The organism is Falsiruegeria litorea R37 (assembly GCF_900172225.1).
In the GTDB taxonomy this organism is placed as follows: domain Bacteria; phylum Pseudomonadota; class Alphaproteobacteria; order Rhodobacterales; family Rhodobacteraceae; genus Falsiruegeria; species Falsiruegeria litorea.
The window spans coordinates 2,727,771-2,811,949 of sequence record NZ_FWFO01000001.1 but is presented as its reverse complement, the minus strand read 5'-3'; the positions used below and the strand labels follow the sequence as shown (position 1 = coordinate 2,811,949).

Below are 84,179 nucleotides of genomic sequence, written 5' to 3'. Positions count from 1 at the left end.
GTTCGGCAGCTACGGCTACTATGAGGCCGATGACGAGGCTGGCGGCGCGACATACTGGTACTACTGGTATGACAGCTCGGGGTCTGGTGACTTCTACTACGGCTATACCTACGACAGCGACGGCTCTCAGGGTCTGTCGTCGGGTGGGTACTACTACTACACCACCGAAAATGGCGACTCGGCGTATTACTATGTCTATTCGGCGACGTCGGGGAACTACTACGGCCAGTACGAAGACTATGCCTACGTCAGCTACTACTATGACGGTGAGACCGGTCAGTACGACTATGACCCGTATTACTCGTACAACTATGGCTATGCCCTGGGCACAGGCATGATTGGCGCGTATGACTACGTCGACTTTGACGACGGGGATTACACCGACGGTCAGTTCGGCAGCTACGGCTACTATGAGGCCGATGACGAAGCTGGCGGCGCGACATACTACTACTACTGGTATGACACCGGAACCGGAGACTTCTTCTACGGTTACACGTACGATGATGACAGCTCTCAGGGGCTTACTTCCGGTGACTACTACTACTACACCACCGAAAACGGTGACTCTGGCTACTATTACGTCTACTCGTACTCCACGGGTGACTATTATGGCTTGGGTGATGACGTCGCGTACAACTACTATTACTACGACGGTGAAACCGGTCAGGTAGACTATGATCCATATTATGCGTCGAACTACGGCTATTCGCTGGGTTCGGGTATGGTCGGATCGTATGACTATGTCGACTTCGACGATGGTGACTATACCGATGGCCTCTTCGGCTATGGTGGTTACTACGAGGCCGACGACGTCTGATCCATAGGCGAAAGCAATGCGGCGATCCTATTTGTCGCTCGCTTCGCGATAACACTGAAGCCCCCGCAAAGGTGACTTTGCGGGGGCTTTGCTTTGCTTAAGTGGTATATTCGCCGGGGCCTGGGGGACGTTCTCATCTGGTCTTGCCAAAGATCAAGCTGGGCGAGGCGCTTTCCAGATTTCCGTCCATGTGCACGACAGGGGAACCCGTTTCAAGCGTTCTGGTCCGCTGCCTTTGCAGGAGAAATTGGACTTACCTGTAGGTTTGGTGATGGCCGGGCCAGCGGCGATGTAGATCGTCAATCACATATGGGTGGTTGTGACCGTCCTGAAGGTGCGGGTGTTCAGGAGGAAGGTCAGGGTGATAATGCTCGACGACTTCGGGGTCGCGATTGGGCCAAAGAATGAGGGCAATCGTCAATGAAATCATGCCACCGCTGCCCAGGGTCAGCAAAGTGATTGTGGCATCGAACGTAGAGATCAGCCATCCAGACAAAGGATATGTTACCAGCCAGCACGCGTGACTAAGGGTGAACTGTGCCGCAAACAGTGCGGGTCGATCTTCGGGGCGCGAGGAACGTCGCAACAAGCGGCCAGATGGTGTGAGGACTGTAGAATACCCCAAGCCGATCAGGAACCAGGCCGTCAACACTGCGGGCAAGGACAGGGCCAGGAGATAGGACCAGCCAGCAAGCACCAGCGCGGTGATCGACATCAGGGCGGCTCCAAACATCATGACGGGCCGATCTGTCAGAGCTTGTAGAAATCGGGGCAGGAACAAAGCAGCAAACATGGAGCCTGCGCCAAAGCTGCCCAGGGCAAAAGCCACCGTCGTCTCATCTAAGTTCAGGTCGGCTCGAATTACCACCACCGTGTTGACGAGAACCATGGCACCCACCAACGAGAGTGTCATGCAAAGGGCCAGTAGCCCGCGCAGGCGAGGGGTGGCCAGGTAAATGCGCAGGCCCCGCGTTGTGCGGTCCCAAATCCCGCGCCGTTTGCTTGGTTTCGGAGAGGGGAGGGCGATTGTCACAATCAGCGCAGCTGAGGCCACAAATCCGACAGAGGTTCCCATAAACAGTGCATCGAATGTCACGAGGGACAACAGCGCGGCGGCCAACATTGGACTAAGCAGGTTTTCCAGATCATACGCCATCCGCGACAGCGACAACGCCTTGGTGTAGTCCTCTTCGTCTGGCAGCAGATCGGGGATAGTAGCTTGAAAAGTTGGTGTAAATCCTGCCGAAGCTGCCTGCATCAGGAAAATCAGGACGTAGACCTGCCAGATCTCGTTCACGAACGGCAAACACAGGGCGACCCCCGCACGTATCACATCCAACAGCACCAGCATCGTGCGCCTGTTCATCTGTTCGGCAAAGGCCGATGCAATCGGTGCAAGGGTCACGTAGGCGACCATCTTGATGGTCAAAGCCGTTCCCAGGACCAAACCCGCCTGATCCCCCGACAGATCAAAGGCCAAAAGCCCCAAAGCTACGGTCGCGAGTCCAGTGCCCAGCAAGGCGACGGTTTGGGCCAGGAACATGTGGCGGTAGCCGCGGTGTTTCAGAACATTAAGCATGGGTTACAAATACCGTGTGATTTCTTTGAAATCGGCCGTGCTTTCGACGCTTGCCTCGTCCAGGCAATGGTCGATGTGGTCGTGGATCAGGACGCGTTTGGCGTTGGTGATGGCTTTTTCCACAGCATGTAGCTGTTGCGCGATATCGGTACAGGGTCGCCCCTCTTCGATCATGGTTACGACGCTATCCAGATGGCCCCGGGCACGTTTGAGGCGGGCGGAAATCTTGGGGTGCGAGTTGTGTCTGTGAGGTACATTCATGAAGCTCCATTATCCCCCCTAGGGGGATAAGTCAATTCAGTAGCGCCTTGCCGCGCCGAGCTATGGAACCGGGCGTCTCATGAGGACGGTCGTAGGTCGCGCGTGGCCATCGTGGCTGTCGTGCCCGATCACCGAAAAACCCAATCGTTCAAATGTTTTGTGATTGTCGGTCAGCTCGATCCGGGTTTTCAGTTCCAATGCTGGCAACTTCATATCGCGAGCCCGTATTAACGCCTGTTCAACCAGACGTCGCGCCAGCCCTTGGCCTTGCAACGCTTTGTCCACTGCAAGCTTGCCAAGATACAGACAGTCGGCCCTGGGACTGAGAAAAACACAAGCCACCGGCGGGGTCCCGATGACCCAGACTTCTCCTTCCCGGCATTGATTGGCGATCTTGCAGGCCGTGAGGCGGTGCATCGAGGAAGGGGGATCAATACGTCCTTCCATATAGGCAAAGCTGCGCCTTATGAGGTCCAGAACCTGCGGTATCTGCGGATCATCGTGGGACAATCGCCTGACAGCGCCGAATTCATGGGGCATGGAACTGGCACCTTCCTGTTCGGCCGTTTGGCCTCCCCCGGGGGCAATACGAAGCAGCCCCGCCGGATACCGGCGGGGCTATTCTTTGTTCATTCTGCCGGGGTGGCCGCATCATTTGGCGGTTCCGGATCACCGCCTTTTGATCCTTTGACCCATTCGCGTGCGCTCTGCATCACGGCGTAGAGCACAGGCACCACGACAACCCCAACAACAGTCGCTGCCAACATGCCGCCAAACACGGCCACGCCGATGGCCTTTTGGCTGGCCGCACCGGCGCCATTGGCCGCAAGCAGGGGCACAACACCCAACAGGAACGACAGCGCCGTCATCATCACCGCGCGGAAACGTTGGTGCGCGGCCTCGGCTGCGGCCTCGCGGATACTCAGGCCGGCGGCGCGTTGCTCCATCGCGAACTCGACAATCAGAATACCGTTCTTGGCCGCCATCCCGATAAGCATGATCATCCCGATCTGGGTGTAGAGGTTGATGTCACTGCCCACCACAGCCACGGCTGCCACAGCCCCAAACATCGCCACAATCACCGAAAGCAGGATCGACACAGGCATGGTCCAGCTTTCGTATTGCGCCACCAGGAACAGATAGCCAAAGAGCACGGCCATGATCAGGATCACCTGCACCAGACCAGCCGAGTCGAGCTGCTGCTGCGCTGTCCCGGTCCACTCATAGGCGTATCCGGGAGGCAGGGCGGTTTGTGATGTTTCGGACATCACCCGGATCGCGTCGCCTGTGGACAGCCCCTCGGCCGGAACGGCGGTCACCGTGGCCGAGCGGAACAGGTTGTGCCGTTTCAACAGGACCGGTCCCAGCACGTTTTCCACATCGATCAGCGTACCAAGCGGCACCATCTCGCCCTTGGTCGAGCGGACATAGAGATTGCCGATGCTGTCGATCTTGTTCCGGTAGGAACCTTCGGCCTGAATCATCACGCGATAGACCCGACCAAACAGGTTGAAGTCGTTGACGTAGTACGACCCCAGATGGGCCTGCATGGTCTGGAACACCTCGGCCACCGAAACCTGTAGCGTCTTGGCCTTTTCACGGTCCAGATCCACAAAGAGCTGCGGAACATTGGCCCGGAAGGTGGTATAGGCCTGCGCGATCTCGTCGCTCTGGTTGGCGGCGTAAACAAACGACCCCACCGCAGCAGCCAGATCCTGAGCCGAGCCACCGGCGGTCTGCTGCACCTCCATCTCGACACCCGCGGACATACCAAGGCCCGAAATGGGCGGTGGGTTGAATGCCACGATCGAGGCCGCGGCCTCGCCATAAGCCACGCCCAACACCTTTTCGAGAATACCGTTTGCGCTCAGCTCATCAGTCTGGCGATCATCCCAGCTGTCGAGGTTGACGATGATCATGGCGCCGTTTGTCGTCAGGCCGTTGAGCAGCGAAAAGCCGTTCACAAGAACGGTGTTGGCAACACCAGGGATCTCTCGCAGCTGCTGGTTGACCCGCGACGTGACCTCTTCGGTGCGGCCCAGTGTGGCCGCGTCAGGCAGTTGGATGTCCACGAACAGGTATCCGTTGTCCTCAAGCGGGATAAAGCCTTTGGAGGTGTTGCTGAACAGAACGCCCGTGCCCACGCCAAAGGCGGCGATGATCGCAAGGCCAATCAGCGGCACCCGCAGCAGGCGGCGGACGATCCCGACATAGCCGGTGCGCATGCCGCCGATAAAGCCCTCGAACATCGCCAGCAGCCCTGTGGGCGGACCCGAGCGCGCCTTGAGCACCAGAGCGCACATGGCGGGCGACAAGGTCAGAGCGTTGATGGACGAAATCACAACAGCGGTCGAAATGGTGACGGCAAACTGCGAATAGAGCCGCCCTGTAATACCCGGCATGAAGGTGACGGGCACAAACACCGCCAACAGAACCAGCGTGGTCGCAATGACCGGACCGGTGATCTGCCCCATGGCTTTGCGGGTTGCCTCGGCGGGCTCCAACCCCTCTTCGGCGATAATGCGTTCAACGTTTTCCACCACAACAATCGCGTCATCAACGACGATCCCGATGGCCAGCACCAGTGCAAACAGCGAGATGGTGTTCAAAGACATGCCAAAGGCAAGCAGGAAGGCAAACGTACCGATCAGCGACACGGGGATCGCCACGGCGGGGATCAGTGTGGCCCGGAACGACCCGAGGAAGATGAACACCACCGAGATCACCAAAGCAAAGGTCAGCATCAGGGTGGAAACCACGTCGTTTAGTGATTGCTGCACGAAGTCGGTCGAATTGAAGGGGACCTCATACTCCACGTCGTCGGGGAAGGTCCGCGAGAGGCGTTCCAGCTCGGCTGTCACCAGATCAGACACCGCAAGAGCATTTGCGCCGGGGGCCTGGTAGATGCCCAGAACGGTGGCAGGCTGCCCTTCGTAGTACCCCGAAGCCGAGTAGAACTGTGATCCCAATTCCACCTTGGCGATGTCCTTGACGCGGACAACGGATCCCGCGTCGCCCGTGCGGACCACGATGTCTTCGAACTCCTGGGCAGAGGTCAGACGCCCTTTGGTTTTGATAGTGTACTGAAACGTCTGATTGCCGGGCACAGGGGGCGCACCAATAGCGCCTGCCGAAACCTCGGTGTTCTGTTCGCGGATTGCGCTGATGACGTCGCCGGGCGTGATGCTGAGGCCGGCCATCTTGTCCGGATCCATCCAGATCCGCATGGCGTAGCTGAGGTTGGTGAGAACGTCAGCCTTACCAACACCTGCAACTCGGGCCAGCGCGTCCTTGAGGTTGATCGAGGCATAGTTCGACAAAAACAGGTCGTCATAGGTGCCACCCGGAGAGGTCAGCGTGACCACCATCAGCATGTTGGTCGACGATTTCTGTGTGACGACACCCGACGAGGTCACCTCGGTCGGGAGCGACGCCATCGCCTGCGCCACACGGTTCTGCACGTTCACCGACGCGATGTCTGGATCTGTGCCCACCTCGAACGTCACGTTGAGCGAATAAGAACCGTTGTCGGCCGAGGTGGACGTCATATAGATCATGTCGTCCACACCGTTGACCTGCGCCTCGATCGGCGCGGCAACGGCGTTTTCCACGGTTTCAGCGTTGGCGCCGGTGTAGTTTGCAGTGACGCCGACAACTGGCGGCGTGATGTCCGGGAACTGCGCCACGGGCAGGGCGAAATAGCCGATGCCACCCAAAATGGTCAGCACCAGCGAAATCACGAGGGCCGTCTTTGGACGGCTGATGAAAATGGCTGAAAACATCGATCAGTCTCCGATGCTTTCAGCGGCCGTCACGGCGTCAACCGAAACGCCGGGACGCACGCGCTGCAGCCCCTCGACGATTACGCTTTCGCCTGCCTGCAGGCCATCCAGAACGATGATGGCCGTGTCCACGACCTCACCCGTGGTGATATAGCGCTGTTCGGCCATCTGCTGGCTGTTGACCACCAGAACAAAGTCGCCGCGCTGATCGCGTTGCAAGGCGGCCTGGGGCACCAGAACCCGCGGAGTTGGCTGCAAAGCTTGGATTTTAACATGCAAAAAGGCGCCGTCGACAATCAGGCTTGCCGCGTTTTCGAACTGCGCCCGCATTGTGATCGAGCCGGTCAGAGGGTCGATCCGGTTATCGACAAAGACGATCTTGCCTGCCTCGTCCAGCGGCGTGCCGTTGGGCAGTTCCAGAAACACATCCGGACTTTTGCCGCTTTCCGCAAGCGAGGATGTGGTCTGGTTCAATTGCTCCAGAACCGTGATCAGCTGCTTCTCGTTCAGCGAAAATGTCACATAGATCGGGCTTTCACGTACGATCGTGACCAGCGGCGGGTTGGATGGCCCGACAATATCCCCAACCGAGGTTTCGGTTCGGCCAAGGCGCCCCGCAAACGGGGCATGAATGTTGGTGTAACTCAGATCCAACTCGGCTTGTTGGATCGCGGCATGGGCTGATTTGACTGCTGCTTCGGCGACCAGTTCATTGGCGCGCGCGATGTCGCGTTCCGAGACAGGCACCGCATCCCGTTTCAGCAGCTCTTCTTTCCGCGCCAGTTCCAGTTTGGCCAATTCCAACTGCGCTTCAGCTCGGTCCAGATCGGCCCTGCGGGCTTCCAACGTTGCCTCATACAGGTCGGGCTCAATCTCGAACAGCAGTTGCCCTTCCTCGACCGCGCTGCCGTCTTCGACCGCCTTGCTTTGCAAGAACCCGCTCACCCGCGCCACGATAGAGACCTTGTCGATGGCTTCGCCCCGACCGATGAAAGTCGCCTCGTCCGTGATTTCCTGGGTGTAAGCTGCCGCAACGCTGACCTTGGGCGCCGGGGCGGCCCCTTCGTCTTGGGCATGCAAAGGGGCGGACACGATCCCAACAGCTGCGGCAAACCCTAAAAGGGTCGGGCGCAGCGTGTGGCCTTTGATGAAACGGATGTATTCGGATATGGCGACCATGCGCTAAGCCCCTCGGAATATGTGATGCGCGCGAACAGCAGCGCTCATCGGAACAAATTCCGACGACCGCTGCGAGTCGGCGAGTATTTGAACACAGGATGGCCGCAAACTGCGAATTTCTCAACCCGAGGTTTTCCGTAGTTTCGCGGGCCTCGCTATTGATCCGAAAATGTTTTTTCCGTTTCCAGCGATTGTTTCACCCTCTAGGCTGGAGTTGATTTCACCAACGTGAACACACAGTGCGAGGGCGTCATGCCAGAGATCCAGAAGACGCGGAATTTTGTCTTTTTCCTGGATGAAGGTTTCACGATGCAAGCGTTCTCGTCAGCTGTTGAGGTGCTGCGCCTTGTTCGGCAGCTCAAGCCCGGAGCCGGTTTCAGCTACAGCGTCGTTGCATTGAACGACGCACCGGTTGCTGCGTCGAACGGGCTGCAATTGATACCCGATGCCAAAATAGATGCGGTTCCATCCCACGCGGTGATCGTTGCGGTGTCAGGGGCGCATGCCAATCGGACAAGCGCTCCAAGCTTTGTTGCGCGCATACGTGAATGGTCCCGTCACGGGCACGCGGTGTGGGGCGTTTCTTCAGGCGTGGTGCGTTTGGCGCAGGCTGGAATGCTCGATGATCGCCGCGTTGCCGCCCATTGGGAAGACGTGCGATACCTGCGCCAAGCCCACGAACAGGTGCTGGTCAGCGCCGCATTGTTCTTCAGCGATGGACAGGTCGCCACCTGCGCCGGGGGTGGGGCGGCCACGGACATGATGCTCTGGGTCATCGCGCGTGATCTGGGTGTACAGGTGGCTGATGATATTGCCGCTCGGCTGGTCATTGATGCTGTGCGGGACGGTCGAACCTCGCAACGGCGGGTATCTGACATGCGGTTCGAGACGGCAAACGGCGCTGTTTATGCCGCGCTAGGCGTGATGCGCGCAAATCTGTTCACGCCGCTTACCATTGCCGAGGTTGCCGAAACCCAAGGCATATCGCAACGGCACCTTGAGCGGTTGTTCGTACAAGAGTTCAACCGCACACCGTCGAATGTGTACACAGAGCTCAGGCTCGAAGACGCGCGGCTAGACGTTTTGTCGGGGCGTCGCAGCTTAACGGATATTGCCATGGACTATGGGTATTCCCCTGCAACATTCGCACGCAACTATCAGAAAATATTCGGGCTCTCGCCCTCGGATGATCGGCGCGGCAGCGGGCGGGGTATGTCGTAAGGCGCGCGATTTCATGTCGAATTTTCAAAGTTGCTCCCGCGCGCTCCGGTTTACTTTTGGTCAAACGAACCAGGACTATTTGTCATGAATGCCCCAGTGATCATGGTCGCCCCCAACGGCGCACGTCGCGGCAAAGCGGATCATCCTTCCCTGCCCATAAATTTGAACGACATGCTTGCGACCGCGCGAGCTTGCCACAGCGCCGGGGCAGGGGCTTTGCATCTGCACGTGCGCGACAGCGAAGGGGAACATTCTCTGGATGCCGGGCGCTATCGCGAAGCTTTGGCCGCGCTTTCCGCTGAGGTGCCAGAGCTTGACCTGCAGATCACTACGGAATCCGCCGGGGTTTACAGCCCCCATGAGCAACTCGACTGCTTGAAAGAGGTACGCCCCAAATGGGCCAGCATCTCGGTTCGCGAGATCAATCGTGCACCAGAACTTGCCGAGCAGCTTTATGGCCTGTGTGCGGATCAAGAGACGCGCGTTCAACATATCGCTTATGACGCCTCAGATTTGCACCTGTTGCACGATTGGCGACAGCGTGGGGTCGTTCGCCCAGAGCAGGATGAGGTTATTTGTGTGTTGGGCGCCTATTTCCCACCTCGCGCCGGAACCCCCGACGAACTGACGCCGCTGTTGCCTTTGCTCGATGGATTGAGCTTTGCCGTATGTGCCTTTGGTCCCCAGGAAGAGGCCTGTTTGCTCGCCGCAGCGCAAAGCGGCGCGAACGTCCTGAGGGTGGGATTTGAAAACAACCTTGTTGCCCCAAGTGGCACGCTTTGGCGCAGCAACGCGGATGCTGTATCTTCTCTGAAAGCCCGTTTTGAAAGGAATGCCGCATGAGCCATGTCTTTCCACGTCATTGTCACGCAAACCTGCCAACCGCCGTGGCGGGCGACGGGTGCTATCTGATCGACAGCGACGGCAAGCGCTATTTCGATGCCTCGGGCGGGGCGGCGGTGTCTTGTCTTGGTCATTCAAATGAACCCGTGCGCGCGGCGATCAAGGCGCAGATCGATACATTGGCCTTTGCGCATACCGGGTTCTTTACCTCGGATCCTGCGGAACAGTTGGCTGACCTGCTGGTGGCCAATGCGCCCGAGGGCATCGACCGGGTCTATTTCGTGTCTGGCGGGTCCGAGGCGGTCGAGGCCGCGATCAAACTGGCGCGGCAGTATTATCTGGAGATCGGACAGCCAGAGCGCCGCAACCTGATCGCGCGACGGCAGAGCTATCATGGCAACACCCTGGGGGCGCTGGCCGCAGGCGGCAACGCCTGGCGGCGGCAACAGTTCGACCCTCTGCTGATCGGGGTCAGCCACATTGCGCCCTGCTATGAATACGCCGAACGCGGCGCAGAGGAGAGCCTTGCCGACTACGGGCTGCGCGTGGCCAACGAACTGGAAGAGGAAATCTTGCGCCTTGGTCCCGAAACGGTGATGGCTTTTGTCGCCGAGCCTGTGGTCGGTGCGACCTTGGGGGCGGTGCCGGCGGTCGAGGGATACTATACCCGCATACGCGAGATCTGCGATCAATACGGCGTGCTGCTGATCCTGGACGAGGTGATGTGTGGCATGGGGCGCACTGGGCATCTGTTTGCCTGCGAGGGCGAAGGGGTGCGCCCCGACATCATCACCATCGCCAAGGGGCTTGGTGCCGGCTATCAGCCGGTGGGCGCAATGCTGTGTTCAAGCGCGATTTATGATGCGATTGCAAAAGGTTCCGGGTTCTTTCAGCACGGGCACACCTATATCGGCCACCCGACTGCGACCGCAGCTGGTCTTGCTGTGGTCAAGCAACTGCTGGATCCCGCGATGATGCCGCGCGTGCGGGAATTGGGCGGGTTGGTCGAGCAGGCCCTGCACAGCACGTTAGGCCAGCATGCTCACGTGGGTGACATCCGGGGGCGGGGCCTGTTCTGGGGTGTCGAACTGGTCGAGGATCAGGAAACCAAAACACCCTTTGACGCGGGACGCGGATTGGCAGGCAAGATCAAAAAGGCCGCCGTGGCCGAGGGGCTGATTTGCTATCCGATGCCGGGCACGCGGGATGGGCGGTCTGGGGATCATGTATTGCTGGCGCCGCCGTTCATCATGTCGGATGATGACCCGCAATTGATCGCGACCCGATTGGCGCGAGCGTTCGACATCGCTTTGGGCTGAACAGTGACGGAATTTCTGCTGGATTGTTCCAATATTGAAAACAATCCAGCTGAGACTTGGGAACTGTCGAAAGGATATCGTAAAGGAATCTTTGGCCTTTTTAAAAAATTGGCGCAAAATGGCGGCAAAATTATTGGGGGAATGTCTAATGAAGAAACTGATTGTTGTTGCAATTGCACCGCTGGTACTGGCGGCTTGTGGCGACCCGTCACGCAGCCTGCCCGAGGGGTTGCAGTCACAAAAACCTGCCTGTGCCGATGGAAACTACCAAATCTGTTCCGAAATCGGGCACAGCGTCCGCGACGCTCAAGGTGGCACCACCGCCGAGCAGAAAAGCCAGAACTTCGTGCTGTCTCAGCCAATCGTCGACTAAGGCATACGCCCAAACCCAAAACGCCCGCCGTCAAGAAGACAGCGGGCGTTTTGTCATGTTCGGGTGATCACTTGATCAGTCGCGGATGCCCGAGAACCGCTCTTGCCATTCCTCACGCTGCTCGTCGGTGATCTTGGCAAAGAGCACCTCTGGCACGGTAAACTCATGCCCGGCGGGCAGGGCGTTCAGCGCCGCTTCGACATCATCGGGCCAGCTGGTGTCCAGCGTGTTCATTGCACTCAGCATCTTGGCGGATGCGGTGGGGATGAAGGGCGCGCTCAGCACCGCGTAGAACCGGATCAGGTTCAGACCCATGCGCACCTGACCGGCGGCCTTTTCGGGGTCCGTCTTGAACGCGGTCCACGGCGCGGTGTTTTGCAGGTATTCATTGCCCGCCACCCAGATCGCGCGCAGCTCTTGCGCAGATTTGCGAACTTCCATCGCCTCCATGTGCTGCTCATAGGCGCGCACGCGGGTGGTCAGATCGGCGATCAACGCCTGTTCCGCCTCGCCATAGGCGCCGTCCGGCACCGCTTCGGAGAATTTGGAACGGCAGAACTTGGTGATGCGGCTGACAAAGTTACCCAGCACATCGGCCAGATCCTTGTTCACGGATGTTTGGAAGTTCTCCCACGTGAACTCGCTGTCCGAGTTTTCGGGCGCATGGCTCAGCAGCCACCAGCGCCAGTAGTCCGCAGGCAGAATGTCCAGCGCCTGGTCCATGAACACGCCGCGCCCCTGGCTGGTCGAGAATTGGCCACCGTCATAGTTCAGGTAGTTGAAGCTTTTCAGGTGGTCGACCATCTTCCACGGCTCGCCGGAGCCAAGAATGGTGGCGGGAAAGCTAAGCGTGTGGAAGGGGACGTTGTCCTTGCCCATGAACTGGACGTATTTGACATCGTCGGCGCCCTTGTCAGTGCGCCACCAGCGTTCCCAGTCGGCGTCGGTCTTGATGTTGGCTTCGGCCCATTCACCGGCGCAGGCGATGTATTCGATGGGCGCGTCGAACCAGACATAGAACACCTTGCCCTCCATGCCGGGCCAATCTTCGCCCCCCTTTTTGACCGGCACACCCCAGTCCAGATCGCGGGTGATGCCACGATCCTGCAACCCGTCGCCATCATGCAGCCATTTCTTGGCGATGGATGTGGTCAGCACCGGCCAATCCGCCTTGCTGTCGATCCAGGCGTCCAGCTGATCCTTGAGCTGCGACTGGCACAGATACAGGTGCTTGGTCTCGCGCACCTCCAGGTCGGTGGAGCCCGAGATGGCCGAACGCGGGTCAATCAGGTCAGTGGGGTCAAGCTGCTTGGTGCAGTTCTCGCACTGATCGCCGCGCGCTTTTTCGTAACCGCAATTGGGGCAAGTGCCTTCGATATAGCGATCTGGCAGAAAGCGGCCATCGGCATGCGAGTAAACCTGTTTTTCGCTGACTTCACGGATCAAACCGGCCTCGGCCAGTTTGCCTGCAAAATGCTGGGTCAGCTTGTGGTTCTGTGGGCTCGACGAGCGGCCAAAGTGGTCAAAGCTCAACCCAAAGCGGTCGGCGATGTCCGACTGCACCCCGTGCATCTCGGCGCAATACTCCGCCACCGGTTTGTCCGCTTTGGCAGCGGCCAGCTCGGCCGGGGTGCCGTGTTCATCGGTGGCACACAGGAACATGACCTCGTTGCCACGGCCGCGGTTGTAGCGCGCATACAGGTCCGCAGGCAGCTGCGAGCCGATCAGATTGCCGAGGTGCTTGATCCCGTTGATGTAGGGAATCGCCGAGGTGATGAGAATCCGTGCCATATCCGTATCCGTCTGATGTCTGTGGCCCGTCTAACCCATGTCGCGGGCCAGCAAAAGGGTGGCCTTTGGGTCGGGCGGTTTTCCTTAAGTTGCACCCCTGTGAAACCGGCGTGAAAAAACGGCCTGATGTCAGGTTTGCATTACCTTTGGTTGTCTTTTGTGGTTGTGATGTCTTGAAAAGTTGTGGTGGGATTCCCATCTAGATTGCATACAAATGTATACCAAAGGAGTTTTGATGTTCGATTTTCTACTTGATGCGGCTTTTGCACCGTTCACCGTGGCGCTGGCATTGCTTGTCGGTTTGCTGGGGCTGGAATTGGTGGCGCTGCTTTTGGGTGGGAGTTTGATGGCCGGTGACGGGGAACTCGACATGGATGTCGATGTTGCGCCCGAAATTGGTGATCTGGATTTGGATATCGACGTGGATGCCGACGCCTTTGAAATCGCCGAGGTGGAGCCGGATGTCGCGCCTGAAATGGCCACTCCGGGTCCGGCCAGTTGGCTGGGATTGGGGCGCATGCCCTTCATGATCTGGCTGGCGGTGCTGCTGATGGGTTTTGGCCTGAGTGGCATGGGCCTGCAGATTGCCTTGCGCAATCTGATCGGGGCGGACCTGCCCGCGGTCTGGGCAGCGATCCCTGCAGGGGCCTTTGGTCTGTGGTTTGCGCGTGGCTTTGGCGCGGTCTTTGCCCGCCTTCTGCCCAAGACCGAGACCGAGGCCGTGTCCGAGCGTATGCTGGCGCGCCGCCGTGGGGTCATCACCCAAGGCACCGCCGCTCGCGGTCGCCCGGCCGAGGTGCGCGTGGCCGACCGCTACGGGAACTCCCACTACCTGCGGGCCGAACCTCTGCAGGATGGCGAGACGCTGGCGCAAGGCACCGAGGTGTTGGTGCTGCGCAATCGCCGAAGCGGTGCATTTGTCCTGATCGGCCTGTCCGAGTGACGGCACGGGCCTGACCCGACAGGGTCGCACATTACCAAAAGTTCCAAAGTGGAGGATTTAGCATGGAATTTCAGTTCCTGGCGGTTGTTGTCGCCTCAGTCATTGTTGTCTTGCTTTTGATTGGCCTTGTTTTGGGCCGATTGTATCGCCGATCCACCCGCGAGATCAGCCTGGTGAAAACCGGGGCAGGTGGCAAACGGGTGATCATGGACGGGGGTACCATTGTTGTGCCGCTGCTGCATGAGGTGAGCCCCGTAAACATGAAAACCCTGCGCCTTGAGGTGCAGCGCAACGGCGAAGCTGCGTTGATCACCCAGGATCGGATGCGTGTGGATGTTGGCGTTGAATTTTACGTCTCGGTCATGGCCTCTGAGGAGGGGATCGCACGGGCCGCGCAAACTCTGGGCAGCCGCACATTCGATGTCGAGCAGCTGCGCGAGATGATTGAAGGGAAACTGATCGACGGTCTGCGCGCCGTGGCGGCCCAGATGACCATGGACGGTCTGCACGAAAACCGCGCCGATTTTGTGCAAGAGGTGCAGAATGCCGTGTCCGAGGATCTGTTGAAAAACGGTCTTTCACTGGAATCCGTCTCGCTGACCGCGCTGGACCAGACCCCGTTTGAGGCGCTGGATGAAAACAACGCCTTTAACGCCGTGGGTATGCGCAAACTGGCCGAGGTCATCGCGACCTCGAAAAAAGAGCGCGCGCAGATTGATGCCGATGCCGAGGTCGAAGTGCGTCGCGCCGCGATGGAGGCCGCGCGTCAGCGGATGCTTATCGAGCAGGACGAAGAGCAGGCGCGCATCGAGCAGGCTCAGCAGGTCGAAACCATGAAGGCCGCGCAAGAGTCTGAGATCGCTGCACGGATGGAAGACTCGGTGCGTGAAACCGAACGCGCCCGGATTGCCCGTGAGGAAGCCATTCGTGCTGCTGAGATTGAGCGCGAGCGCAAGATCCGCGATGCTGAAATCTCGAAAGAGCGTGAGCTGGAGGTGGCCGAGCAGGAACGCCAGATCATCATTGCCCAGAAGTCCGAAGAGGAAAGCCGCGCCCGTGCGTCGGCCGACCTGGCACGGGCAGAGGCGACCAAGGCAACCGAAGCCGTGGCAACCGCACGCGAAGTGGCCGAGGCCGAGCGTCAGAAGCAGATCGTGTTGATCGAAGCCACCCGTGAAGCCGAGCGTCAGGCAACTGCGATCCGCCTGTCCGCCCAGGCCGAGAAAGAGGCCGCGGCCGACCGTGCCGAGGCGCGCCGCGAAGAGGCGCAGGCTGAAGCCGATGCGCTCAACATCCGGGCCGAGGCCAAGAAAAACGACATGCTGGCCGAAGCCGAAGGTAAACGCGCGATTGTCGAGGCGGAAAACGTGCTCTCGCCCGAGCTGATCGAGATGAAGGTCGACATGGCGCGGATCGAGGCGATGCCGGGGATCGTTGCCGAAATGGTCAAACCGGCGGAAAAGATCGACTCGATCAAGATCCACCAGGTGGGTGGCGTTGGCCTGCCTACAGCCAGCGGAGGTCCGGGCGGCGACAAGCCGGTGGTGAACCAGGCGCTGGATTCGATCATGGGCATGGCGGTGCAGATGCCCGCGCTCAAGAAGCTGGGCGAAGAACTGGGCCTGTCAATGGAACACGGTGTAAGTGGCATGGCCAACGGCGTGCTGGGGCCGGTGGAAAATACAGTCGCCGAAGAGGATGATACAAACACGAACGGCAACAGCCATTAATCGCAGAGTATCGCGAGAGACCGAAGGGGCGGACACTTTGTCCGTCCCTTTTTTAAATTTTAAGTTGCAAAAGTTTGGGCGGGGTGGTGATTCCCATCCAAACTATTAGGAGAAGACTATGCGTTCCATTTTGGCACTTTGTGGCATTGTTGTTTTAACGGCTTGTGGAGGAGCGGCCAGCAACAAATCTAGTGTCGATCGTGAGGCACGGTCGTTGAACACGGAGTTGCGCAAAGAAGCCCGTCAACAGGCCAAAGAGGTGCAAGTGGGTGGGACGCGGTTTCGCGTGGGTGTGATTGATGACGGGTTTTATTCAACTGTGGCCACCAGTGCAGCGGCCTCAAACTTTGTACTGAAACGACGCAACGAGGCAACGGCAGTAATTGACGTGATCGGCCAAGGACCAAACGGGTATACAGTTGCAGATGTCGAGGCTGCGGCACGTCAAGTTTCGGGGTGCAAAGCGTCGTTCAACGCAGGCGTCCTGACCCTACTTGGTGGGTTCGAGCCTTCTACGGACCTGAGCACGATTGCGGCTAAAGCCTCTAAATTCAACGGGTGGAGCACGTCGCTGGCATGCTGAACCTGGCCCGGTGTGCCCTGTTCGCCAAGGTGCTTGTTGCGCTGACCGCTTGTGATGGGGCCGGCGTGAGCCCACCGCCATCTACGCAGTCCGCGATTGCCGAAGTCAGCGCGCGCAATGTGGCGTATCCGGACTATCCAAAGGCGGGGATGACCTATCTGTCGTTCTCGTCTGCACATGGGTTCCAGGTGAATCTGATCGGTTCAGATGGGCGGGCGTGGCTGTGGTACCCGGGCAATTCGGCAGGGGTGCCTGAACTCTACAAGCTGGATCAGATTAACGGTATCCAGGCACTGTGTTGGGCACATCCAGGCAACACATACAACCCGGTTACGCAGACCCCGGGGGGCGGCTACAAGTGCGAAGAGCTGAAACTGGCGCGTAAGACGATTGTTTCGTCCCTGCGCGGGGATCCTTTCAACCTGGCGTCCGGTCGCGTTCCTTACAAACTTGACCGATGCAGTGCCCCCCAAGCGTTTGATTTCAACCGCACCCGCTTTCGTTGCTAGGGTCCTGACGCTGGGGTCGTGACCCTATCGCTCGGAGCCAGCTCCAGCCTGCTTTGGGATAAAGCGATTACTCGCGCCAATGATTGTTGGCCAGAGCAACCGTTTGGAAATTCACAGCCACCACATGTGACGACGCGATCAGACTGTCTGCATCGTTGGCATATTCTGGCCGCATCCGTGCGCGGGCGTCGTCGTCGGGCTGGGTCTTTTTCACGGCCATGCGGGACAGTTTGATCGCCAGTTCATAGCCTTCTTCGGGCGTGGAGGTTTGCAAAGTGGGCAGCCAAGACATCTTGATCTCCTTCATTTGTATCGTGTGCGACCTAATCAGAAAGTTGACGAAGGTGGCAGGTGTGTCAAGATATATCGTGCACGATGCAATTGGTGGGGCAAAGGATGACTGGGCTGTTTGAACATGAGGTTCCCACACGGGCGGACGATCTGTTCTGTTTTGGGATTTATACGGCGTCTCATGCCGTTAGCCGGGCCTATGTGCCGCATTTGAAACGGTTGGGGCTGACGTATCCGCAGTACATCACACTGACATTGCTGTGGGAGGCGGACCGACAAAAGGTCAATACGCTGGCCAAAGCCTTGCGTATGGAAACCAGCACCCTGACACCTCTGGTCACGCGGCTGGAGGGGATGGGGCTAGTGCGGCGGGAACCCAATGCTGAGGATCGGCGTGCCATTGATGTTGTGCTGACGCCCAAGGGGCGGGGATTGAAGGACAAAGCACCTGCGATTACCCAATGCATGATCGAGCAGACCGGCATGACGCACACCGAGCTTGATGCACTGCAGCAGCTTTTGTTCAAGTTGAGGGACGGTTTGCTGACGCCTTGAGAGAAACTTAGCGCCCCTCACGCTGTTTGCGCAGCAGTCGACCGATGGTGAATGACGTGCGTGGGGCGTAGACATAGTTGGTGCGCTCTTCCGGCGTCGGGCGTGCGCGCATCCGGGTCAGGCCAAAGGCAATCAGCACGACGTGGCCTGCTGCAACAAACGCAAAGAGCGCTCCCGGTCCATAAGTGTCGATCAGCGAGGACGACACATAAGGCGATGCGATCGCTCCAAGAGCGAAAAAGAACATCAGCGCGGCCGACAGCTCGACCCGTTGCTCGGATGTGGCAAAATCATTGGCGTGTGCCGCCGAGACCGAGAAAATGGGGAAGGTGGTGAAGCCAAAAAAGCCCGCGGCCAGCATCACGCCCAACGTGCCCGAACCACTGGCCGCCATGGTGATGCCGCAGCTTACAACAGCCACGGCAGAGAGCCAGATCAGAACCCAGCGGCGGTCGTATTTGTCGGCAAGCCAGCCCATTGGATACTGCGCCAAGGCGCCGCCCAGAACAAAGGACGCCAGGAAGAACGCGATCTGGTCGATCTCCAAGCCCACTTCTTGGCCGTATACGGGGCCGACCATCCGGAACGAGGCGGAACTGAGCGCGGCCACGATCACGCCCGCCACCGCAAGCGGCGAGCAGCGCCAAGCCAGCTTGGGGCGCAAGCGCGGCGCTCTGGGGGTCTCGGGCTGGCTGGATTTTGTGAGGGTAAGGGGCAATAGCGCTGCGCAGCACAAGATCGCAAGCAGGTTGTAGGACACATAGGACGCAGGCGGCAGGATGGCGATGATCAATTGCGCGCCAAGTGAGGCGCTCATGTCGACAATGCGATAGGTGCCCGTCGCGCGACCACGGTTTTCGTTTGTAACTTTGGAGTTCAACCAGGCCTCGATCACCGTATAGCACCCGGCGACACAGGTGCCCGACGCGATCCTGAGCAAGGCCCAGACATAGGGGTTTTCTGTCAGCGTATGACCGATCAACCCCATTGCGCCAAGCGCGGTGCATACGGCGAAAGCTCGAGAATGGCCAACGCTGCCCATCAGGCGTGGGGCCCACCAGCAGCCCACAAAGAAGCCGATGAAATGGGCCGAGCCCAGAAGGCCGATCTGCTCTTTGGTAAAATCCAGCGTCAATCCTGAAATGGCGTCGAGTGGACCCACACCACCGGTTGAAAGCTGCAACAGGATGACGGAAAGGAACAGGGCGGTGAAGGAGATGATCAGGCGCATAATGCTGCACCCTGACCGCGTTCTGCCCGAGATGCACGTGTATATTCGACGTCGGAGAGTCGATTTTGACGTTTTCTCGTATCTCGGGGCGCTCCCGCCCTCGCGGCATGCCCTGACGGGCCCTTGCTCCGTTGGGTCGGGCGCCTCGCCTGCGGCTCGGCGCGGTACCGCGCGGTTTGAGGGGGTGCGTCTCGGTCGCTTGGAACTGGTTGATGTCTTCAGTCCGCTTGTTTCACGGTGGCGTTGATATCCAGAGTGACAGCGTCGTTGACCAGATCGCTGTAACCCGAGGCGCCAAAGACACTGCGGCTGATCTGTCCGCGCAAACGGATCATCAGGTGTCGCAGGTCGTCTGAGGCACTGCCCGCGCTGCGATAGAGCGAGGCTTCCAGCGTGATGGGGCGCGTGACGTTCCGTACGGTCAGATCGCCCGAGATGCGCGCGCCGTCTGAGAGGCGTCCGCCAGCCCCCAGTTGCACTTTGGTCGAGACAAAGCGGATGGTGGGGAAACGCGCGGCGTCCAGAACCTCGGCCCCAGTCATGGCCTGGGTGGCAAAAAACAGGCCGGTGCGGGCACCGACCACGTCGACCAGCACATCGACCGTGCTCGCCGTCAGGTTTTGTGGGTCGATGATGATGTCGGCGCGTTTGACCGGCATCGTGCCGCGCTGGGCGGTGCCGGAAAGCGTGAAGAAGAACCCGACCGATGAGGTCTGAGTGTCCAGCGTATAGCGGGTTGGCTTGGCTTGGGCCGCATGTGCGCCAGACAGGCCCAGCAGGGGCAGGCTGGCCAGGCCGCGCATCACAGTGCGTCGGGTGAGGGGGGAATTGGGGGTACGTATCATTTTGGAACTCGTCATTTGGGCATCCGTCTAAAGGGTAGCCTGCCATGAGATGTGTTGCTTTTGTACGAATTCCCGTGGTTTCACCGCATTGTCAGGGGGCTGTGAGCGCGGGTGTCCCCGTTTTGCGCTCCAGTTCCAGCTGCGCGCCAGGGCGGGCCTGTGTCGCAACCCAAGCCGTGGGGGGGAGGGCGCGGGCGCGGCGGCGCTCCAATTGCCATCGCCGTTGTGTTCTCTCATGCACGGGGGCCATGTGCCAACGGCTCTCAATCCCCTGCGCGCCGCCATCGCCGGGGGTCAGCAGCAGCCCCAGCGGGGCCTTGCCCAAACTGCCGCCCGTCTCGGCAGCCAGATGCATTCGCCGCACAGGCGTCAGCGCGGGGGCAGCGGGAAGGTCGCCAATCACCAGCGGCACAGCACCGGCGCGCAAGGCCTCCTCCATGCTCCACAGCAGGTCCTCGGTCCGGCGGGGGTGCACAAAGAGGAACCGCGCGGGATCGGCAAAATCCAGCATCCCGTCGGGGTTCAACCGGTCCGCCTCCCACGCGGGCGCGATCCACAGCACCGGCCCCTGCATCTGCCCGGCCAGCCACAAGGCAAAGCTGCGCCGGGCGGGGCCACAGGCCTCGTGCACGCGGGCCAGTTGCAGCGGCACCTCGGGGTGCGGGCTGAGGCTGGGACCGCTGCGGTGTTTGGTGTGGCGTGTGAGCAGGTGAGTCGACATGTGGGGAGGGTATCATGTTCTCTTTTTGTTCTCAATTGGGGCAATCGAAGGGGGACTGCGTCGAGCGGTGCTTCAACACATTCAGAAGTGTTTCAGGCCTTGCAGCTTGATAAGTCAGACCGCGGAAGGAATTCTGATGCTAATGGACACCATGTTGCGCCAACTCTGGCGTGGTCGTTCGTCAATAAATCCTATGACCATTTCAGTCGTCACTCAGTTGCAAATTGTTTCTTCCTTACCGGGCGGCAGCAAATTTTGAATCGCTTGTTCAAGCTCATCTATCGCGGCAGGCCAAAGCTCATTGAGCTTGCTCACGGGCGGCCAGTGGCCTTCCAGATCTTTACCTGTATCAAAGTAGACGGAGAGTGCAGTGCCATCGGGCAGACGACCACGTAATCCACAATTGTAGGACTGAGGGTCACTGCTGTAAACGGGCAGACCCTGGCGACATGTAACGAAAACGATTTGTTCAAAAAACCTTATATCAATTTCATAGTCCGTCCGTGCCCCATAGTTATGTCTGGTCATGGTGGATTGAGTTGCGCGCTCATCCGGAGGCAGATACCAGTCGAGGGCTTCTAAGCGACTAGCTATAGACAGTTGAGATACTGCAAACATTGATTTACGCCCGAGAAGGAGCTCCATCACGGGCGGTGTACGAGAACTACGAGAGCCTCCAAAGCTATTATAGGTAAATTTTCTTAGATTAAGCGGCGGCTGACCAACCTTCCATATATAGGGCGTCTTATCAGAATCCTCGCCTGTACCTAGCCTGATATGAAGACCCTTGGAATACAATTGCCCATATTGCGGCAGGCTGTACAGCTGACCATCTTTACAAACAGGTATTCGGATGTCCTCCTGCGCAGCACTCTCAGTGACGAGAAAGCCGAACAGAACGGCACAAAACCATGAGGATGTTTTCCTAGCCGCTCTCATGTGATCTCTCCTGGGCGTTGCCTCAATCTGATTGGCTCGATCGGTTGGGGTCATGACTTACCCCAAATCGCAGATAATGAAGTGCCGGTCTTGGTGTTATGAACGCTCTTGCACCGGCCCGTCCTGTTTCAGCCATTCGGTGAACCCGCCCTCAAGGTGCAGCACGGGGGAGAGGCCCATCTCTTGGGCGACCTTGGCGCTGAGCGCCGAGCGCCAGGCGCTGGCGCAGTAGAAGACGTAGGTCTTGTCCTGGTTGAACACATCCTTGTGGTAGGGGCTGTCGGGGTCGATCCAGAACTCGAGCATGCCCCTCGGGCAGGAAAACGCGCCGGGGATCATGCCTGCGCGTTGCAGCTCGCGGATGTCGCGCAGGTCGATGAAGACGTAGGCGTCATTGTCATAGAGCGTCTTGGCTTCGGCCACGGGCATGGTTTTGACCTTTGCGTTCGCCTCGGCCAGAAGCGTCTTGATCCCTTTGGTGATGGTCTGCGGCATGGCTCTGTCTCCCCATTGTGTGTGCGCAGGCTGTCTGAAACTGCGTCGGGCGGCAAGGGGTTGCCTCTGCCCGTGTGCCCGCTAGGGTCTGGCACCAAGCAGAGAAAAGGATTTCCCATGAAGATGAACCCGTTGGGCCGCACCGGCCTGCAGGTGTCCGAACTGTGTCTGGGCACGATGACCTTTGGCACTCAGACCGGCGAGGCTGAGGCACACGCGCAGATGGATCTGGCGCTGGCCTCGGGCATCAATTTTGTCGACGCGGCCGAGATGTATCCGGTGAACCCGATCTCGGCCGAGACTGTGGGTTTGACCGAAACGATCATTGGCAATTGGAATGCAGCCCATGCGGGGCAGCGGGGCGACTACATCCTGGCCACCAAACACTCAGGGTCCGGATTTACCCATGCCCGCGACGGTGCGCCAATCTCGGCGGCGACCATTCCGGGGGCCATCGAGGGCTCCCTCAAGCGGCTGCAGACGGATTACATCGACCTCTACCAGTTCCACTGGCCCAATCGCGGCAGTTACATGTTTCGGCAGAATTGGACCTATGATCCGTCGGGGCAGAACCCGGGCGAAGTGCTGAAGAATATGGTCGAGTGCCTGGAGGCGCTGCAGGCGCAGGTAGATAAGGGCAACATCCGCGCCTTTGGCTTGTCGAACGAAAGCGCCTGGGGCACGGCGCAGTGGCTGCGGCTGGCCGAGGCGGGGCATGGCCCGCGGGTGGCCTCGATCCAGAATGAATATTCGCTGCTTTGCCGGATGTATGACACCGATCTGGCCGAATTGAGCGTGAACGAGGATGTGGGGCTGATGGCCTTTTCGCCGCTTGGGACCGGGTTGCTGACGGGAAAATATCAGGGTGGCGCGGTGCCCGAAGGGTCGCGCAAATCCATCGTGCCGGGCCTGGGCGGGCGTCATTCGGATCGGGTTTATGACGCTGTGGATGTCTATCTGGAGATTGCCGCCAAGCACGGGCTGGACCCGGTGCACATGGCGCTGGCCTGGTGCCGGACGCGGCCCTTCATGGCCTCGGCCATCTTTGGCGCAACGCGGATGGACCAGCTGGAACACGTTCTGGGCGCGGTGGATGTGGTGCTGTCGGACGAGGTTCTGACAGAGATCAACGAGGCGCATCGGGCGCATCCGATGCCCTATTGAGGGGAACGGGGAGGGGGGCGCTGCCCCCCGCCTGCGGCTCCCCCCGGAGTATTTTCTAAAAGGTGAAGATTAGTGGTGTGTGGGTTGCCCGTGGTCCTGTCTGAGATCGCGGGCGGTTTGGCCGTGGGCTGTGCGAAAGGCGCGGGCAAAGCTGGATTGTGAGGTGAAGCCGGTGGCCACGGCCACATCCATCAGAGACATTTCCGTGTCCGTCACCAGGCGGCGCGCCTCGGCCAGACGCAGGTGCAGGTAGTGATCCTGTGGCGTGGTGTTCAAGCGCAGGCGGAATTGCTGCTGCAGCGTGCGCGGGCTGGTGCCCAGGGTCGTTGCGATGTCGGTCAGGGGCATCGGCTCGTCCAGCGCAGCCTCCATCAGCGCGTTGGCCTTTGCGGTCAGCGCATTGTGGCGGTGCGGCAGCCCGGTGCGGCTTTGCGGTTTTGTCGGTGCGGGGGCACCGTCGTAGAGGAAGAGGCCCGAGACGCGCGAGGCGAAGCCGGACCCATGGCGCGCGGCGATGATCTGCAACATCATTTCGATGGCAGGCATGGCCCCGCCAGACGTCAGGCGATTTTCGGACAGGGTGAAGCGGTCGCGCAGCACCTCGATCTCGGGGAAGCGGTTGGCGAAGTTGCCCAGGTCTTCCCAATGGGTCGTGGCCGTGTGGCCATCGAGCAAGCCTGCCTCGGCCATCAACCAGGGTCCTCCGTCGATGCCCGCAATCGTGGCGCCGCTGGCCGCGATGCGGCGCAGGCCAGCCAGCAGGCTGGGGGTGGCGTGGCGCGCCAATTGGAAACCGGCGATGACGATCAACAGATCGCAGCCTTCAAGGCGCGCCAGCGGAATGCCGGGCACGGCAAGCCCGCTGGTCAGGTGGGCGGGCGCATCCGTGGCGGTGACATAGTCCCAGTCAAACGCCGGACGGTCGGCCAGCCGATTGGCCGCGCGCATTGGATCCACGGCTGCTGCAAAGCTGAGCGTGTTGCAGTCGTCCAGCACCAAAACGGCCGTTTTCAGGGCGCGGTGCTCGGGGTGCAGTATGTTTTTTGCGGATTTCATCAAGTTCGATTCGCATCATGTGAAGTTTCGATGACAAAGCTGCGCCAGAGTCGGGGATGAACGCAAATTGGAATCCGTGGACAAGCCTGGGGATAAGCACAGGCAAAAGACGGTAAATCGAAGGGAAAACGCAAATGCCTTTGGAAATGAACCGCGAAGTCTTCATCACCTGTGCCGTCACCGGCTCGGGCGGGACGCAGGATCGCAGCCCTCATGTGCCCCGTTCGCCCCAGCAGATCGCTGACAGTGCGATCGCGGCGGCCAAGGCAGGCGCGGCAGTGGTGCACTGTCACGTACGCGATCCGGAAACCGGCGCGCCCTCGCGTGACATGGGCATGTTCCGCGAAGTTACGGATCGTATCCGCGATGCGGAAGTGGACATGGTGTTGAACCTGACCGCCGGTATGGGTGGGGATATGGTGTTTGGTGGGGTGGAAAACCCGTTGCCCTTGGCCGAGGCGGGCACTGATCTGGTTGGTGCGTCCGAGCGGGTGGCGCATATCGCGGAATGCCTGCCCGAGATTTGTACTCTGGATTGCGGCACCATGAACTTTGCCGAGGCTGACTATGTCATGACCAACACCCCCGGCGCGCTGCGTGCTATGGGGCAGATGATGACCGATTTGGGTGTGAAGCCCGAGATCGAGGCGTTTGACACCGGTCATCTGTGGTTTGCCAAACAGCTGGTGAAAGAGGGTGTTCTGGAACCCAATGCACTGGTGCAGCTGTGCATGGGCGTGCCTTGGGGCGCGCCAGATGACCTGAACACCTTTATGGCGATGGTCAACAATGTGCCGGACGACTGGACCTTCTCGGCCTTCTCATTGGGTCGAAATGAGATGGCCTATGTCGCGGCTGCCGTTCTGGCGGGCGGCAACGTGCGGGTTGGCCTTGAAGACAACCTGTGGTTGGAAAAGGGCGTGCTAGCCGAGAACTGGCAGCTGGTGGAACGCGCAGGGTCGATCATCGAGAATATGGGCGCGCGGGTCATTGGACCGCAGGAAGTGCGCGAGAAGCTGGGTCTGGTGAAACGGGCGCCGGTGGCGAAATAAACCAGCCTTGGTGTTTGGGGCTTATCGGGGTGGTGGGCCCGCCCACCCACCCCTTTTTTGCCGCTGCGCGGCAGGTATTCATTGGAGCTGACAGATGAAAACAGCAGCAATCATCGGTGGTGGCGTAATCGGTGGCGGATGGGCCGCGCGGTTCCTGCTCAATGGTTGGAACGTGCGGGTGTTCGATCCGGACCCCGAGGCCGAGCGCAAGATTGGCGAGGTTCTGGACAACGCGCGTCGTTCGTTGCCGGGGCTGAGCGATGTGCCGCTGCCCGCGGAAGGGGCTTTGACCTTTCACGTTGAAATGGCCGATGCCGTTCAGGGCGCGGATTGGATTCAGGAAAGCGTGCCGGAACGGCTGGATCTGAAGCTGAAGGTCTACAAGGGGCTGCAAGAGGCCTGTGATCCGGGCGCGGTGATTGGGTCGTCGACCAGCGGGTTCAAACCATCTGAGCTGCAAGAGGGCGCATTGCGGCCCGAGCAGATCGTAGTGACGCACCCGTTCAACCCGGTCTATCTGCTGCCGCTGATCGAGGTCGTGCCGACCGAAGCCAACAGCGCCGAGTTTGTGTCCCATGCGCAGGACCTGCTGAAATCGGTTGGGTTCTTTCCGCTGCACGTCAAAAAGGAAATCGACGCGCATATCGCCGATCGTTTCCTTGAGGCCGTCTGGCGCGAGGCGCTGTGGCTGGTCAAGGACGGCATCGCCACGACTGAGGAGATTGACGAAGCCATCCGCATGGGGTTCGGCATTCGTTGGGCGCAGATGGGCCTGTTCGAGACCTATCGCGTGGCGGGTGGCGAGGCTGGTATGAAGCATTTCATGGCGCAGTTTGGTCCGGCGCTGGAATGGCCCTGGACCAAGCTGATGGATGTGCCTGAATTCACTGATGAACTGGTCGACCTGATCGCCGGACAGTCGGACGCGCAGTCAGGCATGCATTCGATCCGCGAGTTGGAGCGTATCCGCGACAACAACCTGGTGGGTATGATGCGTGCGCTCAAGGCGCAGAATTGGGGCGCGGGGGCGGTGCTGAACGCCCATGATGCGGCGTTGAAACCGGGCGCGTTGCCAACGCTGGATCAGGCGGACCTGAGCCAGCCGATCCTGACGCTGGCCCGTGCTGTGCCGCTGGATTGGACCGATTACAACGGACATATGACCGAGTCCAAATACCTGGAGGCATTTGCCAATTCCACCGATCGGTTCATGGAAATCATCGGCTGTGATGCGGATTACATCGCATCCGGAGGCAGCTATTTCACGGCCGAGACGCACATCCGTCACATCGACGAAACCCACGCTGGCGCCAAGATCGAGGTGCGGACTCAGATGCTGTTGGGGGCGGGCAAGAAACTGCATCTGTTCCATTCCATGTATGAGGGCGAAAAACTTCTGGCGACGGGTGAGAGCTTTCTGTTGCACGTGAGCTTGGAGACCCGGCGGCCTAGCGCGCCCTCGGCCGAGATTGAGGCGGCGCTTGCGCGAGTGGCCGAAGGGCAGTCAGGCTTGCCATACCCTGACGGGGCGGGCAACGCGATCCGCAAACCTGCATGAGCCAGAAGGTCCTGATCACGGCTGGCGCGTCCGGAGTTGGGCGCGCCATGGCCGAGGCCTTTGCCCAAGCAGGCGCACGGGTCTGGGTGGCGGATGTGGACCCAGCTGCTTTGGCGGCGTGTCCCGAGAGTTGGCGGCGCAGTGAGGTGAACGTCGCCGACGAAGCCTCGGTTGCGGTGTGGTTTGCCGAGGTCGAAGCCGCCTGGGGTGGATTGGATGTGCTGTGTGCCAACGCTGGCATCGCGGGACCAACAGCATTGATCGAGGATGTGGAGCTGAACGCTTGGCGGGCCTGTTTGGCCGTCAATCTTGAAGGGGCGTTCCTGTGTTCGAAATACGCGGCTCCATTGCTGAAACGGCAGGGCTCTGGTTGCGTTCTGATCACCTCGTCTACGGCCGGGCAATATGGCTATCCCAACCGCGCGCCTTATGCGGCGGCAAAATGGGGGATGGTTGGCTTGGGCAAGACATTGGCGATGGAGTTGGGCTCCCATGGTGTGCGATGCAACGTGATTTGCCCCGGGTCCGTCGAAGGCCCGCGGATTGAGGGCGTGATGGAGCGTGAGGCCGCCGCCAAAGGTATGACCCGCGATCAGGTCTATGCAGGCTATGCCTCGGGCACCTCGATGGGGTCCTTCATCGAAGGGCGCGATATCGGCGCGATGGCGGTATTCCTGGCCTCGGATGGGGCACGGTTGGTGTCGGGGCAGGTGATTGCCGTCGACGGGCACACGGTGAACCCCGATCCCAAGGTATGAGGGCGCGCCCGGCAAAGCCGGGCGCGGGATTCTCGTAGCTCAGCTTCGCTGAGCCTGAACGGCCCGGCGGGCCGTGGGTCATGTGCCGCCAATGGCCGCGCGCAATTGCCTGAGATGGGTGGGGAAGTGTCGGGCGGTCAGATCAGCCTCGCGCACGAGCGTGTCGAAATGGCGCGTGAACGTCTCGATCCGGTCCTTGTCGCGGAACGCCATGTAATGACCTCCGGCGTAGAAAACGCACATCAACGGGCCAAAGATCGTGACGGGCGCCGAATAGAGCCGTTTGGCATCAAAGAGATAGATACGCAGGCGGGGGTAGAGCTGTTCGGTGAGCGCCAGAAAGTGGTCGATCTGTTCCAATCGTACCTCTAGTGACAGGCCGTGGTAATATCCTGTTGCGTGGGCAAAGCTGTGGATTTCATAAAGCGGCATGGCGATCTCGTAGTCCGACTGCGCGCTGCGCATCCAGGTCAGGCGATCCTCGGACGCGCCGATGGCCTGATCTGCCGTGCGTCCCAGATGCGGGGCGTATTCCCATTCCAAAAGCGTACGGGTCTTGAGCATGTCGGGCAGGGTCGCCGGAACATAACGGATCTTGTAGCCTGCCGCCTCTTGGTGCCAGTCAAAAATTCGTTCATCCACCAACGCGCGCGGCGCTTCGGTCAGGCTGAGCGACCCAGCCAGCAGTTCGGCGGCGCTTTCGGGACGGTCCGAAAGGCTGAGGAGCCAGTCCGCAGATACTCCCAAAGCACTGGCGCAGGCGCCCACCACATGGGCGTTGGGGAGACGGGCGCCGTCGTCGGTTAGGAGCTGCGAGATGGTCGAGCGGTCTACGCCGACCTGACGTGCCAGGGCGCTTTGGCTGATCTTGCTGTGCTCCATCGCCTTGGCCATGCGCAGGCGAAATTGGGCGGCGCGGATACGTTTGTCTATTTTTTCCACCATAAGGTGATAAATATCACAGTTGCTGAGTTTTGTTAATCATATTCAGAATTCTCAACTGTCCGATGCAGGCGTAACAAATCCGTGAACACCAAAAAGACGACACGCACGGAGGCAGAATGGAAACGCGGCAACGATCCCTGGTCAAGGCGGTGATCTGGAACTTGATGGGCTTGGGCATGATGACCCTGGTTGGGCTGATCGCCACCGGCTCGGCCGCTGTCGGCGGCACCTTGGCCATCGTCAACACGGCCATCGGACTGACGCTTTATGTGATCTATGAACGCGTTTGGGCGGGTATCCGTTGGGGCCGCAATGTCTGAGCATCTGCGCAGTCCCGCGACATCGCCGGAATGGGGTACGTTTGCCCTGATCGTCGCCTGCTACGCCGCTTGGGGCCTGGTGATCTTTGGCCTGGCGCAATGGTCTATTCTGGCTGCCATCCTGCTGGGCGGACTTGTCGCTGCGATGCATTCCTCGCTGACGCATGAGGCCCTGCACGGGCACCCGTTTCGCACAAAGTGGCTGAACGAGGCGTTGATGGCGCTGCCGCTTACGCTGTTTATCCCTTACAATCGGTTTCGGGATCAGCATCTGGCGCATCACCTGGATTCGAACCTGACCGATCCCTATGACGATCCGGAATCGAATTTTCAGGACCCGGCCGTCTGGGCTGCTATGCGGACATGGAGGCGGGTGCTTTATTCCATCAACAACACCATGCTGGGACGCATCGTTCTTGGGCCCTTGATCGGGCAGATTTGCTTTACGCTTGAGGAACTGCGCGGCGCGGCGCGCGGGGATGGGGCGATTTGGCTGGCCTGGGCGTTGCATCTGCCCGGCGTCGCCGTCGTCATCTGTATTGTGGCGCAATCGCCGATGCCGATATGGGCCTGGGGCATCGCGGCTTATATCGGGCTGGGGCTGGTCAAGATCCGCACCTTTCTGGAACACCGCGCGCATGAGAAATCCCGAGCCCGCACAGTCGTGATCGAGGATCGCGGATTGCTGGCCTTTCTCTTTCTCAACAATAACCTGCATGTTGTGCACCATATGAACCCACAAGCGCCCTGGTATCGGTTGCCTGCGCTTTATCGGGCCGACAAGGACCGTTACCTCGGCTGCAACGAGGGCTATGTTTACAGATCATACGCAGAGGTTTTTCGGCGGTATTTTCTGAAAGCCAAGGATCCGGTACCGCATCCGCTCTGGCCTGACGTATAAAAGCGGGTCATACGGGGGACATGAGTATCTGGATCCCTGTTACGCTTGCCGCCGCTGCCTTTCAGACCGTGCGGTTCATGCTGCAAAAGTCGCTGAGCACCGTGAAGCTTTCGGCAGCAGGCGCGACGTTTGCGCGCTTTGCCTATTCCGCGCCTTTGGTCGTGGCCGGGCTGCTGCTGTATCTGCTGATCAGCGGGCGCAGCCTGCCAAAGCTTGATCTGACGTTCTGGAGTTTTGTTGTCGTTGGGGGGACGGCGCAGATCCTGGCCACCATCTGCGTGGTGGCATTGTTCAAGCAGCGCAATTTTGCTGTCGGGATAACCTTCAAGAAAACCGAGGTGATCCAGACCGCTCTGGTGGGGCTGATCATATTAGGCGAAGGCGTGTCGCTTTGGGGCTTTGTGGCCATCCTGATCGGGTTGATGGCGGTTTTGCTGCTGTCCAAGACACCCGGCGGAGATGGCAAATGGTGGGCGCATCTGACCAACCGCGCCTCGCTGCTGGGATTGGGGTCCGGGGTGCTCTTTGCCTTTTCCGCTGTCAGCTATCGCGGTGCCTCGCTGCAACTGGGTGATCTGGAGCCTGCGTTTCGGGCCGGGATCACATTGGCAGCAGTGACCAGTTTTCAGATGATTGCGATGGCGTCCTGGCTTGCCTGGCGTGATCGGGCAGAATTGCGCGCAGTGTGGGAGACGCGGAACACGGGCCTGTTTGTGGGGCTGACCAGCATGGGCGGGTCGTTTTGCTGGTTTCTGGCCTTCACCTTGCAGAACGCGGCCTACGTCAAAGCGCTTGGGCAGATCGAGTTGATCTTCAGCCTGATGGCTTCGGTTCTGTTCTTTCGGGAAAAGATCACCGGGCGTGAGATTGCGGGCATCGCCTTGCTCGGAGTGTCGATCCTGGCGCTGGTGATGGCGATCTGAGGAGAGGGGGCACTCCCGCGTCCAAGCAAGCCTGACTGCGTCAGCTCTGCTAGCGGACTTGGGCGTAGCGCCGGGCGCGGCCCGGCACGGGCGCGTTCCCTGCTGATGAGGCGCTAAGTGTACCACCAAAGCGCCACCCGCCGAGCGAAGCGAGGCCCGGCCCAACGGGAGGAGGTTTTTCGTCAGAAAAATCGACGACGGGCGGGAGCGCCCCCGATTACCTGTGTACACGGATTGCCGGAACTCGGGGGCGGGTCCGGTCAGGGATGGTCTGGCATTGGATACCCGCGCAAGCGTAAAAACAGACTGGCCTCGTCGTTGTTGTGGAAATAGGGTACCGATTCCGGCGGTTTATGGTCCTGGACGCGGGCGGCGACTTCGGCCAGGACCACCTCGGTAATGAAGGGCAGGTCGAATTGGCGGGCTTCGCTCAATTTGATCCATTGCAGATGCGACAGCTCGTCCGACGCGTGGGTAAAATCATCCAGATCCCCCTGGATGTCATCGGCATCGACCAGAAAAAACCGCGCGTCGAACCGACGCGGGCGGCCCGGCGGGGTCAGGGCGCGGAACACGAATTGCAAGCTTTGCGCCGACGGCAGGTGGCCGGTGGCCGCAAAAGTCGCCCAATCGGACGGAACGTCACCCTGCCAGGCGCCGGGCGTGCCCAGGACCAGTCCGGTTTCTTCCCACAACTCGCGGATTGCGGCCACGGCCAAAGGGTGAGAGAGCCCCTCGGGCGCGTCATCGCACAGGCGGTTTTCGCATACCTCGGGCAGGGGCGTGGCCAGCGGAACCGAGGCATCCTCGGCGTCCACAGCCCCACCCGGAAAGACGAACTTGTTCGGCATGAATGCGGCCTTGGCGCCGCGTTGCCCCATCAGAATGGCCGGATCGTTCATACGGTCGCGTAAAACGATAACGGTGGCCGCATTGCGAATAGCTGTTTTATCTGTGCTCATGTCCCCTCACGCATTCGAAGGGTCAGCCGGATTTCCCGAACCCGTGCATCCTGCGCGCCCATTGGTAGGCCACGATCACACCCTTCAATCTGGGAAGAAGGTAGAGCGACAAGGACAGACAACCAAGGGCAAAGATTGCAAAAAGCGTCAGTGGCTCGGGCCGGTACTGAGCATAGGCCACATGCAGCGCGGGTGCCATCAGGTGGCCGACGATCAGAATGGTCAGGTAGGCCGGGCCATCGTCGGCGCGGTGGTGGAACAACTCTTGACCGCATACGGAACATGCGTCGTTCACCTTGAGATAGCTGTGCAGCAACTTGCCCTTCCCGCAATTGGGGCAGCAGCGCCGATAGCCTTTGAACACAGCGGGCCAGGTGGGGCGGTCTGTTGCAGGGGGTGCCGTCTGATCCGTCATGTGATCGCCACTCATTCTGTCTCACTTGAAAACTACCACTTGTTCTGCGCCTCTTTCAGTCAGCAGGAAAGAGCGTGCATCCGCTTTGCGTCGGGATGTCGCGCGGGAGCACGCTGACAAGACACAAGGTTCCTTTCGCAAAGGCCGCTGAAAAAAGTTTCGCGACGGGCGACGGAAACCGCGGGGCGCGACGTTTGAATGGCATGATCGGCGACACGGGGTCGCCGTCCGAGCAAAGGAAAATGCAAAATGAAACAAGCAGGTTTTATTGCCGCCGTTGTGATTGCGGCAGCAGGTGTTGCGGGTACAGCGGTTCTGGCCAAAGGGCCACATGCGACGTTTCAAGAGTTGGACGCAGACGGCAATGGCGAAATCACCCAAGCCGAAATGGAGGCTCATCGTACAGCCCGCTTTGCCAAGGCCGACACTGACGGCGACGGCAAGCTGAGCCTCGAAGAAGCCAAGGCCAAAGGGCAGGAGCGTGCCGCCAAGCGTGCGGCCAAGATGTTTGAGCGTCACGATGCCAACAAAGACGGTTTTCTGGACGCCGAGGAGTTGCCGAAACCGCGCCGGGCGGGCAAGTTCTTTGACCGTATGGATAAGGACGGCAGCGGCGGCATTTCGGAGGCGGAATTTGCTGAGGCGCGCGAGCGTATGAAGGAGCATCGCAAGAAACGTGGTCATCAGGATCAAGACTGATCCGGAGTGGAGGATTTTGCCTCCATACCGTTTTCGGGTCATGGCGGGGATGTCGCCATGATCCAACTCAGCGACGATGCGTTGTTGGTGCTCTTTGCCAATGGTGATGGGCAGGCTGCGCGCGAGCTGACGGCGCGCCTTGGTCCACGTACCTTTTCGGTTGCCTTGCGTGTTTTGGGCAACCGGGTCGAGGCCGAGGATGTGGCGCAAGAGGCGATGATGCGCCTTTGGCGGGTGGCGCCCAGATGGGAGCAGGGGCGGGCCAAGGTGTCGACCTGGCTCTACCGGGTGACGTTGAACCTGTGCCTCGACTTCAAGCGCCGACAGCGGTCGGTGGATCTGGACACGGTGCCAGAGCCTGAAGACGGCGGGCCGAGCGTTGCCGAGCAACTCCAGAACAGGAGCCGCATGGATGCGCTGCAAGAGGCGCTGATGCAGCTGTCCGAACGGCAAAGACAGGCGGTGGTGCTGCGCCACATCGAGGAATTGAGCAACCCCGAGATTGCGGGGATCATGGACATCAGCGTCGAGGCGGTCGAAAGCCTGACCGCCCGGGGCAAACGCGCGCTGACTTCGGCCTTGTCGGGGCGGCGCGCAGAACTGGGGTACGGCGATGACTGACGAATTGGATCTGGAACAGATGTTTGCGGCGGCCCGCGCCCGACGGGACACGCTGCCCGACGCGCTTGCGGCGCGCATGTTGGCAGATGCTGCCCAAGTTCAAACCGATGGTCGGACAAATGGGGCAAAAACACCTGTTGCCACGCGCCCGGGGGTTTGGGCGCAGCTGCGCGCGGGGCTTGGCGGCTGGACCGGGATGAGCGGCCTGGCGACAGCATGTGCTGCTGGGGTCTGGATCGGGTTGGCACCGCCAGATTTCCTTCCTGATCCGGTGGGGCTCGTCTATCAGCAAGAATTGGAAGTGGACCTGATCTTTGGCGTCGATGAGACGGGGATCCTGACGGAGGACGGATAATGGCTGAGACCAAGACACCCAAATGGCCCTGGATGCGGATCCTGCTTGTTGCCTCGCTGGCGTTGAACCTGCTGTTTGTCGGCCTGGTCGTGGGCGCGGCCCTGCGCTTTGGAGGTCCCGAAAGCATGCGTCCGCCGCCGCGCAGCCTGGGCTCAGCGCTTTACAGGGCGCTGCCCGACGACGTGCGCCAGGAGATGCGCCATCACAGCCGATCAGGCCATGATGCGCGACGCAAGGGGGGCTTTCGCGAAGTTGGCACGGTCGTTGCCGCGCTGCGCGCCACGCCCTTTGATGCGGATGGGTTGAAAACCGTCCTGGATCAGCAATTGGAGCATCGCGAAGCTTTCCACCGCTCGGTTCAGGACAAGTGGTTTGAACGGATCAAGGAGATGAGCGACGCCGAGCGCGCGGCTTATGCGGATCGCCTCGAGGAGATCTCGAAGCGCAAGAAACACAAACGATAGGGATCAAGCGGCGGCCGCGATCAGAGACACCTGGTTGCGGCCGGCGCCTTTGGCTTCATAAAGGGCGCGATCGGCCTGCGCCAACAGACCCGGCACATCCTGGGGATGGAACCGGGTGGTCAGGAACTGACCATCAATAGCAAAGAGGCCAATGCTCGTCGTGATCGGGATCGGGGTTTTCTGGCCGGGAACGCGGAACAGCTCGCAATTGATCCGCTGGCACAGACGATCCGCAACCTCGAGCGCTTGCGCGCGTGACCTGTTGGGCAGAACCATCATGAATTCTTCGCCGCCCACTCGCGCCAGCACATCGTCGCCGCACAGTTGCGACCGAAGCCTGCGCGCAGTTTCCATCAAGACGGCATCGCCTGCGGGGTGGCCAAAACGATCATTGACCTGCTTGAAGTGGTCCAGATCCGCCATCATGACGGCAAAGCCTTGCCCCGTCAGCGAGGCTTCGCGCGCAATGCGGGCAAGTTCCGGCAGCGCAAAGCGGCGGTTATGAAGGCCGGTCATCGGATCGATCAACGCTGCGCGAAGCCCATCACGCACGCAGTCGCGGAAACGGTCCGCACGGGCCTTGCGCCGCAATTGGGTTTCCAGTCGCAGTGAAAGTTCTTCGACACAGAAGCCTGCGGGCATCACGTCGTCAGCGCCCCGGTCCAGGGCATCGGCGGCCAGATGGGCATTGGCCGGGTTCGGGACGGCGATGACGGCCGCATTGCGCGTAACGCTGCGGGCCCGCAAATCCGCCAGCAGTCTCAGCCCGGTGATGCTGTCGCACAGCTCGACCACGATGGCATCCGGTACCCGGTCGGTCAACAGATGCTGCATGTCGTCGATCTTGTGCAGATCCAGGTGATGGCGCGTGCACCCTTTTAGGCGTGCGCGCCAAACCGCGCCCGTTCCGGGGCTTTGCGTGATCAGGGCGATGTTGCTGGCGGGCAGGGGGCCGTGAAATGGCGGCGCGGCTTCGGCCAGACCCAAGGCCTGTGATCCACCCTGCATGCGCAGCTCTTCCGACCCGGTGTGCGCGCGGATCAGGCTGCGAATGCGCGCCAGCAGGATCACGTCGTCATAGGGTTGGCTGAGGACATCGTCGATCCCCGCCCCAAGGGCTGCCAACCGAGAGGTGCGATCGTTTTCGGCCGTGATTGCGATGATCGGGATGCCTGCGGTCGCATCATCCTGTTGCAGCAGATCTCGCACATCCAAAGCGCTGCCATCAGGGAGGGTCATGGCACAGAGAATCAGGTCAGGCTGCACCCGCCGCACCAGCGCCTCGAGCCCCAAGAGCCTGTCGCCTTGCACAACGTGATACCAGGCCGCAGACAGCTGCACCTTGAGCATGATGCGGTTTGTAGCCACCCCATCGAGTATCAAAATCGTTCCTTGCACGGCCTCCGCCTTTCGACAGTTGCTTCCAATTCTTGCTAAAGTGTTTATGAGACTGGTTAACAAACCCTTTCCGCCCGGAAATTGACGGAGCAGACATGCCATTTTCCGCCGATGCAGCCGAAACTCTGGCCCTGAATGCCTTGGGTTGGCTGGTTGCAAACGACGAGTTGCTGCCGGTGTTTTTGAGCTCGACCGGTGCGTCTGAGGCGGACGTCAAGGCGCAGATGGCGAATCCGGAATTCCTGGGCTCGGTGCTGGACTTTCTGATGATGGATGACGCCTGGATCGTTGCATTCTGCGACGCGAACGATATTTCCTATGATCACCCGATGCAGGCACGCGCCGTTTTGGCCGGGCCTGCGGATATGCATTGGACCTGACGAAACGGTCAGCCTGACCCAAGTCCCCCTCAAGGCCGGAGAGATTTCATGCCGATTGATGCACTGTTGTTCGACAAGGACGGCACCCTGTTCGATTTTGCTGCCACATGGGAGGCCTTTGCCCGCGCGTTTCTGCTGCGGGTGACCGGGGATGATCTGGCCCGCGCGACCGAAGTGGGGCAGGCCATCGGATTCGATATGGCGACCAACAGCTATTCCCCCGACAGCATCGTGATTGCGGGTACACCCGGCGAGGTGGCCGAGGTGCTGACGGATTTTTTCCCGGACATGACCCTTGTCGAGCTGATCGACATGATCAACGACGAGGCCGCCCGCGCCCCGCAAGCCGAAGCGGTGCCGCTTGGCGCGTTTCTGGACGATATGCGTGCCAAGGGGCTCAAGCTGGGCGTGGCCACCAATGATGCCGAACGTCCCGCGCGTGCGCATCTGTCATCTGCCGGCGTGCAGGATAAGTTCGATTTCATCGCAGGTTTTGACAGTGGCCATGGTGCAAAGCCCGGGCCAGGTCAGCTGTTGGCCTTTGCCGCCCATGTCGGGGTCGCGCCTGGGTGCGTTGCCATGGTCGGGGACAGCACCCATGACCTGCTTGCAGGCCGCGCGGCCGGGATGACGACGATTGGCGTTTTAACGGGCATGGCCACGGCGGACGATCTGTCGCCGCATGCCGATGTCGTTCTGCCCAACATCGGCCACATTGCAGAGTGGCTTGCACGCTAACCTGCCACCCTTCATCGGCAATTGGCATAGTTTTCGAACAATAACCCTCGGTACGGGCAAGGTTGGCGGGGGAGCTCCCGCCCGTCGGCCAAGCCCCTGTCGGGGCGTAGCCTTCCGTTGGGCCGGGCCTCGCTGCGCTCGGCAGGGATCGCCTGGTCGCGTCCTGTTCCGTTTTGGCGATCTTGCCCGAACGGTACGTCTTTACGGAACCGCGCCGGGCATCGCCCGGCGCCCGGCCCAAGGCCGTTGGCGGGACTGACGCAGTCAGGTCTGCCCGGGCGCGGGAGCCCTCCGAGGTCTTGAGATGGGGCTTTGTCAACAGCGCGGAGGCGCAAAAGCGCACAGGCTTGCTTCAAACGCGACAGGAATTGTCGCAGATAGAGCGGCGCGTCCGTGCCTGCCTGGGGCCTTCTGTCTGTCAAGAAACAGAGGAGAGGTCCAAATGGCTGAGACATCCGGACGTAAACGGCGTGGCGGTGGCCGCGCAGGGGCCGCCGCCCGACGCGGAGGTGCAGTGATCGACCAGATGCCTTGGCGTTTGCCCGTCAACGTGGACCGTCCAACCGAACCCTTGCCGCCCGAAGGCGTCGAAGCCATCCACGAAGGCGCAATGCGCATTCTTGAAGAAATCGGCGTCGCTTTCCTCAACGAAGAGGCACTTGGCATCCTGCGCGAAGCCGGGTGCAAGATTGACGGCGAAATCGTCCGGTTCGACCGTCACTGGATCATGGAGATGATCGGCAAGGCTCCCAGCACCTTCACCATCACCCCGCGCAACCTCGAGCGCGAGTTGACCGTTGGCGGCAATGTCATGCTCTTTGGCAACGTCTCATCCCCGCCCAACTATTGGGACATGGAGATCGGCAAGAAGGTCCCCGGCAATCGCGAGATGTGTCGGAACCTGCTCAAGCTGACGCAGTATTTCAACTGTATCCACTTTGCCGGCGGCTATCCGGTCGAACCTGTCGATATCCACGCCAGCGTGCGCCATCTGGATGTGCTCTATGACAAGCTGACCCTGACCGACAAGGCAATGCACGCTTATTCCTTGGGCAAAGAGCGGGTCGAGGACGTGATGGAGATGGTGCGCATTGCGGGCGGCCTGACCGAGGAAGAATTCCAGGCCAAGCCGCGGATGTATACCAACATCAACTCGACCTCGCCCCTGAAACACGACCACCCAATGATCGACGGCTGTTTGCGTTTGGCCCGGCGCGGGCAGGCGATTGTCGTAACTCCGTTCACTCTGGCCGGGGCCATGGCGCCGGTGACCATGGCGGGTGCGGTGGCGCAATCACTGGCCGAAGCGCTGTGCGCGATCGCCCTGTTCCAATACGTGCGCCCGGGCATCCCTTGCGTGATTGGCACCTTCACCTCGAACGTGGACATGAAATCGGGTGCGCCTGCCTTTGGGACGCCGGAATACATGCGTGCAACGCAGATGACGGGCCAGATGGCGCGGTTCTATGGCCTGCCGATGCGGTCATCCGGCGTTTGCGCCGCCAATGTGCCCGACGGGCAGGCGATGTGGGAGACGTCGAATTCCCTGTGGGCCTCGGTCCAGTCGGGCACGAACATGGTCTATCACGCAGCCGGGTGGCTTGAGGGCGGGCTGATCGCGAGCCCGGAAAAGTTCATCATGGACTGCGAGATTCTGCAGCAGATCCAGCGCTATTTTGAACCCGAAACCTTTGCCACAACGCCCGATGACATTGCGCTCGATGCGATCAAAGCCGTGGGCAACGACGGGCATTTCTTTGGCATCCAACACACGCAAGACCGCTATACCACGGCCTTTTACCAACCCTTCCTGAGCGATTGGAAGAACTACGAAGGCTGGGAGGCGGCAGGCGGCATCTGGACGCCTGAGCGGGCCCATCACATGTTCAAAGAGATCGTCGCCAACTTTGAAGAGCCGCCTATGGACGTCGCAATCCGCGACGAACTGGCCGATTTTGTGGCTCGCCGTAAGGCCGAAGGTGGCGCGCCCACCGACTTTTGATTTGGAATGCTGGCTTATCCCGTGATTTGCCAGCATTTAAACTTGTGCGGAACAATAATCCCTACAAGCCTGCTTCTGTTGGCGCTTTCTTAAGTTTTACCGGGTGAAACTGACCTGGCAATGAACTTGGGGACCCTTGCATGCATGGGCTGATCAATAGGGCTATACAATCCTTTGTCTGTAACACTTACGGGCAATCACGCTGGATTCGGATGACCGAGGCGGCGAACTTGGGGTTTGTCGAGTTCGAAGCCATGCTGATGTATGATGACAGCCTAACCGCCCAAGTCCTTGACGCGATGAGCGCAGAGTTGGGGCGTCCTTTGCCGGAAGTTCTGGAAGATCTGGGAACTTACCTGGTGTCGAACCCGAACACCGAAGCGCTGCGGCGTCTTCTGCGTTTTGGTGGTGTGACCTATGTGGAGTTCCTGCATTCCCTGGATGATCTGCCAGATCGCGCGCGTCTGGCAGTGTCGGATTTGTCTCTGCCGCCGCTTGAGTTGGACGAACACGCGCAGAATGAATTCTCTTTGACCTGCCATCCCTGTCTGCCGGGGTTTGAAAGTGTCATGATCGGAGTTCTGCGCGCTATGGCTGACGACTATGGCGCGTTGGCGATGCTGGAACACAGCGGCTGCAGAGGTGAAAGCAAGGTGATTTCGATCACATTGATCGAGACCTCTTTTGCCGAGGGGCGTAGCTTTGATTTGGGGGCGACAACCAGATGATTTCCCGCGATGACCTTGCCGCCTTGCTCGAGCGGCTGTGTCCGATGTTTGTTCTGCTTGATCAGAGTGGGCATGTACAAAAGGTGGGGCCAACCCTGCAAAAACTGCGTCCCGACCAACCGATGCTGGGGCAGCGGTTTCTTGAATTGTTCGAACTGATGCGACCAAGGTCCATTTCGACGATGCCGGGCTTACTGTCGGTGTCCGGTGCCAAGCTGCATCTGCAGTTCAGAGACGAACCGCGCACGGCGCTCAAAGGGGTGATCGTGCCTTTGCCCAATGATGGCGGTGCGGTGGTCAATCTGTCGTTCGGGATCTCGATTCTGGACGCGGTGCGGGATTATGCGCTGACCAGTGCCGATTTCTCGGGCACGGATCTGGCGATCGAACTGCTCTATCTGGTCGAGGCGAAATCCGCCGCGATGGAAGCATCGCGCACGCTTAACCTGCGTCTGCAAGGCGCCATGATCGCCGCCGAAGAACAGGCTTTTACCGACACGTTGACCGGGCTCAAGAACCGACGTGCGATGGATCATATCCTGGAGCGGTTGACGGTCTCCTCAGCGCGCTTTGCGCTGATGCATTTGGATTTGGATTTTTTCAAGGCGGTCAATGATACGCTTGGCCATGCCGCAGGCGACCATGTCCTGCAGCAGGTTGCCCGCGTCATGGTCGAAGAGACCCGTGGCGACGACACGGTCGCGCGCGTGGGCGGGGACGAGTTTGTTCTTATTTTCAACGGCCTTCAAGACAAAACGCGCCTGGACAGTATCGCGCGCCGATTGATCACTCGTCTGGAAGAACCCATTCCGTTTCAATCCGACATCTGCCGGATTTCAGCCAGCATTGGTACGGTTCAGTCCTCGCAATTCGCCAGCCCCGATCCCGCCGGCATGCTCCATGCTGCCGACCTGGCGCTTTATTCCGCAAAACGGGCAGGGCGGGCGTGTCACCATTTTTATGAATCTGCGATGGCGGACTTGATGGGAAACTCTGCATCGTCCGGAGGCAATCCTGAGCAGAAGGACCTGGCCTAAACACGGCCGTCGAACTTTGCGACATATGCTGCGCGTACCGTTCTGTGCTGCGTGGCTCTGATCTGGTAGATCCAGCGACCAGTGTTGCCGCAAACGGCGAAATCCCGCGTCCTGAAAAGACTTGCGAAACAAGTCACTTGCAGCATTCCGCTTGCACCGCCTAAGCTTGGGGCAAGTACAAGCTGGGGCTGACTGTCCGACTTTCGCCGCATGATCGCGCCAAGTCCGGGCCACGTCGGGATGTGAATGCGTTTTCTTGTTGCCGTCATGGCGGTTCTTCTCATCGGGGTGACGGGGGCGTCGGCCTATCTTCTGTTGCAGTCCTGCGGTCTGCGCCTTCCGTTCAGCGATCGGGTGGTCACCTTCTGCACGTCCGACGAAGTGCTGGCGACCCGTACCGCCCTGAAAGAGGCCGACCAGCAGACCGCAGACCTGAGCGCTGATGTGCTGGGGTTGGAGCGGAAGCTGGCGCTTTTGCAATGCAAGGCTGATCCGCCGCCGCCCCCTCCGCCGCCACCCCCACCGCCGCCGCCGAAGCCGAAAACACCAAGTGGGCTGGCGCCAGGGGCATTTGATGACAATGATATTTCGGTCATGGAAGGGTGCTGGCAGCTGTCCTCGGACTATGCCGTGCGCGAGATCAACACCGGCGCCATCACCCGGTTCCGCTATTGGCGTATCTGTTTCGACAAAAACGGCAACGGGACCGAGATCATGCGCTCGACCAACGGGGTGCGATGTCAGGGCAGGCTGACGGGGCGCATGCCGGGCAACGGACGGCTGACGATGCGCGAGCCGGGCAACCTGCAATGTGACAACAACTCGTCCATTTTCCGCCGCGACATCACCTGCCGCCTCGACAACCGAGGCAACGCGAATTGCAGCACATACCAGCCCGAAACCAACGGACGCAGCAATGCCACGCTGCGCCGGGCAAGGAGGTAACACCATGGCCGATCAGTTCCTGTCCAAGACCAAGGTCACTGCGGGCGATCTGGTGACATCCGGTGACCGTCCGGTGCTTGAGCGGTTCGACGAGTTGCGTGCGCTGCTTACCGACCGTGCCGGCCCCGAGGTGGCAAACCTGTTTGCCGAGCCGCTGCTGAGCCGGGGCAATGACACGGCCACCCCCAGCGTGTCCTGGTACGCGAACACCAAATCTGACCCCGTGCTCCTGTCACAGGTCTCGCCCGGTGAACAGGCGCAGGTCACGGCCTATCTGTCTGATCACCTGCGCCCCTTGCGGGCCTTGGCCGAAGAACCCGCCCATGCCGATCTGGTTTGGGGGGCCTTGTCGACCTATGGTGCCGATGACGTGATGGTGGCGGACGGCCGCCCTGTGATCGTGAACTGGGGGCTGCTGCCGGGTGGTGGTGGCAGTAGTGTTTCGACCCGGATGGCCCATTTCGAGGCCACGTTGGGACGCTACCTGACCGCGCCGACCCGACCGCCGGTCGAGCCCTCGACCACACCTGCACCGGCCTTCACTCCGCAGCCTGCCGAACCTGAGCACCCTCCCGCGCCGCCGCGGCGGATCACGCCTCTGGCTTGGGCTCCTCTACTGGTGTTGCTCCTCCTCTCGGGCGGGGTGTTGTTCTGGTTGCTGCAACCGGGCACGCGTCTGTTTCCCAAGCAGGAGCCGGTGATCACCGAACAGGCCACATTGGACGCGCAGCGTGCCCTGAATGACGAGCTGCGCGCGCGCGCTGACGTGTTGCAGGCGGCCCTGGACGGGGCTGTGTGTCGCGCCGACGGGGTGCTGATCTTGCCAAACGGGCAAACGCCTGAGGGGCTGTTGCCGCCGAAACAGGGCGAGGCGTTCCCGCAAACAGCAGACGCGGCACCTGATGCCCTCTTGCCCAATACCACCGACCGGATCGTGGTGCAGGACCCGGCCAACCCCGAGACGCCCCAAACCCTGTTGCAAACGATCGAGGGGCGCACGGTTCTGGTGCTGGCAGGCACTGCAAATGGGTTGACCGCAGGGTCGGGCTTTGTTGTCGGACCCGGCCTGGTTGTCACCAACCAGCATGTGATCGAAGGTGCAGCCCCCGGCCAATTGGCCGTGGCGGGGCAGGCGGTTGGCGCTCCGATGGCGGCCACGCCGCTCAAGGCGACAGGCCCGTTGGCTGACACAGGGCAGGATTTTGCCCTGCTTCGGGTAGAGGGGTTGAACGCGCCTGCCTTTTCCCTGTTTCAGGGCGATGGGTCGTTGAAGCTCAACAATGTCATCGCAGCTGGGTATCCGGGCGATGTGCTTGAGATTGATGGCGATTTCGCGGCCCTTCAAGCTGGTGAGGCCGGGGCGATCCCCGGCTTGACCGTAACGGACGGCATCGTGAACACCGAACAGAAAATTGGCCCGGAAACCAACGTTTTGATGCATTCAGCCGCGCTCAGCAGTGGCAATTCCGGTGGGCCGCTGGTGGACATGTGCGGGCGCGTGGTTGGGGTCAACAGTTTCGTGCGCAAGGGGCCGTTGCAGAACCGCGGCTATGCTTTGGCCGTGGGCGATCTGCTGGCTTTCCTGCAAGGTACCGACGCAGCTCCGCAGGTCGTCGACAGCCCGTGCCAACCCACTGTGCGCCCCTTCACGGCAGCAGCTGCCCCGAAAGACCCGGCCCCAGCAGATCCGGACAAGGAGTGATCCGCAGATGACCGGCGCGCTTCTTGTCACCACTTCGACGCAGGGCTTGCAGCCCCTGGGTTCGGCCGCGCAGCGCTCGTTCGAGCTGGTGGCGACTACGGTGCGGCAACGGCTTGGGGATGAACATGCGGGGCTCTTTGCCGAGCCGGTGGTGACGGATCATGGCGATCAGATCGATTGGTACGCGCAAACCCACGGCACGCCGCAACGCCTTGCAGACCTGCCACCACCCGAACAAAAGGTCGTGCGCGCCACGTTGGGACGTCTGATTGGCGATATCGTTGCGGGGGCTGAGGCGCTGCGCAACAGCGATGCGCCCGATGACCAAAGGCTGGGAGAGGCCTGGGCCAACGCCGTCGAGATCCCCGCCGACAGCATGATCCATGTGGTCGAGGGCGAGGGCGGCTTGCAACCGGTTCTTGTGCATTGGGCCTGGATCCGGGACGAACAGCATGCGGTGCGTGGCATCCTGACAGCGATGGTTCCGCGTACAGAACCTTTGACACCCCAAACGGCGGATACGCCAGGGCGTTTCAGGGTGCTTTGGTGGTGGCTGATCCTGTTGGGATGGCTGCTTTTGGCTGTCATGCTTGCCCTGATCCTGTGGCTGATGCTGGCGCCTTGCGCGTTGGCGCCTTGGGGGCCGGATCGGTGCCAAGGCGAAGCTTCAGCCTTGTCAGCGGCCTATTCCGAGCAGCAGGTGGCGCAAGAGCGGATCGCGCGGCTGGAACATGAGATTGCCTTGACCGACCGGGCGTGCCGGGCTGAAATCCCGGTTCTACCGGCAACGCCCGCGCCCGAAGCCAAACCCGACACGCAGCCTGAACCCAAACCCGAACAGAAGGGCGCTTTGCCGCCATCGCCGGATGAGACTCTCCGGCGCTTGGCAGGACGGGCTCAGGCGCTCTACACTCGGTTAAACCCATTCTCATCAGCGAATTAAGGGATACGTATGCAAAGCTCTGAACATCTGGCCCGGCTGGTGGATTGGCGGGATGAGATCACCCTGGTGCCCTATTCCGGGGTGCAGATCCTGGACTTTGGTTTTCAGCTCGACACGCTGGAACTCAAAAGCGCGCGGTTTGTTGAACGGGTTGTGGGCGGCGATGACGCGCAAGAGGAATGGGCGCTCTTGCCGCTGAGCGGGGATGAAGAGCGCGATCTGGCGCTGATGGGTGAAGAACGGGCCGATGATGATGCCTATTCGGTGCGGTCTGTCGCGGCTTTGGAGCCGTTCTTGTCGAAATGGGTGCCGGTGCCGGTTCTGCGGATCAAATCGGATCGGGGCGCAGGGGGGGAAGAACGCTTTGATCCCGGCCCGTCAACCTGGGCGCGGATGCGGCTGGTTGAACTAGATGAGCCGGATCGCGACACAGGTCATACACATCGGGTGCAGCTTGCGTTGGACACCACACTCGCAGATGCAGAGCAGGGAATGCAATATCTGGCGCCCGAGCGGGTTGATGCGGAAAAATCACGAGATTTCAAGTTCGTATCTGATCCCGCGCGGATGGATTGGTTCCTGCGGCGGCTGGAGCCTGACGCAGAGGGTACTCTGCTTGATTTGCAAAAATGGGTGTCCGACTGGCTGGATGACCTCTTCATGTCCTACAAACGTGCAGAGCGTCCTGGCCGTCGGATCACGCACGAAACTCTGCCGCACAAGTTCGAACATTGGGCGCGGTATCTTGCTTTCCTACGGTTGGTGGATGCCGCGATTTCAATCCCGCGCCTGCGCCTGACCAACACCGTGTCCAAACGCGAGGGGCTGACACCGGTCGAGGTCGAGCTGGTGCTGGATGTCGGAAACTCGCGCACCTGCGGTATCCTGATCGAGCGGTTTCCAGGCGAAACGCGGCTGGATCTGGCGCGGTCCTTCCCGCTGGAGATCCGCGACCTCAGCCAGCCAGAAAGGATGTATTCGGGCCTGTTCGATAGTCGCGTGGAGTTTTCCGAATTCCGCATGGGCAATGATCGCTTTGCCAGCCGATCAGGACGGCGCAACGCTTTCATCTGGCCCAGCTTTGTGCGCACCGGGCCCGAGGCGCTACGACTGGTGGCGGGCGAAGAGGGGACCGAGACGGCGTCGGGTCTCAGCAGCCCGAAACGCTACCTCTGGGATGATAGCCCGCTGCAACAGGACTGGCGCTTCCATCACCACTCCGACCCCAACAATCTGCCTAAATCCCTGCGTGCGGGGATGCGGTTCCTCAATGAATCCGGTGATGTACTGACACAGGTGGCCGCCGATGAACGCGCCAAGCTGCGTCCCCGCGGCAAGACCAGCACCGCGCAGGCCATCCGTCCGCGGTTCTCTCGCGCGTCGCTCTTTGGTTTCATGCTGGCCGAGATCATTGCCCATGCGCTTGCACAGGTGAACGCGCCAGCCTCGCGGGCCCGGCGACCGCAATCCGAGCTGCCGCGCCGGTTGGATCGGATCATCCTGACGCTCCCCACGGCCACCACCGCGCAGGAACAGGCGATCATTCGGTCCAAGGCCAAAGGCGCGCTGGATCTGGTTTGGTCGCTGATGGGGCTGAACGCAGGCGAAAGCGCCATTTCGCGCCCGCCCGAGCTGATCGTGGACTGGGACGAGGCGAGCTGCACGCAGTTGGTTTATCTGTATTCGGAACTGACGCAAAAGTTCGACGGGCGCATCGACCGCTTTCTGACCCTCAAGGGCACAGCTCGTCCGCAAACACCGGGAGCCGCGCCAGAGCCGTCCCTACGGCTGGGGTGTATCGATATTGGTGGCGGTACGACGGACCTGATGGTTACGACCTATTGGGGCGAAGCGGGGCGCGTTCTGCATCCGCAACAGACCTTCCGCGAAGGGTTCCGGGTGGCGGGGGACGAGCTGCTTCAGCGGGTTATCGCCGCCATCATCCTGCCGGGCCTGCGCCATGCGATCGAAAACGCGGGCGGCCGCTATGCCGAGGAAAAGATCCGAGAGCTCTTCACCGGCGACACTGGGGGCCTTGATCAGCAGAGCATCCAAAAGCGGCGGCAGTTTGCTCTGCGTGTGCTGATGCCGGTCGCTGTCGCGATCCTTGAGGCCTGTGAGACGGCGGATGAGTTCGAGGGGTTGTCGATTGCGATCGCAGACGTGCTGCCCTTTGCCGATCACGCGGTGCCCGAAGCGCTGACCGCCTATCTGGAAGAGGCCGCCGTTGGTCTGGGCGCAGAGGATTTCCGACTGACCGACGTCACTCTGTCCTTCAGTCGCGAAGACGTGGATGCCATCGCGCGCGAGGTGTTCCAAAAGGTGCTCAGCAACCTGGCAGAAGTGATCGCGCATCTGGGCGTGGACGTGGTGCTGTTGACCGGTCGCCCCTCGCGCCTGCCTGCGGTGCGGGCGATCCTGCAGGAAATGATGGTGGTGCCGCCCCATCGCCTGATCCCCATGCACAGCTACAAGACCGGGCGCTGGTATCCGTTCCGCGATCCGGTGACGCAGCGGATTGGCGATCCGAAATCGACCGTGGCCGTGGGGGGCATGCTGATCGCACTCAGCGAGGCGCGCATCCCGAATTTCAAGGTCACGACGCAGGCGTTTCGCATGCAGTCGACCGCGCGATACATTGGCGAGATGGACAGCTCGGGCCAGATCATGTCGGATCGTATCCTGTTTTCGAATGTCGATCTGGACGCGCGCAAATCAGCGCAAGATCTTGAGGCCGAGATCACCATGTACACGCCCGTTTATCTGGGCGCGCGGCAGCTGCCGCTGGAGCGTTGGACAACAACGCCGCTCTACCGGCTTGATTTTGCGTCACAATCGGCGCAATCGCGTGCGCCGCTCAGGGTGACATTCGAGCGGACCGAGTTTGATGAAGACCCCGAGGTCGAAACCTCGGAAACCGTGCTGAGGCGCGAAGCCATGCGCGAGGCGTTTTCCGTGACCGAGGTTGAGGACGCCGAAGGCGACGCAATGAAACCGGCTGAGGTGCAACTGCGGTTGCATACGTTGGGGTTTGAGGATGAATATTGGATCGACACCGGGCTGTTTCGGTTGTGAGGTTGGGCATGAGTAGTCAAGAACAAGACCAACTGGCGATTGCCTGCGCGCAGGTTGCGCAGCTGACCGGCGAGGCGCTGGCGTGGGTTGAAGACCCCGAAAATGCCGATCTGGTGGGGGCCGAGGCGCGTTCGCTGGTGCAGATGATGCGCAAATCTGCCCGCCGGGCACGCAAACTCAGCCGGGCAGCCCAGACCCGCATGTCGGTCAGCGTTTTTGGGCCAAGCCAGGCCGGTAAAAGCTTTCTGGTGTCGGTGCTGGCGCGGCCCGATACGGGGCCTTTGGTGGCCGATTTCCAAGGGGCGGACGGACAACTCGACTACATCCGTGAAATCAACCCCGAAGGGGAGGGCGAGAGCACCGGTCTGGTCACCCGCTTCACGATGGAAAAGGCCGACACGCCCAATGGCGCGCCGGTCAAGCTGACGCTCTTGTCCGAGGCCGACATCATCCGCACAATCGCCAATTCGTTCTTCATGGATGGCGACCGGTCCGAGCCGGTGCCGGAGCCAGCCGAGATCGCCGCGCATCTGGATGCCTTCAAGGCACGTTCCGGGTCTGAGCAACCGGGGCTGAGCTATGATGAGGTCCATGAGATCGGCGAATATATCGAGGCTGCCTTTGGGCGCGAAGCTTACGCCGCTGCTCTGAAACCGCTGTGGGAAGAGGCGGCAGTGATTGCTCCGGGCCTGTCCTTGCCGGATCGGGCAGCGTTCTTTGCGTTGATCTGGGGCGGGCATCAGCCGTTTTCCGACCTCTACATCCGCCTTGCTGGCGCTTTGGGGCAACTGGGCCACGCGGATGAGGCGTTCGCAGGCCTCGACGCGCTGGTGCCGCGCGAAACCTCGATCATTGACGTCAAGACGCTGTCGGGTGTTTCGGACGGCGCGCCGCTGAGCCTGACGGCCAATGGGCGGCAGGTTACACTGCCCCGGTCGGTGGTCTGCGGGTTGGCGGCCGAATTGGTACTGCCGATGCGCGATCTGCCCTCGCAGATGTTTGCCGAAACCGATCTGTTGGATTTCCCCGGCGCGCGCAACCGGTTCGAACAGGATCTGAGCCAAGCGTTTGCAGAGCCTGAGAAAATCCTGCCCGAGCTGCTGTTACGCGGCAAGGTGGCCTATCTCTTTGATCGCTATGTGCAGAACCAGGAAATCACCTCGATGCTGCTGTGCATTCCCGACAGCAACATGGAAACGGTTGATCTGCCGGGGCTGGTTCAAAACTGGATCGCGGCCACCCACGGGGCCTCTGCCGAGCAGCGCGACGGGGGCGAATGCGTCCTGTTCATGGTGCTGACCAAGTTCGACAAACATCTGGGTGACAGCGCGGCCGAGGGCGGGGATGAGACGCGGTTTGAGCGGCGGATGCAGGCGTCGCTGCTGGAAAAATTCGGCAAGGGCAGCGACCCTTGGGTGGCCGAGTGGCAGCCGGAGCGGCCCTTTGACAACTGCTATTGGCTGCGCAACCCGAATTATTATGTCGATGGGCTGATTGACTATGGCGACGCCAAGCAGGAGCTGCAGATCCGTCCGCAAAAGGCGGGCCGCGTGGCTGAACTGCGCGCAGGATGCTTGCAGGCGCCGTCGGTGCAGCGGCATTTCCGCAATCCTGAACAGGCCTGGGATGCGGCGCTGTCGCTCAATGACGGTGGCGTCAGCTATCTGACGCAGGCGCTGCAAGCGGTATGCAAGCCGGACAGCAAGCTGCGCCAGATCACGGCGCAGCTCAGCACCTTGCGGGGTGATCTGGCGCGGGCGATGGCACCGTTTCATGTGTCGGACGATGTGGAACAACGCGTGACCGAAAAGCAGGAGGCCGCCAATCTGGTCATCGACGATCTGGAACAGGCGCTCAACCGGCACCGCTTTGGCGCGCTGATGGCGGCGCTGATGGTCGATCAAGAGGAAATCGAGGGCCGGATTTCCCGCGTCCCCAGCTCGGTGCGCATCACCAGCGCTGTCAGCTCGGCGGCGGCAGAGGCGCCAACCCCGACCCGGCAACGCCCCGGCAGGCAACGTCCGGGACGTCCTGCGACAGACGGCGCGCAGACGGACGTGCGCACCATGACATTGGAGCAGTTTCAGGCTGACACGGCTCTGGAAATCTGGATCGACGCGATGAAGGCGTTCCGAGATGATGTCACCCGGCGCGAGGCTTATGGCTTGGGTCTTGATACCTCTGGCAACCTTGTTGCCGAACTGATCCACGCCGCCCGCCGCACGGGGTTGAGCGCACGGACGGCGGCACAGTTGGAAGAGGTCAATTTTGGGCTGACGGTCGAGAAACAGGCGCAACCGGCGTCCATCCTCGGGGCGGAAGCGATCAACCGATTTATTTCCACGTTGGGTATGACCGAACTGCCGGAAAGCCAACGCCCAAAGGTGCAGACGGCAGACGGGAAAAGCCGCGCAATTTTTGCACCGCAAGCGCCTTCGGACACGGTGGATGATCTGCCCCAGCAGCCCCGCGCCATGGCCGAAGAGATCTGGACCGATTGGGTCTTTGCGATCGAGGCGATGTTTGTGGCCAATGCCAAAGACGGGCTGGGCGGACAGATCAACGTCGATCAGAACCTGCGTCTGGGTCGCATCCTGGCTGATCTGGCGGGGCAGGCGACTTCATGAGCCTTGTGCTGCACCCTGATCCGCAACAGCCCACAGGCGGTTACGGGTTTCTGGAGCTGCCCGGCAGCAGCCTGCCGGACGTGGTCACACTTGCGGTGCAGGATGCTTACTCCGAACGCTGGCTGACCCCGGTTGAAGAGGCGCGCGTCGAGATCGGCAATCCCAATTGGCAGCCGCAGAAGTCCAGCTTTGGCCCCTATGAGGTGCTGCGCCACGACGGGGCGGATTGGGTGCGGATCGGGCCCGAGATCGTCAACAAGCTCGAGGAATACACCCCCCTGATGATAGAGGTGGATGGTCGTGCCTTCAACGTGACTTGGCCCGATACGATTCCGCCACGCGCTGGGCTGGCGGGTTTGGGTGGATTGCAAACCGTGCAACCCAAACCAGCCCCGGCACCAGAGCCCGAGGTGAAGCGGCCGCCGGACCCAACCCCTGTTGAGGTGTTGGAGCCAGACATCGAAACCGAACCCCAAAAACGCAGCCTGCTATGGCTGTGGATCGTTCTGCTTTTGCTTGTTGCGGCTGGAGCCGCCGCGTGGTTCTGGACCCGCGAAGAAAGCATCAGCCTGCCGATCAACACCACGCCCGTATCGAACAACGAAAGCTGCAGCCTGTCGGCACTCAGCGCGCTGCCCGGTTTTGCCACCCAGCTAGAGGCGCTGCGCAGTTGTGGCCGCGATGTCAGCCCGGACACCGCACTAAAGCTGATCGAGGATGCCGCCGAGACAGAGGATCCGCTGGCACTCCGGGTGTTCGGCACGCTCTATGACGGCGATCAGTTGGACCCGCGCATCGAAAACCTGATCGGTCTCAGCTTTGCTGATGATCCGGCGCGTGCGGTCGAATATTATGCCCGCGCGGTTGAAGCTGGGGATACGCAGGCCAAGTCACTCGTCACGGCCACCTGCGACCGGCTCAAGGGTTCGTCGCAGACGTTGGAAAAGGGGGCTTATGATGATTTCTGCCGTTAGGACGATCCTGTCCGCTATCGCACTGGCCCTGTTGCCGCTTACTGCTGCTCCGGTCATGGCGGCCGATGAACGCCCCTTGTTGGTCGAAGGGCGGCAGACGGTCTATCAACGGGTGCTGACCCGACCCGGTGCATTGATGTTTTCGGCCCCTGATGGGGATGTCCTGCGCCAGTACCCGGCGTTTCAGCCGCTCTATGTCTTTGCCTACCAAGGCGATTGGCAGCAGGTCGGCCCGTCCCTGTCGGCAGGTCCGCAGGGTTGGGTGAAATCCGATCAGGTGGTGGTCTGGAAACAGAACATCGTGGCCGCGTTCACCAACGCCGCAGGTCGCGAACGGCAGATCCTGTTCGAGACCGAGGATCAGCTGCGCGCCCTGATGGAACACGAAGCCCTGCGCGCCCAACAAGCCAAGCTGCTGGAGCAGGCCGCAGGTGACAGCCTGCCCGAGGACAGCGGTGTTGTGGCCGTCGAGCCCGAGGAATACGTCAACATCGTCGAACGCCTCTACCTGATGCCGATCCTGGAGTTTGCCCAAGATCTGCACCCGCTGAACTATGAGGACAATCTGCTGATGCAGGTGGCCTCGGTCCCGCTGCAAGAGGGGGGCGTGCAGGCCGGTGCGATTGCCGACAACTTTGATGCGGGCATCGTCTTTGTCTTTGACACCACACAGTCGATGGATCCCTACATCGAACGCACGCAAGAGGCAGTAGAACAGATCATTGACGGTATTCGCGGGACCGAAGTCGGCACGCGGGTGCAATTCGGCGTTGTGGGCTTTCGCGACAACGTCAAGGCCGCGCCGGGTTTGGGCTATCGGACCAAGACGCTGCTGCCGTTGGAACGCCGCCGCGACCAGTCGCAAGTGGTCGCCACGATCCGGGCGGCGACGGATGTGGCCAAGGTGAACTCTCCGGGCTTTAACGAGGACAGCCTGGCCGGGGTCGAGGATGCCGTCGAGCTGACCGACTGGTCGCCCACCGGAAATGACCCCTTTGATGCGCGCATCGTGATCCTGATCACCGACGCAGGCCCCAAGGACCCGCGCGACCCCAATGCACGCTCGGACATCGGCCCGGCCGAGTTGCAGCGCGCCGCACAGGACAAAGGCATCGCGGTGATGACCCTGCATCTGCAGACACCCGCAGGCGGGCAGGGACAACACGCTTGGGCGGCGCAACAGTACAAGGCGCTGTCGCGATTCAATGATGAGACCTATTACTACGGCATCGACAACGGATCGCCGCAGGCGTTTCAGGCCACGGTGACCCGGCTGGTCACGGCGCTGACGGATGTGATCCGGGTGGCGCGTGACGAGCAGCCGGTGCTCGACCCAGCCGAGGCGGGCAAAGTGGTGAACCTTGGTTTGGCGATGCAGTTGGCCTATCTGGGGCGGCTCAAGGACACGCAGGCGCCGGATGTGATCCGCGGCTGGGTGTCGGAAAAAGCGGTCGAAGATCCGACGCGTCTGGCCATCGAGCCACGCCTGCTGGTGACCAAGAACGAAATGGCGACCATGGCCGATCTGCTGTCGCAGTTGTTGGATCTGGGCGAGCAGAGCCGCAATCCCGAAGATGCCGCCACCTTCTTTTCCCAAGTCCGCGATGTGGTGGCACGGATGGCCAAGAATCCTGACCGGCTGATCAGCACGGATGCCGATACGCTTGGCGGGGCGCTCGAGTTCCTCGAAGATCTGCCGTACGAAAGCCAGCTGATGTTGACCACGGAACAGCGTTGGCAACAAAGCGCCATGAACCGTCGCAGCATCTTGGACGGGATGCGGCAAAAGCTGGTGCAATACCGCAAATGGTTGCTTGATCCCACGGTTTGGACCGCGCTGTACGAGGGCGCGCCGGATGGCGAGTATGTCTTTGCCATGCCGTTCGACGTGCTGCCCTAAGCTGATGAGCACCGGGCTGCACATGGTGGATGGGCGGATCAGCCTGTCGGATGGGGACCGAAGGTTTGAGGTTCACGTGCCAGAGTTGCAGCTTGATCCGGGGCAAGCCCTGGCGCTAACCGGGGCCAGTGGATCGGGCAAGACGCTGGTTTTGGAAATGCTCGGCCTGCTGCGTGCGCCACAGGGTGGAACCACCTATCGTGTCGGGAATGCGGACTTGGCCGCGCTTTGGCAGCGCGGGCCACGCAACCCTGAACTGGCCGAAATGCGCGGGCGTCTTTTTGGCTTTGTCCCCCAATCGGGCGGCTTGCTGCCGTTTCTGACCGTGCGCGACAACATCGCCCTGCCGCAACGCGTGTGTGGACAGCCGGATCCGGATTGGTGCGCGTCGCTGATCGACCGTTTGGGCCTTGGCGATCAAGCAGGGCAATACCCGGCCTCTCTGTCCATCGGCCAACGTCAGCGGACGGCCATTGCGCGCGCCTTGTCCCATCGGCCCCGGATCGTGATCGCGGATGAGCCGACTTCAGCCCTCGACCCATCCAGCGCCGATCAGGTGCTGGTGCTGCTTTTGGAAACCGCTGCCGAGCAGGGGGCGGGCGTGATCCTGTCGTCGCATGATCTGGACCGGATGGATCGACACGGCATTGCGCGGCGCAGTTTGAAGCTCGAGGCTGGGCCCCCCGTGACAAGCCGGTTGGAGGGGGGATCATGCTGATCGCCTCGCTCGCCATTCGAGATCTGTTTCGGGACAGGTTTTTCCTGATCTGCAATACTGCGATCCTCGTGGGGGTGCTGGTGCCGTTGCTGCTTCTCTTTGGGGTCAAGAACGGTGTCTATGCGGCACTGCTGGATGAAATGTTGGCCGATCCGGCCAGCCTTCAGATCGACACGGCAGGCAACACGACCTTTACCGAGGCAGAGGTGGCTCCGATCCGGGATTGGCCCGGCGTTGCCTTTGTCACCCCCAAGGTCCGCAGCCAGTTCGACTATGTCAATGTTCGCGCGACCGAAGGTCGGCGTTTGGCGGCGGCGCTGGTGATCCCCTCGGGCGCGGGGGATCCGACCCTGCCTGCGGGGGCCACTTTGGCCTTGGACCGCTTGGTGGTCAGTGCCGGTTTGGCGCGGCAGTTGAACCTGTCTGAAGGGGCACCGTTGCAGCTTATCACCCAAGCCGAGGATCGGCCCCGACAATTGGTGCTGGAGGCAGAGGTGGCGCATGTGCTGCCTGAACAGGCCCTTTCTGGGCGGGCGGTTCTGGCCCCGTTTGAGGTGCTCGATTTGATCGAGGCCTTTTATGACGCCTATTCCCTGCCGGACCATGGCATCGAGGGGGCAAAACCGCTGGATCAGCGGGTGCCAAGATATGGTGGCGTGCGGGTCTATGCCGAGCATCTGGAACAGCTGGCGGGGGTGCAGGCCCGGCTGGAGGAACACCTGGGCGTCGCAACCCTGGCCCGCACCCGCGAGGTCGAAGGGTTGTTGGGCTTGGGCCGCAATCTTACACTGGCGCTTGGGCTGACGGCGGCCTTGGCCTCGGTCGGGCTGGGGGCGGCGTTGGGGTTTGCCTTTTGGAGCGACGTGGCGCGCAAAAAGGGCGTGTTGGCGTCGATTGCCTTGGTTGGCGTACCGGGGCGACGCCTGATGCTCTTTCCCATGGTGCAGGCGGCGATTACGGGCCTCTTGGGTTTGGTCCTTTCGTGGATGGGCTATCAACTGGCGGGTCGGATTGCACAAAACCTGTTTGGCGGCGGCCTGCCCGACGGCGCAGCTTTGACACTTATCACGCCGGGACAGGCCATGGGCATTGGGGCATCGGTCATGGCGCTCTTGCTGGGTGTGTCGGCCATCGCGGGCTGGTCGGTGCAGCGCATCGACCCGGCGACCGTGTTGCGAGAGGTGACGTGATGCGGGCTCTGCTTCTTGCCTTGCTGATACTGCCTGTGGTGGCCGCGGCCGAGACACCCGAGGCGTGGCCTGTTGAACACTATGATCCGGCCAAGCAGGCCCCGGCAGATCTGCTGTTGCCGATGCCCTGCGGCGGTCAGATGGCGTTTCAAAAGGTGGTTGTGCCGCTGGATGCATCGGATCCATTGGCGGACCGCCGGGTGCGGTTGGGGCAATCCCTGGACCGGACAGGTTATGCCGAATATCTGCGGGATGATTTCCTGCGAGGGCCGTTTGTGGACGAGCAAGCGGGAACCACGTTCTATTACATTGGCCGGTACGAAGTGACCCAAGGCCAGTTCCGGGCGCTTCAGGGGGATTGCACACCGCTTGCGCGGCAGGATCGGATCGCACGGGGTGGCCTAAGTTGGTTCGACGCCGTGACCTTGGCGCAAAACTACACCGCCTGGCTTTATGCCAATGCTGCGGGCGCGCTGCCCACGGTGGACGGTGCCAAGGGCTATCTTCGCCTGCCCACGGAAACAGAGTGGGAATACGCCACTCGGGGAGGGGCTGTGATCGATGCCAATCGATTTTCGGATCTGACGTTCTTTGAAGACGGCGAAATGCGCGATTACGCGATCCACCAGGGCGCAGGCGCGGGGCGCGGAAGATTGAACCCCGTGGGTCTGCGGCTGCCCAATCCCCTGGGGCTTTATGACGTCTATGGCAACGCCGAAGAACTGATGCTCGAGGCGTTCCGCCTCAACGCTCTGGGGCGGGCGCATGGGCAGGTCGGTGGGGTTGTCACGCGCGGCGGATCGGTGCTGTCGGATGAGGACCAGATCTATTCTGCGCAACGCACCGAGTACCCGCCATTCGATGTACGTACGGGGCGGCCCCTGCGCGGTGACAGCTTTGGTGCGCGCTTTGTGATTTCGACCTACGTCGCCACATCCGAGGCGCGACTGTCCGATATCCGTGACCGGTGGATCACGCGCGCCGAGGGGGCGCGAGAGGGGGAGGAGGTCGATGCTTCAGCGATGCTTTCTGGCTTGATCGAAGCCGAGCCTGATCCGCACAGGCGTGGGGCTCTGGCGGATCTGCAACTGGAACTGCGTCGCAACCGGGATCAGGTGCAAACGGCATTACAACAATCGGCGCGGTCCACTTTGCTGGCAGGTACGGTGTTTGCCGAAGCTTTGATCGAGAACGCCCGTGGCATTGACAATAAGGCCGCAAATATTCGCATGCTGGTGACCCTGCAAAGGGCGGGCCGCAAGAGCGAGGTCTTTGACCGGCAGGTGCAAAAACACGTCAGCGAGATTGCTGAGATGCGGCATCTCCAGCAGGTCTACCTGTTGTCGTACCGAACTGCGCTGGACACTCTGGTTTCCGACATTGGGACAGAAACCCGCAACACTGCATTGGACGTTCTGAGGGAAGAGCTGAAACTGTCGGGGCAAACTGGGCTAAAGCGGGATCTGGATCGATTTGTGACCACGGTGGAAGCTTATGAAAAACAACCCGATATGCAGACCGCGGATCTGCTTAGGCAGACCTTGGAGGGCCCCCAGCACTGATCTGCGAACGAAGCGCTCCCGCCCGTCGTCGACGCCCCTTGCGGGACATCTCCTCCCGGGGGGGCCAGGCTCATGCGGGCTTTGCCCGCATGAGCCTGGCCCCCCCGGCCGTCCGCAGGACGCAAGGCCGATAGGCCGCGCAGCTTGGATGTGGATGACTGGATCGGCGTGCTTTTGCTGATCGGGATGCAGGAACTGGCCGATGTCGTTCCTCAAAACCTTGTACCCCATTCCCCGATATGTTCACATTTGCAGTGAAATCCGGGTTTGGGTCTCTCTCAACCTTGACAACGAGAGGGGTGTTTGTTCGGCTTGTTGAGGCAAAGGCTCAAATTCCATTAGCAAAGATCCCAATGGGCTCGGCCATCGTGTGCCCGATGTCGGGATCGACGAGGTTATTGTTATGTTTACCAAAAGCGTTTGTGCCACCCTTGTGGCCACCAGTCTGGTCTTGGTTCCTGCCAAAGAAGCGCGGGCCGATGAAGCTGCAGCCTTGATCGGAGGCGCCATCCTGGGCGGTCTCATCATCAACGAAGTCAACAAGAACAAGGCGCGTCAACGACAGCAGCAGCAACAACAGCAAACACGGGCGCGGACAACCACCCGTTCATCCGGGATTTCGGCCGCACAGCGCGAACAGAACCGCAACGTGCAATCTGCGTTGAACTATTTTGGGTACAACGTTGGCGCCGTGGATGGTTCGATCGGACGCAAGACGCGGGCAGGTATTTCGAATTATCAATCCGATATGGGGTATTCGATCGATGGGCGGCTTGACGATGCAGAACGCAGCTTTTTGCTGAACAGCCATCAGCGCGCCCAGGCGAGCGCGCATGTGGCACCGTACAATCAGATTCTGGCCAGCCAAGGACAACAGGGCCTGTTGCGCACATATCGCAACGAGCAACTGGGTATTCCGACGCCACAGGTTCAGCAGGCAACCGCGCCTGCACCGACGCAAAATACCGTTCCGGCGCGCGCCAACACAGGCGCCTTGCCTGATTTCACGTTTGGTGAACAGGCCAGGTCTGCAAATGAGCATTGCAACGAGATCAACGTTCTAACCGCCGCCAATGGCGGGCTGACCACCGGCGGCAACGTCACGGATGCCGAGTTTGCGCTGAATGAACAATTCTGCTTGGCTCGCACGCAGGCGATAGCCGAAAGTTCGCGGATCGAAGCGACCATTCCCAACCTTTCGGCCCCGCAAATTGAAGCACAGTGCCAAGGATTGACGCAGGCAATGGCGCCGCCAATGGCCGGGGTCGACAGCAAATCCCCCAGCCAGATTATTGCCGATGGCTCGTCGTTCTTGCGCAACTCGGGCAAACCGATGGATCAACTGGTCTCGGGTGGCAAAGTTTGTCTGGGAGTTGGCTATCGAACGGATGACGCCGAGATGGCAATGGCGTCCGGTGTGCTTTTGGCGTCGGCGGGTCAGCTTGGCTACAGCGAAATCGTCAGCCATCATCTGCGCGAAGGATTTGGTGCAGCCCAGGGCCAAGGCGCTGTCGCGGGCGATTGGATGCGGATGGCAATCAACGCGGCCCAAAGTGGGGCAACGGTTCTTGGACAGACACCTGATCGTATTGCTGTTTTATCGGCTGCATTGACCGGTGTCCCGGCTCAGACGGGCACGGCTGCACTCCCCGCGTTTCCGTCGGTGCCTTCGGGTAACTAGATCGCGGCGTTGGGGCAGAGGGTTACGCAGGCAGGCTGCGGCGGGACTGTTGTAGCCTGTTTGCGATAAGCTGCGGCACGCCCTGCGCCTCTCCCAGCACTGGCAAAAGAACTCCGGGGAATTCTGCCTGTCTTAGGGCGTCTGGCACATCCTGTGTGGTGTGGAACCCAGGGCATGCAAAAAGCGGCAGGCAGATTGACAAAGGGCCGCATCCCTTTGCCGCTTGTTCGATAAATGGGACCTCTTCAACGAAACCGACGCGAATGTCAGCAACCGAGATACGGGCTGCAATTGCATCGGCAAAATCATTTGCCATCTTCGCGGGTTTCCGACTGCGGCCCGATCCATGGGCCGCCAACAGGATCGTCGTTTGCAAAAGGGACCAGCCAGCGTGTTGTGCAGTTTCCTTCAGCGCCTGCGCTGCCAGATCGGGTAGGGAGGGATCAAGTCCCAGTGGGTCGATCACTGTTGCCTCAGTCTTCCCGAGACGCTTGGGCAGGGCAGAGGTGACGAACCACCCGTTTGCCATGAACATCGGATAGATCAGTGCGCCGGGGGACAAGGTCGACAAAGCGGCCTCCAACCGACCCTCGGCGGCCAAGGTTGCTGACTGGATGTTCCAATCGGGAAGCTGCGCGGCCACCTTGAGGGCCAGCGCTTTCAAAGTGTCTTCAGCCGGGACAGGGTCGGACGGCTGCCCATGTGAGACGATCAAGGCCTGGCGTGGCACTAGGGACATGTTGGGCTGCTCCAATTGGCGATGTGCCATAAATGTCTTGCGCTGCGACCTTGTCAATGTTGCCGGTCACGCCGCTGTTGCCTGTTCCCGGCCCAGAGGCAAAACTGAACGTACGAGCAACTCTGGGGAGAGGGAGTTCATGCCCAAGATTCTACGAGAACCTATTGTACATTTTGGACTTTTGGCAGTTGGCTTGTTTGTCTATTTTCAATTGACCGCCGCACCTGAACCCGAAGGGAGCGATGATGGGATTATCGAAATTTCTGCCGCTGATGCTGCGCTGCTGGCCAATCAGCATAGTCAGGCTTGGAGTAGACCGCCAACGCGGGAAGAATTGGATGGCCTGATCCAGGCTCGTATTCGCGAAGAAGTACTGGTGCGTGAAGCGCTGGCACTGGGATTGGACACCGGGGATGGGGTGATCCGCAACCGTCTGCGTCAGAAGATGCAATTTTTGACGGACAGTGCGGCCCAGGCTTTGACCCCCGAGGCACCTGTTTTGCAAGCCCATCTCGAAGCCAACGCCGAGCGGTTTGAGCAAGCTGGGACGCTGGCATTTGAACAGGTGTTGCTTGGATCAAACCCAACCGAAGATGAGGTCAAGGCCACCTTGAACGACTTGAGGTCGGGAGCAGACCCTTTGACGCGAGGGGTTGCGTCCATGCTGCCCTCTCAGGTTCAAGCTTCGGCTCCGGTCCAGATCGACGGCGGTTTCGGGCGCGGGTTTTCTTCGGCGCTGGCTGAGTTTCCGATAGGAGAGTGGAGCGGACCGGTGCGGTCGGGCTTTGGCCTTCACTTGATCCGGTTGACCGAAAAAGAGGCGTCGCGTTTGCCTGATTTGGCCGAAGTCGAGGGCAAAGTCCTGTTTGATTGGCGCCGGGAACAGGCCAATGCCTTGTCCGAAGCGCAGTTCAACGCACTGCTGACGGCATATGAAATCCAGATCCCGTCCGGTGACGAACTGAACGCGCTGGTGGTGCAATGAAACCGCTGTTGGCTGCTGTCATGGTTGTATGGGGATGGGTCGGTATGGTTCAGGCTCATGCGTTGGATCCAGGCTATCTGCAAATGCAACATCTAGAGGGCGAGGCTTGGCAGGTATTTTGGCGCAAGCCGACCGTTCAGGGAAAGCCAATGGAGATTGATGCGGTGCTGCCGTCCAATTGTTCGCCAAGGCGATCAGAACGGGACCCACAGTTTGACGGCGCCGCCTGGGTGTCTCAATGGCTGACGCTTTGCCCTGCGGGACTGGCCGGACATCCGATCGTGATTGAAGGGCTTGAAGCGACGCAGACGGATGTGCTGGTTCGTCTAACTGGGCCGGATGGGCAGGTTCTGTCCAAACGGCTTACAGCAGATGAGACGGGATTTACCGTGCCTGCCGAGATGACGGGGTGGGATGTTTTTGCCAGCTATGTTGCCTTGGGGTTTGACCATATTCTGGAAGGGTTTGATCACCTGCTTTTTGTTTTTGCGTTGCTTGTCTTGATCCGCGATCCTTGGCGGCTGGTTGGGGCTGTCACGGCCTTTACCGTGGCCCACTCGATTACGCTGGCATTGGCAACCCTGGATGTGATCCGGGTGCCTTCTCCGCCGGTTGAGGCGGTGATCGCACTGTCCATCGTGTTGTTGGCGGTCGAAATTTTGCGACGTAGACAGGGCGGGGATCAATTGACGGAACGGTATCCTTGGCTCTTGTCCTTTGGGTTCGGCTTGTTGCACGGGTTGGGGTTTGCAGGGGCGCTGTCCGAGATTGGCTTGCCGCAGGGGGAAATTCCGCTGGCGCTGTTGGCCTTCAACATTGGGGTTGAGGCGGGACAACTTGCTTTTGTCGCGGTCATCCTGCTGGCGTTTGCTGCGCTGCGTTGGCTGGCGCCAAGGACTGCTGTGGTTTTGCGGGACCCTGCTTCGCACGGAACGCTGGTGATGGGCTACGCCATTGGCGGCGTGGCCACCTTTTGGTTGGCCGAGCGGGTGGCTGGGTTCTGAGCTGGCGGTCCCGCTGTCCAATGAAGCTCTTGGTGAAGGGGCGTGCTCCCGCCCGTCGTCGATGTTTCTGACGAAACACCTCCTCCCGTTGGGCCGGGCGCTCTGCGAATCCAGTAACCTACCAACGAGCGCTAGCTGAGTACGGTCAGCCATAGCCAAACTGTCAGCACGGATGCTCCGGTCGCCATCAGCACCGACGACGCTGCGACCCGCTTTGCACGCCCGTACATGTTGGCAAAGATATAGGCGTTGAACCCCGGCGCCATCGACGCATTGAGCACCGCAGAGCGGAACAGATCCTGCGGTAGAGCCAGCGTCTTGCCAAAGAGCCAGACCAGCGTTGGATGGACCATCAGCGAAATGCAGCAAACAAAAAGGATGGTGCGCATGTCGCCTTCGGGCCGGTATTGCACCAGCACGCCGCCAAGCGCAAAGAGCGCGCCGGGCAGGGCGGCGCGGATCACCAGATCCAGCGCGTCATCCACCACTTGCGGCATTACCAGCCCTGTCAGGTTGGCGATGAACCCCAAGGCGATGCCAAGGATCAGCACGTTCTTGAACATGGCCGACAGGACCGATCCCACCATCTTGGTCCCGCCGTTGCCGCGATTGCGGATCACCTCCATCACTGTAATGCCGACGCCGTAGCAAAAGGGCGAATGAAAGGCGATGATGGCATAGTTGCCAGTCAGGTTGTCGGCACCATAGGCGCGCTCTGTGATCGGCAGACCCAGCAGGACCGAGTTTGAAAACAGGCAGCAAAAGCCGATGACGACCGCATCTTCCCAGTCGCGTTTGAAGATCAGACGCGCCCCGGCCATGCCCGCAATGAAACAGAGCGCGGCCCCGGTGTAGAAACTGGCCAGCAGGCGCGGATCAAAGCTGGCCTGCAGGTCTAGCGAGGCGATGGCGCGAAACAATAGGCACGGGATCGCAAAGCTTTGCGTGAACCGCATCAGCCCGTCGATGTGGCTTTGGTTGAAGAACCCGGCACGGGTGACCGTGTAACCCGCCCCGATAACCAGGAATACCGGCAGGATGACGTCGATCAGGCTTTGGAACATGGGCGACGTCTTTTGTTCATGGGGTTACAGCGGGTAGCGGATCACCATCCCGTCATAGGCCGGGGTGATGTGGTCGGGTGTCTCGGCCTCGACTTCTGCATAGTCCAGGTCGATATGCATGTTGGTCAGCACGCCGCGTTTCGGTGCCATCTTTTCGATCCATTCCAGTGCACGTTCCAGATGCACATGGGTCGGATGCGGTGTGCGGCGCAGGGCGTCGAGGATCCAGCAGTCCAAGCCCTCCAGCTCGGCCCAGGCATCATCATAGATCTCGGCCACATCCGGCAGATAAGCCAGGCCACCAATGCGAAACCCCAGACTGTCGATCGAGCCATGACCCACCTTGAACGGGCGGAAGGTGATCGGGCCGCCGGGGCCGTCGATTTCAAACGCACCGTCGATGGTTTTCAGATCCAGGATGGGCGGATAGGGCGAACCTTCGGGTTGGATAAAGGCATAGCCAAAACGCGACAGCAGTGCGTTCTGTGTGTCTCCATCGGCCCAGACCGGAACGCGGGCGCGCATGTTGTAGACGATCATGCGCAGATCGTCGATGCCATGCACGTGATCGGCATGCGAATGGGTGTATACCACGCCATCCAGGCGCCCGGTGCCCGCATCCAGAAGCTGGCCGCGCATGTCTGGTGTGGTGTCGATCAGCACGGTTGTCGTGCCCTCAGGCCCTTCGCGTTCCACCAGCATCGAGCAGCGGCGGCGCACGTTGCGCGGGTTGGTGGGGTCACAATCGCCCCAATGGCCGCCAAGACGCGGCACGCCGCCGGACGAGCCGCAGCCCAGGATGGTGAAGCGCAGCTCGTTTGTCATGCGGCGGCCCTGTGGCTTGCGGCTTTGACAAACAACCGGTCGAAATTGGCCTGCGTCTGCGCCGCGAAATCGGGATAGTCCATGCCAAACACCTCGGCTCCTTTGCGCGCCGTATGGGCGGTATAGGCTGGCTCATTGCGTTTGCCGCGATGGGGTGGGGGGGCCAGATAGGGCGCGTCGGTTTCCACCAATACGCGGTCCACCGGGGCGGCAGCAAAGATGTCGCGTACCTCCTGGCTTTTAGGGAAGGTGGCGATGCCGGACATCGAAAGGTAGAAGCCCAGATCCAGTGCAGCACGCGCCAATTCGGGCGAGGACGAGAAACAGTGCATCACACAAGCGTAGGGCGCGTTGCGGTGTTCTTCGGCCAGAATGCGGGCCATGTCGTCATCGGCGGCGCGGGCGTGGATGATCAGCGGCAGGCCGGTGCGCTGCGCGGCCTCGATATGAATGCGCAGGCTCTGTTTCTGTACCTCGGCGCTTTCAGCCGTGTAGTGATAGTCGAGACCGGTTTCGCCGATGCCCACGAATTTCGGATGTGCCGACAGGGCCACCAGCTCGTCCACGGTGGCCATGGGCTCTTCGGCGGCGCTCATCGGGTGGGTGCCGGCGGCATAGAACACCGGCGCGTGTGCTTCGGCAATGGCACGTACCGATGGCTCGTTGCGCAGGCGGGTACAGATGGTCACCATGCGGGTGACGCCAGCCGCAGCCGCGTTTGCGATGATCGTATCCAGTTGCCCCTCGAAATCGGGAAAGTCGAGGTGGCAGTGGCTATCGGTGATTTCCGGTGTGATCTGGTGGTCGCTCATGAGCCCCAACTGGCGGTTTCCTGCATCTTGAAAACCGTATCTAGGACAAGTGCAGCGGGGTCAAGGTTCACCGCCTGACCATGTCGCGCGCGGGCCGTGATCGTTGCGGCAATTTCCGCCCATTTGCGGCCCCGATGCGGGTCCGAGGCGAGTTTCAGGAGCACCTCTGCCTCTCCCGGTGCGGCTTGCGGTTCTGGCGCTTGGCCGGTGGCCCCAGTGTGCGCCAAACGGGCCAATGAGATGTCGATGAGGTTGAGCAACAACTCGAACTTCTCGGCCGCCCCACGTTGTGCCGCAGCCTCGGCCAGTTTCAGGGCGCGGGAGCGATCCAAACGGGGCATGGTGCCCAGAATGCCGATCAGTTCGGAATAGATCTGCAACCCACCCAAATTGATCAGCCTGAGTGCTGCGCCAACAGATCCCGCGGCCAATGCGGCCAAATGATCGGGGTTGGCGGGCGGCTCGGTCCCGGTTTGCGCAAGGGCGGCCTGCATGTCGCCCGCATCCAGCGGCGACAGTCGCAGGGTGCGGCAGCGCGAGCGGATTGTGGGCAAGAGGCGCGAGGGCTGGTGCGAGATCAGTAACAATGTGGTGCGTGCGGGCGGCTCTTCGAGCATTTTGAGCAAGGCGTTGGCCGCACTGGTATTCATCTCGTCGGCACTGTCGACGATGACCACACGACGCCCGCCGTCAGTAGCGGACAAGCCAAAGAAGCGGCCCAGCTTGCGGACGTCGTCCACCACGATTTCGGCCCGCATGGTGCCGCGATCATTGGCCGAGCGGGTAATCGAGGCCAGCCCCGGTTCCGCGCCAGCCAGAATACGATGTGCCACCGGGTGATCCGGGTCAATGTCCAGCGAGGTGGGCGGGGGAGGGGCGCCAAACAGTCCACCGTCATCGGCAGGGGGCGTCGCCAGCAGGAACCGCGCGATGCGCCAGGCGAGGGTTGCCTTGCCGACACCTTGCGGGCCGGTCAGCAGCCAGCCGTGGTGCAGACGGTCCGAGTTGAAAGCATCCAGAAATGCCACCTGCGCCGCGTCCTGGCCAAACAGCTGGGCGGTTTCACGCGGGTGGGGCGCACCGGGTGCCTGATCCGGAGAGGGGAGGTCGTCGCTCATGCCTGCTCTATACCAGAGCCTGTTCCACAACGCCCGCAATATCGCGCGCCACGGTGTCCATGTCCCGGTTGCCGTCGATTACGTGAAAGCGGTCCGTGAATTCATCCGCCAGCGCCAGAAAACCGGCGCGCATCTTGCGCTGCAGCTCGGGCCCGAAGTCTTCGAAGCGTTCTTCGGTGCCCTGGCGGCCCTTGGCGCGGCTGAGGCCGGTTTCGGGGTCCATGTCCACCAGGATCGTCAGGTCCGGCTCGCGTCCGATCATCAGCCCGTGTAGCTGATCGACCAACGCGCGCAGGTCGCCACGTGACAGGCCCTGATACATGCGGGTGCTGTCAGCAAATCGGTCGCAAATCACGACTTTACCCGCTTCCAGCGCAGGCAGGATTGTACGCTCCAGATGGTCGCGGCGTGCGGCGGTGAAGAGGAGGATCTCGGTCTCGGCGGACCAGCGATCGGGATCGCCTTCCAGAACCAGACGGCGGATTTCCTCGGCCCCAGGCGAACCGCCGGGTTCGCGGGTCAGCACAACGTCACGCCCCTGAGCCTGCAGGTGGTCGGCCAAACGCCGCGCTTGGGTGGATTTTCCCGATCCGTCGATGCCCTCGAACGTCAGGAACAGACCTTTGGGTGTTGTCACATCGCCCCCGCAGGACCGTCGGTGAATTGTTTGAGCAGCAGGCTCGCCGCCGTTTTCATTCGCACCACGAAACCGCCAAGGGGCACGTCCTGCACGGCCACGAGCGGGCGGCGCATTTCGGGTAGACCCTCGGGTTTGATCACCAATTCGGCCAACTGTTGACCCTTGGCAATCGGAGCATTGACAGGACCATCATAGACCACATCCGCCTGAACCTCTTTGCCGCCCAGAACCGGCAACAGCAGGCTCAGATCCTCGGCTGGCACCAAGCCTACCGATTGTTGGCTTCCCATCCAGACTTGGACTTGGGCGACGGGGGTATCGGCTTTGGCGATGGTCTTTTGGGTAAAGTGGCGAAACGACCAGTTAACGATGGCTTCCGCCTCCTCTGCGCGCTGCGCGGTGCTGTCGAGGCCAGAGATGACAAAGATCACGCGGCGGTCTGCTTGTTTGGCCGAACCCACAAGACCATAACCCGCCTCTTGCGTATGTCCTGTCTTCAAGCCATCCGCCCCGATCCCCAGACGCAACAGGGGGTTGCGATTGCGGGTGTTCGACGGTGCGCGGCCATCGAATTCAAATTCGGTTTCGGCAAAGAGCGGGTAATACTGCGGGAAATCCGAGATCAGACGATTGGCCAGAACAGCCAGGTCCTGCACCGACATCCGGTGGCCTGCCGCGGGCCAGCCGTTGGAATTGGCAAAGGTCGAGTTCATCATGCCCAACTGCTTGGCCCGTTGCGTCATGTAGCGGGCAAACCCGGCTTCGGATCCATCGGGGCTGAGCGCTTCGGCGATCACCGCGCAGGCGTCATTTCCGCTGAGCACAATGATGCCACGGATCAGATCCTCGACCCGAACCCGGTCTTGGGTGTTCAGGAACATGGTCGAGCCGCCATAGTTCATCGCGTGCTGCGAAACCGGCAGGCGTTCGTCCAGCGTCAAACGACCGTCGCTCAGCGCTTCGAAGGCCACGTAAAGCGTCATCAGCTTTGACATCGATGCAGGCGGCAGGGGCTCTTCGGCGTTCTTGGCCAGCAGGACCGTGCCTGTACTTTGGTCCAGGACGTAAGCCGCCGTTGCCTTGGTGTCGAAGGCATGGGCCGGTAGGGCCGCAAGTGCCAGAGCAAATGCAGCAGCAGTTGTGCGGAGCGACGACAGCACGGGTTCAGCTCTCCTTAGTTGGTGACGGCGTAGGCGTCAGAGAATCCGGTTTCCTTGACCTGCTTGAGCAGGGCAGTCCGCTCTGATTTGGTTTGCGCAGGGCCCACGACAACCCTCCAGAAGGGCTTGCCATTGGATTTCTGCGCCAGAACGGTGGGAACCATGCCCGCATTGCGCATCTGATCGGCAGTGCGTTTGGCATTGGCTTCGACGCTGAAGATGCCGATCTGGATGTACGGCTTGCTCAGCGACGAGGATTTTGGTTTCGGGGCAGGAGCCGGGGCAGCATCTGCTGCAGAGGCTGCTGCGGTGACGACAGGGGCTTCTGCGGATGCTGGGGCAGTGGCGTCGATGGCGGCAGCTGCACCTGCGATTGGATCCAGCGTGGCTTCGGAAATCTCTGCTCCGGGTTCGACGGCGGCAACTTCGGTTGCCTCGACCTCGGGTGCTTCTTCGACAGCTTCGCGGCGCAGCGCGGTCACATGCAATTCAACCGGTGCCCCCGCTAACATGCCAAGCGCTGCAGCCGCGTCGGACGAGGCTTGAATGCGCGGGCCGGGAATTTCACGCTCGCGACGGAATAAAGCGCCGATTACAAACTTGCCGTTCGAGTTGTTGCGAATGATGACACGCTCGGGCTCGGTCACGTCAGAATGTGCGACCCAGACACCACCAAGTGACGGACGGCCGTCCCAAAGACCGGCTTCGGTCACCTCAAACACCTCGGGCGCTTCGACATCGCGTTCGATCAGCTGGGTGCTTTGCCCGCTTGCTTCGGTTGTTTTGTCGTCGTCCTTTGGTTGCAGGAAGCCAAGTTTCGGTCCTTCTTCGCAGCCTGCCAAAATACCCAGTGTCGCCGCAAACAAAACAAGTCGTTTCGGCAACTTGCGTGGTTCAGTCCCTTGGGTCATTTTATGTTCCTTGCCTGTTTCGGGCGTCTTTTGCGCCCCCTTTGCCGGTTGTCCGGTCGTTTGCCCGCGTCTCAAGCTATCAGCTTGTTTTACGTGATCATAGCGCGAGAGGCCTTTCAATGAAAGTCCGCAGCGCATCAGTCGGCAAGTTTTCCCCCTTTTTCGACTTGCGTCACCTAGTGCGAGGCCCTAAATCACGTCGCACGCGGGGAGGTGGCAGAGTGGTCGAATGCGGCGGTCTTGAAAACCGTTGGGCGTGAGAGCGTCCCCAGGGTTCGAATCCCTGTCTCCCCGCCACTCATTCAACAGGTTCTCACCTCTTCGGAAATGCCTCCAAAACTTGGAAGATTTCCATAATCGTTGCCTGTTTTTCCTGTAGATATCGAGCCTGTTTTCTAAGGCCATTTGGTAGGCTTCATTGCCGAAGTCTAATTTTGCCTACCTGTATGAATGTCCCGCACGTAATGGCGCACAGCGCAGTTGTAGAAGCAAGCCGAGCGCATCCAGAAGACTCCGCGGTGTTTTTGGGTCCTGACGGCTGCCGTTGCCGCCAGTTAGGCAGAGTCTTTGGCGGAATTTATCAAGTATCCGGCTAATTTGGCATAGTTTGTGGTTAATCTTGCAATACGCTCGTCCTACCTTGGGAGGGGCAGCATGACCGACAAAGACACTATTTCATTCGGATATCACACAGATCCATCGCGGTCTCATTCGTTGCAGGCTGCCGCATATACCGAGAGAAAGTGGTTTGACGCAGACCTCAAGTCCATCCTCTCCAGAACTTGGCAATGGGTGTGTCATGTAGAAAAGACACGCGAGCCGGGATCTTATGTGACGGTGGATATTGCAGGCCAGCCGATTGCGGTTGTGCGTGACAAAGAGGGTAAGCTCCGCGCCTTTTACAACGTCTGCAAACACCGCGCACATGAATTGCTTTCGGGAGAGGGGCAAACAACCCGGATCATGTGTCCATATCATGCCTGGGTCTACAAGCTTGACGGGCAACTGGCCCGTGCACCGCACACCGAAAACCTCGAGGACTTCAACAAGGACGACATTTGCCTCGACGAAGTGCAGGTCGAAGAGTTTTGTGGATTTGTTTTTGTCAATTTGGATCCAAGCGCCACTTCCCTGTCAGAGCAATCGGGAAACCTGGAAACCGAGGTGCGGCATTGGGCACCGGATGTGGATCAGCTCACCTTTGGTCATCGTCTGACCTATGACATCAAGTCGAACTGGAAGAACGTCGTAGACAACTTTCTGGAGTGTTATCACTGCCCGACCGCTCACAAGGATTTTTGTGACCTCGTGGATATGGATACCTATAAGGTCACAACTTATGGCATCTATTCCAGCCATATGGCGGATGCGGGCAACAGCCCAAACACTGCCTATGACGTGTCCAATGCCACGGTGAAAACCCATGCGGTGTGGTGGCTTTACCCCACAACCTGCCTGATGCGGTATCCGGGGCGGTCCAGCATGATTGTTTTGAATATCATCCCGGTTGGACCTGATCGAACGCTTGAAACCTATGACTTTTTCCTTGAAACCCCGGAACCAGACGCGATGGAGTTGGATGCAATTCGCTATCTGGACGAAGTGCTTCAGGTCGAAGACATCGGCCTTGTCGAGAGTGTGCAGCGTGGGATGAACACGCCAGCCTTTACGCAAGGCCGGATCGTCAATGATCCGGATGGATCAGGAAAGTCCGAGCACGCGGTGCATCATTTCCACGGTTTGGTCCTGGACGCTTACGCAAAAGGTGCGGCGTGACGCAGCCAAATATCCTTGTGATCATGGCGGATCAATTGGCTCCGCATTTCACGGGGGCTTACGGTCACAAGGTCGCCAAGACGCCACACCTTGATGCGCTGGCCGCACGTGGCATGCGCTTTGATGCGGCTTACTGCAATTCCCCGCTTTGCGCTCCGTCGCGATTTGCCTTCATGTCGGGCCAGCACATCAGCCGCATCGCGGCCTACGACAATGCATCCGAGTTCAGGGCCTCGGTGCCGACATTTGCGCATTACCTCAAATCGCTGGGCTACCGGACCTGCCTTTCAGGCAAGATGCATTTTGTAGGCCCGGATCAGATGCATGGGTTCGAAGACAGGGTGACGACCGATATCTACCCTGCAGACTTCGCGTGGACCCCGGATTGGGAGGCACCCGACGAGCGGATCGATAAGTGGTATCACAACATGCAAACCGTCAAGGAAAGTGGCGTTGCCCACGCGACATTCCAGATCGATTATGACGACGAAGTTGGGTTTGCGGCCAAACGCTGGCTGTTTGACGCGGCCCGTGACAAAGCGCGCGGGAACGACGCGCCTTTTGCAATGGTGGCAAGCTTCATTCACCCGCATGACCCTTACGTGGCGCGGCCCGAATGGTGGAACTTGTACGCGGACGACGAGATCGAACTGCCTGCCTTTACGCCGGCGCTGGAGGATCAAGATCCGTTCTCGCGCCGGTTGATGGATGGGATCGAGGCATCCTATGTGCCGCTCAGCGAGGCAGAAATACGGCGCGCGCGTCGCGCGTATCTGGCTAACGTCAGCTACTTCGACAGCAAGATCGGAGAGCTGGTTCAAACCCTCGAAGAGACGGGCGCGTTTGACAACACCATCGTGATTGTCACCGCCGACCACGGCGACATGCTGGGTGAACGCGGGCTGTGGTACAAAATGAACTTCTTCGAACACTCGGCGCGCGTTCCACTGGTCATGGCCGGGCCGGGCGTTTCAGCAGGGACCGCACAGAATGCGGTATCGCTCGTCGATCTGCTGCCAACATTTATCGACATTGGCGGTGGTGATGAGACGATGATCGGAGAGCCAATCGACGGTCGCAGCCTGATGCCCCTGGCCCGAGGCGAAGAAGACCCGGTTGATGAGGCGATCGGTGAATATTGTGCGGAAATGACGGGCTATCCTGTGATCATGATCCGGCGTGGACCTTTGAAATACATTCATTGCGATAGCGATCCACCGCAGCTCTACGACCTGAGCGCAGACCCGTTGGAAACAAAAAACGTCGCTGCAGAACCTGAATACTCGGGCGCGGCAGCTGGATTTGCCGCCGAAGTTGCCGCGCGATGGGACGGCAACAGTTTGCGACACAAGATAATTGCCACGCAAAAGTCCCGCCGCGCGTTGCATGCCGCGATGGAGGCGGGGGCAAGCGAGCCGTGGGATTACAACCCGCCGTCTGACGCAAGTCGGCAGTATGTACGCAACACTATGGATTGGACCGTGGCCGCAAGCCGCTATCGCTATCCGCCTATAAAGGACTGATGCCAATGATGTTGAATGGAAAAATTGCCCTTGTGACGGGTGCGCGCGGTGGTATCGGTCGCGCTATCGTCGCTCGCTTCCTTAAGGAAGGTGCAACTGTATTTGCCGCTGATCTTACACCAGAGGGGTCGCTGGACCGGCACAACGACGATGGTAGCCATTTTATCAAGTTGGATGTCACCCAAGAAGCCGATGCCATCGCGGCCATGGATCAGGTCCGCGCCACCTATGGAAAACTGGATGTCCTTGTGAATGCGGCGGGCATCGAGATCGAAAAAACAGTCGAAGAAACCACGCTTGAGGAATGGAACCAAAGTTTTGCGGTAAACTCGACAGGCACGTTCCTGACCTCGAAATACGCGCTGCCATTGATGCGCGAAGCGGCGAAATCCGGCAATAGTGCCAGCCTCATCAACTTCGGATCTTACGACGGATTCATCGCTGATCCAGGGCTTGCTGCTTACTGCGCAACCAAGGGGGCAGTTCACGCTTTGACCCGTGCAATGGCTTGCGATCATGGCCCGGAAGGTATCCGGGTGAATGCGATCTGCCCCGGCTATATCGACACCCCTATGCTGCAAAGCTTTTTCAACGGCGATGGGTCCGGTGGGGGCGGAGGCAACATAGAAACGCTGCAAAAGGCCGTGCGCGATGTTCATCCGATGCGCACCTATGGCACGCCAGAGGATATTGCCAACCTCGTCAACTGGCTTGCCTCGGACGAAGCGCGGTATGCCTCTGGCCAGTTGTGGGTTCTGGATGGGGGGCTGTCTGCACAAGTGCAGCAGATGAAGCTCTGATGCCCAGATCCGTCATCATCACCTGCGCGCCTACGGGGGGCATCCATACGCCGTCGATGTCACCGCATCTGCCGATCACGCCTGTCGAAATCGCGACAGCCAGTATCGAGGCGGCCCAAGCGGGCGCGTCGATCATCCATTTGCACGCGCGCCATCCCGAGACTGGCAGACCGGATCCGCGACCAGAGTTGTTCAAGCAATTCCTGCCTGTGATCAAACAGTCCACAGATGCTGTCATGAATGTCTCAACCGGTGGCGGCTTGGGGATGTCCATGGACGAGAGGCTGTTGGCGGCGACCTCGACCAGCCCGGAAATGGCATCTCTGAACATGGGGTCCATGAATTTCGGGATTTTTCCCATGCTGCAGAAATACACCCAGTTTCAGTATGATTGGGAACAGCCGTTTCTGGAGATGACGGAAGACTTCATCTTTCCCAATACCTTCAAAACCATTCGCTACGCGATCGAGAAACTTGGCGGCGATCACGGAACCAAGTTCGAGTTCGAATGCTATGATCTTGGCCATCTTTACAACGTCAAATGGTTCGTCGATCAGGGCCTGATCAAACCGCCGTTTTTCATTCAGATGGTGTTTGGCATCCTGGGCGGCGTTGGCGCAGATGCAGACCATCTGACGCACATGCACAACACAGCCGACAAACTGTTCGGAGCTGAAAACTACGAATGGTCTGTTCTGGCCGCAGGTCGCCACCAAATGCCATTTGCCACCCAAAGCGCCATGCGGGGGGGGAACCTACGGGTCGGTTTGGAAGACAGCCTGTTCATCGGGAAAGGTGAATTGGCAAAATCCAACGCGGAACAAGTCACACGCATCCGGACAATTGTGGAAAACCTTGGCCTGACGATCGCGACCCCAGCTGAGGCGCGCGCGCGGCTTGCACTTAAAGGCGGCGATCAGGTTGGTTTCTAGGGAGAGGTTCATGCAGACAACGCTGTTGACCAACGGCAATAAACTCATTGTTTCGGGCGAGACATATTACGCTGTGCCCCCCGCGCCAACCGAGGAGATCGGCGCAGGGAAAGGTGCCATCGAGACACAGGTCGGATCTGCATTGCGCAGCTTGTTCGAGGCGTTTGAAGTCACATCCGTCACGGCCTGCGACGGGACATGCACGGTAAAGAGGGGGGCTGGCCGGGATGTTTCAACCAATAGGTCGGACACCTGCGCCGTGAACCTCCGTATCATGGAGGTACACTAATGCGGTTGGTCGGCAAACGCGCCTTTGTAACAGGCGGCAAGCAGGGTATTGGGCGTGGCATCGTTGAGGCGTTTGTAGCAGAAGGCGCGACAGTCATCACCTGTGGGCGCAGCCCTCGGCCAGACGAATTGCCGGAAAGCGTGACTTGGTACACGTTGGATGTCTCAGATCCCGAAGCGGTGGCTCGGGTCGCCTTGACGATTGGGGGTTTAGACATTCTGGTCAATAACGCCGGTGTTCAGGTCGAAAAAACCGTCACCGAAAGTTCCGACGCCGATTGGGACTTGGTGATGGGCGTAAATGCCCGAGGCGTTTTCAACTGTTGCCGCGCTTTCATTCCCGAAATGTCCCAGGGTGGCTCGATCATCAATATCGGGTCGATCTCGGGCAAGGTCGCAGATCCATCGATGGCGCTCTATAATGCGTCAAAGGCTTTTGTGCATGGGCTCACGCGCTCTATCGCGGTAGACCATGGGCCCGCGGTACGTTGCAATGCGGTTTGCCCGGGTTGGATCGAGACAGGCATGCTGGAGGCGGGGTTCGCACTTGCCCGCGATCCGGTCAGGGCCAGGGCAGATGCAGTGAACCGACATTCAGTCAAGCGTTTTGGCACACCTGCAGATATTGCTGCGATGTGCCTTTGGTTGGCGTCTGACGACTCTTCTTTTGCCAGCGGTCAGTTGTTCACTGTAGACGGAGGGATGACAGCTGCCTCCCCCCTTAATCCGGGATTGTTTTGATGTCAGAAATCGAAAGAACCGCCATCCTTGGTGCTGGTGTCATCGGATCAAGCTGGGCTGCCCTGTTTCTCGCCTCGGGGCGAAGCGTGACCGTCTTTGACCCAGATCCGAATACGGAAGCATCCGTGCGGGCATACATAGAAAAAGCCTGGCCGACCTTGGATGAGCTAAATCTTACAGACAGGGCCACACCTGACGCCATATCTTTCGTTTCAACGGCCGAGGTGGCTGTTCAAGGGGCTCAATTCATTCAGGAAAATGTGCCCGAGAGGTTGCCTGTTAAACATTCGATCTATGCCCAAATCGAGCCCGCGTTGAATGCCGACGCTATTGTCTCGAGCTCGACTTCGGGCCTGACACTTGAAGCTTTGCAAGCGGGATGGCGCGATCCGAGCAACCTGATCCTAGGTCACCCATTCAACCCGCCCCACCTCATACCGCTCGTCGAATTGACAGCGAACGGCGCAACCGGATCGGATGTTTTGAACCGCACAGAGAGGTTCTACAAAGACATAGGCAAAGTCACGATCCGCATCAACAAGGGCATGCCCGGGCATGTCGCAAACAGACTGCAAGCGGCAGTTTGGCGCGAGGCCGTGCATATGGCGGTCGAAGGTGTAGCCAGCGTCGAAGACATAGACAAAGCGATGTGGGCGGGCCCTGGGCTGCGGTGGGCTGCTATGGGACCAACGACCCTTTTCCACCTAGGTGCGGGGGATGGTGGCCTGCAGGCGTTCTGCGACCATTTCAAGGACACATTCAACGGTTGGTGGGATGATTTGGGTGACCCTCGTCTGGATGAAGAGGTGATCCGGAAACTTGTGGATGGCGTTGCGGAACATGCGCAGGGGCAAAGTGTCGAAGAGCTGTCAATGCAACGCGACAAGATGTTGACCGCGATGCAAAAAGCTATTCAACACCTTCGGACTTGATGTCCGGTTTGAACATTGGCCAGGCGCGAAACTCGAATGGTGTGCGCCCTTCGATGCGATCGGCGCTTGGGGCCAGGCCAAATCGTTTGCGGTAGGCCCGACTGAAATGGACCTGCCCGCCAAACCCCGAAGCCTGTGCAATCTCGCTGAATTTCAGCTCGGTTTGGGTCACCAGTCCGCGCGCGCGATCAAGGCGAATATCACGGTAGTATTCGACCGGCGATTTGCGGACATACTGCCGAAACAACCTGTTTAGGTGTCGCTGCGAAACATCAAGTCGCGCTGAGATTTCCGGGATCGACAAAGTGGTTTCCAAATGTGCTTCCATCATGTCGATCGCCTCTCTTACCACCCCAGAGGTGACATACCCCAACGGTTCGGCGCCTTTGGGGTTCTGGGATTGGTCTTCGCCGCGCACATCGTGATGAAACAGGTATCGCGCAGACGCGTTGGCGATGCTTTCGCCCGCGACGGAATGCACAAAACGCAACCCTAGATCAGTTGCGGCTGATCCACCGCAACAGGTGAAGAATTTGCCGTCAAAGACAATCATGTTCTCTGAAACGATGGTGTCATGGGCGATTTCCGAGAGAGCATCAATATGTTCGTAATGCACCGTTGCAGTCTTGCCTCTGAGCAGTCCAGCACTTGCAAGAACGATCGCACCGGTGTCCAGCCCCCCAACAATAACACCGCCGGCCGCCCATTTCTGAAGGGCCATCTTGAACTGGGTGGTGCCGTGGCGTTCAGGTGTCCAACTTGTGCTTACGACTACCAGCCAGGGGGTAAGCGCGACAACGTCGGCCAAAGGGGCCGTCTCAACCACAAGACCGCTGCTGGATTCAACTGGGCCCCCAGTTTCAGAAACATAAGTCCAAGAAAAAATAGAAGACCCTATCAGGTAGTTCGCAACCCTGAATGGGTCCACAAAGGATGTCGTTGCCGATACATTGAAATGTGGGCTGACCAAAATGATGATGTCTAGTTTGCGGTCGATTGGCTGTGTCATGGCCAATTTTGTATGATTGCGTCCAAAATAGTCAATCGATTTTGGGAAGTATGATGCGCAGAACCCAGGTCCCAATGGCTGCCATCGCATTGGCGCAAGCACAGCTGAATAGCATTCAGTTCCGGCAACAGTTCAGTCTTGCCTCAGAGCGGCTTTGAGAGGCCCGCGCAGCGCATGATATCTGTACGTGCCTCGTCCTGCAGGTTCAGGTGATTTGCGCCGTGTCAGCATTGTCGTTTGGCCAGTTCGTCACGCAAAACGTCACCGCACAAATTGATCAAAAGCGCACTGAGCACAACCGCAAGTCCGGGCCAGATCATCAGTAGGGGCATTGATCTCATATGCACGCGAGCGTCCAGCAACATTGTGCCCCATTCAGGTGTCGGTGGCTGTACGCCAAAGCCAAGAAACCCCAGTGCCGAGATCCCAAGGATCGCGCGAGCGAACATGCCTGTCCACACCACGATCAGCGACGGCATCAACGAGGGCAGAGAATGCCAACGTGCGATCGCAACCGGTGACATCCCTGCCAGTTGGGCTTGAATGACGTAACCGCGCGTCTTGACGGACAATGCGATGCCACGAGCCACGCGCGCATAGCGCATCCATCCCATGACGCTGAGCGCGAAGATCAGGCTGCCCGTGCCCGCGCCCAAGAGGCCCGCGATGACAACGGCGGCGACCAATTCGGGAAGGGCAAGAAATGCGTCCGTCGTCCGCATGATACCCCAGTCCAGCGCTTTGCCGCCGTTTGCCGCTGTCAGTCCTGCAATTGTACCGATGGTCAGGCCGATGACGGATACCAAAAAGGCCAACCCCAAGGACCATTGCGCACCATAGAGGAGACGGGACAGAACATCCCGGCCAAGGGCGCCCGTGCCCAATGGCCATTCAGCTGACGGCGCGCTAAGCCGATTGGGGATGTCGATGGCCGTTGGGTCCTGTGGTGCCAGGCTTGGCCCGATGAGGGCCAGCAGAACAAGAGCACCGGCCAGGACAAAAACGCTACGCATCACGCACTCCCATCCTTGGATCAACCAACTGATAGATCAAATCGGTTATCAGATTGACGGTCACAAACAGCACTGCGGTCAGCAGAACAACGGCCTGCACCTTGGGAAAATCACGTGCCTCGATCGCGTGAACCAGAAAGCCACCCAATCCGGGGCGGCCAAAGATGACCTCGACCATGACCGCGCCTTCGAGAAGAAACGCCAGCTCAAGTCCAAAAACGGTGATCACGGGGATGATGGCGTGAAGGGCTACGTGGTTTTGTTCGATGTGCCGTTTCGAAACACCACGGCACCGGATCGCAGGCAGGAACGGTTGGCCGCGTGCCTCAAGAAGGCCTGAACGTATAATCCGGGTCAGAGAGGCGGCGACACCAAGCCCAAGGGTCAGAGCAGGCAGCACGAGATGTGCGCTGGTGCGGGCCCCCATCGCGGGAAGCCAAGCCAGATGCACGGCAAAGAGCAGGATCAGAAACAGGCCCAGCCAATAGGCTGGGATCGCAGCTCCAAGCGAGGCCAGCGCAACGGCAAATCGATCCAGCAGGCTGCCGGGTCGCCAGGGGCGTTCCATAACAGGACGAGCGTGGCAATGGCCGCACTGCTGATCACGACGATGGCACGCAACCCCAAGCTCAGGATGCCAAGGATCATGCCGCGTGCTCCAAGGCGCCTAGTGCAAAGGCGGCGTCACGCAAGATCTCGCCATATTGGGTTCGCGGTTGCGTGATGAATGCCAGCGGGGCGCTGACCTCTTTGATCCGACCGGACATAAGAACCGCAATCTCATCCGAAAAAGCACAAGCATACCCCAGATCATGGGTGATGATCAGTGCGGCGAAGCCTTCTTCGGTCTGTAGATCGGCAATCAGGCGTGCCGTGTGTTTTTGTGTGACCGCATCAAGGGCCGACAGCGGTTCGTCAAACAGGATCAGCGGCGGCGCGGCGATCAGCGCGCAGAATGCCGACGCGTTGTGCCTGACCGATTGAGACCTCGGTGGGTTTTCTGTTCAACAGATCCTTGGACAGTTCAAGGCCATCGCACAACCGGTCCAGACGGTTCGGAGGCAGTTTAACTTTCCGCGCATTGACCGGCTCCATATCCGATTGATGCAGTGGCAACACCGGGTTGAACGCAGATCGGGGCTCCTGCATGACCAAGGCAGGATGACAGGAGCGCACTGAAGCGCCAGACCAGGTGATGGTTCCCATGCACGGCATAGCCGGGCAGACCGGGGCGTGCGACGTTGACCTGGCTGACGTGGAACACGGGGATCAGGGCCGCCTCGGACGCGATGATTTCTTGGGCTTTGTCATAAATCGCCTCGCGTTTGTCCTGTTCGAAGGTCAGGCGACCATCGGCCAAGAGCTTGTCGAGATCAGAATTCGCATAGCGACCAGCGTTCGATCCACCGTCAGATTTCAACAGCGTTTCCAGTACTGCGCCGGGATCGCCCTGCGGGGTCATAACCCAGGCCTGCAAGAACATGTCCGCATCCCCGTTGGCAATGGCATCGTTGCTGGCGCCATATTCACCGACCCGAACATTGGCTTTGACGCCGATGGCCTGCAGAAACGCTTGCGTCAGCTCGGCCGTGGGGGGCAGGGCCGCGCGCGAGGAGTAGGTGACGATGTCAATCTCAAGCGGCTCGCCATCCAGCATCCATTGGCCTCCTTCTTTGACGGCGCCAGCCTCGGCCAGCAGGGCCTCGGCCTTGGCCATGTCATAGGGCGCGGGAATGTCAGCGGCCCAGCCTTTGCCCGGGGGGAACATGGTGCCTGCGGGAACGCCACCAACACCGGACAGCACCGCGTCGACAATACCCTGAAGGTCAATCGCAACCGACACGGCCTGGCGGACAAGCGGGTTTGCCATCGGGCCGCTGGCCGCATTCACGGTGTAGAAATACAGACGCGCGGTCGGGGCGGAAAAGCCAAGCGCACCGGTTTCCTTGATCCGGTCGAAGTCGGTTTCGGGATAGTTGATCACCATGTCCACTTCACCAGCCTCAAAAGCCAATGCGGCAGAGGCCGGATCCCCCGCGACAACGACGCGAACCTCTTCCAGGCGGGGGGTGCCCAGACGATAGACGGCGTTGGCTTCGGCACGGTAAAGCTGCTCGGGGATCGCTTCGCGGAACACAAACGGACCGGTTGCGTTGATCGGATAGGCGTCAGAGGCCGCGCCGATGATGGCGATTGCGGGTTCTGACAGGGTCCAGGGGAAGGCGGCGTTGGGGCTGTTGGTCTCAAACACCACCACAGCGTCGCCATCTGCCGACATGCCTGCCAGATCCAGCAGTTTGTCCACGCGTTTGTTGTGTCCTGTGTGACCCTCTTGCGAGATCGCGGAAATCGCGTCGATCACCGCCTGGGCCGTCACGGGCGCGCCATCGTGGAAGGTCACCCCGTCGCGCAGGGTCACGCGCCAGGTGGTGGGCGAGGCTTGTTCGATCCCGGCCGCGAGGCGGGGGTACAGGTTCAGATCATAGTCGATGCCCATCAACGTCTCGGTCACGCCGGTCTGGTTCGACATCCAGCCATTGTAGCCTGCGCGCGGGTCGGGAACTTCGGCATTTGGGCCAAATCCGGTTGAAATTGGCAAGCTTCCTTGTTGCGCTGAGCTGGGTAGTGCGGGCGCAAGTGCCACGAGGGCTGCAAGCGCGAAACGAGAGGCTAGGGACATGTTGAAATTCCTTCTGAATGGCAAGCAATTCCGCTTTCTTGTGCTGGGACTCACCGCGACGAGGAATTAAAATGATATGTTATTGCATAACAATAAGCCGTGTGAGACATTCTTGCAAAGCGGCTTTAAAATCGGTGTAACCACCTAATTTTAAATCTAAATTTCATCCTGTATCCCCCCGGCGAGTCCAGCCGTTCTGTTGGGTGTATTCAAAGGAAGGTGCTCTCTGCAGACGTTGAAAATGTCACCTCTACGGATTGACCGTTGCCCTGAGCGCGCCCCGCACCCGAACAGGATGAACACCTCGGCAGGCCTCCTGGCTCGCAGATCTAGGCTGGGCCGGGCCTTCCCAGTGCTTTGATCACTCCAGTGGCAAATCCGGCTTAGTTCATCGCTTACTGTTGCGGGGGGCAGCCGCAGGTTTGACCGAACGGGTCGCACTGCGTTCCCTTTTCATCGAACGCCGAAGCGCTCGAACCGAAGCAGATGCGTCACTAAATACCCATGCGAAAGGGCCAAGTCGCGAGTGGGTTCAACCGAAGGTTAAAACTCGGCGACCTTGCCCCAGGAAGACGCACGCAAGCGCGACAAGCGGAACTGCGTGGGATCAACAATCGGCGTGGCGCCGGTAAGCAAATCAGCAACCAGATGGTCTGCTGCGGGACCAATGCCAAACCCATGACCGCTAAAGCCCGCTGCCAACAGGAAACCGGGTAGGGTGTCTGACAGGTCAATCACGGATACGCCATCTGGGGTGCTGTCGATGAACCCGGCCCAACTGGTCAGGACTTTGGCACCTTGCAAAGCGGGCAGCAGGGTTTGACTGCGCTCTAGGGTGGTTTTTACAATGGAGGCATTGGGTTTCGGGTCCAGAATGCGGTGCCGTTCCATCGGTGTGGGGCGATCCAGGGCCCATCGGCTGCGCATCTCCTGCGGAGCAGGCATGGACCGCTACCCCAGACCTTGGCTGAACACGGCCATTCTGTCAGGGGCGGCCGGGATTGTTCCGCGCTCCATCACGGGGGATTGGTTCGTCATGAACAGGCCCGCATCCGCCAGCCAAGGGGTAAGGTCGACGTTGCGAACGATGTCGAGGCGCACAAATTGCCCGACCAACCCCTTCAGGTGGTGCGCGATCAAGGTTTTAGTGTCTTGTACGTCTTGTGCCACCACTGGCCCGATCACATACCCCCGGCCAAAGCGACGACACCCGGCAAAGCCGGTAACGTCGCTCCTGCTTCGCATCACGGCCAGTTCACCATTCTCGGCAAGCCATTCAATCAATGCCGACCTGTCGCCGCCATAGCTTTGGCTTTCCAATCGGCGAATGCTGTCCAGATCCCTGGGTTGCGCGTCCTGGGCGCCGATGGCCTCTGGCGCAGCTGTAAGGGTTCCTTGATGTTGGACCAGTCGCGCTACGTCCTGAAACCCAAGCTTTTCATACAAAGGTCGGCCCGAACGGGTCGAGACCAGCCTGATGTTGCGATCTGTTGCTCCCAGAAGTGAGGTCATCAAGGCGCGCCCCAATCCCCGACCTCGGGCGTCCGGGGATGCGATCACCATATGGATGCTGGCCAGGTCAGGGCCGAAATCAGAACGCAACGCCGTCCCGGCAACCTGACCATTCCGTTTGGCGACAACCCCGGTTGAAAAGGCCAGCAGCATTTTCCAGTCGGATTGCCTGTGGGGCCATCCAATGGCTTCCGAAAGAGCTGTAGCGGAAAGCAGGTGGCCTTCTTGAAAATGCATGAGTTCGAAATCGGCCATGATCTGTATTCTTTCGATATGTCCCTTTTGGGTCGATCCATTTTCCACCTGGGACAAGAGATGAAACAAGTTTCGTGATGGAAGCGCTAAGTGTTTCCTTTGGCCGAGGTGGACCCGGTAATTCTGATGGTGCTCTGCTTCGGCAGCAAGAACCACGAACGATTTAGGCTCGGGTTTGCCCCATGGTTCCGGCAAGGCAATTGCGACAGAAAACGGAGGCCGGGTTTTTGATGGCGCAGGGTACGCTTTCCATTGTTCAGGAATGGCATGTTCCTGGAATTCGGCCTTCACGGGTTCAAGCAACCGGTGATGGAAAGAGGTTCGCGCCTCGAATATGTCCAAGCGTGGCGCGCGCAGCTGCACAGGGTTGCGCGAGGATGGAAAGGTCTTGAAGGGTCTTGATTTTCTGTTATTGAATCAACGGTTTAGATCCTGTTTCGCCGCGTTGTCCAAAGAACACATTCGGACAATTCCGTGTGCAGTTGGGGATGGCGTATCACCATAGCTGACCGCCATTGGCCTGCTGTCTTGGTCTACAGCAGAGGACCCGCATCTGACGGCACCAACGTTACCTGTGGTGCTTTGCGTTGGTTCGACGCAAATGCAGCCTGCGATCAGGACAGTTTAGCCATCAACGTTTGGATAGATAAAACCGTTCACCGGGTAGAACCTGCCGTACCGACCCGGTTGGCTTTCGACTCGCACCAATGTCCAGTCATTATGCTTGGACACGTCTTTGACGCCCATTTTCAACGACACTCGGTTGCGATTCCAGTTGGCATGGTTCACGATAATCTCTCGGTCCGAGACAATTTCGGATACGACAGCCACATGGCCCAAGGGCATCCCGCGGGTTCCGCGAAACGACATCACCGAACCAACATGGGGTTCCGACCCACGTTCATAGGTGTTGCGCGCCTTCGCCCACCAGGTTTTTGCATTGCCGCGAATTTCAATCCCGCTGAGGGTTCGAGCGTAAGGTACGCACCACACCCTTTGCCCCTTGGCATGCTTTTGCTCGACCTCAAGCAGGGCCATCGACTGACGTTCCGGGTCAAGTGTCAGATAGGTGGGACCTTGCGAGCAGGCAGAAACAAGGCTGAAAAGCCCGACTGCAGCCACCGCTCGGGTTCTGCGGGATAGCCTCCCAATTACGTCTGTTTTGTCGCTTTTGGTTTGCAAGAAGTATCTCTACCGGTTTGAACGCTCACGGGGTTTTAAGGTGAAGCGGCCCGCTTTGAAAAGAGATTTGCGGACGCTTTGGCGAAAATTCGCCAGTTTCCCAAGCCGCGGTTGACCGCAGATCCAAGATGTCGGGCCCCGTCCAGGGGACGCTGCACAGGGTGAAACAGGATTGAGATCAAGTTCAGGCGACTGAAGGACTGATGCCGTGTCACCGCGCGCCATGATCGATGTACAAAGGTCGTCCTCTCGGCCATCGCACTCGCAGCTACGGCCTTGTTCTGGCTGTAAATCGATGACCCTAGACGTCAAAACCGAGATGGTCGAGCAAGTGACAGTAACGCACCCTGGTTCGATGCGGTTTAACTCAATTCAACATCGGGGGCCGTGACTTGAGAAGCCACCAGTTGCGAGGACTTGTCCACCCGACCGGGGCGAGAGAATTGAGAGCGCACATGCGCGGCGCGGCTCTTGCTCGCGTGGACGATCTTCATTCTGATTTAAGAGGATGGTGGCAGCCCGTAGGGGAATCGAACCCCTCTTTCCAGGTTGAAAACCTGGCGTCCTAACCGATAGACGAACGGGCCACATGGTCCAAACAAGCGCAAATGGCAGCCCGTAGGGGAATCGAACCCCTCTTTCCAGGTTGAAAACCTGGCGTCCTAACCGATAGACGAACGGGCCACTTTGGCTTGTGGGGCGCTTTTAAGGATTAGCCGCGCGCCCCGCAAGCGGAAAATTGGATTCGGCGCACTTTTTTGGGAGGTTGGAAAAAGCCTATACAGAACATAAGCTTATGCTTCGGCTGCATCGTCCAGGCGCAATTGTGCCGACTGTCTCCCTCCCCAGGTGTTGATCTCGAGCCGCCCGGCAAAGTGAAAGCGCGCGCCGCCGTGGTTGAGCAGACGGTCACCCATGGCAGTGTCAAATGCGCCAAAGGCAATGGCGTCGATGCCACCCGACAACCCGTCTGACAGCGACAGCTTGAGATGCGACTCACCCACGCGTTTGGCGAAACGGATACTTAGGTCCGGCAGGGCATAGCGCGGGGCAGGGGCACCTGCGCCAAAGGGGCCAGCCTGTTCGATTTGTTCGATCAGATCAACGGTGGCCGCGCCGGGCATCAACATCCCGTCCAGCTTCAGGTCCGCAGGCCCTCCTTGGCCCGCGCCCTGTTTTGCAAGCAGCTCGCTCAGCCGTTCCATGGCCGGTTCCAATTGATCGCGCATCACGGTCAGGCCAGCCGCCATCTTGTGACCGCCGCCCTTGACCAGCAGACCCTCGGCCGCCAATCGCTGGATCGAGGCGCCCAGATCAACACCGGACACGGACCGCCCCGAACCTTTGCCCTCATCCCCGTCAAAGCCGATGACGACAGCCGGCCTGTTCGCGGCTTCCTTCAGGCGCGAGCTGACGATGCCCACGACGCCGGGGTGCCAGCCTTCACCTGCGGCCCAGACCAGTGGCGCCTCAAGTCCACGCTCTTCGGCCTGCTCCATCGCAGCGGCGCGCACGGCGTTTTCGATGTCGCGGCGCTCGCGGTTCAACTCGTCCAGCCGCTCGGCCATGGCTTCGGCCTCGACCATCGAATCCGTGCTGAGGAGCCGCGCCCCCAGATCAGCTTTGCCGATACGTCCGCCTGCGTTGACGCGGGGCCCCAGCAGGAACCCCAAGTGATAGGTCGAAGGCTGCGCATCCATGCGCGAGACATCCGCAAGCGCCACCAAACCGGGGCGTTGACGCTGTGCCATGACCTTCAATCCCTGACGCACCAACGCCCGGTTCGCCTCGATCAGCGGCGCCACGTCGGCCACCGTGGCCAAAGCGACCAGATCCAGCATTGCCATCAGGTTCGGCCCCGTGGCTCCGGCATCGCGCATCTGACGGCCCGCTTCGACCAACATCAGGAACACCACGCCAGCAGCACAGAAATAGCCAAGATCGCCGCTTTCATCCTGGCGGTTGGGGTTCACCACGGCGACGCAATCCGGCAGCGTTTCCCCGCCCAGGTGGTGGTCCAGAACGATCACATCAGCCCCCTTGGCCGCTGCAATCGGTTCGTGGCTGAGCGTGCCGCAGTCAACGCAGATGATCAGGTCATGATCGCGCGCCAAAGCCTGCATTGCGGGCACATTTGGGCCATAGCCCTCGTCGATGCGGTCGGGCACATAAAGCGTTGCCTGCAAGCCTATTTCTCGCAGCCAAACGATCAAAAGCGCGGCGGAACTGCCGCCATCGACGTCGTAGTCGGCAAAAACCGCGATCCGTTCGCGGTCGCGGACCGCTTGCAAGAATCGCGCGGCCGCGACTTCCATGTCTTTCATCGAACGGGGGTCGGGCAGCAGCTCTTTCAGGGTGGGGGCCAGAAACCCTTTGGCCTCCATCGCGGGAACGCCGCGGCGGGCCAGCACCTGACAGACCGAGGCGGGCAGATCGCTCGATTGCGCCATCATCTCGGCTGCGCGTTCAACCTCAATC

Annotated in this window: 81 protein-coding genes, 3 tRNA genes, 1 pseudogene and 1 riboswitch (1 of these 86 only partly in view); of the genes and pseudogenes, 47 read left to right on the top strand and 38 right to left on the bottom strand. The window is 60.1% G+C overall.

All coding sequences use genetic code 11. The features are described 5' to 3' along the window. Positions 1–817, top strand: an 817-nt coding sequence (locus tag TRL7639_RS23120; RefSeq protein ID WP_165759810.1) for a pilus assembly protein, incomplete at its 5' end; no start/stop codon positions are given. A gap of 253 nt (positions 818–1,070) precedes the next feature. Here the strand turns inward: TRL7639_RS23120 and TRL7639_RS13670 are convergent. From TRL7639_RS13670 to TRL7639_RS13650, 5 genes are all read right to left on the bottom strand, one after another. Next, the gene (locus tag TRL7639_RS13670; RefSeq protein ID WP_085796178.1) at positions 1,071–2,396 is read right to left on the bottom strand and encodes an MFS transporter; all 1,326 of its coding nucleotides are present in this window, start codon (positions 2,394–2,396) and stop codon (positions 1,071–1,073) included. Between the two features lie 3 nt (positions 2,397–2,399). After that, positions 2,400–2,657, bottom strand: a complete 258-nt coding sequence (locus TRL7639_RS13665) for a metal-sensing transcriptional repressor (protein WP_085796177.1) — start codon at positions 2,655–2,657, stop codon at positions 2,400–2,402. Positions 2,658–2,717: 60 nt separating this feature from the next. Beyond that, positions 2,718–3,197, bottom strand: coding sequence for a GNAT family N-acetyltransferase (locus TRL7639_RS13660; RefSeq protein ID WP_085796176.1), 480 nt, complete (start codon positions 3,195–3,197; stop codon positions 2,718–2,720). 89 nt (positions 3,198–3,286) lie between these two features. Beyond that, the gene (locus TRL7639_RS13655; protein ID WP_085796175.1) at positions 3,287–6,439 is read right to left on the bottom strand and encodes an efflux RND transporter permease subunit; all 3,153 of its coding nucleotides are present in this window, start codon (positions 6,437–6,439) and stop codon (positions 3,287–3,289) included. Positions 6,440–6,442: 3 nt separating this feature from the next. Then, positions 6,443–7,618 carry an efflux RND transporter periplasmic adaptor subunit gene (locus TRL7639_RS13650; RefSeq protein ID WP_085796174.1) on the bottom strand — a complete coding sequence of 392 codons (1,176 nt, stop codon included), beginning with the start codon at positions 7,616–7,618 and terminating at the stop codon, positions 6,443–6,445. A 252-nt stretch (positions 7,619–7,870) separates the two neighbouring features. On the opposite strand from TRL7639_RS13650, the gene TRL7639_RS13645 reads away from it, so the two are divergent. The 4 genes from TRL7639_RS13645 to TRL7639_RS13630 all read left to right on the top strand — a co-directional run bounded on the left by TRL7639_RS13645 (position 7,871) and on the right by TRL7639_RS13630 (position 11,374). Continuing rightward, entirely contained in the window at positions 7,871–8,839 is a 969-nt protein-coding gene (locus tag TRL7639_RS13645; RefSeq protein ID WP_085796173.1) for a GlxA family transcriptional regulator, read from the top strand. 84 nt (positions 8,840–8,923) lie between these two features. After that, positions 8,924–9,682 carry a beta-keto acid cleavage family enzyme gene (locus TRL7639_RS13640; protein WP_085796172.1) on the top strand — a complete coding sequence of 253 codons (759 nt, stop codon included), beginning with the start codon at positions 8,924–8,926 and terminating at the stop codon, positions 9,680–9,682. Then, positions 9,679–11,001, top strand: coding sequence for an aspartate aminotransferase family protein (locus TRL7639_RS13635; RefSeq protein ID WP_085796171.1), 1,323 nt, complete (start codon positions 9,679–9,681; stop codon positions 10,999–11,001). The genes TRL7639_RS13640 and TRL7639_RS13635 overlap by 4 nt, the downstream gene beginning before the upstream one ends. Before the next feature lie 148 nt (positions 11,002–11,149). Further along, positions 11,150–11,374: a hypothetical protein gene (locus TRL7639_RS13630; protein ID WP_085796170.1), complete on the top strand. Its 225-nt coding sequence runs from the start codon at positions 11,150–11,152 to the stop codon at positions 11,372–11,374. A 75-nt stretch (positions 11,375–11,449) separates the two neighbouring features. Here TRL7639_RS13630 and metG read toward each other — a convergent pair whose 3' ends face one another. Further along, the gene (metG, locus tag TRL7639_RS13625) at positions 11,450–13,165 is read right to left on the bottom strand and encodes a methionine--tRNA ligase (protein ID WP_085796169.1); all 1,716 of its coding nucleotides are present in this window, start codon (positions 13,163–13,165) and stop codon (positions 11,450–11,452) included. Between the two features lie 235 nt (positions 13,166–13,400). Here metG and TRL7639_RS13620 point away from each other — a divergent pair, with 235 nt between their 5' ends. The 4 genes from TRL7639_RS13620 (at position 13,401) to TRL7639_RS13605 (ending at position 16,930) form a co-directional block, all read left to right on the top strand. Next, a complete protein-coding gene (locus TRL7639_RS13620; RefSeq protein ID WP_085796434.1) occupies positions 13,401–14,108 on the top strand; it encodes an OB-fold-containig protein in 708 nt (235 codons plus the stop codon). Positions 14,109–14,170: 62 nt separating this feature from the next. Continuing rightward, the gene (locus TRL7639_RS13615; RefSeq protein WP_085796168.1) at positions 14,171–15,838 is read left to right on the top strand and encodes a flotillin family protein; all 1,668 of its coding nucleotides are present in this window, start codon (positions 14,171–14,173) and stop codon (positions 15,836–15,838) included. 214 nt (positions 15,839–16,052) lie between these two features. Further along, positions 16,053–16,421 (top strand): hypothetical protein, encoded by a 369-nt coding sequence (locus TRL7639_RS13610; protein WP_133057658.1) that lies wholly within the window; start codon positions 16,053–16,055, stop codon positions 16,419–16,421. Next, the gene (locus TRL7639_RS13605; RefSeq protein WP_085796166.1) at positions 16,415–16,930 is read left to right on the top strand and encodes a hypothetical protein; all 516 of its coding nucleotides are present in this window, start codon (positions 16,415–16,417) and stop codon (positions 16,928–16,930) included. The genes TRL7639_RS13610 and TRL7639_RS13605 overlap by 7 nt, the downstream gene beginning before the upstream one ends. 67 nt (positions 16,931–16,997) lie before the next feature. Here TRL7639_RS13605 and TRL7639_RS13600 read toward each other — a convergent pair whose 3' ends face one another. Then, positions 16,998–17,222, bottom strand: a complete 225-nt coding sequence (locus TRL7639_RS13600) for a hexameric tyrosine-coordinated heme protein (protein WP_235820330.1) — start codon at positions 17,220–17,222, stop codon at positions 16,998–17,000. A gap of 104 nt (positions 17,223–17,326) precedes the next feature. Here TRL7639_RS13600 and TRL7639_RS13595 point away from each other — a divergent pair, with 104 nt between their 5' ends. Further along, the gene (locus TRL7639_RS13595) at positions 17,327–17,776 is read left to right on the top strand and encodes a MarR family winged helix-turn-helix transcriptional regulator (protein ID WP_085796164.1); all 450 of its coding nucleotides are present in this window, start codon (positions 17,327–17,329) and stop codon (positions 17,774–17,776) included. A gap of 7 nt (positions 17,777–17,783) precedes the next feature. On the opposite strand, the gene TRL7639_RS13590 is transcribed toward TRL7639_RS13595, so the two are convergent. The 5 genes from TRL7639_RS13590 to TRL7639_RS13570 form a co-directional block, all read right to left on the bottom strand. After that, positions 17,784–19,007, bottom strand: a complete 1,224-nt coding sequence (locus tag TRL7639_RS13590) for an MFS transporter (protein ID WP_085796163.1) — start codon at positions 19,005–19,007, stop codon at positions 17,784–17,786. Positions 19,008–19,225: 218 nt separating this feature from the next. Continuing rightward, positions 19,226–19,852 (bottom strand): YceI family protein, encoded by a 627-nt coding sequence (locus TRL7639_RS13585; RefSeq protein WP_085796162.1) that lies wholly within the window; start codon positions 19,850–19,852, stop codon positions 19,226–19,228. A 91-nt stretch (positions 19,853–19,943) separates the two neighbouring features. After that, a complete protein-coding gene (locus tag TRL7639_RS13580; RefSeq protein WP_085796161.1) occupies positions 19,944–20,573 on the bottom strand; it encodes an ImuA family protein in 630 nt (209 codons plus the stop codon). A gap of 213 nt (positions 20,574–20,786) precedes the next feature. Beyond that, entirely contained in the window at positions 20,787–21,566 is a 780-nt protein-coding gene (locus TRL7639_RS13575; RefSeq protein WP_133057657.1) for a hypothetical protein, read from the bottom strand. Positions 21,567–21,608: 42 nt separating this feature from the next. Then, positions 21,609–22,007: a rhodanese-like domain-containing protein gene (locus TRL7639_RS13570; RefSeq protein WP_085796159.1), complete on the bottom strand. Its 399-nt coding sequence runs from the start codon at positions 22,005–22,007 to the stop codon at positions 21,609–21,611. Positions 22,008–22,124: 117 nt separating this feature from the next. On the opposite strand from TRL7639_RS13570, the gene TRL7639_RS13565 reads away from it, so the two are divergent. Continuing rightward, positions 22,125–23,171: an aldo/keto reductase gene (locus tag TRL7639_RS13565; RefSeq protein ID WP_085796158.1), complete on the top strand. Its 1,047-nt coding sequence runs from the start codon at positions 22,125–22,127 to the stop codon at positions 23,169–23,171. Between the two features lie 69 nt (positions 23,172–23,240). Here TRL7639_RS13565 and TRL7639_RS13560 read toward each other — a convergent pair whose 3' ends face one another. Further along, positions 23,241–24,227 carry a GlxA family transcriptional regulator gene (locus TRL7639_RS13560; RefSeq protein WP_085796157.1) on the bottom strand — a complete coding sequence of 329 codons (987 nt, stop codon included), beginning with the start codon at positions 24,225–24,227 and terminating at the stop codon, positions 23,241–23,243. 134 nt (positions 24,228–24,361) lie between these two features. Here TRL7639_RS13560 and bcoG point away from each other — a divergent pair, with 134 nt between their 5' ends. From bcoG to TRL7639_RS13545, 3 genes are all read left to right on the top strand, one after another. After that, complete coding sequence (gene bcoG / locus TRL7639_RS13555) at positions 24,362–25,279, top strand: 3-dehydrocarnitine:acetyl-CoA trimethylamine transferase BcoG (RefSeq protein ID WP_085796156.1); 918 nt, start codon at positions 24,362–24,364, stop codon at positions 25,277–25,279. A gap of 94 nt (positions 25,280–25,373) precedes the next feature. Next, positions 25,374–26,837 (top strand): carnitine 3-dehydrogenase, encoded by a 1,464-nt coding sequence (locus tag TRL7639_RS13550; RefSeq protein WP_085796155.1) that lies wholly within the window; start codon positions 25,374–25,376, stop codon positions 26,835–26,837. Then, positions 26,834–27,595: an SDR family oxidoreductase gene (locus tag TRL7639_RS13545; protein WP_085796154.1), complete on the top strand. Its 762-nt coding sequence runs from the start codon at positions 26,834–26,836 to the stop codon at positions 27,593–27,595. Before TRL7639_RS13550 ends, TRL7639_RS13545 begins: the two co-directional genes overlap by 4 nt. 78 nt (positions 27,596–27,673) lie before the next feature. Here the strand turns inward: TRL7639_RS13545 and TRL7639_RS13540 are convergent, their stop codons facing one another. Continuing rightward, complete coding sequence (locus TRL7639_RS13540) at positions 27,674–28,540, bottom strand: helix-turn-helix domain-containing protein (RefSeq protein ID WP_085796153.1); 867 nt, start codon at positions 28,538–28,540, stop codon at positions 27,674–27,676. A 116-nt stretch (positions 28,541–28,656) separates the two neighbouring features. Here TRL7639_RS13540 and TRL7639_RS13535 point away from each other — a divergent pair, with 116 nt between their 5' ends. From TRL7639_RS13535 to TRL7639_RS13525, 3 genes are read left to right on the top strand one after another with little or no spacing between them, the layout of a single operon-like run. Further along, positions 28,657–28,860 (top strand): DUF2061 domain-containing protein, encoded by a 204-nt coding sequence (locus TRL7639_RS13535; protein ID WP_085796152.1) that lies wholly within the window; start codon positions 28,657–28,659, stop codon positions 28,858–28,860. Beyond that, positions 28,853–29,761 carry a fatty acid desaturase gene (locus tag TRL7639_RS13530; RefSeq protein WP_085796151.1) on the top strand — a complete coding sequence of 303 codons (909 nt, stop codon included), beginning with the start codon at positions 28,853–28,855 and terminating at the stop codon, positions 29,759–29,761. Before TRL7639_RS13535 ends, TRL7639_RS13530 begins: the two co-directional genes overlap by 8 nt. 20 nt (positions 29,762–29,781) lie before the next feature. After that, complete coding sequence (locus TRL7639_RS13525; RefSeq protein WP_085796150.1) at positions 29,782–30,684, top strand: EamA family transporter; 903 nt, start codon at positions 29,782–29,784, stop codon at positions 30,682–30,684. A gap of 260 nt (positions 30,685–30,944) precedes the next feature. Here the strand turns inward: TRL7639_RS13525 and TRL7639_RS13520 are convergent, their stop codons facing one another. Beyond that, positions 30,945–31,646 carry an NUDIX hydrolase gene (locus tag TRL7639_RS13520; protein WP_085796149.1) on the bottom strand — a complete coding sequence of 234 codons (702 nt, stop codon included), beginning with the start codon at positions 31,644–31,646 and terminating at the stop codon, positions 30,945–30,947. 22 nt (positions 31,647–31,668) lie between these two features. After that, entirely contained in the window at positions 31,669–32,061 is a 393-nt protein-coding gene (locus tag TRL7639_RS13515; RefSeq protein WP_085796433.1) for a DUF983 domain-containing protein, read from the bottom strand. A 249-nt stretch (positions 32,062–32,310) separates the two neighbouring features. On the opposite strand from TRL7639_RS13515, the gene TRL7639_RS13510 reads away from it, so the two are divergent. Genes TRL7639_RS13510 through TRL7639_RS13495 form a run of 4 tightly spaced genes read left to right on the top strand, consistent with a single transcriptional unit; the run spans position 32,311 to position 34,200 of the window. After that, positions 32,311–32,760, top strand: a complete 450-nt coding sequence (locus TRL7639_RS13510) for an EF-hand domain-containing protein (RefSeq protein ID WP_085796148.1) — start codon at positions 32,311–32,313, stop codon at positions 32,758–32,760. Between the two features lie 57 nt (positions 32,761–32,817). Further along, on the top strand, positions 32,818–33,381 hold the full coding sequence (locus TRL7639_RS13505) for an RNA polymerase sigma factor (RefSeq protein ID WP_085796432.1): 564 nt from the start codon (positions 32,818–32,820) through the stop codon (positions 33,379–33,381). Further along, entirely contained in the window at positions 33,374–33,736 is a 363-nt protein-coding gene (locus TRL7639_RS13500) for a hypothetical protein (RefSeq protein ID WP_085796147.1), read from the top strand. The genes TRL7639_RS13505 and TRL7639_RS13500 overlap by 8 nt, the downstream gene beginning before the upstream one ends. Then, positions 33,736–34,200: a periplasmic heavy metal sensor gene (locus TRL7639_RS13495; RefSeq protein ID WP_085796146.1), complete on the top strand. Its 465-nt coding sequence runs from the start codon at positions 33,736–33,738 to the stop codon at positions 34,198–34,200. The genes TRL7639_RS13500 and TRL7639_RS13495 overlap by 1 nt, the downstream gene beginning before the upstream one ends. 3 nt (positions 34,201–34,203) lie before the next feature. Here TRL7639_RS13495 and TRL7639_RS13490 read toward each other — a convergent pair whose 3' ends face one another. Continuing rightward, on the bottom strand, positions 34,204–35,598 hold the full coding sequence (locus tag TRL7639_RS13490; protein WP_085796145.1) for a diguanylate cyclase: 1,395 nt from the start codon (positions 35,596–35,598) through the stop codon (positions 34,204–34,206). A 95-nt stretch (positions 35,599–35,693) separates the two neighbouring features. On the opposite strand from TRL7639_RS13490, the gene TRL7639_RS13485 reads away from it, so the two are divergent. From TRL7639_RS13485 to TRL7639_RS13410, 16 genes are all read left to right on the top strand, one after another. Further along, positions 35,694–35,978, top strand: a complete 285-nt coding sequence (locus TRL7639_RS13485; protein ID WP_085796144.1) for a DUF3572 domain-containing protein — start codon at positions 35,694–35,696, stop codon at positions 35,976–35,978. A 48-nt stretch (positions 35,979–36,026) separates the two neighbouring features. After that, positions 36,027–36,716: an HAD family hydrolase gene (locus tag TRL7639_RS13480; RefSeq protein WP_085796143.1), complete on the top strand. Its 690-nt coding sequence runs from the start codon at positions 36,027–36,029 to the stop codon at positions 36,714–36,716. A gap of 442 nt (positions 36,717–37,158) precedes the next feature. Beyond that, positions 37,159–38,718, top strand: coding sequence for a trimethylamine methyltransferase family protein (locus TRL7639_RS13475; protein WP_085796142.1), 1,560 nt, complete (start codon positions 37,159–37,161; stop codon positions 38,716–38,718). A gap of 140 nt (positions 38,719–38,858) precedes the next feature. Then, complete coding sequence (locus TRL7639_RS13470; protein ID WP_085796141.1) at positions 38,859–39,446, top strand: heme NO-binding domain-containing protein; 588 nt, start codon at positions 38,859–38,861, stop codon at positions 39,444–39,446. Further along, positions 39,443–40,483, top strand: a complete 1,041-nt coding sequence (locus TRL7639_RS13465) for a GGDEF domain-containing protein (protein ID WP_085796140.1) — start codon at positions 39,443–39,445, stop codon at positions 40,481–40,483. The genes TRL7639_RS13470 and TRL7639_RS13465 overlap by 4 nt, the downstream gene beginning before the upstream one ends. 246 nt (positions 40,484–40,729) lie before the next feature. Then, entirely contained in the window at positions 40,730–41,428 is a 699-nt protein-coding gene (locus TRL7639_RS13460) for a hypothetical protein (protein WP_085796139.1), read from the top strand. 4 nt (positions 41,429–41,432) lie between these two features. Next, complete coding sequence (locus TRL7639_RS13455; RefSeq protein WP_165759809.1) at positions 41,433–43,130, top strand: S1C family serine protease; 1,698 nt, start codon at positions 41,433–41,435, stop codon at positions 43,128–43,130. A gap of 7 nt (positions 43,131–43,137) precedes the next feature. Further along, on the top strand, positions 43,138–44,073 hold the full coding sequence (locus tag TRL7639_RS13450; RefSeq protein ID WP_085796137.1) for a hypothetical protein: 936 nt from the start codon (positions 43,138–43,140) through the stop codon (positions 44,071–44,073). Positions 44,074–44,082: 9 nt separating this feature from the next. Then, positions 44,083–47,148 carry a virulence factor SrfB gene (locus TRL7639_RS13445; RefSeq protein ID WP_085796136.1) on the top strand — a complete coding sequence of 1,022 codons (3,066 nt, stop codon included), beginning with the start codon at positions 44,083–44,085 and terminating at the stop codon, positions 47,146–47,148. Positions 47,149–47,156: 8 nt separating this feature from the next. Continuing rightward, entirely contained in the window at positions 47,157–49,775 is a 2,619-nt protein-coding gene (locus TRL7639_RS13440) for a virulence factor SrfC family protein (protein WP_085796135.1), read from the top strand. Continuing rightward, positions 49,772–50,749 (top strand): SEL1-like repeat protein, encoded by a 978-nt coding sequence (locus TRL7639_RS13435; protein ID WP_085796134.1) that lies wholly within the window; start codon positions 49,772–49,774, stop codon positions 50,747–50,749. Before TRL7639_RS13440 ends, TRL7639_RS13435 begins: the two co-directional genes overlap by 4 nt. After that, complete coding sequence (locus TRL7639_RS13430; RefSeq protein ID WP_085796431.1) at positions 50,733–52,649, top strand: vWA domain-containing protein; 1,917 nt, start codon at positions 50,733–50,735, stop codon at positions 52,647–52,649. Before TRL7639_RS13435 ends, TRL7639_RS13430 begins: the two co-directional genes overlap by 17 nt. 4 nt (positions 52,650–52,653) lie before the next feature. Continuing rightward, positions 52,654–53,367, top strand: a complete 714-nt coding sequence (locus TRL7639_RS13425; protein ID WP_235820326.1) for an ABC transporter ATP-binding protein — start codon at positions 52,654–52,656, stop codon at positions 53,365–53,367. Then, on the top strand, positions 53,361–54,557 hold the full coding sequence (locus TRL7639_RS13420; RefSeq protein WP_085796132.1) for an ABC transporter permease family protein: 1,197 nt from the start codon (positions 53,361–53,363) through the stop codon (positions 54,555–54,557). Before TRL7639_RS13425 ends, TRL7639_RS13420 begins: the two co-directional genes overlap by 7 nt. Beyond that, complete coding sequence (locus TRL7639_RS13415; RefSeq protein ID WP_085796131.1) at positions 54,557–56,119, top strand: formylglycine-generating enzyme family protein; 1,563 nt, start codon at positions 54,557–54,559, stop codon at positions 56,117–56,119. The genes TRL7639_RS13420 and TRL7639_RS13415 overlap by 1 nt, the downstream gene beginning before the upstream one ends. 403 nt (positions 56,120–56,522) lie before the next feature. After that, positions 56,523–57,800, top strand: coding sequence for a peptidoglycan-binding domain-containing protein (locus TRL7639_RS13410; protein WP_133057656.1), 1,278 nt, complete (start codon positions 56,523–56,525; stop codon positions 57,798–57,800). Between the two features lie 22 nt (positions 57,801–57,822). Here TRL7639_RS13410 and TRL7639_RS13405 read toward each other — a convergent pair whose 3' ends face one another. Beyond that, on the bottom strand, positions 57,823–58,569 hold the full coding sequence (locus TRL7639_RS13405; protein WP_235820324.1) for a sirohydrochlorin chelatase: 747 nt from the start codon (positions 58,567–58,569) through the stop codon (positions 57,823–57,825). Between the two features lie 109 nt (positions 58,570–58,678). On the opposite strand from TRL7639_RS13405, the gene TRL7639_RS13400 reads away from it, so the two are divergent. Continuing rightward, entirely contained in the window at positions 58,679–59,524 is an 846-nt protein-coding gene (locus TRL7639_RS13400; protein ID WP_165759808.1) for a peptidylprolyl isomerase, read from the top strand. Then, a complete protein-coding gene (locus TRL7639_RS13395) occupies positions 59,521–60,528 on the top strand; it encodes a HupE/UreJ family protein (protein WP_085796128.1) in 1,008 nt (335 codons plus the stop codon). The genes TRL7639_RS13400 and TRL7639_RS13395 overlap by 4 nt, the downstream gene beginning before the upstream one ends. A gap of 131 nt (positions 60,529–60,659) precedes the next feature. Here TRL7639_RS13395 and TRL7639_RS13390 read toward each other — a convergent pair whose 3' ends face one another. From TRL7639_RS13390 to TRL7639_RS13360, 7 genes are read right to left on the bottom strand one after another with little or no spacing between them, the layout of a single operon-like run. After that, positions 60,660–61,592: an AEC family transporter gene (locus tag TRL7639_RS13390; protein ID WP_085796127.1), complete on the bottom strand. Its 933-nt coding sequence runs from the start codon at positions 61,590–61,592 to the stop codon at positions 60,660–60,662. A 24-nt stretch (positions 61,593–61,616) separates the two neighbouring features. After that, positions 61,617–62,417 (bottom strand): MBL fold metallo-hydrolase, encoded by an 801-nt coding sequence (locus tag TRL7639_RS13385; protein WP_085796126.1) that lies wholly within the window; start codon positions 62,415–62,417, stop codon positions 61,617–61,619. Next, positions 62,414–63,229, bottom strand: coding sequence for a TatD family hydrolase (locus TRL7639_RS13380; protein ID WP_085796125.1), 816 nt, complete (start codon positions 63,227–63,229; stop codon positions 62,414–62,416). The genes TRL7639_RS13385 and TRL7639_RS13380 overlap by 4 nt, the downstream gene beginning before the upstream one ends. Further along, the gene (locus tag TRL7639_RS13375; protein ID WP_085796124.1) at positions 63,226–64,347 is read right to left on the bottom strand and encodes a DNA polymerase III subunit delta'; all 1,122 of its coding nucleotides are present in this window, start codon (positions 64,345–64,347) and stop codon (positions 63,226–63,228) included. Before TRL7639_RS13375 ends, TRL7639_RS13380 begins: the two co-directional genes overlap by 4 nt. Positions 64,348–64,354: 7 nt before the next feature. After that, a complete protein-coding gene (tmk, locus tag TRL7639_RS13370) occupies positions 64,355–64,984 on the bottom strand; it encodes a dTMP kinase (protein ID WP_085796123.1) in 630 nt (209 codons plus the stop codon). Beyond that, positions 64,981–66,147, bottom strand: coding sequence for a D-alanyl-D-alanine carboxypeptidase family protein (locus TRL7639_RS13365; RefSeq protein ID WP_085796122.1), 1,167 nt, complete (start codon positions 66,145–66,147; stop codon positions 64,981–64,983). Before TRL7639_RS13365 ends, tmk begins: the two co-directional genes overlap by 4 nt. A 14-nt stretch (positions 66,148–66,161) precedes the next feature. Next, positions 66,162–67,058, bottom strand: coding sequence for an SPOR domain-containing protein (locus TRL7639_RS13360; RefSeq protein ID WP_085796429.1), 897 nt, complete (start codon positions 67,056–67,058; stop codon positions 66,162–66,164). A 207-nt stretch (positions 67,059–67,265) separates the two neighbouring features. Here TRL7639_RS13360 and TRL7639_RS13355 point away from each other — a divergent pair. The 5 genes from TRL7639_RS13355 to kce all read left to right on the top strand — a co-directional run bounded on the left by TRL7639_RS13355 (position 67,266) and on the right by kce (position 72,089). After that, positions 67,266–67,355, top strand: a tRNA-Ser gene (locus TRL7639_RS13355). Positions 67,356–67,712: 357 nt separating this feature from the next. Beyond that, positions 67,713–68,834, top strand: coding sequence for an aromatic ring-hydroxylating oxygenase subunit alpha (locus tag TRL7639_RS13350; protein WP_085796121.1), 1,122 nt, complete (start codon positions 67,713–67,715; stop codon positions 68,832–68,834). Further along, a complete protein-coding gene (gene betC, locus TRL7639_RS13345; protein WP_085796120.1) occupies positions 68,831–70,357 on the top strand; it encodes a choline-sulfatase in 1,527 nt (508 codons plus the stop codon). Before TRL7639_RS13350 ends, betC begins: the two co-directional genes overlap by 4 nt. 5 nt (positions 70,358–70,362) lie before the next feature. Next, positions 70,363–71,157 carry an SDR family NAD(P)-dependent oxidoreductase gene (locus tag TRL7639_RS13340; protein WP_235820323.1) on the top strand — a complete coding sequence of 265 codons (795 nt, stop codon included), beginning with the start codon at positions 70,363–70,365 and terminating at the stop codon, positions 71,155–71,157. Beyond that, on the top strand, positions 71,157–72,089 hold the full coding sequence (gene kce, locus TRL7639_RS13335; RefSeq protein ID WP_085796118.1) for a 3,5-dioxohexanoate:acetyl-CoA acetone transferase: 933 nt from the start codon (positions 71,157–71,159) through the stop codon (positions 72,087–72,089). The genes TRL7639_RS13340 and kce overlap by 1 nt, the downstream gene beginning before the upstream one ends. A 66-nt stretch (positions 72,090–72,155) precedes the next feature. Here the strand turns inward: kce and TRL7639_RS23230 are convergent, their stop codons facing one another. Further along, entirely contained in the window at positions 72,156–72,365 is a 210-nt protein-coding gene (locus TRL7639_RS23230; protein ID WP_207559666.1) for a hypothetical protein, read from the bottom strand. Between the two features lie 12 nt (positions 72,366–72,377). Between TRL7639_RS23230 and TRL7639_RS13325 the strand changes: the two genes are divergently transcribed. Next, positions 72,378–73,118: an SDR family NAD(P)-dependent oxidoreductase gene (locus TRL7639_RS13325; RefSeq protein WP_085796116.1), complete on the top strand. Its 741-nt coding sequence runs from the start codon at positions 72,378–72,380 to the stop codon at positions 73,116–73,118. After that, positions 73,118–74,050, top strand: coding sequence for a 3-hydroxyacyl-CoA dehydrogenase NAD-binding domain-containing protein (locus TRL7639_RS13320; RefSeq protein ID WP_085796115.1), 933 nt, complete (start codon positions 73,118–73,120; stop codon positions 74,048–74,050). Before TRL7639_RS13325 ends, TRL7639_RS13320 begins: the two co-directional genes overlap by 1 nt. On the opposite strand, the gene TRL7639_RS13315 is transcribed toward TRL7639_RS13320, so the two are convergent. The 9 genes from TRL7639_RS13315 to TRL7639_RS13285 all read right to left on the bottom strand — a co-directional run bounded on the left by TRL7639_RS13315 (position 74,028) and on the right by TRL7639_RS13285 (position 81,557). Continuing rightward, positions 74,028–75,059, bottom strand: coding sequence for a GlxA family transcriptional regulator (locus TRL7639_RS13315; protein WP_085796428.1), 1,032 nt, complete (start codon positions 75,057–75,059; stop codon positions 74,028–74,030). The two genes, TRL7639_RS13320 and TRL7639_RS13315, sit on opposite strands and share 23 nt — an antisense overlap. A gap of 224 nt (positions 75,060–75,283) precedes the next feature. After that, the gene (locus TRL7639_RS13310; RefSeq protein ID WP_085796114.1) at positions 75,284–76,072 is read right to left on the bottom strand and encodes an ABC transporter permease; all 789 of its coding nucleotides are present in this window, start codon (positions 76,070–76,072) and stop codon (positions 75,284–75,286) included. Beyond that, a complete protein-coding gene (locus tag TRL7639_RS13305) occupies positions 76,065–76,640 on the bottom strand; it encodes an ABC transporter permease (protein ID WP_110647128.1) in 576 nt (191 codons plus the stop codon). The genes TRL7639_RS13310 and TRL7639_RS13305 overlap by 8 nt, the downstream gene beginning before the upstream one ends. 76 nt (positions 76,641–76,716) lie before the next feature. Next, entirely contained in the window at positions 76,717–76,839 is a 123-nt protein-coding gene (locus TRL7639_RS23470) for a hypothetical protein (protein WP_268875839.1), read from the bottom strand. Between the two features lie 148 nt (positions 76,840–76,987). Beyond that, positions 76,988–77,167, bottom strand: a complete 180-nt coding sequence (locus tag TRL7639_RS23115) for a hypothetical protein (protein ID WP_165759807.1) — start codon at positions 77,165–77,167, stop codon at positions 76,988–76,990. After that, positions 77,139–78,752: an ABC transporter substrate-binding protein gene (locus TRL7639_RS13300; protein WP_085796113.1), complete on the bottom strand. Its 1,614-nt coding sequence runs from the start codon at positions 78,750–78,752 to the stop codon at positions 77,139–77,141. The genes TRL7639_RS23115 and TRL7639_RS13300 overlap by 29 nt, the downstream gene beginning before the upstream one ends. Before the next feature lie 289 nt (positions 78,753–79,041). Continuing rightward, positions 79,042–79,249: riboswitch (cobalamin riboswitch) on the bottom strand. A 46-nt stretch (positions 79,250–79,295) separates the two neighbouring features. Beyond that, entirely contained in the window at positions 79,296–79,697 is a 402-nt protein-coding gene (locus tag TRL7639_RS13295; protein WP_085796112.1) for an NAD(P)/FAD-dependent oxidoreductase, read from the bottom strand. 6 nt (positions 79,698–79,703) lie between these two features. Continuing rightward, positions 79,704–80,519: a GNAT family N-acetyltransferase gene (locus TRL7639_RS13290; RefSeq protein WP_133057655.1), complete on the bottom strand. Its 816-nt coding sequence runs from the start codon at positions 80,517–80,519 to the stop codon at positions 79,704–79,706. A 624-nt stretch (positions 80,520–81,143) separates the two neighbouring features. After that, positions 81,144–81,557, bottom strand: a complete 414-nt coding sequence (locus TRL7639_RS13285; RefSeq protein ID WP_085796427.1) for a CHAP domain-containing protein — start codon at positions 81,555–81,557, stop codon at positions 81,144–81,146. 309 nt (positions 81,558–81,866) lie between these two features. Between TRL7639_RS13285 and TRL7639_RS22820 the strand changes: the two are divergent. Further along, positions 81,867–81,992 (top strand): annotated as a pseudogene (locus tag TRL7639_RS22820) (IS5/IS1182 family transposase); the annotation flags it as partial. A 221-nt stretch (positions 81,993–82,213) separates the two neighbouring features. On the opposite strand, the gene TRL7639_RS13280 reads toward TRL7639_RS22820, so the two are convergent. From TRL7639_RS13280 to recJ, 3 genes are all read right to left on the bottom strand, one after another. Beyond that, positions 82,214–82,288: transfer RNA gene (locus tag TRL7639_RS13280), tRNA-Glu, on the bottom strand. 22 nt (positions 82,289–82,310) lie between these two features. Next, positions 82,311–82,385: transfer RNA gene (locus tag TRL7639_RS13275), tRNA-Glu, on the bottom strand. A 110-nt stretch (positions 82,386–82,495) separates the two neighbouring features. After that, a protein-coding gene (gene recJ / locus TRL7639_RS13270; protein ID WP_085796110.1) for a single-stranded-DNA-specific exonuclease RecJ crosses the window boundary here: on the bottom strand, positions 82,496–84,179 show its 3' portion. The gene runs 56 nt beyond the window's last position; the window shows 1,684 of its 1,740 coding nt (coding positions 57–1,740); its start codon lies off the right edge, out of view; the stop codon is at positions 82,496–82,498.

Bases quoted from the DNA above. Each gene is read 5' to 3' on its own strand.
- TRL7639_RS23230 (WP_207559666.1), bottom strand. From the start codon at position 72,365: ATGATACGGAGGTTCACGGCGCAGGTGTCCGACCTATTGGTTGAAACA.
- TRL7639_RS13360 (WP_085796429.1), bottom strand. From the start codon at position 67,058: ATGACCCAAGGGACTGAACCACGCAAGTTGCCGAAACGACTTGTTTTG.
- TRL7639_RS13395 (WP_085796128.1), top strand. From the start codon at position 59,521: ATGAAACCGCTGTTGGCTGCTGTCATGGTTGTATGGGGATGGGTCGGT.
- TRL7639_RS13660 (WP_085796176.1), bottom strand. From the start codon at position 3,197: ATGCCCCATGAATTCGGCGCTGTCAGGCGATTGTCCCACGATGATCCG.
- TRL7639_RS13475 (WP_085796142.1), top strand. From the start codon at position 37,159: ATGGCTGAGACATCCGGACGTAAACGGCGTGGCGGTGGCCGCGCAGGG.
- TRL7639_RS13620 (WP_085796434.1), top strand. From the start codon at position 13,401: ATGTTCGATTTTCTACTTGATGCGGCTTTTGCACCGTTCACCGTGGCG.
- TRL7639_RS13480 (WP_085796143.1), top strand. From the start codon at position 36,027: ATGCCGATTGATGCACTGTTGTTCGACAAGGACGGCACCCTGTTCGAT.
- TRL7639_RS13505 (WP_085796432.1), top strand. From the start codon at position 32,818: ATGATCCAACTCAGCGACGATGCGTTGTTGGTGCTCTTTGCCAATGGT.
- TRL7639_RS13655 (WP_085796175.1), bottom strand. From the start codon at position 6,439: ATGTTTTCAGCCATTTTCATCAGCCGTCCAAAGACGGCCCTCGTGATT.
- TRL7639_RS13460 (WP_085796139.1), top strand. From the start codon at position 40,730: ATGCGTTTTCTTGTTGCCGTCATGGCGGTTCTTCTCATCGGGGTGACG.
- TRL7639_RS13310 (WP_085796114.1), bottom strand. From the start codon at position 76,072: ATGCGTAGCGTTTTTGTCCTGGCCGGTGCTCTTGTTCTGCTGGCCCTC.
- TRL7639_RS13530 (WP_085796151.1), top strand. From the start codon at position 28,853: ATGTCTGAGCATCTGCGCAGTCCCGCGACATCGCCGGAATGGGGTACG.
- TRL7639_RS13635 (WP_085796171.1), top strand. From the start codon at position 9,679: ATGAGCCATGTCTTTCCACGTCATTGTCACGCAAACCTGCCAACCGCC.
- TRL7639_RS13295 (WP_085796112.1), bottom strand. From the start codon at position 79,697: ATGCCTGCTCCGCAGGAGATGCGCAGCCGATGGGCCCTGGATCGCCCC.
- TRL7639_RS13470 (WP_085796141.1), top strand. From the start codon at position 38,859: ATGCATGGGCTGATCAATAGGGCTATACAATCCTTTGTCTGTAACACT.
- TRL7639_RS13435 (WP_085796134.1), top strand. From the start codon at position 49,772: ATGAGCCTTGTGCTGCACCCTGATCCGCAACAGCCCACAGGCGGTTAC.
- TRL7639_RS13550 (WP_085796155.1), top strand. From the start codon at position 25,374: ATGAAAACAGCAGCAATCATCGGTGGTGGCGTAATCGGTGGCGGATGG.
- TRL7639_RS13575 (WP_133057657.1), bottom strand. From the start codon at position 21,566: ATGACCCCAACCGATCGAGCCAATCAGATTGAGGCAACGCCCAGGAGA.
- TRL7639_RS13375 (WP_085796124.1), bottom strand. From the start codon at position 64,347: ATGAGCGACGACCTCCCCTCTCCGGATCAGGCACCCGGTGCGCCCCAC.
- TRL7639_RS13465 (WP_085796140.1), top strand. From the start codon at position 39,443: ATGATTTCCCGCGATGACCTTGCCGCCTTGCTCGAGCGGCTGTGTCCG.
- TRL7639_RS13560 (WP_085796157.1), bottom strand. From the start codon at position 24,227: ATGAAATCCGCAAAAAACATACTGCACCCCGAGCACCGCGCCCTGAAA.
- TRL7639_RS13315 (WP_085796428.1), bottom strand. From the start codon at position 75,059: ATGACACAGCCAATCGACCGCAAACTAGACATCATCATTTTGGTCAGC.
- TRL7639_RS13340 (WP_235820323.1), top strand. From the start codon at position 70,363: ATGATGTTGAATGGAAAAATTGCCCTTGTGACGGGTGCGCGCGGTGGT.
- TRL7639_RS13535 (WP_085796152.1), top strand. From the start codon at position 28,657: ATGGAAACGCGGCAACGATCCCTGGTCAAGGCGGTGATCTGGAACTTG.
- TRL7639_RS13385 (WP_085796126.1), bottom strand. From the start codon at position 62,417: ATGACAAACGAGCTGCGCTTCACCATCCTGGGCTGCGGCTCGTCCGGC.
- TRL7639_RS13670 (WP_085796178.1), bottom strand. From the start codon at position 2,396: ATGCTTAATGTTCTGAAACACCGCGGCTACCGCCACATGTTCCTGGCC.
- TRL7639_RS13300 (WP_085796113.1), bottom strand. From the start codon at position 78,752: ATGTCCCTAGCCTCTCGTTTCGCGCTTGCAGCCCTCGTGGCACTTGCG.
- TRL7639_RS13605 (WP_085796166.1), top strand. From the start codon at position 16,415: ATGCTGAACCTGGCCCGGTGTGCCCTGTTCGCCAAGGTGCTTGTTGCG.
- TRL7639_RS13400 (WP_165759808.1), top strand. From the start codon at position 58,679: ATGCCCAAGATTCTACGAGAACCTATTGTACATTTTGGACTTTTGGCA.
- TRL7639_RS13350 (WP_085796121.1), top strand. From the start codon at position 67,713: ATGACCGACAAAGACACTATTTCATTCGGATATCACACAGATCCATCG.
- kce (WP_085796118.1), top strand. From the start codon at position 71,157: ATGCCCAGATCCGTCATCATCACCTGCGCGCCTACGGGGGGCATCCAT.
- TRL7639_RS13525 (WP_085796150.1), top strand. From the start codon at position 29,782: ATGAGTATCTGGATCCCTGTTACGCTTGCCGCCGCTGCCTTTCAGACC.
- metG (WP_085796169.1), bottom strand. From the start codon at position 13,165: ATGGCACGGATTCTCATCACCTCGGCGATTCCCTACATCAACGGGATC.
- TRL7639_RS13425 (WP_235820326.1), top strand. From the start codon at position 52,654: ATGAGCACCGGGCTGCACATGGTGGATGGGCGGATCAGCCTGTCGGAT.
- TRL7639_RS13305 (WP_110647128.1), bottom strand. From the start codon at position 76,640: ATGGAACGCCCCTGGCGACCCGGCAGCCTGCTGGATCGATTTGCCGTT.
- TRL7639_RS13650 (WP_085796174.1), bottom strand. From the start codon at position 7,618: ATGGTCGCCATATCCGAATACATCCGTTTCATCAAAGGCCACACGCTG.
- TRL7639_RS13585 (WP_085796162.1), bottom strand. From the start codon at position 19,852: ATGATACGTACCCCCAATTCCCCCCTCACCCGACGCACTGTGATGCGC.
- TRL7639_RS13640 (WP_085796172.1), top strand. From the start codon at position 8,924: ATGAATGCCCCAGTGATCATGGTCGCCCCCAACGGCGCACGTCGCGGC.
- TRL7639_RS13565 (WP_085796158.1), top strand. From the start codon at position 22,125: ATGAAGATGAACCCGTTGGGCCGCACCGGCCTGCAGGTGTCCGAACTG.
- TRL7639_RS13430 (WP_085796431.1), top strand. From the start codon at position 50,733: ATGATTTCTGCCGTTAGGACGATCCTGTCCGCTATCGCACTGGCCCTG.
- TRL7639_RS23115 (WP_165759807.1), bottom strand. From the start codon at position 77,167: ATGGAGCCGGTCAATGCGCGGAAAGTTAAACTGCCTCCGAACCGTCTG.
- TRL7639_RS13415 (WP_085796131.1), top strand. From the start codon at position 54,557: ATGCGGGCTCTGCTTCTTGCCTTGCTGATACTGCCTGTGGTGGCCGCG.
- TRL7639_RS13290 (WP_133057655.1), bottom strand. From the start codon at position 80,519: ATGGCCGATTTCGAACTCATGCATTTTCAAGAAGGCCACCTGCTTTCC.
- TRL7639_RS13510 (WP_085796148.1), top strand. From the start codon at position 32,311: ATGAAACAAGCAGGTTTTATTGCCGCCGTTGTGATTGCGGCAGCAGGT.
- bcoG (WP_085796156.1), top strand. From the start codon at position 24,362: ATGCCTTTGGAAATGAACCGCGAAGTCTTCATCACCTGTGCCGTCACC.
- TRL7639_RS13325 (WP_085796116.1), top strand. From the start codon at position 72,378: ATGCGGTTGGTCGGCAAACGCGCCTTTGTAACAGGCGGCAAGCAGGGT.
- TRL7639_RS13520 (WP_085796149.1), bottom strand. From the start codon at position 31,646: ATGAGCACAGATAAAACAGCTATTCGCAATGCGGCCACCGTTATCGTT.
- TRL7639_RS13285 (WP_085796427.1), bottom strand. From the start codon at position 81,557: ATGGCCCTGCTTGAGGTCGAGCAAAAGCATGCCAAGGGGCAAAGGGTG.
- TRL7639_RS13590 (WP_085796163.1), bottom strand. From the start codon at position 19,007: ATGCGCCTGATCATCTCCTTCACCGCCCTGTTCCTTTCCGTCATCCTG.
- TRL7639_RS13495 (WP_085796146.1), top strand. From the start codon at position 33,736: ATGGCTGAGACCAAGACACCCAAATGGCCCTGGATGCGGATCCTGCTT.
- TRL7639_RS13615 (WP_085796168.1), top strand. From the start codon at position 14,171: ATGGAATTTCAGTTCCTGGCGGTTGTTGTCGCCTCAGTCATTGTTGTC.
- TRL7639_RS13580 (WP_085796161.1), bottom strand. From the start codon at position 20,573: ATGTCGACTCACCTGCTCACACGCCACACCAAACACCGCAGCGGTCCC.
- TRL7639_RS13545 (WP_085796154.1), top strand. From the start codon at position 26,834: ATGAGCCAGAAGGTCCTGATCACGGCTGGCGCGTCCGGAGTTGGGCGC.
- TRL7639_RS13645 (WP_085796173.1), top strand. From the start codon at position 7,871: ATGCCAGAGATCCAGAAGACGCGGAATTTTGTCTTTTTCCTGGATGAA.
- TRL7639_RS13500 (WP_085796147.1), top strand. From the start codon at position 33,374: ATGACTGACGAATTGGATCTGGAACAGATGTTTGCGGCGGCCCGCGCC.
- TRL7639_RS13570 (WP_085796159.1), bottom strand. From the start codon at position 22,007: ATGCCGCAGACCATCACCAAAGGGATCAAGACGCTTCTGGCCGAGGCG.
- TRL7639_RS13320 (WP_085796115.1), top strand. From the start codon at position 73,118: ATGTCAGAAATCGAAAGAACCGCCATCCTTGGTGCTGGTGTCATCGGA.
- TRL7639_RS13485 (WP_085796144.1), top strand. From the start codon at position 35,694: ATGCCATTTTCCGCCGATGCAGCCGAAACTCTGGCCCTGAATGCCTTG.
- TRL7639_RS13410 (WP_133057656.1), top strand. From the start codon at position 56,523: ATGTTTACCAAAAGCGTTTGTGCCACCCTTGTGGCCACCAGTCTGGTC.
- TRL7639_RS13390 (WP_085796127.1), bottom strand. From the start codon at position 61,592: ATGTTCCAAAGCCTGATCGACGTCATCCTGCCGGTATTCCTGGTTATC.
- TRL7639_RS13455 (WP_165759809.1), top strand. From the start codon at position 41,433: ATGGCCGATCAGTTCCTGTCCAAGACCAAGGTCACTGCGGGCGATCTG.
- TRL7639_RS13515 (WP_085796433.1), bottom strand. From the start codon at position 32,061: ATGACGGATCAGACGGCACCCCCTGCAACAGACCGCCCCACCTGGCCC.
- TRL7639_RS23470 (WP_268875839.1), bottom strand. From the start codon at position 76,839: ATGTCCGGTCGGATCAAAGAGGTCAGCGCCCCGCTGGCATTCATCACG.
- TRL7639_RS13595 (WP_085796164.1), top strand. From the start codon at position 17,327: ATGACTGGGCTGTTTGAACATGAGGTTCCCACACGGGCGGACGATCTG.
- TRL7639_RS13445 (WP_085796136.1), top strand. From the start codon at position 44,083: ATGCAAAGCTCTGAACATCTGGCCCGGCTGGTGGATTGGCGGGATGAG.
- TRL7639_RS13405 (WP_235820324.1), bottom strand. From the start codon at position 58,569: ATGGCACATCGCCAATTGGAGCAGCCCAACATGTCCCTAGTGCCACGC.
- TRL7639_RS13450 (WP_085796137.1), top strand. From the start codon at position 43,138: ATGACCGGCGCGCTTCTTGTCACCACTTCGACGCAGGGCTTGCAGCCC.
- TRL7639_RS13420 (WP_085796132.1), top strand. From the start codon at position 53,361: ATGCTGATCGCCTCGCTCGCCATTCGAGATCTGTTTCGGGACAGGTTT.
- TRL7639_RS13665 (WP_085796177.1), bottom strand. From the start codon at position 2,657: ATGAATGTACCTCACAGACACAACTCGCACCCCAAGATTTCCGCCCGC.
- TRL7639_RS13600 (WP_235820330.1), bottom strand. From the start codon at position 17,222: ATGTCTTGGCTGCCCACTTTGCAAACCTCCACGCCCGAAGAAGGCTAT.
- TRL7639_RS13630 (WP_085796170.1), top strand. From the start codon at position 11,150: ATGAAGAAACTGATTGTTGTTGCAATTGCACCGCTGGTACTGGCGGCT.
- TRL7639_RS13380 (WP_085796125.1), bottom strand. From the start codon at position 63,229: ATGAGCGACCACCAGATCACACCGGAAATCACCGATAGCCACTGCCAC.
- TRL7639_RS13540 (WP_085796153.1), bottom strand. From the start codon at position 28,540: ATGGTGGAAAAAATAGACAAACGTATCCGCGCCGCCCAATTTCGCCTG.
- TRL7639_RS13440 (WP_085796135.1), top strand. From the start codon at position 47,157: ATGAGTAGTCAAGAACAAGACCAACTGGCGATTGCCTGCGCGCAGGTT.